Annotated in this window: 98 protein-coding genes, 2 pseudogenes and 1 riboswitch (2 of these 101 running past the window's edge); of the genes and pseudogenes, 47 read left to right on the top strand and 53 right to left on the bottom strand. The window is 73.3% G+C overall.

Annotated features, from left to right (window positions below; genetic code table 11):
- Positions 1-862: the beginning of a S8 family serine peptidase gene (locus tag C8E97_RS30330; protein ID WP_121009014.1), read on the bottom strand. The gene continues 2,387 nt to the left of window position 1, outside the view; 862 of the gene's 3,249 nt are visible here — the first part of the coding sequence; it begins with the start codon at positions 860-862; the stop codon falls past the left edge of the window.
- A gap of 279 nt (positions 863-1,141) precedes the next feature.
- On the opposite strand from C8E97_RS30330, the gene C8E97_RS30335 reads away from it, so the two are divergent.
- Together C8E97_RS30335 and C8E97_RS30340 are read left to right on the top strand one after the other, a co-directional pair.
- Positions 1,142-1,951 (top strand): hypothetical protein, encoded by an 810-nt coding sequence (locus C8E97_RS30335; protein ID WP_121009016.1) that lies wholly within the window; start codon positions 1,142-1,144, stop codon positions 1,949-1,951.
- 376 nt (positions 1,952-2,327) lie between these two features.
- On the top strand, positions 2,328-3,977 hold the full coding sequence (locus C8E97_RS30340; RefSeq protein ID WP_121009018.1) for an FAD-binding dehydrogenase: 1,650 nt from the start codon (positions 2,328-2,330) through the stop codon (positions 3,975-3,977).
- A gap of 222 nt (positions 3,978-4,199) precedes the next feature.
- Here C8E97_RS30340 and C8E97_RS30345 read toward each other — a convergent pair whose 3' ends face one another.
- Entirely contained in the window at positions 4,200-6,938 is a 2,739-nt protein-coding gene (locus C8E97_RS30345) for an AfsR/SARP family transcriptional regulator (protein ID WP_121009020.1), read from the bottom strand.
- Between the two features lie 155 nt (positions 6,939-7,093).
- On the opposite strand from C8E97_RS30345, the gene C8E97_RS30350 reads away from it, so the two are divergent.
- The 5 genes from C8E97_RS30350 to C8E97_RS30370 all read left to right on the top strand — a co-directional run bounded on the left by C8E97_RS30350 (position 7,094) and on the right by C8E97_RS30370 (position 11,099).
- A complete protein-coding gene (locus C8E97_RS30350; protein ID WP_246019273.1) occupies positions 7,094-7,534 on the top strand; it encodes a hypothetical protein in 441 nt (146 codons plus the stop codon).
- Positions 7,535-7,536: 2 nt separating this feature from the next.
- Entirely contained in the window at positions 7,537-9,267 is a 1,731-nt protein-coding gene (locus tag C8E97_RS30355) for a PPE domain-containing protein (RefSeq protein ID WP_121009022.1), read from the top strand.
- A complete protein-coding gene (locus C8E97_RS30360; RefSeq protein ID WP_121009024.1) occupies positions 9,264-10,028 on the top strand; it encodes an ESX secretion-associated protein EspG in 765 nt (254 codons plus the stop codon). Before C8E97_RS30355 ends, C8E97_RS30360 begins: the two co-directional genes overlap by 4 nt.
- 61 nt (positions 10,029-10,089) lie before the next feature.
- Positions 10,090-10,638, top strand: coding sequence for an NAD(P)H-dependent oxidoreductase (locus C8E97_RS30365; protein WP_211347162.1), 549 nt, complete (start codon positions 10,090-10,092; stop codon positions 10,636-10,638).
- Positions 10,635-11,099 (top strand): flavin reductase family protein, encoded by a 465-nt coding sequence (locus C8E97_RS30370; protein WP_121009028.1) that lies wholly within the window; start codon positions 10,635-10,637, stop codon positions 11,097-11,099. Before C8E97_RS30365 ends, C8E97_RS30370 begins: the two co-directional genes overlap by 4 nt.
- Positions 11,100-11,176: 77 nt before the next feature.
- Here C8E97_RS30370 and C8E97_RS30375 read toward each other — a convergent pair whose 3' ends face one another.
- Positions 11,177-13,021: an FAD/NAD(P)-binding protein gene (locus C8E97_RS30375; RefSeq protein WP_281275483.1), complete on the bottom strand. Its 1,845-nt coding sequence runs from the start codon at positions 13,019-13,021 to the stop codon at positions 11,177-11,179.
- Complete coding sequence (locus tag C8E97_RS35020) at positions 13,018-13,158, bottom strand: hypothetical protein (protein ID WP_170212040.1); 141 nt, start codon at positions 13,156-13,158, stop codon at positions 13,018-13,020. The genes C8E97_RS30375 and C8E97_RS35020 overlap by 4 nt, the downstream gene beginning before the upstream one ends.
- A gap of 425 nt (positions 13,159-13,583) precedes the next feature.
- Here C8E97_RS35020 and C8E97_RS30380 point away from each other — a divergent pair, with 425 nt between their 5' ends.
- The 3 genes from C8E97_RS30380 to C8E97_RS30390 all read left to right on the top strand — a co-directional run bounded on the left by C8E97_RS30380 (position 13,584) and on the right by C8E97_RS30390 (position 17,850).
- Positions 13,584-14,729, top strand: a complete 1,146-nt coding sequence (locus tag C8E97_RS30380; RefSeq protein ID WP_121009030.1) for an LLM class flavin-dependent oxidoreductase — start codon at positions 13,584-13,586, stop codon at positions 14,727-14,729.
- Complete coding sequence (locus C8E97_RS30385; protein ID WP_121009032.1) at positions 14,726-15,247, top strand: GNAT family N-acetyltransferase; 522 nt, start codon at positions 14,726-14,728, stop codon at positions 15,245-15,247. The genes C8E97_RS30380 and C8E97_RS30385 overlap by 4 nt, the downstream gene beginning before the upstream one ends.
- Positions 15,248-15,720: 473 nt before the next feature.
- Positions 15,721-17,850 carry a putative bifunctional diguanylate cyclase/phosphodiesterase gene (locus C8E97_RS30390; protein WP_121009034.1) on the top strand — a complete coding sequence of 710 codons (2,130 nt, stop codon included), beginning with the start codon at positions 15,721-15,723 and terminating at the stop codon, positions 17,848-17,850.
- Between the two features lie 299 nt (positions 17,851-18,149).
- Here the strand turns inward: C8E97_RS30390 and C8E97_RS30395 are convergent, their stop codons facing one another.
- Both C8E97_RS30395 and C8E97_RS30400 read right to left on the bottom strand, forming a co-directional pair.
- Complete coding sequence (locus C8E97_RS30395; protein ID WP_121009036.1) at positions 18,150-19,382, bottom strand: SAM-dependent methyltransferase; 1,233 nt, start codon at positions 19,380-19,382, stop codon at positions 18,150-18,152.
- Between the two features lie 22 nt (positions 19,383-19,404).
- Positions 19,405-20,736 carry an FAD-binding oxidoreductase gene (locus C8E97_RS30400; RefSeq protein ID WP_246019274.1) on the bottom strand — a complete coding sequence of 444 codons (1,332 nt, stop codon included), beginning with the start codon at positions 20,734-20,736 and terminating at the stop codon, positions 19,405-19,407.
- A gap of 306 nt (positions 20,737-21,042) precedes the next feature.
- Between C8E97_RS30400 and C8E97_RS30405 the strand changes: the two genes are divergently transcribed.
- Positions 21,043-21,801 (top strand): crotonase/enoyl-CoA hydratase family protein, encoded by a 759-nt coding sequence (locus C8E97_RS30405; RefSeq protein ID WP_121012746.1) that lies wholly within the window; start codon positions 21,043-21,045, stop codon positions 21,799-21,801.
- A 52-nt stretch (positions 21,802-21,853) separates the two neighbouring features.
- Here the strand turns inward: C8E97_RS30405 and C8E97_RS30410 are convergent, their stop codons facing one another.
- The 5 genes from C8E97_RS30410 to C8E97_RS30430 form a co-directional block, all read right to left on the bottom strand.
- Positions 21,854-22,345 carry a hypothetical protein gene (locus C8E97_RS30410; protein WP_170212041.1) on the bottom strand — a complete coding sequence of 164 codons (492 nt, stop codon included), beginning with the start codon at positions 22,343-22,345 and terminating at the stop codon, positions 21,854-21,856.
- A gap of 234 nt (positions 22,346-22,579) precedes the next feature.
- Complete coding sequence (locus C8E97_RS30415; RefSeq protein WP_121009040.1) at positions 22,580-23,734, bottom strand: acyl-CoA dehydrogenase family protein; 1,155 nt, start codon at positions 23,732-23,734, stop codon at positions 22,580-22,582.
- Positions 23,735-23,737: 3 nt separating this feature from the next.
- Positions 23,738-25,654: an acetyl/propionyl/methylcrotonyl-CoA carboxylase subunit alpha gene (locus tag C8E97_RS30420; protein ID WP_170212042.1), complete on the bottom strand. Its 1,917-nt coding sequence runs from the start codon at positions 25,652-25,654 to the stop codon at positions 23,738-23,740.
- 5 nt (positions 25,655-25,659) lie between these two features.
- Positions 25,660-27,264, bottom strand: coding sequence for a carboxyl transferase domain-containing protein (locus C8E97_RS30425; protein WP_121009044.1), 1,605 nt, complete (start codon positions 27,262-27,264; stop codon positions 25,660-25,662).
- 129 nt (positions 27,265-27,393) lie between these two features.
- Positions 27,394-28,185, bottom strand: a complete 792-nt coding sequence (locus C8E97_RS30430; RefSeq protein ID WP_121009046.1) for an SGNH/GDSL hydrolase family protein — start codon at positions 28,183-28,185, stop codon at positions 27,394-27,396.
- A 185-nt stretch (positions 28,186-28,370) separates the two neighbouring features.
- Here C8E97_RS30430 and C8E97_RS30435 point away from each other — a divergent pair, with 185 nt between their 5' ends.
- From C8E97_RS30435 to C8E97_RS30450, 4 genes are all read left to right on the top strand, one after another.
- Positions 28,371-28,994, top strand: coding sequence for an SACE_7040 family transcriptional regulator (locus C8E97_RS30435; protein WP_121009048.1), 624 nt, complete (start codon positions 28,371-28,373; stop codon positions 28,992-28,994).
- 206 nt (positions 28,995-29,200) lie between these two features.
- Positions 29,201-29,596, top strand: a complete 396-nt coding sequence (locus C8E97_RS30440; protein ID WP_121009050.1) for a hypothetical protein — start codon at positions 29,201-29,203, stop codon at positions 29,594-29,596.
- A gap of 72 nt (positions 29,597-29,668) precedes the next feature.
- Positions 29,669-29,881: a hypothetical protein gene (locus C8E97_RS30445; protein ID WP_121009052.1), complete on the top strand. Its 213-nt coding sequence runs from the start codon at positions 29,669-29,671 to the stop codon at positions 29,879-29,881.
- Between the two features lie 77 nt (positions 29,882-29,958).
- The gene (locus C8E97_RS30450; RefSeq protein ID WP_121009054.1) at positions 29,959-32,142 is read left to right on the top strand and encodes an acyltransferase family protein; all 2,184 of its coding nucleotides are present in this window, start codon (positions 29,959-29,961) and stop codon (positions 32,140-32,142) included.
- Here C8E97_RS30450 and C8E97_RS36890 read toward each other — a convergent pair.
- The 4 genes and pseudogenes from C8E97_RS36890 to C8E97_RS30470 all read right to left on the bottom strand — a co-directional run.
- A pseudogene (locus C8E97_RS36890) lies at positions 32,113-32,943 on the bottom strand (acyltransferase family protein); the annotation flags it as partial. The gene C8E97_RS30450 and the pseudogene C8E97_RS36890 sit on opposite strands and share 30 nt — an antisense overlap.
- Positions 32,944-32,966: 23 nt before the next feature.
- Positions 32,967-33,644, bottom strand: a complete 678-nt coding sequence (locus C8E97_RS30460) for an alpha/beta hydrolase (protein WP_121009056.1) — start codon at positions 33,642-33,644, stop codon at positions 32,967-32,969.
- 63 nt (positions 33,645-33,707) lie between these two features.
- Entirely contained in the window at positions 33,708-34,355 is a 648-nt protein-coding gene (locus tag C8E97_RS30465) for a response regulator transcription factor (protein ID WP_121009058.1), read from the bottom strand.
- Complete coding sequence (locus tag C8E97_RS30470) at positions 34,352-35,476, bottom strand: sensor histidine kinase (protein WP_121009060.1); 1,125 nt, start codon at positions 35,474-35,476, stop codon at positions 34,352-34,354. The genes C8E97_RS30465 and C8E97_RS30470 overlap by 4 nt, the downstream gene beginning before the upstream one ends.
- Positions 35,477-35,643: 167 nt before the next feature.
- Between C8E97_RS30470 and C8E97_RS30475 the strand changes: the two genes are divergently transcribed.
- Both C8E97_RS30475 and C8E97_RS30480 read left to right on the top strand, forming a co-directional pair.
- Entirely contained in the window at positions 35,644-36,144 is a 501-nt protein-coding gene (locus C8E97_RS30475) for a hypothetical protein (protein WP_121009062.1), read from the top strand.
- A gap of 80 nt (positions 36,145-36,224) precedes the next feature.
- Positions 36,225-37,787 (top strand): cellulose binding domain-containing protein, encoded by a 1,563-nt coding sequence (locus tag C8E97_RS30480; protein WP_121009064.1) that lies wholly within the window; start codon positions 36,225-36,227, stop codon positions 37,785-37,787.
- A gap of 127 nt (positions 37,788-37,914) precedes the next feature.
- Here the strand turns inward: C8E97_RS30480 and metX are convergent, their stop codons facing one another.
- Both metX and C8E97_RS30490 read right to left on the bottom strand, forming a co-directional pair.
- Positions 37,915-39,003 (bottom strand): homoserine O-acetyltransferase MetX, encoded by a 1,089-nt coding sequence (gene metX / locus C8E97_RS30485; RefSeq protein ID WP_121009066.1) that lies wholly within the window; start codon positions 39,001-39,003, stop codon positions 37,915-37,917.
- Positions 39,000-40,298, bottom strand: a pseudogene (locus C8E97_RS30490) (bifunctional o-acetylhomoserine/o-acetylserine sulfhydrylase); the annotation flags it as partial. The gene metX and the pseudogene C8E97_RS30490, both read right to left, overlap by 4 nt.
- A 425-nt stretch (positions 40,299-40,723) precedes the next feature.
- On the opposite strand from C8E97_RS30490, the gene C8E97_RS30495 reads away from it, so the two are divergent.
- Positions 40,724-41,752 (top strand): Gfo/Idh/MocA family protein, encoded by a 1,029-nt coding sequence (locus C8E97_RS30495; RefSeq protein WP_121009070.1) that lies wholly within the window; start codon positions 40,724-40,726, stop codon positions 41,750-41,752.
- A gap of 17 nt (positions 41,753-41,769) precedes the next feature.
- Positions 41,770-43,317 carry an aklavinone 12-hydroxylase RdmE gene (gene rdmE / locus C8E97_RS30500; RefSeq protein WP_121009072.1) on the top strand — a complete coding sequence of 516 codons (1,548 nt, stop codon included), beginning with the start codon at positions 41,770-41,772 and terminating at the stop codon, positions 43,315-43,317.
- A 239-nt stretch (positions 43,318-43,556) separates the two neighbouring features.
- On the opposite strand, the gene C8E97_RS30505 is transcribed toward rdmE, so the two are convergent.
- Entirely contained in the window at positions 43,557-44,897 is a 1,341-nt protein-coding gene (locus C8E97_RS30505) for an MFS transporter (RefSeq protein ID WP_121009074.1), read from the bottom strand.
- A 174-nt stretch (positions 44,898-45,071) separates the two neighbouring features.
- Between C8E97_RS30505 and C8E97_RS30510 the strand changes: the two genes are divergently transcribed.
- From C8E97_RS30510 to C8E97_RS30525, 4 genes are all read left to right on the top strand, one after another.
- The gene (locus C8E97_RS30510; RefSeq protein WP_121009076.1) at positions 45,072-45,425 is read left to right on the top strand and encodes an SSI family serine proteinase inhibitor; all 354 of its coding nucleotides are present in this window, start codon (positions 45,072-45,074) and stop codon (positions 45,423-45,425) included.
- Between the two features lie 275 nt (positions 45,426-45,700).
- On the top strand, positions 45,701-47,617 hold the full coding sequence (locus tag C8E97_RS30515) for an ABC1 kinase family protein (RefSeq protein WP_121009078.1): 1,917 nt from the start codon (positions 45,701-45,703) through the stop codon (positions 47,615-47,617).
- Positions 47,618-47,626: 9 nt separating this feature from the next.
- Positions 47,627-48,112: a glutathione peroxidase gene (locus C8E97_RS30520; RefSeq protein ID WP_121009080.1), complete on the top strand. Its 486-nt coding sequence runs from the start codon at positions 47,627-47,629 to the stop codon at positions 48,110-48,112.
- 258 nt (positions 48,113-48,370) lie between these two features.
- A complete protein-coding gene (locus C8E97_RS30525; RefSeq protein WP_147455275.1) occupies positions 48,371-48,769 on the top strand; it encodes a hypothetical protein in 399 nt (132 codons plus the stop codon).
- 271 nt (positions 48,770-49,040) lie between these two features.
- On the opposite strand, the gene C8E97_RS30530 is transcribed toward C8E97_RS30525, so the two are convergent.
- Both C8E97_RS30530 and gcvH read right to left on the bottom strand, forming a co-directional pair.
- A complete protein-coding gene (locus tag C8E97_RS30530; RefSeq protein ID WP_121009084.1) occupies positions 49,041-50,405 on the bottom strand; it encodes an L-serine ammonia-lyase in 1,365 nt (454 codons plus the stop codon).
- Positions 50,406-50,410: 5 nt separating this feature from the next.
- Positions 50,411-50,791 carry a glycine cleavage system protein GcvH gene (gcvH, locus tag C8E97_RS30535; RefSeq protein WP_121009086.1) on the bottom strand — a complete coding sequence of 127 codons (381 nt, stop codon included), beginning with the start codon at positions 50,789-50,791 and terminating at the stop codon, positions 50,411-50,413.
- Positions 50,792-50,932: 141 nt separating this feature from the next.
- A riboswitch (glycine riboswitch) is annotated at positions 50,933-51,024 on the bottom strand.
- Positions 51,025-51,291: 267 nt separating this feature from the next.
- On the opposite strand from gcvH, the gene ald reads away from it, so the two are divergent.
- From ald to C8E97_RS30565, 6 genes are all read left to right on the top strand, one after another.
- Positions 51,292-52,398, top strand: a complete 1,107-nt coding sequence (gene ald, locus C8E97_RS30540; RefSeq protein ID WP_121009088.1) for an alanine dehydrogenase — start codon at positions 51,292-51,294, stop codon at positions 52,396-52,398.
- Positions 52,399-52,831: 433 nt separating this feature from the next.
- Positions 52,832-53,014, top strand: coding sequence for a hypothetical protein (locus C8E97_RS30545; RefSeq protein ID WP_147455276.1), 183 nt, complete (start codon positions 52,832-52,834; stop codon positions 53,012-53,014).
- A gap of 1 nt (position 53,015) precedes the next feature.
- Positions 53,016-53,393, top strand: a complete 378-nt coding sequence (locus C8E97_RS30550) for a hypothetical protein (RefSeq protein ID WP_121009092.1) — start codon at positions 53,016-53,018, stop codon at positions 53,391-53,393.
- 46 nt (positions 53,394-53,439) lie between these two features.
- Positions 53,440-54,693 carry an ABC transporter ATP-binding protein gene (locus C8E97_RS30555; protein WP_121009094.1) on the top strand — a complete coding sequence of 418 codons (1,254 nt, stop codon included), beginning with the start codon at positions 53,440-53,442 and terminating at the stop codon, positions 54,691-54,693.
- Positions 54,693-55,568, top strand: a complete 876-nt coding sequence (locus C8E97_RS30560) for an ABC-2 transporter permease (RefSeq protein WP_121012748.1) — start codon at positions 54,693-54,695, stop codon at positions 55,566-55,568. Before C8E97_RS30555 ends, C8E97_RS30560 begins: the two co-directional genes overlap by 1 nt.
- Before the next feature lie 88 nt (positions 55,569-55,656).
- Positions 55,657-59,445 (top strand): ABC transporter ATP-binding protein, encoded by a 3,789-nt coding sequence (locus tag C8E97_RS30565; RefSeq protein ID WP_246019275.1) that lies wholly within the window; start codon positions 55,657-55,659, stop codon positions 59,443-59,445.
- A 143-nt stretch (positions 59,446-59,588) separates the two neighbouring features.
- Here C8E97_RS30565 and C8E97_RS30570 read toward each other — a convergent pair whose 3' ends face one another.
- Together C8E97_RS30570 and C8E97_RS30575 are read right to left on the bottom strand one after the other, a co-directional pair.
- Entirely contained in the window at positions 59,589-60,089 is a 501-nt protein-coding gene (locus C8E97_RS30570) for an SRPBCC family protein (protein WP_121009096.1), read from the bottom strand.
- On the bottom strand, positions 60,086-60,442 hold the full coding sequence (locus C8E97_RS30575) for an ArsR/SmtB family transcription factor (RefSeq protein ID WP_121012752.1): 357 nt from the start codon (positions 60,440-60,442) through the stop codon (positions 60,086-60,088). The genes C8E97_RS30570 and C8E97_RS30575 overlap by 4 nt, the downstream gene beginning before the upstream one ends.
- Before the next feature lie 248 nt (positions 60,443-60,690).
- On the opposite strand from C8E97_RS30575, the gene C8E97_RS30580 reads away from it, so the two are divergent.
- Both C8E97_RS30580 and C8E97_RS30585 read left to right on the top strand, forming a co-directional pair.
- Positions 60,691-64,377 (top strand): multifunctional oxoglutarate decarboxylase/oxoglutarate dehydrogenase thiamine pyrophosphate-binding subunit/dihydrolipoyllysine-residue succinyltransferase subunit, encoded by a 3,687-nt coding sequence (locus C8E97_RS30580; RefSeq protein ID WP_121009098.1) that lies wholly within the window; start codon positions 60,691-60,693, stop codon positions 64,375-64,377.
- Positions 64,378-64,383: 6 nt separating this feature from the next.
- Positions 64,384-64,566, top strand: coding sequence for a DUF6104 family protein (locus tag C8E97_RS30585; protein ID WP_121009100.1), 183 nt, complete (start codon positions 64,384-64,386; stop codon positions 64,564-64,566).
- A 55-nt stretch (positions 64,567-64,621) separates the two neighbouring features.
- On the opposite strand, the gene C8E97_RS30590 is transcribed toward C8E97_RS30585, so the two are convergent.
- The 7 genes from C8E97_RS30590 to hutH all read right to left on the bottom strand — a co-directional run bounded on the left by C8E97_RS30590 (position 64,622) and on the right by hutH (position 73,815).
- Positions 64,622-65,161, bottom strand: a complete 540-nt coding sequence (locus tag C8E97_RS30590) for an AAA family ATPase (RefSeq protein ID WP_211347163.1) — start codon at positions 65,159-65,161, stop codon at positions 64,622-64,624.
- Positions 65,162-65,395: 234 nt separating this feature from the next.
- Positions 65,396-66,541 carry an imidazolonepropionase gene (gene hutI, locus C8E97_RS30595; protein ID WP_121009104.1) on the bottom strand — a complete coding sequence of 382 codons (1,146 nt, stop codon included), beginning with the start codon at positions 66,539-66,541 and terminating at the stop codon, positions 65,396-65,398.
- Positions 66,538-67,803: a formimidoylglutamate deiminase gene (locus C8E97_RS30600; protein WP_121009106.1), complete on the bottom strand. Its 1,266-nt coding sequence runs from the start codon at positions 67,801-67,803 to the stop codon at positions 66,538-66,540. Before C8E97_RS30600 ends, hutI begins: the two co-directional genes overlap by 4 nt.
- On the bottom strand, positions 67,800-68,975 hold the full coding sequence (locus C8E97_RS30605) for an allantoate amidohydrolase (protein ID WP_121009108.1): 1,176 nt from the start codon (positions 68,973-68,975) through the stop codon (positions 67,800-67,802). The genes C8E97_RS30600 and C8E97_RS30605 overlap by 4 nt, the downstream gene beginning before the upstream one ends.
- Positions 68,968-70,620: a urocanate hydratase gene (hutU, locus tag C8E97_RS30610; protein ID WP_121009110.1), complete on the bottom strand. Its 1,653-nt coding sequence runs from the start codon at positions 70,618-70,620 to the stop codon at positions 68,968-68,970. Before hutU ends, C8E97_RS30605 begins: the two co-directional genes overlap by 8 nt.
- Before the next feature lie 145 nt (positions 70,621-70,765).
- Positions 70,766-72,208, bottom strand: a complete 1,443-nt coding sequence (locus C8E97_RS30615; RefSeq protein ID WP_121009112.1) for an NAD(P)/FAD-dependent oxidoreductase — start codon at positions 72,206-72,208, stop codon at positions 70,766-70,768.
- Between the two features lie 71 nt (positions 72,209-72,279).
- Positions 72,280-73,815 (bottom strand): histidine ammonia-lyase, encoded by a 1,536-nt coding sequence (gene hutH, locus C8E97_RS30620; protein WP_121009114.1) that lies wholly within the window; start codon positions 73,813-73,815, stop codon positions 72,280-72,282.
- Between the two features lie 171 nt (positions 73,816-73,986).
- Here hutH and C8E97_RS30625 point away from each other — a divergent pair, with 171 nt between their 5' ends.
- The gene (locus C8E97_RS30625) at positions 73,987-74,754 is read left to right on the top strand and encodes an IclR family transcriptional regulator (protein WP_121012754.1); all 768 of its coding nucleotides are present in this window, start codon (positions 73,987-73,989) and stop codon (positions 74,752-74,754) included.
- Between the two features lie 157 nt (positions 74,755-74,911).
- Here C8E97_RS30625 and C8E97_RS30630 read toward each other — a convergent pair whose 3' ends face one another.
- The 4 genes from C8E97_RS30630 to C8E97_RS30645 are packed head-to-tail and all read right to left on the bottom strand — an operon-like array spanning position 74,912 to position 78,204.
- Complete coding sequence (locus C8E97_RS30630; protein ID WP_121009116.1) at positions 74,912-75,796, bottom strand: ABC transporter substrate-binding protein; 885 nt, start codon at positions 75,794-75,796, stop codon at positions 74,912-74,914.
- Positions 75,793-76,512 (bottom strand): ABC transporter permease, encoded by a 720-nt coding sequence (locus C8E97_RS30635; RefSeq protein WP_170212178.1) that lies wholly within the window; start codon positions 76,510-76,512, stop codon positions 75,793-75,795. Before C8E97_RS30635 ends, C8E97_RS30630 begins: the two co-directional genes overlap by 4 nt.
- Positions 76,512-77,114 carry an ABC transporter permease gene (locus tag C8E97_RS30640; protein ID WP_170212177.1) on the bottom strand — a complete coding sequence of 201 codons (603 nt, stop codon included), beginning with the start codon at positions 77,112-77,114 and terminating at the stop codon, positions 76,512-76,514. The genes C8E97_RS30635 and C8E97_RS30640 overlap by 1 nt, the downstream gene beginning before the upstream one ends.
- A 49-nt stretch (positions 77,115-77,163) precedes the next feature.
- Entirely contained in the window at positions 77,164-78,204 is a 1,041-nt protein-coding gene (locus C8E97_RS30645; protein ID WP_121009121.1) for an ABC transporter ATP-binding protein, read from the bottom strand.
- 103 nt (positions 78,205-78,307) lie between these two features.
- Between C8E97_RS30645 and C8E97_RS30650 the strand changes: the two genes are divergently transcribed.
- Positions 78,308-79,846 carry a bis-aminopropyl spermidine synthase family protein gene (locus C8E97_RS30650; protein ID WP_121009123.1) on the top strand — a complete coding sequence of 513 codons (1,539 nt, stop codon included), beginning with the start codon at positions 78,308-78,310 and terminating at the stop codon, positions 79,844-79,846.
- A gap of 23 nt (positions 79,847-79,869) precedes the next feature.
- Here C8E97_RS30650 and C8E97_RS30655 read toward each other — a convergent pair whose 3' ends face one another.
- Both C8E97_RS30655 and C8E97_RS30660 read right to left on the bottom strand, forming a co-directional pair.
- Positions 79,870-83,040, bottom strand: coding sequence for a sensor domain-containing protein (locus C8E97_RS30655; protein ID WP_121009125.1), 3,171 nt, complete (start codon positions 83,038-83,040; stop codon positions 79,870-79,872).
- Between the two features lie 225 nt (positions 83,041-83,265).
- Complete coding sequence (locus C8E97_RS30660) at positions 83,266-84,414, bottom strand: NAD(P)-dependent malic enzyme (RefSeq protein WP_121012758.1); 1,149 nt, start codon at positions 84,412-84,414, stop codon at positions 83,266-83,268.
- 338 nt (positions 84,415-84,752) lie between these two features.
- On the opposite strand from C8E97_RS30660, the gene C8E97_RS30665 reads away from it, so the two are divergent.
- Positions 84,753-85,346, top strand: a complete 594-nt coding sequence (locus C8E97_RS30665) for a dTDP-4-dehydrorhamnose 3,5-epimerase family protein (RefSeq protein ID WP_121009127.1) — start codon at positions 84,753-84,755, stop codon at positions 85,344-85,346.
- Positions 85,347-85,414: 68 nt separating this feature from the next.
- Here C8E97_RS30665 and C8E97_RS30670 read toward each other — a convergent pair whose 3' ends face one another.
- On the bottom strand, positions 85,415-85,729 hold the full coding sequence (locus tag C8E97_RS30670) for a S26 family signal peptidase (protein WP_281275484.1): 315 nt from the start codon (positions 85,727-85,729) through the stop codon (positions 85,415-85,417).
- Between the two features lie 78 nt (positions 85,730-85,807).
- On the opposite strand from C8E97_RS30670, the gene sodN reads away from it, so the two are divergent.
- From sodN to C8E97_RS30690, 4 genes are all read left to right on the top strand, one after another.
- Positions 85,808-86,221, top strand: a complete 414-nt coding sequence (gene sodN / locus C8E97_RS30675) for a superoxide dismutase, Ni (protein WP_121009128.1) — start codon at positions 85,808-85,810, stop codon at positions 86,219-86,221.
- A 352-nt stretch (positions 86,222-86,573) separates the two neighbouring features.
- Entirely contained in the window at positions 86,574-87,176 is a 603-nt protein-coding gene (locus C8E97_RS30680) for a histidine phosphatase family protein (protein WP_121009131.1), read from the top strand.
- Positions 87,169-87,657, top strand: coding sequence for a GNAT family N-acetyltransferase (locus C8E97_RS30685; RefSeq protein WP_121009133.1), 489 nt, complete (start codon positions 87,169-87,171; stop codon positions 87,655-87,657). The genes C8E97_RS30680 and C8E97_RS30685 overlap by 8 nt, the downstream gene beginning before the upstream one ends.
- Positions 87,658-87,797: 140 nt before the next feature.
- On the top strand, positions 87,798-88,163 hold the full coding sequence (locus tag C8E97_RS30690; protein WP_121009135.1) for a DUF5684 domain-containing protein: 366 nt from the start codon (positions 87,798-87,800) through the stop codon (positions 88,161-88,163).
- A 104-nt stretch (positions 88,164-88,267) separates the two neighbouring features.
- Here C8E97_RS30690 and C8E97_RS30695 read toward each other — a convergent pair whose 3' ends face one another.
- Both C8E97_RS30695 and C8E97_RS30705 read right to left on the bottom strand, forming a co-directional pair.
- Entirely contained in the window at positions 88,268-89,077 is an 810-nt protein-coding gene (locus C8E97_RS30695) for an SAM-dependent methyltransferase (RefSeq protein WP_121009137.1), read from the bottom strand.
- Positions 89,078-89,741: 664 nt separating this feature from the next.
- On the bottom strand, positions 89,742-90,137 hold the full coding sequence (locus tag C8E97_RS30705; RefSeq protein ID WP_246019277.1) for a hypothetical protein: 396 nt from the start codon (positions 90,135-90,137) through the stop codon (positions 89,742-89,744).
- Between the two features lie 253 nt (positions 90,138-90,390).
- Here C8E97_RS30705 and C8E97_RS30710 point away from each other — a divergent pair, with 253 nt between their 5' ends.
- Positions 90,391-91,335: a diacylglycerol/lipid kinase family protein gene (locus C8E97_RS30710; RefSeq protein ID WP_121009143.1), complete on the top strand. Its 945-nt coding sequence runs from the start codon at positions 90,391-90,393 to the stop codon at positions 91,333-91,335.
- A 531-nt stretch (positions 91,336-91,866) separates the two neighbouring features.
- Positions 91,867-92,121, top strand: a complete 255-nt coding sequence (locus tag C8E97_RS30715; RefSeq protein WP_015104912.1) for a WhiB family transcriptional regulator — start codon at positions 91,867-91,869, stop codon at positions 92,119-92,121.
- Positions 92,122-92,257: 136 nt separating this feature from the next.
- On the opposite strand, the gene C8E97_RS30720 is transcribed toward C8E97_RS30715, so the two are convergent.
- A complete protein-coding gene (locus tag C8E97_RS30720; protein WP_121012762.1) occupies positions 92,258-93,736 on the bottom strand; it encodes a PAS domain-containing sensor histidine kinase in 1,479 nt (492 codons plus the stop codon).
- Between the two features lie 219 nt (positions 93,737-93,955).
- Here C8E97_RS30720 and C8E97_RS36895 point away from each other — a divergent pair, with 219 nt between their 5' ends.
- The gene (locus tag C8E97_RS36895) at positions 93,956-94,030 is read left to right on the top strand and encodes a 50S ribosomal protein bL37 (protein WP_096498094.1); all 75 of its coding nucleotides are present in this window, start codon (positions 93,956-93,958) and stop codon (positions 94,028-94,030) included.
- A 274-nt stretch (positions 94,031-94,304) separates the two neighbouring features.
- Here C8E97_RS36895 and rsrA read toward each other — a convergent pair whose 3' ends face one another.
- Positions 94,305-94,637 carry a mycothiol system anti-sigma-R factor gene (gene rsrA, locus C8E97_RS30730; RefSeq protein WP_121009145.1) on the bottom strand — a complete coding sequence of 111 codons (333 nt, stop codon included), beginning with the start codon at positions 94,635-94,637 and terminating at the stop codon, positions 94,305-94,307.
- Positions 94,634-95,260: a sigma-70 family RNA polymerase sigma factor gene (locus C8E97_RS30735; protein ID WP_211347164.1), complete on the bottom strand. Its 627-nt coding sequence runs from the start codon at positions 95,258-95,260 to the stop codon at positions 94,634-94,636. Before C8E97_RS30735 ends, rsrA begins: the two co-directional genes overlap by 4 nt.
- Positions 95,261-95,481: 221 nt before the next feature.
- On the opposite strand from C8E97_RS30735, the gene ybaK reads away from it, so the two are divergent.
- Positions 95,482-95,964, top strand: coding sequence for a Cys-tRNA(Pro) deacylase (gene ybaK / locus C8E97_RS30740; protein WP_121009149.1), 483 nt, complete (start codon positions 95,482-95,484; stop codon positions 95,962-95,964).
- A gap of 92 nt (positions 95,965-96,056) precedes the next feature.
- Here the strand turns inward: ybaK and C8E97_RS30745 are convergent, their stop codons facing one another.
- Entirely contained in the window at positions 96,057-96,668 is a 612-nt protein-coding gene (locus C8E97_RS30745; protein WP_121009151.1) for an alpha/beta hydrolase family protein, read from the bottom strand.
- On the bottom strand, positions 96,665-97,426 hold the full coding sequence (locus tag C8E97_RS30750; protein WP_121009153.1) for an SOS response-associated peptidase: 762 nt from the start codon (positions 97,424-97,426) through the stop codon (positions 96,665-96,667). Before C8E97_RS30750 ends, C8E97_RS30745 begins: the two co-directional genes overlap by 4 nt.
- 83 nt (positions 97,427-97,509) lie before the next feature.
- Here C8E97_RS30750 and aroA point away from each other — a divergent pair, with 83 nt between their 5' ends.
- A complete protein-coding gene (gene aroA / locus C8E97_RS30755; RefSeq protein ID WP_121009155.1) occupies positions 97,510-98,775 on the top strand; it encodes a 3-phosphoshikimate 1-carboxyvinyltransferase in 1,266 nt (421 codons plus the stop codon).
- A 23-nt stretch (positions 98,776-98,798) separates the two neighbouring features.
- Positions 98,799-99,785 (top strand): ribosome small subunit-dependent GTPase A, encoded by a 987-nt coding sequence (rsgA, locus tag C8E97_RS30760; protein WP_121012764.1) that lies wholly within the window; start codon positions 98,799-98,801, stop codon positions 99,783-99,785.
- 138 nt (positions 99,786-99,923) lie between these two features.
- Here the strand turns inward: rsgA and pruA are convergent, their stop codons facing one another.
- Complete coding sequence (gene pruA / locus C8E97_RS30765; RefSeq protein WP_121009157.1) at positions 99,924-101,549, bottom strand: L-glutamate gamma-semialdehyde dehydrogenase; 1,626 nt, start codon at positions 101,547-101,549, stop codon at positions 99,924-99,926.
- Between the two features lie 37 nt (positions 101,550-101,586).
- Between pruA and C8E97_RS30770 the strand changes: the two genes are divergently transcribed.
- A complete protein-coding gene (locus tag C8E97_RS30770; RefSeq protein WP_246019278.1) occupies positions 101,587-101,955 on the top strand; it encodes a VOC family protein in 369 nt (122 codons plus the stop codon).
- Positions 101,956-102,193: 238 nt separating this feature from the next.
- On the opposite strand, the gene C8E97_RS30775 is transcribed toward C8E97_RS30770, so the two are convergent.
- From C8E97_RS30775 to C8E97_RS30785, 3 genes are read right to left on the bottom strand one after another with little or no spacing between them, the layout of a single operon-like run.
- Entirely contained in the window at positions 102,194-102,685 is a 492-nt protein-coding gene (locus tag C8E97_RS30775; RefSeq protein ID WP_121009161.1) for a DUF6912 family protein, read from the bottom strand.
- On the bottom strand, positions 102,682-104,067 hold the full coding sequence (locus C8E97_RS30780; protein WP_121009163.1) for a WS/DGAT/MGAT family O-acyltransferase: 1,386 nt from the start codon (positions 104,065-104,067) through the stop codon (positions 102,682-102,684). The genes C8E97_RS30775 and C8E97_RS30780 overlap by 4 nt, the downstream gene beginning before the upstream one ends.
- 10 nt (positions 104,068-104,077) lie before the next feature.
- A complete protein-coding gene (locus tag C8E97_RS30785; protein WP_121009165.1) occupies positions 104,078-104,734 on the bottom strand; it encodes a phosphotransferase in 657 nt (218 codons plus the stop codon).
- Positions 104,735-105,067: 333 nt separating this feature from the next.
- Here C8E97_RS30785 and C8E97_RS30790 point away from each other — a divergent pair, with 333 nt between their 5' ends.
- Positions 105,068-105,814 carry a TrmH family RNA methyltransferase gene (locus C8E97_RS30790; RefSeq protein WP_121009167.1) on the top strand — a complete coding sequence of 249 codons (747 nt, stop codon included), beginning with the start codon at positions 105,068-105,070 and terminating at the stop codon, positions 105,812-105,814.
- A 388-nt stretch (positions 105,815-106,202) separates the two neighbouring features.
- On the opposite strand, the gene C8E97_RS30795 is transcribed toward C8E97_RS30790, so the two are convergent.
- Positions 106,203-106,673 (bottom strand): HAD-IA family hydrolase, encoded by a 471-nt coding sequence (locus tag C8E97_RS30795; RefSeq protein ID WP_211347165.1) that lies wholly within the window; start codon positions 106,671-106,673, stop codon positions 106,203-106,205.
- Here C8E97_RS30795 and C8E97_RS30800 point away from each other — a divergent pair.
- A complete protein-coding gene (locus tag C8E97_RS30800) occupies positions 106,672-107,016 on the top strand; it encodes an Rv3235 family protein (RefSeq protein WP_147455277.1) in 345 nt (114 codons plus the stop codon). The two genes, C8E97_RS30795 and C8E97_RS30800, sit on opposite strands and share 2 nt — an antisense overlap.
- 184 nt (positions 107,017-107,200) lie before the next feature.
- Here C8E97_RS30800 and secA read toward each other — a convergent pair whose 3' ends face one another.
- The 5 genes from secA to mtrB form a co-directional block, all read right to left on the bottom strand.
- The gene (gene secA, locus C8E97_RS30805) at positions 107,201-110,089 is read right to left on the bottom strand and encodes a preprotein translocase subunit SecA (RefSeq protein WP_121009171.1); all 2,889 of its coding nucleotides are present in this window, start codon (positions 110,087-110,089) and stop codon (positions 107,201-107,203) included.
- A 1,128-nt stretch (positions 110,090-111,217) separates the two neighbouring features.
- Positions 111,218-111,916, bottom strand: a complete 699-nt coding sequence (gene hpf / locus C8E97_RS30815) for a ribosome hibernation-promoting factor, HPF/YfiA family (RefSeq protein WP_121009175.1) — start codon at positions 111,914-111,916, stop codon at positions 111,218-111,220.
- Positions 111,917-112,344: 428 nt separating this feature from the next.
- On the bottom strand, positions 112,345-112,983 hold the full coding sequence (locus C8E97_RS30820) for a phosphoribosyltransferase (RefSeq protein ID WP_121009177.1): 639 nt from the start codon (positions 112,981-112,983) through the stop codon (positions 112,345-112,347).
- An 85-nt stretch (positions 112,984-113,068) separates the two neighbouring features.
- Positions 113,069-114,802: an LpqB family beta-propeller domain-containing protein gene (locus C8E97_RS30825; RefSeq protein WP_121009179.1), complete on the bottom strand. Its 1,734-nt coding sequence runs from the start codon at positions 114,800-114,802 to the stop codon at positions 113,069-113,071.
- Positions 114,799-115,004, bottom strand: the end of a protein-coding gene (gene mtrB, locus C8E97_RS30830) for an MtrAB system histidine kinase MtrB (protein ID WP_121009181.1). It continues 1,528 nt past the right edge of the window; the window shows 206 of its 1,734 coding nt (coding positions 1,529-1,734); its start codon lies beyond the right edge, outside the window — the gene reads right to left on this strand; the stop codon is at positions 114,799-114,801. Before mtrB ends, C8E97_RS30825 begins: the two co-directional genes overlap by 4 nt.

Here is a 115,004-nt window from a genome sequence, read left to right on the forward strand (position 1 = left end):
GGAGGACGCCGAACGCGTCCGCCCGGTCGCCGTCGCGGTTGATGTCGCCGCCGGTCTCGCTGTTGGCCAGGCCCAGGTCGCCCGAGGTCTCGGAGAACACGCCGATGCTGAACGGGCCGCCGGTCGCGGGCGCCTGGTAGGTCCGGCCCTGATGGGTGAACCTGCCGTTGTGCCGCCCCGAGACCTGGACCCAGGTGCCGTCGCCGGAGTCCGTGGCGTTGGCGTTGTACCAGTCGACGATCTTGCGCTCACCGGTCGACGTGGTGGCCAGCGCCGGGTGGTCCAGGTCGATGCCGGTGTCCAGGATCGCGATGGTCGTGCCGCGCCCGTCCCACCGGCGGTGCTCGTCGGTGAACTGCGCCGCCTTGGTGTCCTCGATCGGCAGGTAGGGGTTCTTCTTGGGCGTCTTCGCGCCCGGCGCGGGCTGCGGCAGCGGCGAGGTCGCGCCCTCGGGGCGCGGGTCGTCCAGCGCCACCAGGCCGTCGACGTCCACGGCGCGCACGGAGGCCAACCCGGCGGCCTTCTCGGCGTTGTCGCGGGGCACGGAGACCTTGAGGTACGACACGTCCCGCTCGGTCGACTCGACGACGCCGCCGAGGGCCTTCAGGTCCGCCTCGGCGGAGTCCAGCTCGCCCTCCTCGGCCGCGACCAGCAGGGTCACGGTGTCCTGGCCGGCGCGCTCGGCCGCGGCCAGGTGTTCCCGGTCCTGCTTGTCGAGCCCCTTGTCGGCGGGCGCGGGCGCGGTCGGCGCCTCCTGCGCGACGGCCGGAGCGGCGGCGAAGCCGAACCCAGTCGTGCCCAGTACGGCGGCCAGCAAGGCCGCACTGGTGCGGTGTCTCCACCGGCTTGCTGAGTTGTTCACGGCGCAAACCCTTCTAGGGGAAAGAGTGGCGCAAGCACATCTCCCCCGGTCCGGCCGGACAATCATGCGAACAGCGCAATAGGAGGGTCCACATTGGACTGAACGGGGTATTGCGCGGGCCGGCGCGCGGCGGCGCGCCTGCCGGGTACCCCGGTCGCGCCCCCGGTCAAGGGCCGACCGGCCGGAATGCCGAACACTGTCAACCGTCAACCACCGACCGGGTGCCGGCGCGGGTGATGAATCGCCGACCGGCGCGATCGCGAGGACACTGGTGGCATCGTGGACTCCGCACCTGTCGACCGGGTAGCCGACGAGCTGTACGCCCTGCCGCCGGCGCGGTTCGTCGCGGCCAGGGACGCCCACGCCCGCGCCGCGCTGGACCGGGGCGACAAGGCGCTCGCGAAGGAGATCTCCGCGCTGCGCAAGCCGACGGTGGCCGCGTGGGCGCTGAACCAGCTCGCCCGCTACCGGGCGGCGGAACTGGCCGAGGCGGTCGCGCTGGGCGATCAGCTGCGGGCCGCGCAGGAGGGGCTGCGCGGCCGGGAGCTGCGGGAACTGGGCGCGCGGCGGCGGGTGGTCGTCGGCGCGCTGGTGCGGCTGGCCGAGGCGCTGGCGGTGGACCGCGGCACGCCGCTCGGGTCGGACGCGGTGCAGCAGGTGCGCGCCACGCTGACGGCGGCGCTGGCGGACGCCGTGCTGGCCGCGCGCATCCGGGCCGGGCGGCTGGTCCGACCGGTCGAGCAGTCCGGGTTCGGCCCGCTGAGCGAGCGGGCCACGCCGGTCCGCGACGACCTGGCGCCCCGGCGCGAGCGGCGGCGCGAGCGCAAGCTGGCCCAGGCCAGGGACGAGATCACGGCGGCGCGGACCGAGGTGGAGGCGGCCGACTCGGCGGTGACCGAGGCCGAGGCGGCGCTGGCCGAGCGGGAGGACCACGCGGAGTCGCTGCGGGCCGAGTTGCGGCGCGCGCAGCAGGCCGCGCAGGAGGCGTCGACCCGCGTCGCGCGGGCGAAGCGCCGGGCCGCCACCGCGCGCGAGAAGCTGACCGGCGCGGAGGCGCGCATGACCGAACTGCGTGGCGACTCCGTGTAGTGACCCTGGACACGACGGGAACGCGTGTGGTATGCCGCTCGTTCTACTCCTGGTCGGCTCGCGGTCGCCGCCCGGACGTCAGGACCCACCAAGCGCCCCCTCCCCCCTGGGCGCGCGGCAGGCCCTCTCCCCGAGGCGTCGCTGGGCGCCCGCACCAGTCGGCCGCCGTCGGCCGGACGGAAACACCCCCTCGCCGAACGGCCGGCGGCCCCCACCGCAGCGGCGCGCGCGTCACCCGACGTGGCGTGCGCGCCGCGTCGACCCCTCCCCGCCGGGACCCTTCCGATCCCGCTCGCCGGTAACCCGGTCGGGACGTCCGGGAGCGGATTCCACTCGACCCTCGTCCACGACGGCCGCCGCCCACTAGACTTGGTCGATGGACGCGGATGTCATCGTCGTCGGCGCGGGTCTGGCCGGGCTCGTCGCCACCGCCGAACTCGCCGACGCGGGCCGCAGGGTCATCCTGCTCGACCAGGAGCCGGCCGCCTCGCTGGGCGGTCAGGCGTTCTGGTCGTTCGGCGGCCTCTTCCTGGTCGACACGCCCGAGCAGCGCAGGCTGAAGGTCAGGGACTCCGCGGACCTGGCCCTCCAGGACTGGCTCGGCTCCGCCGCGTTCGACCGGGACACCGACCACTGGGCGCGCCGGTGGGCCGAGGCGTACGTGCACTTCGCCGCCGGCGAGAAGCGGAGCTGGCTGCACGCGCTGGGCATGCGCTGGTTCCCGTTCGTGCAGTGGGCCGAGCGCGGCGGGTACTTCGCGGACGGCCACGGCAACTCCGTACCCCGCTTCCACGTCACCTGGGGCACCGGACCCGCCGTCGTGGAGCCGTTCGAGCGCCGGGTGCGCGCCGCCGTCGCGGCCGGGCTCGTGCAGCTCAGGTTCCGGCACCGCGTCACGGGGCTCACCACGACCGGCGGCGCGGTCGACGGCGTGCGCGGCGAGGTCCTCGAACCCAGCACCGCCCGCCGGGGCGAGCCCAGCTCCCGGACCGGCGTCGACGACTTCGAGCTGCGCGCCCAGGCCGTCGTCGTCACGTCCGGCGGCATCGGCGCGAACCAGGAGCTGGTGCGCCGCAACTGGCCGGCGCGGCTGGGCGCACCGCCCGAGCACATGCTCTCCGGCGTGCCCGACCACGTGGACGGGCAGCTCCTCCAGGTGGTGCGGGAGGCGGGCGGCGACCTCGTCAACGAGGACCGGATGTGGCACTACCCCGAGGGCATCGCCAACTACGCGCCGATCTGGAACCGCCACGGCATCCGCATCCTGGCCGGCCCGTCCTCGCTGTGGTTGGACGCCACCGGTCGGCGGCTGCCGACGCCGCTGTTTCCGGGCTTCGACGCGCTCGGGGCGTTGGAGCACATCGTGCGGACGGGCCACGCGCACTCGTGGTTCGTGCTGAACCAGCGGATCATCGGCAAGGAGTTCGCGCTGTCCGGCTCCGAGCAGAACCCCGACCTGACGGGCAAGGACGTCCGGCAGGTGCTGCGGCGCGGGCTGCCCGGCGCGGTCGGCCCCGTGGACGAGTTCGCCAAGCGGTCCGAGGAGTTCGTCCTGGCGCGCACGGTCGCCGACCTGGCCGCCGGCATGAACAAGCTCACCGGCGCGGACCTGATCGACGCCGCCGCGCTGGAACGCCTGATCAAGGCGCGCGACCGACAGGTGATGTCGGGCCTGGGGAAGGACATGCAGGTCAACGCGATGCGCGAGGCCCGCCGCTTCCTGACCGACAAACTGATCCGCGTCGTCGAACCACACCCGCTGCTGGACCCGAAGGCGGGCCCGCTGATCGCCGTGCGCCTGTCCGTGCTGACCCGCAAGACGTTGGGCGGCCTGCACACCGACCTCTCCGGCCGCGTGCTGAAGGCGGGCGGCTCCCCGCTCGACGGCGTCTACGCGGCCGGCGAGGCGGCCGGCTTCGGCGGCGGCGGCCTGCACGGGTACCGCGCCCTGGAGGGCACCTTCCTGGGCGGCTGCCTGTTCTCGGGCCGAGTGGCCGGCCGAGCCGCCGCCCAGGCGGTCAAGTAGCCCGACACCTCGACGAACCGACTGCCGCCCACCCCGGAACCGGCGACGAAACACAACCACCGACGCAAGCACCGCCCGCCGCGTATTACCCGCGCGGTCGCTGTGCTGGGGTGGGGTTGCCTCGGCGGCCGGACCTGCCTCGGCTTGAGCGTGGGCCGCGGTCGTTGGGTCGGTGGAAGCAGTTGTGGGGTCCGGTGGCGCGGGGGTGGTGATGGGGTCGGGTCAGCCGGCGAGGGCTTTGGAGTCCAGTTTGCGGGCCAGTTCGTCCGCGTCCGACAGCCGCAGGCCGCGGTAGAGCAGGAGCGCGGTCAGCCAGTGCGGTGCCGCCGCCTCGCCGCTCTCCGACTGCTCCAGCGCGTCGCCGATCGCACGGTGGCACAGGGCCTCCTGGTAGCGGTCGCCCAGGCGTTCCGCCAGTGCCAGGCCCGCCCGGTAGGAGTCCAGCGCCTCCTCCAGCCTGCCCAGTTGCTGCAACGCCGAACCGACGGTGTGCAGGGTCGCGGTGTGCGCCTTCGACGGCGCGGCCGTCTGGAAGAGGTTCAGCGCCTCCGTCGCGTGCCGCAGCGCCTCCTCCGGCCGGCGCCGGCGCAGCAGCAGGTCCGCCAGGTTGTTCTGCACGCCGGCCTGCGTGCGCTTGTCACCGACCTCCCGCGCGACCTCCAGCGCCTCCAGGATCGTCTCCTGCGCCCGGTCCAGGCGGTCGTCGGCCATGAGGCAGTAGCCGAGGTTCGCGAGCGCCGCCAGTTCCAGGTGCCGGTCGCCGCCGGACAGCTCCGCCGCGCGCGTGCACGCGTCGATCGCCTCCTCGATCCGCCCCAGGTCGGCCAGCGTGGAACCCAGGCGCAGCAGGAAGGTGGCCTGCGCGTGCTCGTCGCCCAGGTCGCGGGCGGCCGACAGGCCGATGCGGCACAGCGCCAGCCGGTCGAGCCGGTTGCCGCGCCGGAAGTGGAACGCGTCCAGGCACAGCGCGAGCTGCCAGGTCCGCTCGCCCTCCCGGTTGGTGAGCGCGGTCTCCAGCGCCAGGCCCAGGTTCGCCTCCTCCAGCGTGAACCAGTCCAGCGCGGCGGCGTGGGACGGCAGTTCCGGGAAGCTCGCGGGCCGGTGCTCGGGCGGGCCGAAGGGCCGCACGTGGTCGGACAGGTGGGCACGGGCCGAGTCGGCGACCCACAGGTAGTAGTCCAGGAGCCGCCGCGTCGCCGCCGAAGTGTCCACTTCGGACTCGCCGGCCGCCAGGTGGTGGGTGAACAGCCGCACGAGGTCGTGCCGCGAGTAGCGGTCCGGCGTCGACTCGTGCAGCAGGTTCGCGTACGCCAGGGTCCGCAGGTGGGTCCGCGCGCTCACCACGTTGATGTCGAGCAGGGCGGCGGCGGTGTAGCTGTCGAGGTCCGTGCCGGGGTGCAGCCCGAGCCTGCGCAGCAGCCGCGCCGCGCCCTCCGGCAGTTCCCGGTAGCTCACGGCGAGCGCCGCGTGGACGCCGCGACCCGCCTCGGGCAGCTCCAGCGCCGACAGCCGGTGCTGCTCGTCGCGGAGTTCGTCCACCAGCGACTGGATGGTCCACCGCGGCCGGGACGCCAGCCGCGCTCCCGCGATCCGCAGCGCCAGCGGCAGCCGGTCGCACAGCTCGACCAGCTCGGCGACGGCTTCCGGCTCCTGGTCGATCCGGTGCCTGCCGAGCAGGGCCGCCAGCAGGTCCTCCGCGCTGTCCTCCGGCAACGTCTGCACGTGCAGGGCGGACGCGCCCTCGGTCACCACCAGGTCGTCCAGCCGGTGCCTGCTGGTGACCAGCACCAGGCAGCCGGCGGAGCCCGGCAGCAGCGGCCGGACCTGCTCGGCGGACCGGGCGTTGTCCAGGAACACCAGCACCCGCCGTCCGGCGAGCAGCGAGCGGAACTGCGCCGCCTGCGTCTCCAGGTCGGCGGCGATCTGCGAGTCGGTCAGCCCGAGCGCCCGCAGGAAGCCGATCAGCGCCGTGCGCGGGTCGAGCGGCTCGGTCTCGTCGAACCCGCGCAGGTTCACGAACAGCTGGCCGTCCGGGAAGTCCGCCGCCACCCGGTGCGCCCAGCGCAGCGCGAGCGCCGTCTTGCCGACGCCCGCCGGCCCGACCAGCAGCCCGATCGCCGAGTCGCCGCGCAGGCTCTCGGCGAGGTCGCACAGCTCGGGCTCGCGCCCGACGAACCCCCGGTGCTCGCGGGGCAGCTGGGCGGGCGCGTGGCCCCGCGGCTCGACGGGCACGGGCGCGGTGTCGCCCGCCAGCACCGCCTGGTACGCCTCGCGCAGCTCGGGACCGGGGTCGACGCCCAGTTCCTCCACCAGCTGCTCCCGCGTGCGGTGGAACAGCTCCAGCGCCTCGGCCTGCCGACCCGTCCGGTGCAGCGCCAGCACGAGCCGGGCGACGAGGGCCTCCCGCAGCGGGTGCGCGGCCACGGCGTCGCGCAGGCCCGACACGGCCTCGGCGGCCCGGCCGAGCCGGAACAGCCGCGTCGCCAGGTCCTGCACCGCCACCAGCCGCAGCTCCTCCAGCCGCGCCGACACGGCCTCCCGCACCGCCTCGCCGGGCACGTCGGCCAGCACCGGGCCGCGCCACAGCGCCAACGCGCTGGTCAGCAGCCCCACGGCGACCTCGTCGGCGGCGTCGCGCGCGGCGGCGACCAGGTCCTCGAACCGGAACACGTCCACCGCGTCCCGCTCGCCGGTGAGCGCGTAGCCGGGCGCGCGGGTGATCAGCGCCACACCGCCGGTCAGCACCTTGCGCAGTTGGGCGATATGTCCCTGGAGCGCGGCCTTCGCCTGCGGCGGCGGTGACCCGTCCCACACCAGGGACAGCAGTCGATCACCGGACACGACGCGGTTCAGCTCCAGCGCCAGCGCCGCCAGGACGGTGCGGCGCTTGGCCGCGCCCAGCCGAACAGCCCCGCCATCTGCGGAAACGAGTTCAACAGGGCCGAGCAGGTTCACCCGCATCCTGAAGACCTTTCGGCATCGTCACCCGTAGTGAGGCAGTTTCGCACAGTGGTCGCGCTCTCCGGCGCACCCGCATTGGCGCGACGTTGGGCGGGCGTTGGAGGGGAGGGTGAACCTGGATTTCGTCCAGCAGGCTGCCTTCGCGAGGGAATCCGGTGTACATCGTCGAAGCAGGGAATGAACAACAGGCCGCTCCCTTCGAAACCGGGCGGGTCACCGCCGAGGTCGCCAGGGTCGGCAAGCAGGTCCTCGCGTTGCAGGAGACGGTGAACTCCGGGCGGGTCACGCTCGACCCCGCGACCGGCGACGAGCTGCGCAAGATGCTGCTCGAACAAATCGACCAGGTCGACTCGTGGCTGGAGCGCGCCGGTCGGCTGGCACGTCCCGCGCCGCTGGGCGCGAACCCCGTCGGCGACCGGATGGCCGCCAAGTTCGAGCGCCGCGCCGAGGGCGACCCCGAGTCGTTCGTGGCCGTGATGACGGCGTACCGCGACGTCCTCCAGCAGACGCACGACTCGGTGCAGAGCGCGATCCGCAACTTCCTCGCCGTCGACGAGGCGCACGGCACCGAGCTGACCCGTCTGAAGGGCGAGTGATCATGGCCGAACAGTACGAGAGGGAGCCCGTCGAGGCCGAGCGGCGGCTGGTCGGCGGGCGCGTGACCGAGCAGCGCCCGGCCGTGGAGCCGATCGAGCCGCGCCCGGTGGAGCCCGCGACGCCCGTCCTCGACCTCGTCCTGACCGACACGCAGAACTGGGCGGCCCACACCCACCGCGAGCTGTACGACGCGGTCCACAACAACAACGACCCCGGCCAGACCGGCGAGATCGGCGCGGAGTGGGGCCAGTTCGGCACCGAGCTGACCGAGTCGGCGCGGGTGATCAACGAGCGCGTCGCCGCCACCGAGTCCGGCTGGACGGGCGAGGCCGCCGACAGCGCGCGCGCCGCGATCAAGAACCTGGCCTCGTGGATCACGGACACCGCCGTCACGGCGGTGGAGGTCGGCAAGCGGGTCCAGGACCAGAGCCGGATCATGGAGAACGCGCGGGCGAGCATGCCCGAGCCGGTCGAGTTCAGCTGGGACCAGGCCACCGGCGCGTTCACCGGCGGCGGGCTCCAGGGCTTCGTGACCTCGGCCGCCGACGTCCAGGCGGCGAACGACCAGGCGCGGGCCGCCCACGAGCAGGCCGTCCGGGTCATGACGACGATGGAGGCCGAGTCGCGCGCGGTCGACGAGTCGACCCCGCGGTTCACCGCGCCGTTCAACCCGGTGACCGGCCGCGTCGAGGAACCGCCGCAGATGATGATCGCCACGGCGGGCGCGCCCGCGCTGAGCGACGCGCTGGTGGCCGGCGTGCCCAGTGGCGCGGGCGGCGACACCACCAGGGTGTCGGCCGTCGCGGCCCAGGCGCCGGGCGCGCCGGTCGCGCCCGGCTACACCGTGCCGGGCGGCACCGCCGGCGGCTCGGGCGCGGGTCCGGGCGGCGGTTACGGCGGCGGGTACGGCGGCGTCACGCCGCAGGTGCCGGCCGCGTCCTACCGGCCGGAGGGCACGACGGCCGCCGCGGCGGCGGCTCGGGTGCCGGTGGCGAACAAGTACACCCCGCCGTCCTACCAGCCACCGTCCGGCGGCGGTGGCTACCAGCCGCCCGGCCCCGGCTACGTGCCGCCGGGGTACGTCCCGCCCGGCGGCGGTGGCGGCACCGGCAAGCAGCAGCCGCCGCCGTACAAGCCCGCGCCCCCGAACACGGTCATCCCGAAGCCGCCGAGCTTCGGGCCCGGCGGCGGCAAGGTCCCGCCCCCGTACATCCCGGCGGGCAGCCCCGGTATGCCGCCCCTCCCCGGTGGTGGTGGCGGCGGTGGGCAGTTCGGCGGCGGCGGCGGTGCCGGCGGTGGTGGCGGCGGCGGTGTGCCCCGCATCCCCGGTGCCGGCCCGATCCCCGCCGGCGCCTTCGGCGGTGGCGGCGGTGGTGGGTTCGGCGGCGCTGGGTTCGGCGGCGGTGCCGGCGGCGGTGGCGGCGCGGGCTTCGGCCCCACCGGCGGCCAGCTCGGCGCGGGCGGCTCGACCGGCGCGCTCGGCGCGGGCCCGCGCGGTCCGGTGCCCGGCGGCTTCAGCCCCGGCGTACCCGGCGGCGCGGCGGCGGCCGGCGCGCCGATGGGCGGCGCGCCGATGGGCGGCGCGGGCGCGGGCGGCCAGGGCGACCAGGACAAGGAACACCGCTCGGCCGCGTACATCCGCGGCGAGGACATCTTCGACGTGCCCGGCGAGAACCTGCCGCCGTCGGTGATCGGCGGCGCGAAGCCGAAGAAGAAGGGCGGTGACCAGTGATCGAGCCCGAGTTCCTGCTCTCCCCGCGCGAGCTGGACGTGGTCTGGCACGACCTGGGGCTGGGCCGCCTGCCGTACCCGCTGGACGTGCCGTCCCTCGGCGCGACCGGCGAGGAGCGGGCCCGCCTCCGCGCGGAGGTGCTGGCCGAGCTGGGTGAGCCGGACCCGCGGCTGGTGGACCTGCTGCGGCTGCTCGCCGACCACCGGCTCGCCGTGGACGCGGTCGCCCACCTCGACCGCCCGGTGCGGGCGGTCGCGGCCTCGGACCACCGCCGCGCCGTCCTGGCCGTCATCGACAGCGGCAAGGTGGGCCTGCTGGAGATCCGGCCCACCGCGCTGGCGCGGTCCATCGTGGAGGTCCTGCCGGACGGCGCACCCGGACCCGGCCACGCCCTGTCGCTGCGCCTGGAGACGCTCAACACCGCCGTCGCCCTCCAGCAGGAGCAGGACGCCGACGACGATGACGACCCGTGGGGCGGCGGCGAGCTGGACGAGCGCGAGGCGCTGCAGAAGGCGGGCCTGTCCCGCGAGGACGCCACGGTGGTCAGCGAGCTGGCGACCAGCCGGGTGGCCGGCGGCCAGTTCGGCGTGAGCGTCGGCGGCGGCTACCGCGCCACCAGGGCGGGCGTGCTCATCACCTGGTTCGACACCCACCAGGGCCGCTACCTGATGGTGCACGAGGACGGGTGGCTGAGCCTCGCGCCGACCGACAACGACCGCATCGCGACCAGGATCGCGTCGGTGCTGTCGGCGGTGGCGTAGCGGGCGTCCCGCCCGTTGGACGACCTTGAGCGGTGCCGGCGACGTTGGAATGCTCGGGGGCATGACCCAGCCACTCGTCGTCGGCACCCTGGTCGGCAACCCCCGTCCGGGTTCCCGGACGTTGCACGCGGCACGGGCCCTGAGCGAGGCGATCCGCCGGACGCTGACCGCGGCGGGCCGCGACACCGCCCAGGACGGGCCGCTGGTGGACGCGGCGCTCCTGGCCCCGGAGGTCTTCGCGCCGGGCTCGACGGCCGTGCCGGAGGCCCTGGAGACCCTGCGGCGGGCGGACGTCCTCGTCGTGGCGTCACCGACGTACAAGGCGACCTACACGGGCCTGCTCAAGGCCGTCCTCGACCGCGCGCCGGCCGACTGGCTGCGGGGCCGGACCGCCGTGCCGCTGCTGGTGGCCGCGGCCGACCGGCACGCGCTGGCCGTCGAGGTGCACCTCAAGCCGCTGCTGGCGGAACTGGGCGCGGCGGTGCCCGGTCGCGGCCTCTTCGTCGACGAGGCGCTGCTGAACGGCGACCCGGCCGACCTGGTCGACGTCCTGTCCGACCGGCTGGCCGAGGCGGGCTGGTCCGCCGAACCGGCGGGAGCGCTGCGATGACCGACCTGCGGACCGCGCTGCGCGACTTCCCCCAGGCGGTGGGCATCGTGACCGCCACCGGACCGGACGGCCCCGTCGGCGTGACGGTCAGCTCGTTCACCTCCGCCAGCCTCCACCCGCCGCTGATCGTGGTGTGGATCGGCGAGGGCGCGTCGGCGTGGCCGGTGCTGCGCACGGCCCCGCTGTTCGCCGTGCACCTGCTGCACGCCGGGCAGACCGCGCTGTCGGACCTGTTCGCGAAGTCCGGATCGGACCGGTTCGGGCCGGCCACCCGCTGGCGGTCCGATGTGGACGGTGTGCCGCACCTGCTGGACGCGCCGGTGCGCCTGCGCTGCCGGACGGCGCGGCGGATCTCGGTGGGCGACCACGTGGCGCTGGTCGGCGAGCCCCTGGAGATCGAGCACAGCGCGGGCAACCCGCCGCTGGTCCGCTTCCAGGGCCGCTACACCTCGGTGGCCTAGCGCCCGACCGGTCCACAACGGACGGTGCCGCCCACCGGGGCCGCGCACGCCCCGGTGGGCAGCGCCCGCACGGCGGCTCAGGCGACGGACTCGTCCACCGCCCCGGCCGCCAGGAAGTTCAGCACGGCCCGCGCCACCTGGTCGTTCTGCCGGAACGCCGGGTTGTCCGTCCTCGGCCGCGCGAAGGCGGCGTACGCCTTGTTGGTGGTGTACGGGCCGACCGCGAAGCGGCGCGCGTGCGGCACACCGGCGGCGTCCACGAGCCGGCTGTCCGACGCGTCCACGCGCACCAGCCCGTCGACCCCGGTGACGTCGCCCGCGGCGGCCAGCGACCGCAGCAGCGGGTCGGCGGTGCGCTCCAGGGCGTGCGTGGGCAGCCGGGCCTCGATCAGGCCGCGGGCCCGCACCTCGTGCCCCGGCACGCTGGCGCTCCCGGCCACGAAGAGGCCGTCCACGGCCGCCACCCGCACGTCCGCGCCCAGGAACGACACCACCCCGGCGCGGGCCAGCGCCAGCAGCTCCTCCAGCCGGTCCGGTGGCGGGCCGCTGGCGAAGTAGCTGAAGAAGCCGTGCCACCACCCGTCCTCGCCGGTGAGCCTGCCCGAGGCGGCCACCACCGCCAACTGCCCGTACACGCCCAGCAGGGCCAGGAACGCGCCGAGGTCCGCGCTGTGCTCGGCGGACGACCGCCGCGCGACGTCCGCCGCCACGTACTCCGCCAGGAACGCCTGGAACGCCTCGGGCGTCCCGAACACCCGACCGTCGATCGGCCGGTCGAGCCGCTCGAAGTCGATCCGGTCCGCCTCGCGCGGCACCGCCGCGCGCTCCAGCGCCCGCATGTCCTCGCTGTACCAGTCCAGCTCCGCGAACCGCGCCGAGAACTCGTCCCAGCCGGTCCGCACGCGGTCCGGGTGGCCGGTGAACAGCTCGCGGTAGTACCCGTACGCGACCTCCTTGGCCATCAGCGGCCAGGCGTGCGCCCGGAAGTCGATCCCACCCGGCACCGCCGTCAGCGCGGGTGCGACGAAGAACCGGGGCGGCTCGGGCGGTGCGCCCACCAGCCGGTACCCGGTCTTGGAGTGGTACGGCACCCCGCGCCGCGATCCCACGTGCAGCCGGGGCTCCCGACCGGAGGGCACGTAGGCCAGCCGCTCGCCGACCCCCGCTCCCGGCACCGGGACGAACGCCCCTCCGCGCCCCTCGCCCAGCAGCACCACCAGGTCGATGAACGCGAGCCCCATGCCCCGCACGACGACGTCCTCGCCCGGCCGCACCGCGGACAGGTCGACGTCCGCCGTGTAGCCGGGCGGCAGGTAGGTCAGGCCGTGCTCCTCCGCGTAGGCGGCCAACCACCGGTGCTCCGGGACCGGCTCGGCGTCCAGGTGGCCCAGCGCGAGCACCACCACGTCGGCCACCAGCGGCTCGGTCCGGTCGGCGAGCCAGACCCGCTGCCGCTGCCGGGAGGACCCGGTCAGCCGCACCGCCTTCGTCGCGTGCACGTGGACGGAGCTGCCGGGCGGCAGGCCGGCGACGGCCCGCTCGTGGAACCACTTCAGGTAGGCGCTCTGCACCCGCCGGCTGGGGAACGAGGTGGGCTCCAGCGCGGCCAGCTCGGCGCGCACGGCCGGGTCGAGGCCCACCGCGGGCACGTCGGCGGCCCACTGCGCCAGCGACGGTCCGGGCCGCACCGGTCCCGCGCACCGCACCGACTCGTCGGTGAACGCCGTGACGTCCTCGGCCATCGAGTTCATCCGCAGCAGCGGCGACTGCTCGTGCCGCCACACCCGGCCCGCGCCCGGCGGGAACGGGTCCACGAGGTGCACCTCCACCGGTCCGGCCAGCAGTTCCGGCGCGTTGGCGCCCATCCGCTCCAGCAGCCCCGACGCCCGCGGCCCGGCGCCCACCACGACGACGGTGCTCACCGCGCCCCCGCCGTGGTGCCGGCCCGCCGCCACGTCACGGGCGGCGGGTCGGGGACGACCGGCGTCGACCGGCGCGGCGGGGCGATCGCGGCGGAGGTTCGGACCGGTGGCGGCGGCAGCACGGCGGATGCGCTCATCAAGGCTCCAGGAAGCACGGGAGGACACGGGGAAGTGCCGCGTCCCTCAACGCCGCGTCGCGATCGTAGGCGCGCGGTCACGCGGGAAGTCAAGGGATTCCGGCATTTGGACCGCCGTCGAACCCCCGTTGACGCCCGCGCCTGCCGCTGCTCCACTGGAGTCGTGGGTTCCGTGCGGCTGGTCATCCGCGGCCACATCGACTTCGGTCGGGTGTGGTCCTCCTCCTGTTCGCGCTGACCGGCCGGCCGACACCGCGCGTCTCCCTCAACGCCGCAGGACGTCGGCGTCCCCCGCCGCACGCGGTGGGCGTACCGCGCACCACCTGTCACCCGTAAACCCGTGCGCGCCAACGATCCGCGCACCGAACCTCCGTGCACACCGCGGTGCACCCTTCGCGCACCACCCTCTCGTGGAAGGTACTGACGTGCCTGTTGAGTTCCTGGGGATCGGCGGCACCAACGACGGATCGGAGACGAGCCCGCGCAGCGGAGCCGCCTTCGACAAGGAGTACGCGCTGCGGCTGGCCCGCGCGCACGAGGAGCACGGCTGGGACCGGGTGCTCTTCGCCTACGGCTCGGGCTCGCCCGAGCCGGCCCAGGTCGCCGCCTACATCGCCACCAAGCTGGACAGGATCCAGATCCTGCTGGCGCACCGGCCGAACGTCTCCTACCCGACGTTCGCGGCCAAGACGTTCGCGACGCTCGACCAGATCAGCGACGGTCGGCTGACGGTCCACTTCATCACCGGCGGCACCGACCACGAGCAGCGGCGCGAGGGCGACTACCTGACCAAGGACCAGCGCTACTCCCGCACCCGCGAGTACATCGGGATCGTCAAGAAGGCGTGGACCTCCACCGAGCCCTTCGACCACGAGGGCGAGCACTACCGGTTCGCCGACTTCGTCAGCGACGTCTTCCCCGTCCAGCGGCCGCGCCCGAAGGTCTCGTTCGGCGGTTCCTCGCCCGCCGCCTACCGGGCGGGCGGCGCGGAGGCGGACATCTTCTGCCTCTGGGGCGAACCGCTCGCGGACACCGCCGCGCAGATCGAGTCCGTGCGGCAGGCGGCCAAGGCCGCCGGGCGGGCCGACGTGCCGCGCTTCCAGGTCGCGTTCCGCCCGATCCTGGGCGCGACCGAGGAGGCGGCGTGGGAGAAGGCCGAGCGCACGGTGGCCGCGATCAAGGCGCGCACGTCGGGCGGGAAACCGCTGACGCGCAGGCACTCCCTCACCAACCCGGAGAACACCGGCTCGCAGCGGCTGCTGGAGATCGCCGCGCGCGGCGAGCGGTTCGACCGGGCGCTGTGGACCGCGACGGCCGCCGCGACCGGCGGCGCGGGCAACTCGAACGCGCTCGTCGGCACGCCGGAGACGGTCGCGCAGGCCCTGCTGGACTACTACGACCTGGGCGTGGACATCCTGTCCGCGCGCGGTTACCGGATGATCGACGACACGATCGACTTCGGCAGGCACGTCATCCCGATCGTGCGCGAGGAGGTCGCCAAGCGCGACCGGGAGCGCGCCGCCGCGCGGCAGGGCGAGCCGCGGCGCGAGTCCATCGCGGTGGACGGATGACCGTCGACACCGTCGAGGCGCGCCGGGTGCACTGGGACGACCCGGCCACCGCGCCGCTCAAGGCCGAGCTGACCCACGAGTACGTCTCCCGCTACGGCGACGGCGCGCGCGAGGAGCTGACCCGGTACGACGCCGCGCTGTTCGCGCCGCCGGACGGCACGCTCCTGCTCCTGCTGGTGGACGGCCGAGCGGTCGCGGGCGGCGCGTTCAAGCGCCGTGACGCGCACACCGCGGAGCTGAAGCGCATCTGGACGCGGTCCGGGCACCGGCGGCAGGGCCTGGGCCGCCGCGTGGTGGCCGAGCTCGAACGGGCCGCGGTCGAGCTGGGCTACCGGCGGATCTACCTGACCACCGGCCCGAAGCAGCCGGAGGCGAAGGGCCTCTACCTGGCCACCGGTTACACGCCGCTGTTCGACGTGACCGCCGACCCCCTCACCATCGGGCTGCTCGCGTTCGAGAAACACCTGGAGAGGAGCGAAGGAGCATATCTTCCCGCACACCGGCGAAACAGCGCATGAGATGCGCGATCGCCCCGCGAACACCGCGATTCGCCGGGCATCCCGGCAACGCCGGATCGGCCGCGCATTCGCGTTCGACCGGGGGTGCGCCGCTGGGCCCCGTTCTCCTACGACTGTCGACAAAAGCATTGCCGATCGAACGACCCGGATTGCCGGACAGGCGCGCATGAGCGCCGACCACCGGGGAATCCCTGATCAGGACACCGGAACCGCCTGAACCGGGCGGACCGGGGCACTTCGCCGGCCCCGGTCCGCCCACCACCCGCGATACCCCTCGCCAATGGGCAATAAGATCATCTTGTGCCGACCCGACCGATGACCAGTAAGCTCACCGCAACCCAGCGGGCCACCTCTCACCCATTCGAGTGACATCGAACGGGAATGCGCACGTCGACCCACGCAGTGAGCCGATCACAGGACGTGGGCGACGAGCGGGTGGCCCCCCGACGATCGGCACCGCAGAGCTGAAGGAAATGGTCGAACAGGCAGATGCCGCCGCACGCGGTGGAGTCGGGGCGTCCGGTGCCGCCCGTGACGACTTCGCGAGTCGGTGGGCGTCGGCCGTCGGCGAGACCGTCCTGGTGGGCCGGCCCGAGCTGCGCGACGTGCTCGCCGCGCTCACCGAGGACCTGCGGGCGGCGCTGCTGGGCGACCACCACCCCGACGCGGCGGTGCGCGGGGTCGGGCGGTCGCTGGTGGAGCACGGCTACGTCTCCACCACCACACTGGAGCGCTCGCTGGTGTTCCTCGGCGACCACCTGCTCGGCCACTTCGGCGTGCCCGCCGACCACGCGCACCGGCTGATGGCGGTCCTCGGCGGGATCGCCGCCGGGTACAGCGAGGCGCTGCGGGAGCGCACCTTCGCCCAGCAGGAGCTGACGACGTCGGCCGCCCTCCGCACCATCCGGGAGGCCGAGGCGGCGCTGCGGGCCAGCGAGGCGAAGTTCCGGGCGGTGTTCCGCCACTCCGCCGTCGCGATCGCGGTGACCGGCATGGACAACCGGATAGTGGACTACAACGACGCCCTGCTGAACCTGCTCGGGTACACCGGCGAGGAGCTGTCCGGGCTGTGCGGGCGCGACTTCATCCACCCCGACGACCGCGGGTCGTCCGACGTGATCCCGGAGGTGCTGGCGTCCGGCGAGCGCGACCACGTGCGGTCCGAGCTGCGGGTCGTGCGCAGCGACGGCGAGGTCGTCGACGTGCTGGTCGCCGTCGCCCTGGTGCGGGACGACGCGGGCGAGCCCGCGTACCACGTGACGATGGTGGAGAGCCTCGACGAGGTGCGGGCGCTCCAGTCGCAGCTGGTCCGGCAGAGCCTGAACGACGTGCTGACCGGGCTCGCGAACCGGGCGCAGTTCCTCGGCTGGCTGGAGGGCGCGGCGGGCGCCAAGGGGCCGGAGTCGCTGGCGCTGGTGGTGTTCGACATCGACGGTTTCCGGGTGGTCAACGACGCCTTCGGGCACGAGGTGGGCAACCGCATCCTCACCGTCGTGGCCGGTCACCTGCGGACGGTGTTCGAGCGGCACGGGCAGCTCGCGCGGATCGGGCCCGACGAGTTCGGCGTGCTGGTCCGCGACCCGGCCGACACCCCGACCGTGGTGGGCTGGGTGGAGGAGGCGATCGACCTGCTCGCCGAGCCGGTGTGGGTGGGCGACGACGGCATCGGCGTGACGGCCAGCGTCGGTATCGTCGTGCAGCCCGCGCGGGGAGGGAACGCGACCGAGCTGCTGCGCCGCCTCGACGTCACCCTCGGCTGGGCCAAGGAGGACGGCAAGGCGCAGTGGGAGCTGTACGACCGCGATCGCGACCAGCGCGACCGGCCGCGGCTCAGGCTCGCGGCGTCCATCGCGGGCGGCCTGGAGCAGGGCGACTTCCGCGTCGACTACGAGCCGGTGTACGCGCTGGCGGACGGCGCGCTGCTCGCCGTGGAGGCGCGGCCGGCCTGGGAGCACCCCCGGCACGGCAGGCTCGACCCGCTGTCGCTGGCGTCGCTCGCGACGCGCACCGGGATGGCGGTGCGGCTGAGCCGGTGGGCGATGGAGCGGGCGTGCCACCACGCCGGGGCGTGGCACGCGGAGTTCGGCGCACGCGCACCGGTGCTGACGATGGACCTCACGGCGCGGCAGTGCCAGGAGCCGGAGCTGGTGGCCGACGTGCGGCGCGTGCTGCGGGAGAGCGGCCTGCCCGCGAACCTGCTGCGGTTCGAGCTCGGTGAGCAGCTGCCCGCCCTGATCGGCGAGGACCGGGCGGAGGAGCTGGCGATCCTGGCCGAGCACGGCGTGCGGTTCGTGCTGGACCAGGTGGGCGGCGGCAACATCCCGGTGGACAAGCTGCGGAAGATCCCGCTGCACGGCGTGAAGTTCCAGGGCGCGCCGGTGCACGGCCTGGCCGAGGGCTCGAACCCGGTCGACGAGAGCGCGGCGGTCGCGCTGCTGACGTGGGCGCGGACGCTGGGCATCCCCCGGCACGCGGCGGGCGTCGGCACGATCGCCGAGGCGCGCCGGCTCCACGAGCTGGGCGTCACGAGCGCGCAGGGACCGCTGTACGGGACGCGCCCGCTCACGGCGGACGAGGTGCGCGCGCTCCTCGCCCGTTCCTGAGCGCCCGCCGGGCGTCGCGGGCGGGTTCCCACGAGGGCTTGGGCGCGCCCGCCGCCGCCCTGGACCCCCACGCCGCCGCGCCGAGGGCGGCCACGACGAGGGCGACCACGACGACGGGCAGGTGTTTCACGGGCCGGCCCCTCCCGGTGGACGGTGCGCGCGACCAACGGGTCGCCGGCCGCGCGCCGCGCGCCGACGCGGAAGCCCGACCGGGCCGCCGCCCGACACCCGGTGCGCACTCATCGAGCATCGGCAGCTGCCCATCGAAGATCAATAGGGTGCAGCCGGTCCGCCCGGCCTCACGCCCAGTCCGGTCGCAGCGGCATCCCCGACGACGTGCCGTCCAGCTTCACCCCCAGCACCTGGTGCAGCTGGATGTTGTTGCGCTCGAAACCCAGCCGGGACGCGGCCAGGTACAGCCGCCACACCCGCGCCCGCCCGAGGCCGACCTCGGCGACCGCGTCGTCCCAGTGCCGCTCCAGGTTCGCGCACCAGGCCGCCAGCGTCAGCGCGTAGTGCTCCCGGAGGTTCTCCTCGTGCCGCACCTCGAACCCGGTGTCGTGCATGAGCGACACGAGGTGGCCCGGCCCGACCAGCTCGCCGTCCGGGAACACGTACCGGTTGATGAAGCCGCCCGTCCGCGCCCGGTGCCGGTTGTCCGGTCGCGTGATGCAGTGGTTGAGCATCCGCCCGCCCGGCCGCAGCTTCCGGTACAGGGCGCGGAAGTAGGCGGGCAGCTTGGCCTTCCCGATGTGCTCGGTCAGGCCGATCGAGCTGATGGCGTCGAACCTGGTCTCCCGCACGTCCCGGTAGTCCAGGTAGCGGACCTCCGCCAGGTCCGACAGGCCCGCCTCGACGATCGCCTTCTGCGCCCACTCGGCCTGGTTGCGCGACAGCGTGACCCCCAGCGCCCGCACGCCGTACTCGCGCGCGGCGTGCATGACCATCCCGCCCCAGCCGCACCCGACGTCCAGCAGGCGCATCCCCGGCCGGAGCCCCAGCTTGCGCGCCACCAGGTCGTGCTTGGCGAACTGCGCCTCCTCCAGCGTGGCGTCCGGCGTCGGGTACACCGCGCACGTGTAGGCCATCGACGGCCCGAGGACCCACTCGTAGAACGTGTTCGACACGTCGTAGTGGTGGGCGATCGCCTCCCGGTCGCGCGCCTTGGAGTGCCTCAGGCCGTGCAGCCTGCGCTCCTGCGGCGGGATCCGCACGTGCGAGCCCAGGCGCTGCCTGGCCAGCGTGCGCAGCAGCTCGACCCGCTGCGCCCACGGCACCTCGCGCAACGACAGGTCCGACAGGCGCGCCAGCGCGCCGTACACGTCGCCGATGATCTCCAGGTGGCCGGTGACGTAGGCGCGGGCCAAGCCCAGCTCACCGGGCGCGGAAGCCAGGTACGACAACGCTTCCGGCGACCTCACCTCGATGCGCACGTCCGCGTCCGCCGGCCCCGCGTGGCTGCCGTCGTACGCGCTGAACCCCACCGACGAGTCGCCGCCGACCGCCCGTTGGAACACCTCGGCCAACCGCATGGACCCTCCATTCACCTACGGATCACCTTCGGAGCACACACTTGGCGTACAGGTCCGGTAGCCGGGAGCCCGCGTCGTACCGCTCCTTCAGGTCCCGGTACACCTCGCCGTTGTAGTTGGCCCAGAACTCCTCCTCCCCGTAGTAGGAGTCCGAGTACAGCGACTTGTGCCCGCCCAGCTCGGCGACCTTCGCCTCGATCAGCCGGTTGCGGCTGCCCATCGCCTCGTCGGGTCGCAGGTCCACAGTGGACCAGAAGCCGACGTTGACGTACAGCACGTCCGGGTCCATCGGGTACAGCGGCCAGCCGACCCGGTCGCGCAGGCGCACCGGGCACAGCCACACCGGCTCGATGCCGATCTCGCGGTGGAAGAAGTCGAGGAACTCGGCCAGCCGGTCGACCGGGATCTCGACGTCCTGGATCACCGGCTCCTGGACCGCCTTGCTCAGCTTGGCGCTGAAGCCGCGCTTGCGGTCCCACGCCACGATCCGGCGGTAGACGTCGGAGCGCAGGTAGCGCTTGGGCACCAGGCGGCGCACCAACGGGTGCTGCACGCCGAACGCCCGCGAGCACCAGAACCAGTCGGTGTCCCACCGCCACAGGTAGTCGCGCGCGGTCAGGTAGTCCGTGCGCCGGTGCTGGACGGACCGGTAGTAGATGTGCCGCCCGGTGTAGTCCGAGCGGTGCGGCGCGGTGTCCGACCAGTCGGCGAGCGTCAGGTACTGCTCGTGCGCGGAGAACACCGTGCCGTCCACGAAGTCGACCGGTTCGCCCTGGTACGCCCGGTCCGCGCAGACCTCCTCGATGACCTCGGCGCACTCCCGCGCCGACCCGAACGGCACGTGCCGCAGCCGCACGAACGGCTTGACCGGCTCCAGCTCGATCTCCAGCCGCAGCGCGTAGCCCAGCGTCCCGTACGAGTTCGGGAAGCCCCGGAACAGGTCGTCGGACGGGCCGACGACGACCACCTCCCCGTCGCCGGTCAGCACCTCCAGCTCCCGCACCGACTCGTGCGGCAGGCCGTTGCGGAACGAGCTGGACTCGATGCCGAGCCCCGCGACCGCGCCGCCCAGGGTGATGGTCTTGAGCTGCGGCACGACCAGCGGCATCAGGCCGTGCGGCAGGGTGGCGTCCACCAGGTGCTCGTAGGTCGTCATGCCCTGCACCTGCGCGGTGCGGGCGGCCGGGTCGACGGAGAGCACCCGGTCGAACCGGGCCACGTCGAGCCCGCCGGGTTGGTCGTCGCGGAACCGGAACAGGTTCGACGTCGGCTTGGCGAGCCGGACGGGCGCGCCCGCCGGGATCGCCGCGTATCGGCCGCGCAGCGCGGCCACCGCCTGGCTGTGATCGCTCACGCGTCCGACGTTAGGCCGCCGCGCGATGATCAGCACCCCCAAATTTCCCGGTCCCGCGAGTTACCGCCCGGTAGTAACCCTCCCGGTGGTCGTCCGGCCGCACCGGCGGGGACCCGCGCGACGCGGTCCGCCGTGGTCACCGCGCGGGTACTGGACGCGGCGGTCGGCGCGTTGAAGACTGGGCGCACGGATCCCGCCGATCCCGAGGTGTGGACGCGCGGGCCGGGCGGTCCCGCCGCCGGGAGCGGCCCGACCGTCCGGCGGGGACGCGGCTCGGGTGAGCATCGGACGGGGGCGGTCGACGTCGTGGGCGCGGTACGGGTGGAGCGGTCCGGTCCGGTCTGCACGGTCCTGTTGCACCGGCCCGCGGTGCGCAACGCGGTGGACGGGCCGACCGCGCACACGTTGGCGGAGGTGTTCCGCGAGTTCGACGAGGACGAGTCGCTGGCGGTGGCCGTGCTGCACGGCGAGGGCGGCACGTTCTGCTCCGGCGCGGACCTCAAGGCGCTGGGCACCGAGCGCGGCAACGACCCGGAGTCGCCCGCCGGCCCGATGGGCCCGACGCGGCTGCGGCTGTCCAAGCCGGTCATCGCCGCGGTGTCCGGGCACGCCGTCGCGGGCGGGCTGGAGCTCGCGCTGTGGTGCGACCTGCGGGTGGTGGACGAGGACGCCGTGTTCGGCGTGTTCTGCCGGCGGTGGGGCGTGCCGCTGGTGGACGGCGGCACGGTGCGGCTGCCCCGGTTGATCGGGCGGTCGCGGGCGCTGGACCTCGTGCTGACCGGTCGGCCGGTGCTCGCCGACGAGGCGCTCGCGATCGGGCTGGCCAACCGCGTGGTGCCCGCCGGGACGGCGCGGTCGGCGGCCGAGGCGCTGGCGCGGGAGATCGCCGCGTTCCCCCGGACGTGCCTGCGCGAGGACCGGCTGTCGCTGCTGGAGCAGGACGGGATGACCGAGGCGGACGCGCTGGCCAACGAGCTGGCGCACGGCCTGGTGTCGCTGCGCGAGGTGGGCGCCGGCCTCGGCCGCTTCCTCGCCGGCGAGGGGCGGCACGGCGCCTTCCCGTGACCGGGCCGGCACCCGCGCGGGTACCGGCCCGGTGACGACGCCCGACGCGGTGTCAGAACGCGACGTGCACGTGGAACGAGCGGTCGGCGAGCGCGCCCGCCGAGTCGAAGGTCTGGATGAACAGGCCGTTGGCGGTGTCGATCCGACCCACGACGTTGACCTCGCCGGACGGCGAGGCGCCGACGTTGCCGGGCAGGCCGAGCGTCGCCACGTACGCGCCGCGCGTGATGTCGCTGGCGCCGAAGAACACCTCGTAGGTGCCGACGCCGATCCGCGCCGCACCCGAGGCGCCGAAGTTCTGGCCGGTCAACGTGCCGTTGTCGACCACGGCGTACACGAGCTGCGGCGTCACCTGGGCGGACCGGACGCCGACCAGCTTCGCCTGCTCCTGCGCCGCCGCGCTGAGCGGAGGTTGTTCGAAGGACGGCGCGCCCTGCGCGCCCACCGGGCCGGCGGACGCCATCTGGGCCGCGCCGAACACCAGCAGCGCGATCGCGGCCAAGGCCGCGAGCACGCGGTTTCTGACGGTGGATGAACGGAACATCGGGCAGATCCCTCCCCTGATCTCCTCGCCGGCCCCCGCCGGCCCACCCAGCATCCCCCGCCGCACGCGCCGCGCGCACGACGCATTCGGCCGCAACTTTCAACAGAGTACTGGCGCAACCGACCTAATCGGACCCGAGCACGCCCGAGAAGTGCGGCCGGCACCCGTCCGAAAGGACAGGCCCGGTCTCGGAAACCGTTGCGCGGCAACGCGACGCGGTCCGTGCACGCGGCGCTATCGAAGGCCGAGCTCGCGGGCGATCAGCATCTTCTGCACCTCGCTGGTGCCCTCGCCGATCTCCAGGATCTTGGCGTCCCGGTAGAACCGGCCGACCGGGTACTCGTTCATGAAGCCGTAGCCGCCGAATACCTGCGTGGCCTCACGGGCGTTGTCCATCGCCGCCTCCGACGAGACGAGCTTCGCGATCGCCGCCTCCCGCTTGAACGGCTCGCCGCGCAGCATCTTCGCCGCCGCCTGGTAGTAGGCCAGCCGCGCGGTGTGCGTGCGGGCCTCCATCTCGGCGATCTTGAACTGGATCGCCTGGTACTCCCCGATCCGACGGCCGAACGCCTCGCGCTCGCCGGCGTACCGCAGGCACTCGTCCACGCAGCCCTGCGCCAGCCCGACGCCGATCGCGGCGATCGCGACGCGGCCCTCGTCCAGCGTCTGGAGGAACTGCGCGTACCCGCGCCCGCGCTCGCCGAGCAGGTTCGCGGCGGGCACCCGGCAGTCCTGGAAGGACAGCTCGCGCGTGTCGGAGGCGTTCCAGCCGACCTTGGAGTACTTGCGGGACACCGAGAAGCCGGGCGTGCCGGACGGCACGATGATCGCCGAGATCTCCGGCTTGCCGTTCTCCCGCCGCCCGGTCACCGCCGCGACCGTCACCAGGCCGGTGATGTCCGTGCCCGAGTTCGTGATGAACGCCTTGGTGCCGTTGAGGACCCACTCGTCGCCGTCCAGCCGCGCGGTGGTGCGCAGCGCGCCCGCGTCCGAGCCGCCGCCGGGCTCGGTCAGCCCGAACGCGCCGAGCTTCGCCGCCGAGCAGAGCGCGGGCAGCCACTCGGCCCGCTGCTCGGCGCTGCCGAATCGGTACACCGGCATCGCGCCGAGCGACACGCCCGCCTCCAGCGTGATGGCCACGGACGAGTCGACCCGCGCCAGCTCCTCCAGCGCGAGGCACAGCGCGAAGTAGTCGCCGCCCATGCCGCCGAACTCCTCGGGGAACGGCAGGCCGAACAGGCCCATCCGGCCCATCTTCGCCACGATCCCGTACGGGAACTCCTCGCGCTCGTAGAACCCGCCGATGACCGGGGCGACCTCCTCCCGCGCGAACTCCTCGACGGTCTTGCGCAGGGCCTCGTACTCCTCGTCGAGGCGGAAGTCCAACATCGCTCACTCCTGGTGGGGCACGACGACGGCTAGGGTCTCGTCCAGCGCGACCTGTTGGCCCGCCCGGACGTTCACTTCGGCGAGCACGCCGTCGACGGGTGCGGTGACGGTGTGCTCCATCTTCATGGCCTCGACCACGAACAGCGCCTGACCAGCGGTGACGTGGTCGCCCGACGCGGCGCGCACGACCAGCACGGTGCCGGGCATGGGGCTGGTGACCGGGCCGGCGCTGCCCTCGGCCCGGTGCGCGGACAGCTCGGACCGCTCGGTCTCGGTCAACGCCCACGTGCGGCCGTCCGCGCCGAGCCACAGGACGTTCCCGGCGCGGGCCATCGCGTACCGGCGGGCACCGACGACCAGGTCGCCGTCCACGACCGAGGCCGTGAGCCGGCGCGGTTCACCCTCGCCCACCACGACTTCCTCGCCGCGCACCCGCACGTCCACGTCGCCCACGCGCCAGGTGGTCCACGCGTGCTCGCCGATCCGCCAGCCGCCGGTCCGCTCCCACGGGTCCTCGCCGCGCAGCGAGAGCTGCCGCTCCAGCGCGGCGGCGGCGTACACCTCGTCCGGCACGTCGTCGCGCACCAGCCCGGCCAGCTTGCGCTCGACCAGGCCGGTGTCCAGCGCGCCCGCGCGGACGTCCTCGTCGGCCAGCAGCGCCCGCAGGAACGGGATGTTCGTCGTCACGCCGAGCAGCACCATCCGCCCGAGCGCGGAGTCCAGGCGCCGCAACGCCTCCTCGCGCGTGTCGCCGTGCGCGACCACCTTGGCCAGCATGGGGTCGTAGTCGCTGCCGACGGTCAGCCCCACGCGCAGCGCCGAGTCCACGCGCACGTCGTCCGGCTCGCGCAGGGCCAGCACGGTGCCGCCCGTGGGCAGGAATCCGCGCGCCGGGTCCTCGGCGTACACGCGGGCCTCGACGGCGTGCCCGGTGAGCCGCACGTCGCCCAGCCGGAGGTGCTCGCCGGCGGCCACGCGGAGCTGCCACTCCACCAGGTCGACCCCGGTCACCAGCTCCGTCACCGGGTGCTCGACCTGGAGGCGGGTGTTCATCTCCATGAAGAAGTAGTCGCCGGTGCCGCCGTCCACGATGAACTCGACGGTGCCCGCGCCGACGTAGCCGACGGACTTCGCGGCGTCCACGGCGGCGCGGCCCATCGCCGCGCGGGCCTCCGCCGTGAGCAGCGGTGACGGCGCTTCCTCGATGATCTTCTGGTGCCTGCGCTGGAGGCTGCACTCCCGCTCGCCGAGGTGCACGACCTCGCCGTGTGCGTCGGCCAGCACCTGGATCTCGACGTGCCGCGGGTTGGTGACGAACCGCTCGACGAGCAGGGTGTCGTCGCCGAACGAGCCGCGCGCCTCGCGGCGGGCCGACTCGATCGCGTCGCGCAGCTCCGCCGGCGCGCGCACCAGGCGCATCCCCTTCCCGCCACCGCCGGCGGACGGCTTGAGCAGCACCGGGAACCCGATCTCACCGGCCGCGGCCACCAGGTCGTCGTCGGTCATCCCGACCTCGGTGCGGCCCGGCACCACGGGCACGCCCGCCGCCCGCACGGTCCGCTTGGCGCGGATCTTGTCGCCCATCGCGTCGATCGCGTCGGCGGGCGGCCCGATGAACACCAGCCCGGCCTTCTCGCACGCCCGCGCGAACTCGGCGTTCTCGGACAGGAAGCCGTAGCCGGGGTGGATCGCCCGCGCGCCGGTCTCCCGCGCCGCGTCGAGCACCCGCTCCACCGACAGGTAGCTCTCGCGCGCGGCGGCGGGTCCGATGCGGACGGCCACGTCCGCGAGCCGCACGTGCTGCGCGTCGGCGTCGGCGTCGCTGTACACGGCGACCGACCTGATCCCGAACCGCCGCAGCGCGCGGATCACGCGGACCGCGATCTCGCCGCGGTTGGCCACCAGGACGCAGTCGAACATGCCCATCACATCCGGAAGACGCCGTAGCCGACAGGGTCCAGCGGCGCGTTGGCCGCCGCGGACAGCGCGAGCCCGAGCACCGTGCGGGTGTCCTTCGGGTCGATCACGCCGTCGTCCCACAGCCGCGCCGTGGAGTAGTACGGGTTGCCCTGGTCCTCGTACTGGCGGCGGATGGGCGCCTTGAACGCCTCCTCGTCCTCCGCCGACCACGAGTCGCCGAGCTGGTCGCGCCGCACCGTCGCGAGCACCGACGCGGCCTGTTCGCCGCCCATCACGGAGATGCGGGCGTTCGGCCACATCCACAGGAACCGCGGCGAGTACGCCCGGCCGCACATCGAGTAGTTGCCCGCGCCGAACGAGCCGCCGATGACGACGGTGAACTTCGGCACCCGCGCGCACGCCACGGCGGTGACCATCTTCGCCCCGTGCTTGGCGATGCCGCCCGCCTCGTACTCGCGGCCGACCATGAACCCGCTGATGTTCTGGAGGAACACCAGCGGGACGCTGCGCCGGTCGCACAGCTGGATGAAGTGCGCGCCCTTCAGCGCCGACTCGCCGAACAGGACGCCGTTGTTCGCCACGATGCCGACGGGGTGGCCGTGGATGCGCGCGAACCCCGTGACCAGGGTCGCGCCGTACTCCTTCTTGAACTCCTGGAACCGGCTGCCGTCGACCACCCGCGCGATCACCTCGCGCACGTCGTAGGGCGTGCGGCTGTCCGTGGGCACCACTCCGTACAGCTCGTCCGGGTCCACCGCCGGTTCGACGCTCGGCTCGACGCGCCAGGGCCGCTCGGCGCGCGGCCCGAGGGTGCCGACGATGGAGCGGACGATCCGCAGCGCGTGCGCGTCGTCGTCCGCGAGGTGGTCGGTCACGCCGGACGTGCGCGCGTGGAGGTCGCCGCCGCCCAGCTCCTCGGCCGTGACGACCTCGCCGGTCGCGGCCTTCACCAGCGGCGGGCCGCCGAGGAAGATCGTGCCCTGGCCGCGCACGATGACGGCCTCGTCGCTCATCGCCGGCACGTACGCGCCGCCCGCCGTGCACGAGCCGAGCACGGCGGCGATCTGCGGTATGCCCAGGCGGGACATGGTGGCCTGGTTGAAGAAGATCCGCCCGAAGTGCTCGCGGTCCGGGAACACCTCGTCCTGCCGGGGCAGGAACGCGCCGCCGGAGTCGACCAGGTAGACGCACGGCAGCCGGTTCTGCAACGCCACTTCCTGCGCGCGCAGGTGCTTCTTGACCGTCATCGGGTAGTACGTGCCGCCCTTGACGGTGGCGTCGTTGGCGACGACCACGCACTCGCGCCCCGACACCCGACCGACGCCGGTGATGATGCCCGCCGCGGGCGCTTCGCCGTCGTAGAGGCCGTCGGCGGCCAGCGGTGACAGCTCCAGGAACGGCGAGCCGGGGTCCAGCAGCGTGTCCACCCGGTCGCGCGGCAGCAGCTTGCCGCGCTCGACGTGGCGGGCGCGGGCCTTGTCCGACCCGCCGCGGGCCGCCGCGGCGAGCTTGGCGCGCAGGTCGTGGACGAGGGCGGTGTGCTCGTCCGCGTACCGCCGGAACGCCTCGCCCGACTTGTCGGCGGCGCTGCGGAGGACGGGCGCGTCCATGCCGGGACTCCTCGCGGTTAGCAGTCGTTAACCCGAGGCGATGTTAGCGCTTGTTAACGACTCCGTCCACCACCCCGGCAGCGGTGGAGGGGGCCGCCGGGGCGACCCCCTCCACCCGTCGCCGGGGTGTCAGCCGGTGACGGCGGCCAGGTGCGGCAGGTAGCCGAGGCGCTGGCCGTCCCGGTTCGGGTGGTAGGACTCCTCGACCGGCCAGGACAGGCTGTTCAGCCACCAGTCGGACGAGCAGATCTCGTGCCCGGAGAACGCGCCGCGCAGGTCGCGGTAGGTGAACGACTTCGCGGCGGCCCGGCCGGAGACGACCGAGTGGAGCGTGTCGGCGGCCGAGTTGATCGCCGAGCGCTTGGTGTCGCTCAGGCCGACCGAGCACGAGCCCGGCACCTTGTACAGGCGCGGGTAGCCCAGGACGACCACCTTCGCGGACGGCGCGCGGCCCCGGATCTGGGCGTAGACGTTGTCCAGCAGGCCGGGCAGCGTCTTCGTGGCGTAGGTCTTGGCCTCCTCGACCCTGGTGCGGCACGTCTGGTCGGAGCCGAACGTGCAGGTGCTGATGACGTCGGTGAAGCCGGCGTCGTTCCCACCGATCGAGATGCTGACCAGCGTGGTGGCCGCGCTCAGCGCGCCGACCTGGTTGGCGAGGACGTCGCCGGTGCGCGCGCCGGAGCACGCGACGAACTTGAAGCTCGCGGGCGCGTGCGACGCGGCCCAGAGCGCCGGGTAGGCGTACTGGCTGCGCTTGCAGGAGCCGCTGTCGCCGTAATAGGAGCCGGTGCCGGTGCCGGAGGAGTAGGAATCGCCGAGCGCGACGTAGTGCGCGCCGGCCTGGGCTTGCGCGGGTACGGCGGTGAGCAGCGCGGCGGCCGCGGCGAGGGCGGCGCCGAGCAGGGTTCGGACAGGGCGCATCGAGGAGCCTCCCGGAGGGAAACACGCAGGGTGGTGATGCGGAGCACATCCAGAGTTACCAGCTGGTACGCGCGGTAAGAAGACCTGGTCGGGAAACAACTTCGCGTTACAACCCGACCGGTCGAAGATCCGCGGCCGGCCACGCGGTTAACGCTCGTTTACGTTTTGCCGCCGACGCGTTTAGGATGGGTGCCGTGTCAGCCGAAGGTGTGAAGCAGACGCGGCGGGAGCAGATCCTGGACGCGGCGGCCGAGCTGTTCGCCCGGCACGGCTTCCACGGTGTCGGCATCGACGACATCGGCGCGGCCGTCGGCATCTCCGGGCCGGCGCTCTACCGGCACTTCCGCAGCAAGGACGCGATGCTCGGCGAGATGCTGACGTCGATCTCCGAGCGCCTGCTCGAAGGCGGGCAGGCCAGGGTGTCGGCGTCGCCCGACGCGGCGGCGGCCCTGCACGCCCTGGTCCGCTGGCACGTCGACTTCGCGCTGGACGACCCGGCGCTGATCACCGTCCAGATGCGCAACCTGGCGAACCTGACCGACCCGGACCGCCGCCGCGTGCGGGCGCTCCAGCGCCGGTACGTCGAGGTGTGGGTCTCGACGCTCCAGGAGAGCGTGGCGGTGGACGAGCCGACCGCCCGCGCCGCCGCGCACGCCGTGTTCGGCCTCATCAACTCGACGCCGCACAGCGCCCACCTCGACCGCGACCAGATGGCCGCCCTGCTGACCCGCATGGCGCTGGCCTCCCTGACCACCGCGGGCGTCCTGGTGACCGCGCAGCCCGTCACCGCGCAGCCCGCCACCGGGTGACCGCGCCGCCCGCACCGGGCGGCCACCGCCGCGGCGTCGTCACCGCACGGCGCGACTCAAGCGGGTCCCTCCGCCGGTCGATGAGGTGGTCGTGATCACCCGCCGGCACCGGGGGCGCGCCGCACCCCGCCGAACCCCGCGACCCCTCCCCCCGGCCCGGACCTCTCGCACACGACTCGCCGCCGGACGGGCCGACGGTCGGCCGCGTGCTGTCCGCGTTCGTGCGGCACCACCGACCGATCCGCTGGGATGACGGGCGGTTCCACTGCGAGGCGGGCTTCCAGCGCGCGCTGATCGACGTGGACGCCGCGCTCACCGCCCTGGTCGGCCTGGGCCACAGCGCCTCGGTCGACCTCGCGCGGAGCTGCCCGGCGCGGAGCTGCGGTGCGCGAACCTCGCCGGCGCGGCGCTGCGGGTCGCCGACCTGCGCGGCGCGGACCTCGGCGGACCTCGGCGGCGCGCGGCTGGCCGGCGCGAAGCTGGCCGGCGAGAACATCCGGGCGGCGGCGCTGGGCGAGGCGGACCGGCAGGCCGCGCTCGCGCGCGGAGCCGTGGACCGGGAGCACACCACACCACCCGATGGGTGCACCGGGCCGCGTTGACCGAGCGCGCCGGCGACGGGCGCCGTAGCGTGCCCCCGAGCCCCGGCCCGAGCCCGTCCGCGGAGGAGCGCCATGTCCGAGGACCCCGGAGCCGGACCCCCGTCCAGGCACCGCAGCGGTGACCCCATCCCGGCCGACCGGGGCCGGCGCTACTACCGGTGGACCGACCCGGACACGCACGAGGTGGGCGGGTACGAGTGCCTGGAGCCGCCCGGCACGTTCGCGACCAAGCGCGGCAAGGAGGTCACCTGGACCGACGTGGGCGCCTGCCCGAGCGAGGCGTAGGGGGTGGGGCCGGCCCCCGGCGCGGTGGGGGTGGCCGGTTGGCGCGCCGCGTTGCCGATCCGTAACCTTGGCGGTCGATGAGCGGGCTCGGGGTGGACGGCGTCGGCGGCTGGTGGGGTGCTCGACTGCTGGGCCGGTTGCCCGCCTGGTCCCGCCTGCTGCTGGTCGCGCTGGCGGTGTTCTGCTGCGGCGTGGTCGCCTCCCGGCCCGCGGGCGCCGCCGACGACCGCCCGCTGACCGGTGACGTCGCCGTCGCCGCCGAGGCCGTCGAGGCGCTGACCCGACCGCTGGCAGGCGTGTCGCCGCTGGCCGGGTTCCCCGCCGACTTCACCGCCGTCACCGGGCGCTCGCCGGTCACCGTCACCGCGCCGGACGGCACCACCCGCGCCGTCGCGCCGCACGGCGGGTGCTCCGGTCCCGCCGGCGACACCGAGTGGGACTTCGGCACCGGGTGCCGGGCCCACGACCTCGGGTACGACCTGCTGCGCTACGCCGAGCTGAAGGGACGGCCGCTGCCGCCCGAGGCGCGCAGGTCGCTCGACGCCCGCCTCGCGGCGGACATGCACGGCCAGTGCGACCGCAACCCGCGCGACAGCGCCTCCCGCTGCCACGCCGTGGCCGGGCTCTACGCCGCCGGCCTGGAGTTCAACTCGTGGCGGCAGCGCTGGGGGCCGCCCGGCCACGAGCCCGTGCTGGCGTGGGGCTTCGGCAGCGCCGTCGTCGTGTTCCTGCTCGCGGCCCGGCTGCCCCGCAGGCGTGCGCCCGCGCCGGGTGCGCCCGCGCCCGCCGTGGGGCCGCAGGACCGGTACGCCGCGTTCCTGCGCCTGACCGGCCTCGGCCTGGTCGTGGTCGGGCAGTCGCTGCTGACCGTGCTGCACTGGGCCGGGGTCGGCGCGTCCTGGCTCTGGCTGCTCACCTGGCTGCTCCAGACGATCCCGGTGTTCTACTTCGCCGGCGGGCACGCCAACCTCACGAGCTGGCTCGCGGTGCAGGCCGACGGCGGCGGGTACGGCCGCTACCTGGTCAGCCGGATCAGCTGGCTGCTGCGGCCGGTGCTCGCGTTCGTGCTCGCCTGGCTGGTGCTGCCGCTGCCGCTGGAGCTGCTGGACGTGCCGAAGCACCGCGTGGAGACCTTCGGCCGGCTGATCGCCCACCCGCTGTGGTTCCTCGGCCTCTACCTGGTCGCGGTCGCGGCGACGCCCGTGATGGCCGCGCTGCACCGCCGCGCCCGCCTGGTCACGCCGGTCGCGCTGGTCGCCGCCCTGATCGTCGTCGACGCGCTGCGGATCGGCCTCTCCTGGCGCGCCGGCGGCTACCTCAACCTCGTGCTGGGCGCGCTGCTGCTGCAACAGCTGGGGTTCCACTACGCCGACGGCAGCCTCACCCGCCTGCCGCGCCGCGCGCGGGCGGCGCTCGTGGTCGTCGCCGTGCCCGTCCTGGCGGCGCTCGTCACGGTCGGCGGCTACCCGCGCACGATGATGTCCGTGCCCGGCGAGGCGGGCTCCAACCTCAGCCCGCCCACGGTGTGCCTGCTGGTGCTCGGCCTCGCCCAGCTCGGCGTGGTGCTGCTGGCCCGCGAGCGCGTGTCAGCGTGGCTCGCGAGGCGCACGCCGTGGCGGGTCGTCGACTACGCGCGCTCCGCGCCGATGACCGTCTACCTCGGCTACCTGACCGCGCTGGCCGCGGTGCTCGGGCTGCTCGGCCTGCTGGACGCGCCCACCGCGTTCGACTGGGTCGTGGCCCGGCCCCGGTGGCTCTCGCTGCTGGTGCTCCTGCTGCTGCCCGTCCTGCCCGCGTTCCACCGGTTCGAGCGGACCGCCGCGCTGCTGCCCTGCCACGCCAGGGAGACCCACCGCACCCGGCTCGCGGCCACGCTCGGCGTCGCCTTCGGCGTGCTGGGCGTCCTGGGGTTCGTCGTCACGGGCTTCGCGGGCGCGGCGGGCACCCTCGTGGTGTTCGACGTCGACCCGCTGCAGAACCTCATCCACCTGCTGCTGGGCTGGTACCTGCTGCACACCGCGCACACCGGCACCTGCCACGGCAGGCGGCCGTGGCTGCTCACCGCCCTGGCCTGCGTGCCGCCGCTGCTCGTCCTGGAGCCCACCGCCGCGATGGTCGCGCTGCACGTCGCGACCATCGCCGTGGCCCTGCTCGCGGCGATACCCAAGCAGGACCAGGGTCACGCAGGCGAACACGGGCAGCCAGGTGAGCCGTTCCAGCAGCCAGAGCGCGTCGTCGGGCACGGTGTGCAGGCCGGGTAGCGGCCCGAACGCCGCCCCGACCAGCGTCACCACCAGCAGGGCGCTCTGGTGCGCCAGGAAGACCGGCAGCGCGCGGGCGTTGAGCCGGCGCGCCCGGAACGTCGGCCGGATGAGCAGCACCAGCCCGATCTGGGCGAACGCGAGGGCCAGCGCGGCCGGTGACGGCGGGAACAGGTTGGACTCCTCCGCGCCCGGCACGCCCACCGCGCTCATCGGGTAGCCGTTGGCCACGAGCACCGCGAACGCGGTCGCGCCCGCGCCGAACAGCGCCGCGCCCCACGACCGCCGGTGGCCGTGCCGGGCGGCCAGGACGCCGAGCTGCCACGGCGCGCACCACACGGCCAGCACGTTCACCCACCCGACGTCGAGCGCGACCAGGGCGAGCGGGATCGCCAGGCCCCACCCGCCGAGCCGGCGCAGCAGCGGGGTCGCGCCGAGCAGCACCGCGTGGACGACCAGGAACCACAGCGGCGTCACGACCAGGTACCCCACCGTCAGCACGGTCTGCTGCGGCAGGCCGCGCAGCGACAGCCCGCACAGGACCGCCGCCCAGCAGGCCGACAGCACCGCCACCGGCACGGCCATCCGGCGCACCCGGCGGAGCCACGGCGTCGTCGAGCGCGCCGCCGCGAACCCGCCGGCGAAGAAGAACAGGCCCAGGGTCTGGAGCACCCAGCCGACCGGGGCGAACTCGGGCAGCCACCGCAGCGGGCTGTCCACGACGAGCCCCTCGTCCGCCACCACCACCGACGTCACCAGCCAGTGGCCCAGCACGACGCCGCCGATCGCGAGCGCCCGCATCGAGTCGACCACCGGGTCGCGGGTCACGGCCGCTCACCCACCGCGATCCGGGCGAGGGCGCCCAGCGACGCCGTGCCGGGGTCGAAGTACTGGTCGTGCCGGCGCGCCTCACCGGTGTCGAACACGCCCGCGCCGAACGCCGGATCGGTCGGGTCGACGCCGTGCCCCAGGTCGCCCAGGCGGACCGACGGCACCCAGCGCGTCCAGTCGTCGGCGCCGCGCGCGGCCCACACCCGCGCCCGCAGCTCGCCCGCCGACGCGACCCGCACGCCAGGGCTGCCCAGGAACGCCATGTCGGCGACCCGCACGTCGGCCAGCGCGCACACGACCGACCCGTAGCTGTGGCACAGCAGGTGCACCTCGCCGGGCAGGCCGCGCACGAACCGCGCCAGCGCCACCGCGCCGGCGCGGGCCAGGCGACCGCTCGCCGCGTCCACGCCGACGCCGGACGGCGTGCGGTAGCCGAGCCACGCGACCACCGCCAGGTCGTCCCGCCCGGCTCGCGCCCGCACCGCGCGGGCCATGCGGCCCACGGTGGCGTCGAACCGCGCACCGTCCACATCGGACCCCGGCACCACGACCGCCACGTGCCGCGCGCGCGCCAGGTCCCCGTACACCTCGACGCGGTCGACCGGCGTCGCGACGCCGGTCGGCGTCACCAGCACCATCAGCGCGGCCAGCGCCGCGATCAGCTTCCCCATGCCCGGAAAGCTAGGAAGGCGACGACGCCCGGATCGTCACACCGGGGTGCCGGTTCCGGGGTGCTACCCCGGTACCACGAGGCCCGACTCGTAGGCCGCGATCACCGCCTGCGCCCGGTCGCGCAGGCCCAGCTTCATCAGCACGCGGCTCACGTGCGTCTTCACCGTCTGCTCGGCCAGCACCAGGTGCGCGGCGATCTCGGTGTTCGACAGCCCGGTGGCGACCAGCCGCAGCACCTCGGTCTCGCGGTCCGTCAGCGCCGCCAGCCGCGCCGGTTTCACGACCCGCGTCGGCTGCGCCTTCACGAAGTCCTCGATCAGGCGCTTCGTCACCGAGGGCGCGAGCAGCGCGTCGCCCCGCGCCACGACCCGCACCGCCTCCAGCAGCTCCCGCGCGGGGGCGTGCTTGAGCAGGAAGCCGCCCGCGCCCGCGCGCAGCGCCTCGTACACGTAGTCGTCGAGGTCGAACGTCGTCAGGACCAGCACCTTCACCGGGTCGTCCGCGAGCAGCCTGGTGGCGGCCAACCCGTCCGTGCCCGGCATCCGGATGTCCATCAGCACCACGTCCGGGCGCAGCCGCCGCACCTCGGCGACCGCCGCCGCGCCGTCGCCCGCCGAGCCAACCACCGAGATGTCCGGCTGCGCGTCCAGCAACGCCGAGAAGCCCTCGCGGACCATCTCCTGGTCGTCCGCCACCAGCACCTTGATCAACGCTCCCCCAACGGAATCCTCGCGCGCACCGCGAACCCGCCGTCCTCGGTGGACGAGGCGTCCAGCGACCCGCCGTGCACGGCGACGCGCTCCCTCATGCCGACCAGCCCGTGCCCGCCGCCACCGCCCGTCGACGGCCCGCCCGCGGTGTTGCGCACGAACACCTCCAGCGCCCCGTCCACCACCGACACCACGACCGACACCGACGAGCCGGGCGCGTGCCGCCCGGCGTTGGTCAGGGCCTCCTGCACGACCCGGTACGCGGTCAGCCCCACCGCCGAGGGCACCGCCACGTCGGCCACCACCGCCCGCGGCGCGAGCGCGCGGATGTCGGCCAGGCCGGGCTGGGGCGCGCGGTCCGCCCGCTGGTCGGTCGCGCGCAACACGCCGAGCAGGCCCTGCATGTCGGTGATCGCGGCCCTGGCGGCGTCACCCAACTCGGCGAACTCGCGGACGCCGTCCTCGGGCAGCCCGGCGATCCGGTAGGGGGCGGTCTCGCAGCGCACGGCCACCAGGGACATGTGGTGCGCGACCACGTCGTGCATCTCGCGGGCGATGCGCGCCCGCTCGACCAGCGCGGCCTTGGCGTCGCGCTCGGCGTGGAAGCGCTGCTCGGCCCGCCCGCGCGAGCCGAACGCGTACCCCAGCGCGAGGCACAGCAGCAGGAAGCCCGCGGTCGGCGGGAACAGGTCGAGGTTTCCGGCCGCGCTGACGAGGTACACGACCCCCGTGGTCAGCGACGCGACGACGGCCACGACCCGGCCGCGGTGCAGCAGCCCGACGGTGACCAGCACGGGGAGGTACCAGCACCAGCCCCACCCCTGGAGGAGACCGGCGTCGGGCGGGCCCAGCAGCCACGCCACCACCACGCCCGCCGTGGCCAGCCGCCACGCCCCGAGCGCGGAGCGCAGCAGCAGGCCGAAGCTGCCGAGCACGAGGGCGAACAGCAGCGGCCACCAGCCGTCCGGGTCCCTGGCCTGCACGTAGCCCACGGAGATGTTGATCGCGACGACCAGGCCGTGGAGGAGCAAGGCCGCCGCGGCGTAGCGGCGGAACCGGAACCCGTCGAAGACCCGCGTGCGGTCGGAGAGCAGCACGACCTGGAGAAATGTGCGGATCACGCGCCGAATGCTAGGCGCACCGCCCCGCGCGGCACATGACGCCGGGGTGTGTCATACCCGGGTAGCACCCCGGCGGTCGGTGCGACAAGCCGTTGCGGCACCCGAACGCCACCAGGTAGGCAATAGACAGAGCTGTGCGCCCCTACTCCGTGATGGAAGATGGCTGAATGCACCCGCAGCATGATCCGGATCGCTGGGCACGGCTCACGGCCGTCGCCGGTGAAGCCCTGGTCGCCGCCAAGGACGGGGAGGACGCCGTCGCGGTCGACCTGGTCACCGGCTACCTCAGCGGGTCGCCCGAGGGCAACGAGGAGATCCGGGAGCTGGTGCTGCTGCTGTTCTCGGAGTGCAGCGACATGGTCGCCGCCCTCGGGTCCGGTGGCGCGACCCCGGTCAAGATGCAGGTGTTCGACGAGGACGGCCAGGAGGTGCCGATCGACGACGCGGACCCGCCCGTCCGCACGGCGATCCGCACCCTGCTGGCCGAGGTCCACGGCGACCAGCAGGCGGCGGCCGAGCAGATCGAGATCGCCCTGGCCAACGGCCGGCCCCAGGAGCTGGCGACGGTGGTGCTCCAGGCGCTGCGCTGGACCGTGAAGCTCGCGCTGGAGTGCGAGGTGCGCGATCTGGCGGTGGCACCCTGGATCGAGGCGGCTTTGGACGAGTGAAGGCCATTGACAAGCCCGGTGGTCTAGACCAGTCTCCCCGGTGGGCGCGATTACCCTGCCAATCCGCCGAGGAGTCCCGCATGAAACCACGATTGGGCGCGCTGCTGGCGGCAAGCGCGCTGGCCATCGGATCACTGGCGCTGACCGGGCCGGCGGCATCCGCCGCGCCCGGCGTCACGGCCACGTTCGCCAAACCCCAGGACTGGGGCAGCGGCTTCGAGGGCAAGTACACCATCACCAACGGCGGCCCCGGCGCCCTCACGTCCTGGAAGGTCGAGTTCGACCTGCCCGAGGGCACCTCGCTGGGGTCGTACTGGGACGCGCTGATCACCCGGACGGGCAACCACTACGTGGCGACCAACCGGGAGTACAACGGCAGCCTGTCCGCCGGCGCGACCCGCACCTTCGGGTTCGTCGGCACCGGCACCGGCGTACCGGCGAACTGCAAGGTCAACGGCGCGTCCTGCGAGGGCGGTGGCGGCGACGACACGACCGCGCCCACCGCGCCGGCCAACCTGCGCGCCACCGACGTCACCGCGAACGCGGTGGCGCTGGCCTGGGACGCGGCGACCGACAACGTGGCCGTGACCGGCTACGACGTCTACCGCGGCGACACCGTCGCCACCAGCGTCACGGGCACGACCGCGACGGTGTCCGGGCTCACCCCGGCCACCGCCTACCAGTTCACCGTCCGGGCGAAGGACGCGGCGGGCAACACGTCCGACGCCTCCAACCAGGTCACCGCGACCACCAAGGACGGGCCGGACCCGATCGCCGGCCGGGGCGCGCCCTACCTGTTCCTGGGTTGGGGCAACCCGCCCGCGCCGCAGACCGTCATGAAGGCGACCGGCATCAAGTGGTTCACGATGGCGTTCGTGCTGGCCCAGGGCGGCTGCAACCCCGCCTGGGACGGCAACCGGCCGCTGACCGGCGGCATCGACGCCACGGCGATCAACCAGATCCGCGCGGCGGGCGGTGACGTCGTCCCGTCGTTCGGCGGGTGGAGCGGCAACAAGCTCGGTCCGAACTGCAGCACCCCGCAAGCGCTTGCGGGCGCGTACCAGAAGGTGATCGACGCCTACCGGCTGAAGGCGATCGACATCGACATCGAGAACACCGACGAGTTCGAGAACGCGGCCGTGCAGGACCGCATCCTGGAAGCGCTGAAGATCGTCAAGCAGGCGAACCCCGGCATCCAGACCATCGTCACCATCCCGACGACCCGCACGGGTCCGAACTCCTGGGGCAACCGCCTCATCGAGCGGTCGCAGGCACTGGGCGCGAACATCGACGTGTACACGCTCATGCCGTTCGACTTCGGCAGCTCGAACGTCCGCGCCGACACCATCGCCGCGACGACGGCCCTGAAGAACAAGCTGAAGTCCGTCTTCGGCTGGTCCGACGCCGTGGCGTTCAACCACTCGGGCATCTCCGGCATGAACGGCCTGTCCGACCAGAAGGAGGTCACCACCACGGCCGACTGGACCGCGCTGCGCGACTGGGCGAAGTCCAACGGCCTCGGCCGGTTCGCCTTCTGGGCCGTCAACCGGGACCGCGGCGGCTGCGACGGCCAGGTGTCGTCCAACTGCTCCGGCATCCCGCAGGCGGACTGGGAGTTCACCCGGATCACCGCGGGCTTCTGACCCGCGGCCGACCCAGCGGGCGGGACACCCCGCCCGCCTCCGGGTGACGCGCCACCGACCGACCGCGACAGGGCCCGCGGGCACCGGCACCACGCCTGCGGGCCCTGCCCCGTCCTCCCCGGCCCGCTCAGCCGTCGTCGTCGAGGCCCTTGAGCAACTCGGCCACCAGCGCGCCGACCTGCTCCACCTCGATCAGGAACCCGTCGTGCCCGTGCGGCGAGGTCACCACCCGCAGGTCCACGCCGAGCCCCTCCGCGATCTCCGCCTGCTGGGCGAGCGGGTAGAGCCGGTCGGAGTCGACGCCGGCCACCACGGTCCGCGCGGTCACCCGGCGCAGCGCCGCCCGCACCCCGCCGCGCCCCGCGCCCACGTCGTGCCCGTTCATGGCCTCGGTGAGCACCACGTAGCTCTCCGGGTCGAACCGCCGCACGAGCTTGTCCGCGTGGTGGTCGAGGTAGGACTCCACCGCGTACCGCCCGTCCGCCTGCCGCTCCCGCCCGAACCGGGCCTCCAGCTCCGCCCGGGTCCGGTAGGCGACGTGCGCGATCCGCCGCGCCACGCCCAGTCCCGCGACCGGGTCGACCCGGATGGCGTGCAGCTGCGCCGAGGCCAGCGCGATGTGCTCCGCCGTGGACGCGGCCGGCGCGGACAGCACCAGCAACGACTTCACCCGGTCGGGCGTGGAGATCGCCCATTCGAGGGCACGCATCCCGCCCATCGACCCGCCGAGCACCGCGGCCCACGACCCGATGCCCAGCGCGTCGGCCAGCAGCACCTCCGCCGCCACCTGGTCCCGCACGGACACCCTCGGGAACCGGTCGCCCCAGGGCCGCCCGTCGGGCGCGGTCTCCCACGGGCCGGTCGTGCCCTGGCAGCCGCCCAGCACGTTGGGCGCGACGACGAACCACCGCTCCGGGTCCAGCGGCCTGCCCGCGCCCACCAGCCCGTCCCACCAGCCCGGCGTCGGGTGGCCCGGCGACACCCCGCCGGCCACGTGGCTGTCGCCGGTCAGCGCGTGCAGCACCAGCACCGCGTTGGACCGCGCGGCGTTCAGCGCCCCCCAGGTCTCGTAGGCGATCCGCACCGGCAGGCCGGCCGGCGCGCCCGGCAGGCCGGGCAGCGTGCCCCGGAACCACCGGCGTCGCCCGTTCGGGGCGCCCTCCCGCCACCCACCGGTGACGGGAGGGGTCTCCCCGGCAGTGGTCCCGTCGCTCACCGCACCGACTTGGCCGCCCGGAACCCGGCCTCCAGGTCGGCCTTCAGGTCCTCGACGCCCTCGATGCCCACCGACAGCCGCACCAGCCCCGGCGTGACGCCGGTGACGAGCTGCTCCTCGGGCGTGAGCTGGCTGTGCGTGGTGCTCGCCGGGTGCGCGATGAGGCTGCGCACGTCGCCGATGTTCACCAGGTGGCTGAACAGCTCGACGCCGTCGACGAACGCCCGGCCCGCCTCCTCGCCGTCCCGCAGCTCGAACGACACCACCGCGCCCGCGCCGCCCGGCAGGTACTTCCGCGCCGCCGCGTGCCACGGCGACGACGGCAGCCCGGCGTAGTGCACCTTCGCCACCTCGTCGCGCCCCTCCAGCCACGCGGCCAGCTCCCGCGCGTTGGCCACGTGCCGCTCGATGCGCAGCGAGAGCGTCTCGATCCCCTGGAGGATCAGGAAGCTGGTCAACGGGGCGATCGCCGCGCCGGTGTCCCGCAGGCCCTGCACCCGCAGCTTCGCGGCGAACGCCCCGTGCCCCAGCGCGGGCCAGTACCGCTGCCCGTGGTAACTGGGGTCCGGCTCGTTGAAGTCGGGGAACCGCTCGGCGTCCCCGAAGTCGAACCGGCCACCGTCGACGACGACGCCCGCGATCGCGGTGCCGTGGCCGCCGAGGTACTTCGTGGCCGAGTGCACGACGATGTCCGCACCGTGCTCCAGCGGCCGGAGCAGGTAGGGCGTCGGCACGGTGTTGTCGACCACCAGCGGCACGCCGGCCGCGTGCGCGACCCCCGCCACCGCCTCGATGTCCAGCACGTTGCTCCGCGGGTTGCCCAGCGACTCGGCGAAGAACAGCTTCGTCTCCGGGCGCGCGGCGGCGCGCCACGCCTCCAGGTCGTCCGGGTCGTCCACAAAGGACACCGAGATGCCGAGCTTGGGCAGCGTGTAGTGGAACAGGTTGTAGGTGCCGCCGTAGAGCGAGGAACTCGACACGAGGTGGTCGCCCGCCCGCGCGAGGTTCAGGATCGCCGCCGTCTCGGCCGCCTGGCCGGAGGCGAACGCGACGGCGGCCACCCCGCCTTCCAGGGCGGCGACCCGTTGCTCCAGCACGTCCTGGGTGGGGTTGTTGATGCGGGTGTAGATGTTGCCCGGCTCCGCGAGGCTGAACAGCGCCGCGCCGTGCGCCGTGTCCCGGAAGACGTACGAGGTGGTCTGGTAGATCGGCGTGGCGCGGGCGCCGGTCTCCGGGCACGGCGCCGCGCCGGAGTGGACCTGCTTGGTTTCGAAGGACCAGGACATGCCGGGGCTCCTGTCAGGGCTGGTGGGTCGTGCGAGCGCGACGAAGGAGGACGACGCGCGGGGGTTGTGCGGGCACGTCGAGGTCGGCGCGCCGGGTGTGGTGCGGCGCGCCGGGTCGACGCGTGCGGTGCGAGCGCGCCGGAAGACGCGCGGGGTTGCGGTGCCGGTGCGACGGCGGACGACGCGCGGGTGCCGGCGAGCGCGACGAGGGCGACGCGTGCGGTGCGAGCGCGCCGGGGAGGCGCGCGGGGTGGGGTCCGGGCGCGCCGCGGGCGACGCGCGGTGGTCGGTCAGCCGATGCGACAGGCCATGCTGCTGACACGCGCGTAGTCGACGTGGCGACGCGTCACCAGGAAACTCATGTGGATGAAGTTAGCGCCGTGCCACGGACCGCGACAGGGCGTCCACGACGTGGGAAGCCTAGGGTTCGGCCCATGCGCACCGCACTCATCGGCTATGGGCTCGGAGGAGCCGCGTTCCACGCACCGTTCATCGCCACCACCGAGGGGCTGACGCTGTCCGCCGTGGTCACCGGCAACCCGGAGCGCCGCGCCGCGGTGCTCGCGCGGTACCCCGGCACCGAGGTGATCACCGCGGTCGACGAGGTGTGGCGACGGGCGGACGAGTTCGACCTCGCGGTGGTGACCACGCCCAACCGGCACCACGCGGCGCACGCGCGCTCGGCGCTGGAGCACGGGCTGCACGCGGTGGTGGACAAGCCCTTCGCCGGTTCGCCGGCGGCGGCCCGCGCCCTCGCGTCGGTCGCGGCGGACCGCGGGCTGCGGCTCATGCCGTTCCACAACCGCCGGTGGGACGGCGACTTCCGCACCGTCGCCCGCCTGGTCCGCGAGGGCGCGCTGGGCGAGGTGCACCGCTGGGAGTCGCGGTTCGAGCGGTGGCGGCCGGAGCCGAAGGAGTCGTGGAAGGAGTCCGGCGACCCGGCGGACCTCGGCAGCATCGTGTACGACCTGGGCACGCACCTGGTCGACCAGGCGGTGGCGCTGTTCGGCCGGCCCACCGCGGTCTACGCGGAGGTGCGGACGCTGCGGCCGGGCGCCAAGGCCCACGACGACGCGTTCCTGGCGCTCACCCACGCCGGCGGCGTCGTCTCGCACCTGTGGGCGTCGGCGCTGGCCGCCGACCGGGGCCCGCGCTTCCGCGTGCTGGGCGACCGGGCGGCGTACGTGAAGCACGGGATGGACCCGCAGGAGGAGCTGCTGAAGGCGGGCGCGGTGCCGGGCGGCACCGGCTGGGGCGCGGACCCGGAGGAGGCGTGGGGCACCCTGTCGGGTCGCCCGGTCGAGACCGAGCGGGGCAGCTACCAGGACTTCTACGCCATCGTCGCGGCCGGCGGCACCCCCGTCCCGGTCGCCGACGCGATCACCGGACTGGAGGTGGTGAAGGCCGCGTTCGAGTCGGCGGAGACCAGGCGCACGGTTCCACTTGCCGACCAAGTCTCTTAGTGGCTAAGATTCTATTTATGGAAGAGGACAGGCGTGTACAGGTACTGGTGGTGGGCGCGGGGCTCGGCGGGCTGACGGCCACGCTGTTCCTCGCGCGACAGGGGATCTCCGTGCTGGGCGTCGCCAAGCACGCCGGGACGTCGCCGAACCCGCGCGCGACCGGGCAGACGAACCGCACGATGGAGATCTTCCGGCGCTGCGGGGTGGCCGACGAGGTGCTGCGCGGCAGCGAGGGGGTGGCCTCCGGCATCGTCGTCAAGGTCGCCGAGAGCCTGCGGGGCCGGGTGTTCCACACCATCGTCCACGAAGAGGACGAAGTGGACGTCGGCCTGAGCCCGGAGGCGTTCGGCATGGCGGGCCAGGACTACGTGGAACCCGTGCTGCTGGCCGCGGCGCGCGGGCACGGCGCGGAGGTGCGGTTCGGCACCGAGCTGACGTCGGTGCGCCAGGACGCGTCCGGCGTGACGGCGGAGCTGCTCGACCGCGCGTCCGGCGAGGCGTTCCGGGTGCGGGCGGACTACCTGGTGGCGGCGGACGGGCACCGGTCGTTCGTGCGGGAGTCGCTCGGCATCGGGCGGCAGGGCCGCGGCGCGCTGAGCCACCACGTCGGGGTGGTGTTCGACGCGGACATGGGCGACCGGCTCGCCGCCGACAAGGGCACCCTGTTCTACCTCCAGAACCCCGAGTTCACCGGGGTGTTCATGATGACGAACACGGAACGCCGCAACGTGTTCGCGGTCGAGTACCACCCGGAGCGCGGTGAGTCGCCCGCGGACTTCCCGGCCGAGCGGTGCCGGGAGCTGCTGCGCGTCGCCACCGACGAGCCGGACCTGGAGCCGGACATCCTGGAGATCACGTCGTGGGAGATGGCGGCCTGGCTCAGCGACCGGTTCCGCGCCGGGCGCGTGTTCCTCGTCGGCGACGCGGCGAAGGTGACGCCGCCGACCGGCGGCCTCGGCGGCAACACGGCCGTCGGTGACGGGTACGACATCGCGTGGAAGCTCGCGGCGGTCCTGCGCGGCGAAGCGGGGCCGGGCCTGCTGGACAGCTACGAGGCCGAGCGGCGGCCCTACGCGCGGCACATCATCGACGCGTCGTTCGCCAACTACGTGGAGCGCCTCGCGCCGCACCTGGCGGGCCCGGACGTGCCGGAGCCGGTCGACCACCTGCGCCTGATCTTCGGCTACCGCTGCCGCTCGGGCGCGGTGCTGATCGAGGACGACGACCCGGCGGAGCTGGAGAACCCGCTGGAACCCAGCGGTCGCCCCGGTTTCCGCGCACCGCACGTGACCGTGCTGCACGACGGCGCGGCCACCTCGACCGTCGACCTGGTCCGGGACTGGACGCTGATCACCCTGAACCGCGCGGTGTGGGCGGACGCGCCGGTCGAGGTGCCCGAACTGGCCGACCCCACCGGCGAACTGGCCAAGCGCTACGGCATCGGCCCGGACGGCGCGAGCCTCATCCGCCCGGACGGCGTCATCGCTTGGCGCACAACGCAACGCCCCACCGCCCCAGCCGCCACAGTGACCTCAGTCCTGAACCGCGTAAAGGCGCATTCCTAAGCCCTCGCCCTCTCGCTCTCCGAGCCCCCTCGCCTCTTACGCTCCCACACTTCCCCTCGCACACGCGCCCGCGAGGCCGCGTCGGTGGTTCACGGCGCGGGTTGTGCCGATCACGCCTTTGGATCGGCACAACCCGCCCCGTGTGCCGCCGACTCAAAGGCGGCCGAGCCGCCCGACGGCGTCGGGCAAATCCAACACCGCGAGGCCGCGTCGGTGGTTCACGGCGCGGGTTGTGCCGATCACGCCTTTGGATCGGCACAACCCGCCCCGTGTGCCGCCGACTTCCCGGCGGCCGAGCCGCCCGACGGAGTCGGGCCATCAAACACAGTCTCTCCTAGCGCGACCAGGCACAGTGCCGTCACCACCGCGCCGGCGACCAGGTACAGCGACACCGGCCACGACGCCCGCGTGGGCGTCAACTCCAGCAACCACGCCGCGATCAGCGGCGACAGGCCGCCGCCGAGCACCGACCCGAGCTGGTAGCTCAACGACACCCCGCTGTACCGGACGCGGGTGCCGAACAGCTCCGCGTAGTACGCGGGCATCGGGCCGAACACCGCGGCCGAGCCCGCGAATCCGATCACGACCGCCGCCACCACGAGCGCGGGCGACCGGGTCTCCAGCAACCAGAACAGCGGCAGCGCGAACACCCCGAGGAACACCGCGCCGCCGAGCATCACCGGCAGCCGGCCGACCCGGTCGGACAGGCGCGCGAACACCAGGATCGCCACCGCCTGCGCCACCGCGCCCGCCAGCCCCGCGTTCAGCAGCGTCGACCGCGGCATCCCCAACTGCTTGGTGCCGTACGAGACCACGAAGGTGGCCAGCACGAAGATGAACATGTTGAAACCGAGGTTCACGCCCGCGCCGAGCAGCACCCGCCGCCACGACCGGCGCAGCACGTGCACCACCGGCAGGCGCAGCGTGCCCGCCTCCTCCCGCGCCGCGCGGAACAGCGGGCTCTCCTCGACCGACAGCCGGACGTAGAGCCCGACGCCGACCAGCACCAGGCTGAACAGGAACGGCAGCCGCCAGCCCCAGGACAGGAACGCGTCGCCGGACACCGCGGTCGACGCCGCCAGCGCGCCGTTCGCGAGCAGCAGCCCGAGCGGCGAGCCCAGGAACGTCCAGCTCCCGTACCACGCCGTGCGCCCCGGCGGCGCGTGCTCGACCGCCATCAGGGTCGCGCCGCCCTGCTCGCCGCCGAGGAAGAAGCCCTGCACGACCCGCAGCAGCACCAGCAGGACCGGCGCGGCGATGCCGATCGAGTCGTACGTCGGCAGCAGGCCGATCAACGCGGTGCACAGGCCCGTCGCGGTCAGCGTCAGCACGAGCATCGACCGCCGCCCGACGCGGTCGCCGAAGTGGCCGATCACGACACCGCCGAGCGGGCGGGCGAGGAAACCCGCGCCGAACGTCGCGAACGCCAGCAGGGTGCCGACGCGGGGGTCGAACGTCGGGAAGAACAGCTTGTCGAACACCAGCGCGGAAGCCGTGCCGTAAAGGAGGAAGTCGTACAACTCGACCGCGTTGCCCGCCGAGCTGGCGAGCGCCACCCTGCGCACCCCGGAGTTCCCCATCGGTCCACCCTGGTCCCCGGACGGGTGAAGTGGGCTCGACAGTGACCCGGCTCACACGGGGACCCGAACGCGCCGGACGGACGACGCGCGACCCACCCGGCGGTGCTCGCGCGACACCACACGATCTGGTGACATTGCTGGAGGAGGCGGTGCGGTGCGGCCACTGTTGGGCACATGGCGACACTCCCCCTCCTCGCGGCCCTCGCCGCGTTCCTCCCCGCGGTCGGCGCGCCCGACTCCTCGTTCCTGCTGACCGCGCAACACCGTGAGAGCACCAGGACCATCACGCTGACCTGCGGACCGGCCGGCGGCACGCACCCCAGGGCGGAGCAGGCGTGCGAGGCGCTGGGCGGCGTCGACGGCGAGATCGCCGGCATGGCGCAGCAGTCGGTGGTCTGCACGCTGGAGTACGACCCGGTGACGGTCGAGGCGACCGGCCTGTGGCACGGCCGGGAACGCCGGTTCACCGCGACGTTCCCCAACCGGTGCGCGATGCGCGCGGAAACCGGCCCGGTGTTCGACTTCTGATCACCGGCCATCCCGGTCGGGTGACCGGACCCGACCGGGTCGACGTGCCGACAGCCGCGCGCACGACACCGGGACCGCGGGCACCACCCGGTCGGCCGGCTGCGCGGCACGCCCGACACCGCACCACCGCCGACCACCGCCACACCGCCGACCACCGCCACACCGCCGACCACCGCCTCGATGGTCGACCCGGATCCGCGCCGCCGCCGACCCGGTGCATCGGGGTTTTCAGGGAAGCCGATCTATCCTCCGCGCGAACTGCTTCGGGGGGACACATGGGCGACTTCCTGGTTTACACGATCGGCGTGCCGCTGACGTTCGTGGCGCTGATCCTCGGCATCGCGCTGGCCGCGCGGCGCATCCTCGGGCTGCGGGTCGGGCTCGTGCGCACGGCGCTGGCGTGCCTGATCGGCCTGTCCGCGACCGCCGGCGTGCTCAGCGGGATGCCCAGCCCGGAGACGACCGGCGCGCTGGGCACCGTCCAACTCGGTATCGCGCTGCTCGTGGTGATCGCGCTGCTGACGCTCGCCGAGATCATCGTGCCGACCGGCTCCGTGCCGCCGCCCACCGAGTGGTGGGGCGCGCTGCGCAGGCGGGTCGCCCGCGCGCGGCGGTACTCGCGGATCACCGCCATCGCGTTCCGCCACGGGCTGGGGCCGTACCTGCGCGGCCGGGAGCGCACCGACACCGGCGTCGCGCGGTCGCTGCGGCTCGCGCTGGAGGAGGGCGGTGTCACGTTCGTCAAGCTCGGCCAGGTGCTGTCCACCCGGCCGGACCTGCTGCCCGCCGACGTCGTCGCCGAGCTGACCCTGTTGCAGGACAAGGTGCCCGCCGCACCTTGGCCCGCGGTGCGGCAGGTGCTGGTGGCCGAGATCGGCGCGCCCGAGGAGGTGTTCGCGGAGTTCGACGAGACGCCGATCGCCGCCGCGTCCGTGGCGCAGGTGCACCGGGCGCGGCTGAAGTCCGGTGAGGACGTGGTGGTGAAGGTGCAGCGGCCCGGCGTGCGGCGGGTCGCGGAGGGCGATTTGGACATCGTGACCCGGATCGCGGCGTCGCTGCACGAGCGCACGCGGTGGGGCAGGGCGATCGGCGTGCGGGACCTCGCGGCGGGCTTCGCCGCCGCGCTGCGCGAGGAACTCGACTTCCGCGTGGAGGCGCGCAACCTCACGGCCGTGCGGTCGGCGTCGGCGGGCACGTCGGTCGTGCTGCCGCGGGTGCACCAGGAGCTGTGCACGGCGAGGGTCCTGGTGATGGAACGGCTCGACGGCGTGCCGGTGCGGTCGGCGGCGCTGGACTCCGTCGACCGCGACGCCCTCGCGCGGGTGCTGCTGGACGCGTTGCTGCGCCAGGTGATGCTGCACGGCGTGTTCCACGCGGACCCGCACCCCGGCAACATCATGGTGCTCGGCGACGGCCGGCTCGGGATGCTCGACTTCGGGTCCGTGGGCCGGATCGACGCGCAACTCCGCTCCGCGCTGGGGAAGCTGCTGCTGTCCGTCGACCGCGGCGACCCGGCGGGGTTGCGGGACGCGCTGCTGGAACTCGTGGCGCGGCCCGACGAGATCGACGAGCAGCAGCTGGAACGGGCGCTCGGCCAGTTCATGGCCCGGCACCTCGGCGCCGGGATGCGGCCGGACGTCGAGATGTTCGGCGACCTGTTCGCGCTCGTCTACCGGTACGGGTTGAGCATCCCGCCGGAGATCGCCGCCGTCTTCCGCGCGCTGGCCACGGCGGAGGGCACGCTGGGCGCGCTGTCGCCGGGGTTCAACATCGTGGTCGAGTCGCGGGCGTTCGCGGAGAAGCAGTTCAGCGAGCGCCTGACGCCGGAGTCGGTGCGCCGCACCCTCACCGAGGAGCTGTACTCGGTGCTGCCGATGCTCAGGCGGTTGCCGCGCCGGGCCGAGCGCATCTCCAGCGCCCTGGAGCAGGGCCGGCTGGGCCTGAACCTGAGGCTGTTCGCGGACGAGCGCGACCGCTCCTTCGTGGTCGGCATCCTGCACCAGGTCATGCTGACCGTGCTGGGCGCGACGGCCGGCCTGATGGCCGTGCTGCTGCTCGCGGCGGACGGCGGGCCGCAGGTCGCGCCGGACATCACGCTGTACCAGGTGTTCGGCTACCACCTGCTGGTGATCAGCGTGCTGCTGGGCCTGCGGGTGGTCGTCACCGTCTTCCGGCCGCGCGCCGGCACGTAGGCTGTGCGCATGAGCATCCACGACATCGCCGTCCGCACCCTGGCCGGCGCGCCGAGCAGCCTGGGACCGTTGCGCGGTAAGGCTTTGCTGGTGGTCAACGTGGCGTCCCGGTGCGGCCTCACGCCGCAGTACGCCGGCCTGGAGCGGCTCCAGGAGCGCTTCGGCGCGGCGGGTTTCTCGGTGGTCGGCTTCCCCTGCAACCAGTTCGCCGGCCAGGAGCCCGGCACCGCGGAGGAGATCGCGACCTTCTGCTCCACGACCTACGGCGTGACGTTCCCGATGTTCGAGAAGATCGAGGTCAACGGCCCCGGCCGCCACCCGCTGTACGCCGAGCTGACCGCGCACCCGGACGCCGACGGCGAGGCGGGCGACGTGAAGTGGAACTTCGAGAAGTTCCTGGTGTCCGGGGACGGCGAGGTGGTGGCCCGCTTCCGGCCGACTACGGACCCGGAGGACGAGGCCGTCATCGAGGCGATCGAGCGGGTGCTGTGTTGAATTTGCCGCTGTGTTGGATTGCCGCGACTTCGTCGCGGCGGCTCGGCCGCCATTTTGTCGGGCCGTCGCGCCTGATTTCCCGCCGATCGAAGAGCGTGATCGGCGGGAAATGAGGCGCGACAACCCGACGCGGCCTCGCGGCGCGGGAACAGGTAGGGGGTGAGGGCCGCGACTGGTCTTGCGGGGGGCGGAGGGCGCGGGTGGAGAGGCGGCTGGGAGGCGGTTGTGCGAGGTCCCGGAGCGCGGCAGGGTGTGGTCATGCTTGAAGACTTGGAGCCGTTCCTCGGCCGGTGGGTGCTCGACCCTGCCCGTACCGCCTACTCCGGCGGGGTGCCGCCCAAGGAGGGGCACTACGAGCTGCGGCTCGACGGTGACGAGCTGGTGGCCGTGATCGACGGCGTCGGCGGCACCGACGAGCCGATCCACATCGAGTACCGGCTGAGCCTCACCGGCGACACCGCGCTGGAGGGCACGTACGACCGCGTCCGGACGATCGTCGAGCCGAACGCGCTGTGCACCGTCCTGTTCGACGGGGAGAACGAGGCAGCCAGGGCCTGGCGCATCCTCGGCTCACCCGACGAGATGACGATCGTCCAGTCCGCACCCGACGTCGAGGGCGTGTGGCGCGACGACGTCTCGGTGTACCGCAGGGCTTAGCCCAACCACTCCCGCACCTCAGACCAAGTCGCCGCACTCACCCCCGACTCGCTCCCGCACCGCGCGAGGCCGCCGTCGGGTTGTCGCGCCTCATTTCCCGCCGATCACGCTTTTGGATCGGCGGGAAATCAGGCGCGACGGCCCGACCACAGGGCGGCCGAGCCGCCGAGGCGAAGCCGAGGCAAATCAAACACAGCTCTAGTCACTGTCTCACCGCCCCCGCCTCACCCCTACTGCCTTGCCCCTCCCCCTACTCCCTCGCCACTCCCCCTCAGCACTCGATCACGTTCACCGCAAGACCGCCGCGTGCCGTCTCCTTGTACTTGACCTTCATGTCCTTGCCGGTCTCCCGCATGGTCTTGATGACCTTGTCCAGGGACACGAAGTGGGAGCCGTCACCGCGCAGCGCCATCCGGGCCGCGGTGATGGCCTTGATCGACGCCAGCGCGTTCCGCTCGATGCACGGGATCTGCACGAGCCCGCCGATCGGGTCGCACGTCAGCCCGAGGTTGTGCTCCATCGCGATCTCGGCGGCGTTCTCGACCTGTTCCGGCGAGCCGCCCAGCACCTCGGCCAGGCCGCCGGCCGCCATCGAGCACGCCGAACCCACCTCGCCCTGGCACCCGACCTCCGCGCCGGAGATCGACGCGTTCTCCTTGAACAGCACGCCGACCGCGCCCGCGGTCAGCAGGAACCGCACCACGCCCTCGTCCGACGCGCCCGGCACGAACCGGGTGTAGTAGTGCAGCACCGCCGGGACGATGCCGGCCGCGCCGTTCGTCGGCGCGGTCACGACCCGGCCGCCCGCGGCGTTCTCCTCGTTGACCGCCAGCGCGAACAGCGTCACCCAGTCCATGACGCGCAGCGGGTCGGTGGCGTAGTGCTCGGACGCCAGCCGCTGCCGCATCTCGGCCGCCCGCCGCCGCACCTTCAGACCGCCCGGCAGCACACCGGTCTGCGAGCAGCCGCGGTCGACGCACTCCTGCATCACCGCCCAGATGTGCAGCAGCCCGGACCGCACCTCCGCCTCGGACCGCCACGACGTCTCGTTGGCCAGCATGACCTCGCTGATGGACAGCCCGGTCTCGCGGGTGCGCGCCAGCAGCTCGTCACCGGTCTTGAACGGGTGCGCGACCCTGGTCTCGTCCGCTTTGATCCGGTCCGCGCCGGTCGCCGTCTCGTCCACCACGAACCCGCCGCCGACCGAGTAGTACACGGCCTCGTCGACCACCTCGTCGCCCCGGTAGGCGGCGAAGCTCATGCCGTTGGGGTGCAGCGGGAGCGACTTGCGGCGGTGCATCACCAGGTCGGTGTCCTCGGTGAACGGGATCTCCCGCACGCCGCCCAGCAGCAGCCGGCTCGTCGCGCGGATCTCGGCCACGCGCGTGTCGGCGACCGCCGGGTCGACGTCCTCCGGCCGGTGCCCCTCCAGGCCCAGCAGCACGGCCTTGGGGCTGCCGTGCCCGTGGCCCGTCGCGCCCAGCGAGCCGAACAGCTGGACGTGCACCCGGTCGACCTCCCGCACGCGATGGCCCAACCGCGCCACGAACATCGTCGCCGCGCGCATCGGGCCGACCGTGTGCGAGCTGGACGGCCCGATGCCGACGGAGAACAGGTCGAAGACGCTGATGGCCACGGCGCTCAGTCCCCGGTCAGTTCCGCGTACTTCGCGGCGGTCAGCAGGCCGGAGGCGTCCTCCACGGCGACCTTGAACAGCCAGCCACCGCCGTACGGGTCGTTGTTGATCAGCGACGGGTCGTCGACGGCGGCCGTGTTGACCTCCACGACCTCGCCGCTGACCGGCGCGTACAGGTCGCTCACCGACTTGGTCGACTCCAGCTCGCCGCACACGTCGCCGGACTTCACGCGGTCGCCGACGGCGGGCAGCTGCACGAAGACGATGTCGCCGAGGGATTCCGCCGCGTAGGACGTGATGCCGATCGCCACGGGGTCCTGGGTACCCGGCGCCCAGTCGACCCACTCGTGCTCGGGGGTGTACAGCAGGTTGTCCGGAAGGTTCACGTCGTCAGCTCCTCGGTCCACGCGGTCCAGGTCCCCCTCTCTGTCCTGGGACCTGAGAGCTTCGCCGGCGTCACGACGGTCGTGCCGTCGATCGGTCCGGCTTGCACCGTGGGTGCGCGCGAGCACGCTTTCCAGAGTCGCCTCGCCCGAGCGGTTCTCGTTGCCTGAGAGTGTGCGGGGTGCTTGCTCCTTCGGCGCTCCAACGACGCTGGAGGCTCTCCCGCCCGGGTTCCGGTGCCGCACGGGGCACCGCGGCCGATGTTGAGTTGGGCGAACGCGAGCACGCTAAGTCCCCGGCACGACGGGTGTCAACGCGCGCCCGGACGGTCGCCGCGGACAGGTCCGGTTGTCCGTTCGGGTGGGGCCCGGTTGTCCGTTCGGGCAGCACCGGTTGTGCCGGCGGCACAACCGCGCGGGTGGCGGTTCGTACCGCCCGCACGATGACAGCCGGATGGCGGTACCGGACCTTTGGGCGTAACAACGGCTGAAGGAGCCCCACCGTGCGGATCTCAGTACCTCGCGAGATCAAGAACCACGAATACCGCGTCGCGCTGACCCCGGCGGGCGCCCACGAGCTGACCCAGCGCGGCCACGACGTGTACGTCGAGGCGGGCGCGGGTCTCGGGTCGGCCATCACCGACGACGAGTACCTGGCCGCCGGCGCGAAGGTCCTGGCCACCGCCGAGGAGGTGTGGGGCGAGGGCGACCTGGTGCTCAAGGTCAAGGAGCCGATCGCGCGCGAGTACCCGCTGCTGCGCAAGGGCCAGACCCTGTTCACCTACCTGCACCTGGCCGCCGACCAGCCGTTGACGCAGGCGCTGCTCGACTCGGGCACCACCGCGATCGCCTACGAGACCGTGCAGGCGCCGAGCGGCGCGCTGCCGCTGCTGGCCCCGATGTCCGAGGTCGCGGGCAGGCTCGCGCCCCAGGTCGGCGCGTTCTCGCTGATGAAGCCGTCCGGCGGCCGGGGCGTGCTGCCCGGCGGCGTGCCCGGCGTGCACCCGGCGCGGGTGGTCGTGATCGGCGGCGGCGTCGCGGGCCTGAACGCGGCCACCATCGCCGCCGGCCTGGGCGCGGACGTCGAGATCCTGGACACCAACGTCGACCGGCTGCGCCACATCGACGCCCTCTACCGGGGGCAGCTGCGCACCGTCACGTCCAACCGCTTCTCGGTCGAGCAGGCCGTGCGCGAGGCCGACCTGGTCATCGGCGCGGTGCTGGTGCCCGGCGCGAAGGCGCCCAAGCTGGTCAGCAACGAGCTGGTGGCGCGGATGAAGCCCGGTTCGGTGCTGGTGGACATCGCGATCGACCAGGGCGGCTGCTTCGCCGACTCCCGACCGACCACGCACGCCGACCCGACCTACCAGGTGCACGAGTCGGTCTTCTACTGCGTCGCGAACATGCCGGGCGCGGTGCCGCGCACGTCCACCTACGCGTTGACGAACGTGACCCTGCCCTACGCCGTGGCGCTGGCCGACAAGGGCTGGGAGGCGGCGCTGCGCGCGGACAAGTCGCTCGCGCTGGGCCTGAACGTCCACGACGGCCTGCTGACCAACCAGCCGGTCGCGGAGGCGCACGGCCTCGCGCACACCCCGATCGACCTCTGAGATCGGACCTCGGGAGGGGCGTCCACCACGGTGGGCGCCCCTTCGCGCACGTCCGGGCCGGGCCGACGCCGGTCCGCCGGCCACTTCGGACCGGGTGGGACCGGTGCGGAGCAGGTCGGGACCAGGCCCCGGACGCAGAAAGGCGGCCCGCTCAACCAGCCTGGGGGTCACTGGGAGCGGGCCGCACCGCCAATCCTAGCCGGGAACGGGGTGCCGTGCCCAGCCGCCCCGCCCATCTGACTCACATTTCTCCACCTTGCGGACCACCGTGCGTGTCCCGCCTCAAGCAAACGAGTGAATTCGTCGCGTAACGGGTAAGTCACGACCCCCGGTCGGCCGATGGACAAGGCGGACGGACACCACGGCGCCGCGGGTCCGCCCACACCGCGTGGCGTTGCCCACGCGCCGCCGCGACCCTCCGATCGGAGCGCACATGGCTGAACCGCAGGGGTGGATCGACTGTCACGACCCGTTCGGGCGGGACCGGTCGATGACGGTGCTGGTCGAGGAGGACCGGGTGCTGCTGGTCTCGCCACCCGGCGAGTCGGCTGTGATGTCCGTCACGCAGACCCGCAGGCTGCACCGCCTGCTGGACCAAGCCGCCGACAGGATGTGACGTGGACGAGACCCTGCGCGCCGCGGTGCTGCACCGGCTCACCCAACTGGAGGAGGTGGCCGAACGGGGCGCGGCCGAGGCGCTGGTGCCGCTGGCCCGCGCGGAGATCAACCGGCTCGCCGACGGCTGGCGGCTGCTGCTCACCGTGCACCAGCCCGACCCCGACGGCCGCTGCGGCGCCTGCCCCGGCGTGCTGCGGCACAAGAAGTGGCCCTGCCAGGTGTGGACGATGGCGCACCAGCACCTCATCGGCGAAGGGCTGCCGCACCGCGAGCGGCGGCGTCCGCTGCGCAGCCCGTTCTCCCGCGCGCGCGACGCGGAGACGACCACCGAGCTGCCGCCGGTGGCCTCGAAACCACGGCACGCCCTACCCGACTGACCCTCCTAAGGCAGGATGGCTCCCGAAGAACATTCGGGAGGGACGCGTGCACGACGGCAGTGGCCGCATCGTGGTGCAGAACTTGACCAAGCAGTTCGGTCCGGTCGCAGCGGTGCAGAATCTCAGCTTCACGGTGGAACCGGGGTCGGTGACCGGCTTCCTCGGCCCCAACGGCGCGGGCAAGACGACGACGCTGCGCATGTTGCTCGGCCTGGTGACGCCCACGGCCGGCATCGGCCTGATCAACGGCAGGCCGTTCCACCAGCTCGGCAACCCGGCGCGGGTGGTCGGCGCGGTGCTGGAGGCGCAGGGCTTCCACCCCAAGCGCTCGGCGCGCAACCACCTCCGGGTGTACGCGGCGGCCATCGGCGTGCCGGACGCGCGGGCCGACCAGGTGCTGCACCTGGTCGGGCTGGGCGCGGCGGGCGACCGCCGGACGGGCGGGTTCTCGCTGGGCATGAAGCAGCGCCTGGCGCTCGCCACCGCCCTGCTCGGCGACCCGCAGGTGCTGGTGCTGGACGAGCCGTCGAACGGCCTGGACCCCGAGGGCATCGCGTGGCTGCGGACGTTCCTCCAGTCCTACGCGCGCAGCGGGCGCACCGTGCTCATCTCCAGCCACCTGCTGGCCGAGGTGGAGCAGACCGTGGACCAGGTGGTGATCGTGTCGCGCGGCCAGACCATGTACTACGGGCCGCTGGACAACCTGCGCGATTCGCAGCGCAGCCGCGTCCTCGTGCAGCCGTCCGACACGTCCGCGCTGGTGGCGGCGTTGCAGGCGGAGGGCGTCACGACGATCGAGCAGGTGCCGGACGGTCGGATCGCGGTCACCGGGGTGGAGGCCAGGCAGGTCGCCGACCTGGCGCTCAAGGCAGGCGTGTCGATCTACGGCATCCAGGAGGAGAAGGCCGACCTGGAGCAGCTGTTCTTCCAGCTCACCAACGGCCAGTACACGGCGTCCGGGCCGAACCAGTACGCGGGCCCGCAGGGCACCGGCTACTACGCGCCACCGCAGGACTACCAGCAGCAACCCGGCTACCAGCCACCACCCGGCTACCAGGGCTCGCCACCGCAGGGCTTCCCGCAGCAGGCCGCCTACCAGCCGCAACCCGGCCAGTTCCCGCCGCCCACGCCGCCCGGCCAGTACCCGCCGGGGCAGTTCCAGGCCGGCCCGTACCCGCCGGGGCAGTTCCAGCAGCCCACGCCGCCGCCCGGCTACCAGGACCCGCCGTCGGGCTACCAGGACCCGCCGTCGGGTTACCAGCAGGGGCAGGGCCAGGGCGGTCTCGGGGGTGGCGCGTGATGTTGGGCAACCTGATCAAGTCGGAGTTCCGCAAGACGACCACCACGGGCCTGTGGTGGGGCCTGATGATCCCGACCGTGCTGATCGCCCTCGGCTGGGCGCTGGGCACCGGGTTCATCGGCAAGAACATCATGGACGCGGTCGGCAGCGCGGACGCCGAGGAGCTGACCAGGCTCCTGGGCATCGACCCGTCGCAGTGGCAGGTCGCCGTGTTCGGGATGGCGCGCAGCATCAACATCGCGACCATCTTCCCGATGATCTTCGGCGGGCTGGCGATCTCGAACGAGATCAGCCGCAAGACCATCACCACGACCTTCCTGACCGCGCCGAACCGCGTGTCCGCGCTGAGCGCCAAGCTGATCGTGTACGTCCTGTGGGGCGCGATCTACGGCTTGGCGATCGTGGCCGCGGTGAGCATCGGCATCGTGATCACGTCCGACTCCAGCGCGCTGCCGGACGCGACGGGTTGGCTGGCGATGGCAGGCGTCGGCGTGCTGTCGTCGATCCTGATGACGATGTTCGGCGTCGGCGTCGGCGCGCTCATGCCCAGCCCGGTCGGGACCACCGTGGTGCTGGTGCTCTACATGCTGATCCTGGAGAACGGCATCCAGCTCGTGCTCAGCACGCAGAGCCTGCCGGAGCTGATCGGCTTCCTGCCCAACGGTTCGGTGAACGGCCTGACCGGCTCGGTGGCGTCGTCGCTGTTCCTGTCCACGGCCGGCGTGGTGCCGGACGAGCTGGAGGACGTGCTGCGGGCGATCGCCGGCGCGCTGGGCGCGTTCGACTGGTGGCTGAGCGGCCTGATCTTCCTGACCTGGACGGCCCTGTTCTTCCTGGGCGGCTGGGCCGCGACCCAACGCAAGGACATCACCTGAGAACTCCGATGTCGCATCGCGAGGCCGCGTCGGCTCGTCACGCCTCATTTCCCGCGGATCACGCTGTCCGGTCGGCGGGAAATCAGGCGTGCTGAGCCGACTCCAGGCGGCCGAGCCGCCGTCTGCGGAGCAGCGGCAATCCAACACGGGTTGGATCCGCCGGCTGTCGGCGGCGTGCTGGCGGCACCGGTCGCTGGTGGTGTGGTCGGTGCTGGCCGCCGTCGTCGGGGTCGGGCTCCAGGCGTTCTCGCCGTTGCTGATCAAGGTCGCCGTGGACGACGCGGTGGCCGGGCGCACCGATCGCCTCGCCGTGCTCGCGGTCGTCCTGGTCGGCTTGGAGCTGCTGACGTTCGGCACCGCGTTCGTGCGCCGGTACCTGGGCGGGCGGCTCGCCGTCGACGTGCAGCACGACCTGCGGCAGGCGGTGTTCGGCGCGGTGCAGCGGCTGGACGGGCCCAAGCAGGACGCGCTGCGCACCGGCCAGGTCGTGTCGCGCTCGATCACCGACCTCCAGCTCGTCCAGAGCCTGCTGTCGATGACGCCGCTGGCGTTCGGCACGGTGGTGTTCGCGCTGGCGGCGCTGGTGGCGATGTGCCTGCTGTCCCCGCTGCTGACGGTGATCGCGCTGGTCGTGCTGCCCGCCGTGGGGTTCGTGGCCGCGCGCAGCCGGTTGACGCTGTTCCCGGCCACGTGGTCGGCGCAGCAGCGGGCGGCGGACGTGGCGCAGCACGTCGAGGAGACGGTCACCGGCGTGCGGGTGGTGAAGGGGTTCGGGCAGGAGGCCCGCGAGGTCGCGCGGCTGGAGTCGCGGGCGAAGGCGTTGTTCGCGGAGCGGATGCGGGCGGCCCGCCTGGCGGCCCGGCCGACGGCGACGCTGACCGCGCTGCCGTTCGTGGGCCAGGTGGCGGTGCTGGCGCTGGGCGGGTGGCTGGCGCTGCGCGGCGAGGTGTCGCTGGGCACGTTCCTGGCGTTCGCGGCCTACGTGGCGAACCTGGTCGGCCCCACCCGGCTGCTGTCCAGCCTGATGGTGACGGCGCAGCTGGCCCGCGCGGGCGTGGAGCGGGTGTACGAGCTGGTCGACTCGCAGCCCGACGTGGTGGACGGCGCGCGGGACGTGCCGCCCGGACCGGTGTCGGTGGAGCTGGACGGGGTGACGTTCGGGTACACGCGCAGCGAGCCGGTGCTGTCGGACGTGTCGCTGAAGGTGGCGCCCGGCGAGACGGTGGCGGTCGTGGGCACCGCCGGTTCGGGCAAGTCGACGGTGTCGCTGCTGCTGCCCCGGTTCTACGACGTGCACGCGGGCGCCATCCGGGTGGGCGGCGTCGACGTCCGCGACCTGCGGCTGGAGTCCCTGCGGCAGACCGTGGGCGTGGTGTTCGAGGAGGCGTTCCTGTTCTCGGACACGGTGCGGGCGAACATCGCCTACGGCCTGCCGGACGCGTCCGACGAGCAGGTCGAGGCCGCCGCGCGGGCCGCCGAGGCGCACGGGTTCATCGCGGACCTGCCGGACGGGTACGACACGGTGGTCGGCGAGCGCGGGCTGACGCTGTCCGGCGGTCAGCGGCAGCGGGTGGCGCTCGCGCGGGCGCTGCTGTCGGACCCGCGCGTGCTCGTGCTGGACGACGCGACGTCGGCGGTCGACGCGGCGACGGAGGCGGCGATCCACCGGACGCTGGCGGCGGTGACCGCGACCAGGACGACGATCCTGATCGCGCACCGGCGCTCGTCGTTGGCGCTGGCGGACCGGATCGCGGTGCTGGACGCGGGCGCGGTGGTCGACGTGGGCACGCACGCCGAGCTGGTGGAGCGCTGCCCGCTGTACCGGGAGCTGCTGGCGGGGCCGGGCGAGGCGATCGAGCAGGTCGACCCGCGCGCGGACGCCGCGCTGGAACCGGGGCCCGACGGCGTCACCCCGGAGCTGTGGCCCGAGCCAGTTGAGGACGAGGTGGCGGTCCGCGCGACGAACCGGGCGGTGGGTGCCGCGCGGGTCGCGAAGGGCGCGCGGGGCGGTGGCGGCACGTCGGCGCTGGTCGGGGGCACCCCGCCCACGCCCGACCTGCTGGCGCGGGTGCGCGCGCTGCCGCCCGCCGACGAGGAGCCCGACCTGCACGGGGAGGACCCGCGCGCGCCCGATCCGGGGTTCCGCCTGCGCACGCTGCTCCGGCCGGTGCGGTGGGCGATGCTCGGCGTGGGCGGCCTGCTGCTGGTCGACTCCGCGCTGGCGATCCTGCTGCCGAACCTGGTGCGGCTGGGCGTCGACCGGGGCGTGGTGGGCGGCGAGCCGGGCCTGCTGTGGCTGGCGTCCGCCGTCGGGCTGGCCCTGGTCGGCCTGGGCTGGGTGTCGACGGCGGCGGGCGCGGTGGTGACGTCGCGGGTGGGCGAGCGCCTGCTGTACCTGCTGCGCGTGCGCAGCTACGCCCACCTGCAACGGCTCGGGCTGGACTACTACGAGCGCGAGTTGGCCGGCCGGATCATGACCAGGATGACCACGGACGTCGACGCGCTGTCGAGCTTCCTCCAGACCGGGCTGACGACGTTCGTGATCAGCGTGCTGACCGTGGTCGGCATCGCCGTGGCGCTCGTGGTCACCGACCCGTCGCTGGCGCTGGTGGCGCTCGCGGTGCTGCCGGTGCTGCTGGTCGCGACGGTGATCTTCCAGCGGCTGTCGTCCAAGGCGTACGCCGAGGCGCGGGAACGGGTCAGCGCCGTGAACGCCGACCTCCAGGAGAACGTGTCGGGCCTGCGCGTGGCGCAGGCGTACACGCGGGAGGGGCGGTCGGCGAAGGCGTTCGCGGAGCGCAGCGACGCCTACCGGCGGTCCCGGATCCGGGCGCAGCGGTACATCGCGACGTACTTCCCGTTCCTTGCGCTGCTGTCCGGGGTGGCGCAGGCGGCGATCCTGGTGGTGGGCGCGTACCGGGTGGCGGCGGGCGCCCTGTCGCCGGGCGTGCTGCTGGCGTTCGTGCTGTACCTGGGCCTGTTCTTCGCGCCGCTCTACCAGTTGTCCGGCGTGTTCGACGGCTACCAGCAGGCCCGCGTCGGCCTGGTCCGGATCGGCGACCTGCTGCGCACGCCGACCAGCGTGCCGCCCGCCGCCGACCCGGTGCCGGTGACGCGGCTGCGCGGCGAGGTGGAGCTGCGGGACGTGACGTTCCGCTACCCCGGCACGTCCCGCGCGGCGCTGGAGGGCGTGTCGCTGCGGGTCGCGCCCGGCGAGACGGTGGCGCTCGTCGGCGAGACGGGCGCGGGCAAGTCGACGCTGGTCAAGCTGGTGGCCCGGTTCTACGACGCCACCGGCGGCGCGGTGCTGGTGGACGGCGTGGACGTGCGGTCCTACGACCTGTCGGCGTTCCGCGGGCGGCTCGGGGTGGTGCCGCAGGAGGCGCACCTGTTCGGCGGCGACGTCGCGGAGAACGTGGCCTACGGCCGTCCGTCGGCCGGTCCCGGCGAGGTCGAGCGGGCCGTGCGGGCGGTGGGCGCGCTGCCCGTGGTCGCGGCGCTGCCCGCCGCGTTCCGCCAGCAGGTGGGCGAGCGCGGGCAGGGCCTGTCCGCCGGTCAGCGGCAGCTCGTGGCACTGGCGAGGGCCGAGCTGGTGCAGCCCGACCTGCTGCTGCTGGACGAGGCGACGGCGGCGCTCGACCCGGCGACGGAGTCGGCGGTGCTGGCGGCGGGCGACCACCTGGCGGGTGCGCGGACGACGTTCGTCGTCGCGCACCGGCTGGCGACGGCGGCGCGGGCGGACCGGATCGTCGTGCTGGACCAGGGACGGGTCGTGGAGCAGGGCACCCACGCCGACCTGCTGGCGGCGGGCGGCCACTACGCCCGCCTGTGGGCGCACAGCACCGGCGAGCCCCTGCCCGACGACCCGAGGACCTGAGCGACCCGAGGACCTGAGCGACCCGAGGACCTGAGCGACCCGAGCCACCCGGCGACCCGAACGGCCCGAGCGATCCCCGGGGGCAGGTCGGTCCACCCCGCCCCCGGTGCGGGGTGGACCGACCACGACCGGTTCCGGGCGGGCTACCGCGCGTCGTCGCCCTGCTCGGCCAGCAGCTCGTCCAACTGCTCGTAGCCCTCGACGACGCCGACCTCCATGCCGCTGGACAGGATCAGGTCGCGCAGCTCCTTCGTGTCGAACGTGCTGGTGGTGCGCAGGCGCGTCCGACCGCCGCCCAGGTCCTCGAACGTCAGCGTCTCCAGGCAGACCCCGTCGGGGTAGCCCTCGAACGTGAACGTCTGCACGATCCGCTCACCGGGCCGGATCTCGTGGAACGAGCCGTAGAACGCGTACTCACCGTTCTCGTCCCGGTGCAGGTAGCGGTAGGCGCCGCCGGTCCTCGCCTCCCAGCGGGTCAGCTCCAGGGTGACCCCGCGCGGGCCCAGCCACCTCCTCACCAGCTCCGGCTCGACGTGCGCGCGGAACACGGCCGCCGGCGACGCCTCGAACTCGCGCTCGATGCGGATCGCGGGCAGCTCGGGGTCGACCACGATGGTGGCCTCGTTGCGCGAGGTGACGCTCATGACGCCTCTCCTTCCCGGGCGTGCGGGTGCTCTTCGTCGTCCAACTCGGCGAGCACGGCGTCCAGTCGCCGGTAGCGCTGCTCCGCCTGCCGCCGGTACCGCTCGATCCACTTGGTCATCAGGTCGAACACCTCCGCTTCCAGGTGCACCGGCCGCCGCTGGGCCTGTCGACCCCGGCTGACCAGCCCGGCGTCCTCCAGCACCTTGAGGTGCTTCGACACCGCCTGCACGGTCACGGCGTAGGGCTCGGCCAGCTCGGTCACGGTCGCGTCCGCGACCGTGAGGCGGGCCACCATGTCCCGGCGGATGGGGTCCGCCAGCGCCGCGAACACCCGCGAGAGCCGATCTTCCACCGCCACCCCCCTTGTTCAACCGTCCGGTTGAACAACCGTAGATCTCAACCCGGAGGTTTGTCAACCACGCGGTTGAACACCTCCGGAGCAGCTCCGGCGCCGCGCACGGGAACGATGTCCGGATCGATCCTGTGAGCGAGCACTCCTTGCCCACCCCCTCCTGTGTGTGAAGTGCGCCGGACGGGGGACTAGCCTGACCATGAGTGAGTCACCACCAAGAGCGAGATGGATAGAGGCGAGCGCCAGCCGTGTCCAGCAGCAGTCCTGCTTCACAGTTCGGCCCCAATGAGTGGCTGGTCGAGGAGATGTACGAGCAGTTCCTCGCCGACCCGTCGTCCGTCGACCCGGCCTGGCACGACTTCTTCGCCGACTACAAGTCGACGCAGCGGTCCGGGAACGGTGCGACCGCGGCGGCCGCGGAGAAGAGCACCTCGTCGACGTCCGCGCCGACCGCCACCGCGAGGACCGCCACCGCGCCGACCGCCACCGCGACCAAGCAGCCACCGGCGCCCAAGCCGCCGACGACGCTGCCGCCGACCACGGGCAAGCCGGCTCCCGCGCAGGCCGCCAAGGCCGCGCCGGTGAAGCCGGCCGCGGGCGAGGAGCAGAAGCAGCTCCGCGGCGCCTCCGCCGCGATCGCGAAGAACATGGAGCTGTCGCTCACGGTCCCGACCGCGACGAGCGTGCGCGCCGTGCCCGCCAAGCTGCTGGCCGACAACCGCATCGTGATCAACAACCACCTCAAGCGCACGCGGGGTGGCAAGGTCTCGTTCACGCACCTCATCGGCTACGCCGTGGTCCGGGCGCTCCAGGCGTACCCGAACATGAACCGGCACTTCGCCGAGGTCGACGGCAAGCCGTTCGTCGTCACGCCGGAGCACGTGAACTTCGGCCTCGCGATCGACCTGCCCGGCAAGGACGGCTCGCGCTCGCTCGTCGTCGCGTCCATCAAGGGCTGCGAGAACATGACGTTCACGCAGTTCTGGCAGGCGTACGAGGACCTGATCCGCAAGGCCCGCGCCGGCTCGCTGACCGCCGACGACTTCGCGGGCACCACCATCTCGCTGACCAACCCCGGCACCATCGGCACCAACCACTCGGTGCCGCGCCTCCAGGCCGGGCAGGGCGCGATCATCGGCGTCGGCGCGATGGAGTACCCCGCGCACTTCCAGGGCACCAGCGAGCAGGCCCTGGTGGAGATGGGCGTCAGCAAGATCATCACGCTCACCTCCACCTACGACCACCGCATCATCCAGGGCGCGGAGTCCGGCGAGTTCCTCAAGCGCATCCACCAGCTGCTGCTGGGCGAGGACGGCTTCTACGACGACGTCTTCACGTCGCTGCGCCTGCCGTACGAGCCGATCCGCTGGGTCGCCGACATCCCCGAGGGCGCGGTCGACAAGACGGCCCGCGTGATCGAGCTGATCGACGCGTTCCGCACGCGCGGCCACCTGATGGCCGACACCGACCCGCTGAACTACCGCCAGCGCAGCCACCGCGACCTGGACGTCCTGTCGCACGGCCTGACGCTGTGGGACCTGGACCGGGAGTTCCCGGTCGGCGGGTTCGCGGGCCGCGAGCGGATGAAGCTGCGCGACATCCTGGGCGTGCTGCGCAACTCGTACTGCCGCACGGTCGGCGTCGAGTACATGCACATCCTGGACCCGGAGGAGCGCCTCTGGATCCAGGAGCGGGTCGAGGTGCCGCACGAGAAGCCGCCGGCCACCGTGCAGAAGTACATCCTCTCCAAGCTGAACGCGGCCGAGGCGTTCGAGACGTTCCTCCAGACCAAGTACGTCGGCCAGAAGCGGTTCTCGCTGGAGGGCGGCGAGACCGTCATCCCGCTGCTGGACGCGGTGCTGGACAAGGCCGCCGAGCACGAGCTGGACGAGGTCGTCATCGGCATGCCGCACCGCGGCAGGCTGAACGTGCTGGCGAACATCGTCGGCAAGCCGATCTCGCAGATCTTCCGCGAGTTCGAGGGCAACCTCGACCCCGGCCAGGCGCACGGCTCGGGTGACGTGAAGTACCACCTGGGCGCCGAGGGCAAGTACTTCCGGATGTTCGGCGACGGCGAGACCAAGGTGTCGCTGACCGCGAACCCGTCGCACCTGGAGGCCGTGGACCCGGTGCTGGAGGGCATCGTCCGGGCCAAGCAGGACGCCCTGGACAAGGGCGGCGAGGGCTTCACCGTCCTGCCGGTCGCGCTGCACGGCGACGCCGCGTTCGCGGGCCAGGGCGTGGTCGCCGAGACGCTGAACCTGGCGCTGGTGCGGGGCTACCGCACGGGCGGCACGGTGCACGTGGTCGTGAACAACCAGGTCGGCTTCACCACCGCGCCGGAGAACTCGCGCTCGTCCAAGTACTCGACGGACGTCGCGAAGATGATCGGCGCGCCGGTCTTCCACGTCAACGGCGACGACCCGGAGGCGTGCTACTGGGTGGCCAAGCTGGCGGTGGACTACCGGCAGGCGTTCAACAAGGACGTCGTGATCGACATGGTCTGCTACCGCCGCCGGGGCCACAACGAGGGCGACGACCCGTCGATGACGCAGCCCGCGATGTACGACGTGATCGACACCAAGCGCTCGGTGCGCAAGACCTACACCGAGTCGCTGATCGGTCGCGGCGACATCTCGGTGGAGGAGGCCGAGAAGGCGCTCCAGGACTTCTCGTCGCAGCTCGAACACGTCTTCAACGAGGTGCGCGAGCTGGAGAAGCACCCGATCAAGACGTCGCCGTCGATCGAGCAGGAGCAGCAGGTCCCGGCCAAGCTGCCCACCGGCATCGACCGGTCCGTGATCGAGCGGATCGCCGACGCGCACGTCAACCTGCCCGAGGGCTTCACGCCGCACCCGCGCGTGAAGCCGGTGCTGGAGCGGCGCGCCAAGATGGCCCGCGAGGGCGGCATCGACTGGGCGTTCGCCGAGCTGCTGGCGTTCGGGTCGCTGGTGCTGGAGGGCCGCACGGTCCGGCTGGCCGGCCAGGACTCGCGGCGCGGCACGTTCGTCCAGCGGCACGCGACGCTGGTGGACCGCAAGAAGTCGGCCGAGTACACGCCGCTGCAGAACCTGTCCGACGACCAGGGCAAGTTCATGGTCTACGACTCGGTGCTGTCGGAGTTCGCGGCGCTCGGGTTCGAGTACGGCTACTCGGTGGCGAACCCGGACGCGCTGGTGCTGTGGGAGGCGCAGTTCGGCGACTTCGTCAACGGCGCGCAGCCCATCATCGACGAGTTCATCTCGTCCGGTGAGGCGAAGTGGGGCCAGGTCTCCGACGTCGTGCTGCTGCTGCCGCACGGGCACGAGGGCCAGGGCCCGGACCACACGTCGGGCCGCATCGAGCGCTTCCTCCAGCTGTGCGCGGAGGGCTCGATGACCATCGCGGTCCCCTCGACGCCGGCGAACTACTTCCACCTGCTGCGCCGCCACGCCCTCGACGGCGTGAACCGGCCGCTGGTGGTGTTCACCCCGAAGTCGATGCTGCGGCTGAAGACGGCGACGTCGCCGGTCGAGCCGTTCATCGAGGAGCGGTTCCACTCGGTGATCGACGACCCGACCAAGCCCGACCCGCAGGGCGTCGAGCGGGTGCTGCTGTGCAGCGGCAAGGTGTACTACGAGCTGGCCGCCGAGCAGGAGAAGCAGGGCGTCAAGGACACGGCGATCGTGCGCGTGGAGCAGCTGTACCCGGTGCCCGCCCGGAAGCTGACGGAGGCGCTGGAGCGCTACCCGAACGCGACCGAGGTCCGCTGGGTGCAGGAGGAGCCGGCGAACCAGGGCGCGTGGCCGTTCTTCGGCCTGGCGCTGCCGGAGCTGCTGCCGTCGCGGTTCGCGATCAAGCGCGTGTCGCGCCGCCCGATGGCCGCGCCGTCGGCCGGTTCGTCCAAGGTGCACGAGGTCGAGCAGCGCGAGCTGATCGCCAAGGCGTTCGAGTAGGTCGCGATGTACTTCACCGATCGCGGCATCGAGGAGCTGGAGGCCCGCCGGGGCGAGGAGGAAGTGAGCCTCGCCTGGCTGGCCGACAAGCTCCGCTCGTTCGTCGACGCGAACCCGGAGTTCGAGACGGCCGTCGAGCGCCTGGCCACGTACCTGGCGCGGGACGACGAGGACGATCCCGAGGACTGACCACCTCGGACCGGAAGGGGGCGGGCCCGCGCGGGCCCGCCCCCTTCCGCGTTGCTCACCCGAGCCGGCAGGCGCCCTCGTCGAGCAGCCGGCGCACGGCCGACACCGTCTCGGCGGGTTCCTGCCCGCCCGAGTCGAGGGCGTGGTGCTCCAACGGGCCGAGGTCGGCGAACTGGCGGTGCATCACGCGCACGGGTTCCGGGTGGGTCAGGGCGTCCGCGCCGCGCGCCGTGGCCCGCCCGAGGGTCGTGTCCTCGTCCGGCCGCAGCACGACGTAGTGCAGGGCGAGGCCGGTGCGCACGGCCGCCGCGCGGAACGGGTCGAGGAACCATGGCCCCACGACGCCGTCGCACACCACCTGGTAGCCGCCCGCGGCGTAGCCGAACGCGGCCTGCGCCACGACGTCGATCACGACCTCGTTCTGGCGGTGGGCTTCCGGCAGGTAGGGCGCGAGCCAGCCCTGCTTGATGTACCGGTAGAAGTCGTCCGTGTGCAGGTGGACGCTCGGGGAGAGCGCGTCGGTGAGCAGCCGGGCGACCGTGCTCTTGCCCGCGCCGGGAGGGCCGCTGAGCACGACGACTTGTCCTTGGTTCACAGAACCGATCCTAGGGAGCACAGGGACGCCGGGTGCCGAGCACGAGCGCCACCACACGTTGATGTGGTCGCGTTGCCTGATGTTCCCGGCTTGGTCCAGGACCTGCGTGCTTCGGGGCGCGTCGAGTCCGTGGTCGCCCTTCTGCCGTCCGGTTGCGTAGAACCCGCGCGACCGTTGTGCCGGGGTTGGGTGGCCTTGGCGGCGCGCGTCACGGGGCCCCCGGTCACCGTTGGGCTACCGGACCCGTTCTCCCTTGCGCCACACCGCGTGCGTCAACGGCACACCGGGCCGGTACGCCAGGTGGGTGGTGCTCGGCGCGTCGAGCACGTGCACGTCCGCCCGCGCGCCCACGGCCAGGTGGCCGATGTCGTCGCGGTCCAGGGCGATCCCGCCCGCGCGCGTCGCCGCGTAGACGGCTTCCTCGACCGTCATGCGCATCTGGAGCACCGCCGTCGTGACGCAGTAGGCCATCGACGTCGTGTACGAGCTGCCCGGATTGCAGTTGCTGGCCAGCGCGACCGTCGCGCCTGCGTCCAGCAGCGCCCGCGCGGGCGCCAGGGACTGGCGCGTCGACAGGTCGCACGCGGGCAGCAGGGTCGCGACGGTGTTCGAGCCGGCCAGCGCCTCGACGTCCGCCGCCGACAGGTACGTGCAGTGGTCGACGCTGGCCGCGCCCAGCTCCACCGCCAGCCGCACGCCGGGGCCCTCGCCGAGCTGGTTGCCGTGCACCCGCAGCCCCAACCCCCTGGCGGCGGCGGCCTCCAGCACCGCGCGGGACTGGTCCGCGTCGAACGCGCCCCGCTCGCAGAACACGTCGGCCCACCGGACGTGGGGCGCCACCGCGTCCAGCATCTCGCCGCACACCAGCGCGACGTAGTCGTCCGCGGCGGAACCCGGCGGGACGAGGTGCGCGCCGAGGAACGTGGTCTCGTCGGCGTACCGCGCCGCGATGCGGGCCGACCGCAGCTCGTCGGCCGTCGTGAGGCCGTAGCCGGTCTTCGTCTCGACGTGGGTCGTGCCCTGCGCGACGGCCTCCGCGACGTGGCGGCGGACGGTGGCCGCCAGTTCGTCGTCGGTGGCGGCGCGGGTGGCGTCGACGGTCGTCGCGATACCTCCCGCGGTGTAGGCGCGGCCCGCCATGCGCGCCTCGAACTCGGCGGTCCGGTCGCCCGCGAACACCAGGTGGGTGTGGCTGTCGACCCAGCCGGGCAGGACGGCGCGGCCACCCGCGTCGAACCGCTCGTCGGCGGCGGGCGCGGACGCGGCCGGGCCCGTCCACACCACGCGGTCGCCGTCGAGCACCAGTGCCGCGCCGGCGCGGCGGCCCTCGCCGGGCTCGTTGGTGGTCAGCTCGCCGATGTTCGTGATCAGGGTGCTCACAGGACCGCCTCCAGCAACCGGCCGACGTCTCCGAGGGTTTCGTGCACGCCGTCGCGCGCCACGACCCTGCCACCGGACACGACGGTCGTCACGTCGGACGCCGTCGCGGCCAGCACGACCTGGTCGGGGGCGCACCCCGCGGTGCGCGCCGAGCCGAGGCCGATCGCCACCAGGTCGGCGGGCGCGCCCGGCTCGATGCGCCCCGCCGCGGGCCAGCCCAGCGCGGCGTGGTTGGTCAGCGCCGCCACCAGCTCCGCCGGCGCGAACCGGCCGCGCCGGCCGGAGCGCAGGCGTTCGCCGTGCTCCAGGCCGCGCGCCTCCAGCAGCGGGTCGACCACGGCGTGCTGGTCGCTGCCCAGCGACAGCGGGCTGCCCGCGTCGCTCAGCTCGCGCGCCGGCCCGATGCCGTCGGCCAGGTCCGCCTCCGTGGTGGGGCAGAAGCACGCGCCGGTCGACGTCGAGCCGAGCAGCCCGACGTCCGCGGCGGTCAGGTGGGTGGCGTGCACGGCCGTCGTGCGCGGCGTCAGCGCGCCGGCCTCGTGCAGCAGCCCGGTGGGCGTCAGGCCGTACGCCTCCAGGCACGCCTCGTTCTCCGCCGGCTGCTCCGACAGGTGCACGTGCAGCGGCCGGTCCGGGAACGCGCCGGCCACCAGCGACAACGCCGAGCGCGGCACGGCGCGGACCGAGTGGATGGCCGCGCCGACCCGCGTGTTGCCGTCCTCGGGCAGGTCGGCGACCCGAGCGGCCCACCGCTCGGCGGTGCCGTCGGAGAACAGCTCCTGCACGCCGGTGACGGGCTGCCCGATGCCGCCCGCCAGGTAGCAGGCGTCGAGCAGGGTGATCCTGATCCCGGCGTCGGCGGCGGCCTGGCGCAGCGCCTCCCCCATCTCGTTGCCGCCGTGGTGGAGGTAGTGGAACTCGCCCACCGCCGTCACGCCGGCCACCGCCATCTCGGCGTAGACGGCCCGTGCCAGCCGCAGGTAGCCGTCCGGGGTCAGGCCCTCCGCCAGCGCGTACATGCGGTCGCGCCACGTCCAGAACGTGCCGCCGTCGGCGTGCGTCCGGCCGCGCAGCGCCCGGTGGAACGCGTGCGAGTGGGCGTTGGCGAACCCCGGGAGCACCATGCCGTACAGGCGTTCGCACCCGAGCGGAATGGTGTCCACAGTGGACACGTCGACGATCGTGCCGCGTTCCGCGCGCACCAGGACGCGGGAGGCGACGCCGTCCGGCAGCCAGGCCCGTTCACACCAGAAGCTCTTCATCGGGCCAGGTGCTCCAAGGTCGTCGCGAGCGCGGCCACGCCCGCCGCGCAGTCGTCGGCTTCGGCGAACTCCTCGGGGGCGTGGCTGATCCCGGTCGGGTTGCGCACGAACAGCATCGCGGTCGGCACGTGCGCCGCCAGGATGCCCGCGTCGTGGCCGGCGCCCGTGGGCAGCGCCGGGACGTCGCCCAGGACCGAGGACAGCTCGGCCGCGAGGCCGCGGTCGAAGTGCACGGTGTCGCCGTACGACTCCTCGGTGACCCGCACCTCGCAGCCCTCCTCGGCCGCCGCCGCCCGCGCCTCCTCGGTGATCAGCGCGACCACCTCGCGGGTGCGGTGGTCGTCCGCCGCCCGCGCGTCCAGCCAGACGTCCACCGATGAGGCGATCACGTTGGTGCCGCCGGGGTTGGGCACGAGCCGGCCCACGGTGGCCCGCGCGCCGCCGGTCGCGGCCCGGCGGGCGGCCAGCACCAGCCGGGACGCGGGCAGCATCGGGTCGCGCCGGTCCTCGATCAGGGTCGCGCCGGCGTGGTTGCCCTCGCCGGTGAACGTGAAGCGCCACCGCCCGTGCGCGAGGATGGAACTCGCCAGCCCCACCGGCACGGTGAGGCCCCTGCCCTGCTCGACGTGCAGCTCCACGAACCGCCCGACGGACGCCAGCGCGGCGTCGTCCCGGCCCATCCGCAGCGGGTCGAACCCCGCACGGTGCGCCGCCTCGCCGAACGAGACGCCGTCCGGGTCGGTCAGCGCGCACGCCGCCTCCGGTGGGATCGCGCCCGTCATCAGCCGCGAGCCCAGGCAGGCCACGCCGAACCGCCCGCCCTCCTCCTCGACGAACACCACGACCGCCAGGGGCCGGGACGGGCGGAAGCCCTTGGCGCGCAGCACGTCCACCGCTTGCAACGCCGACACGACGCCCAGCGGCCCGTCGAACGCGCCACCACCGGGCACCGAGTCCAGGTGGCTGCCGGTGACCACGGCGTCCGGGCCGGGCCCACCCCACCACGCCCACAGGTTGCCGTTGCGGTCCGGGTGCACGTCGAGCCCGCGCCGGGTCGCTTCCTCCGTGAACCAGGCGCGCAGCTCCAGCTCCACCCGGTCGAACCCGTGCCGGGAGTACCCGCCGCGCCGGGCGTCGCGGCCGACGTCGGCGATGTCCGCGAGGTCAGCCATGCTGCGCCATCGGGATGTGGACGCCCTGCTCGGCGGCCACGCGCGCCGCCTCCGGGTACCCGGCGTCGACGTGCCGCAGGACGCCCATGCCGGGGTCGTTGGTCAGCACCCGCTCGAGCTTGCGCGCGGCCAGCTCGGTGCCGTCCGCGACGGTGACCTGCCCGGCGTGGATGGACCGCCCGATGCCGACGCCGCCGCCGTGGTGCAGGGACACCCAGGTCGCGCCGGACGCCGTGTTCACCAGGGCGTTGAGCAGCGGCCAGTCCGCGATCGCGTCCGAGCCGTCCGCCATCGCCTCGGTCTCCCGGTGCGGGGAGGCGACCGAACCGCAGTCCAGGTGGTCGCGGCCGATCACGATCGGCGCGGACAGCTCGCCGCTCGCCACCATCTCGTTGAACCTCAGGCCCGCGCGGTGCCGCTCGCCGTAGCCCAGCCAGCAGATCCGGGCGGGCAGGCCCTGGAACTCCACCCGCTCGCCCACCATCCGGATCCACCGGGCGAGCTGCTCGTTCTCCGGGAACAGCTCCAGGATCGCCCGGTCGGTCTTGGCGATGTCGGCCGGGTCGCCGGACAGCGCCGCCCAGCGGAACGGGCCCTTGCCCTCGCAGAACAGCGGCCGGATGTAGGCGGGCACGAAACCGGGGAAGTCGAACGCCCGCTCGCAGCCGCCGAGCTTCGCCTCGCCGCGGATGGAGTTGCCGTAGTCGAACACCTCCGCGCCGCGGTCCTGGAACCCGACCATCGCCTCGACGTGGTCGGCCATCGACTCGCGGGACCGGTCGGTGAACTCGTCGGGGCTCTTCGCCGCGTAGTCCGCCCAGTCGTCCAGGTCGACGCCCTTCGGCAGGTACGCCAGCGGGTCGTGCGCCGAGGTCTGGTCGGTGACGACGTCGACCGGCACGTCGCGGCGCAGCAGCTCCGGCAGCACCTCGGCGGCGTTGCCGATCAGGCCCACCGACAGCGGGCGGCCCTCGGCCTTGGCCCGGAGCACGCGGTCGACGGCGTCGTCGAGGTCGTCCGCGATCTCGTCCAGGTACCGGGTCTCCACGCGGCGGCGCGCCCGCTGCGGGTCCACCTCGACGCACAGCGCGACGCCCTCGTTCATGGTCACGGCCAGCGGCTGCGCGCCGCCCATGCCGCCGAGCCCGGCGGTGACCGTGAGCGTGCCCTTCAGGGTGCCGCCGAACCGCTTGCGCGCCACGGCCGCGAACGTCTCGTAGGTGCCCTGGAGGATGCCCTGGGTGCCGATGTAGATCCAGGAGCCCGCGGTCATGTTGCCGTACATGGTCAGCCCGAGCCGCTCCAGCCTGCGGAACTCCGGCCAGTCCGCCCAGTCCGGCACCAGGTTGGCGTTGGCGATCAGCACCCGCGGCGCCCACTCGTGCGTGCGCAGCACCCCGACCGGCTTGCCCGACTGCACCAGCAGGGTCTCGTCGTCGCCCAGCAGGGTCAGCTCGCGGGAGATGGCGTGGAAGCAGTCCCAGTCACGCGCCGCCTTCGCGGTGCCGCCGTAGACCACCAGGTCTTCAGGGCGCTCGGCGACCTCCGGGTCGAGGTTGTTCTGCAGCATCCGCAGTGCTGCCTCGGTCCCCCAACTCCTGGCGGCGAGCTCGGTTCCCCGCCGCGCACGGATGTTCGCGTTCATGGCATCTGCTCATCTCTCCCGCGGTCGCGGGTTGTCCAACTTCGGTGGCTCTTGATGACGGGGGCGTGGACACGACAGTGCCCACGCCCCCAGTCGGTTCGGCACAGCGTCTACATCGGACCCTTCCCCTTCGCGGTCGGCTCGGTCAGGCGGGCTGCCTGACCAGGCCCACCCTCGGCTCGGTGACGACCTGGATGTCCTTCATCTTCGCGTCGACGCCCGCGGGGTCCCGGTAGATGTTCCACAGCACCGAGACCTCCAGACCGGGGAAGTGCTCCCGGTCCGGCCCCTGCGGAGCGGTCACCTGGGCCTCGTCCGCGTCCGCGAGGAGCAGTTGCGTCAGCGCACGGGTGTCCGAGGTCTCCGCCTCCCGCAGGTCGGTCATGCCCGCGATGATCTCGGTGAAGTTGCGCACCGGCTGGTCGTACCGGACCTGCTCGTGCACCAGGCGCTGCGACTGCCAGAAGAAGTCGTCCGCGCCCCGGTACCGCTCGTACATCCGGGACACGAGCACCAGCAGCCGCGTGTACGCCCGCCGGTAGGCGTACTCGAAGAACGCCAGCGACTCCTCCTCGGACAGGTCGCCGTTGAAGATCGACGACACCGACGCGGCCCCGAGCAGCGCGCTGAACTGGGCCAGGTGCACCCCGGTGGACAGCAGCGGGTCCAGGAAGCAGGCCGAGTCCCCGATCATGAGGTAGCCGGGGCCGCAGAACCGCTCGGCGACGTAGGAGAAGTCCTGCTCGGCGCGGATCGGGTCGCCCGAGTCCCCGTCGAGCAGCGTGGCGTCGTCGAGCAGCCCGTGCAGCGGCGGGCAGGCCCGGATCCGGTCGAGGTAGAAGTCCTTCAGCGAGTCGAAGCCCTTGCGCCGCTCGGCGAAGGTGTTCTTGTGCGTGACGAACCCGATGCTGAACCGGTCCTCGGTCAGCGGGATGTGCCAGTACCAGCCGTTCGGCGAGGACAGGCCGTTGAACCCGCCCTCCGGCGTGCCCGGCAGCAGCTTCGCACCGCGCCAGTAGCCCCAGATCGCGATGTTCTGGAACACCTCGTGGGACTGCCGGATCTTGAAGTGCTGGTTGGCCAGCACACCCGCCCGGCCCGAGGCGTCGATGAGGTAGTCGAACCGCTCGGTGTGGACGGTGTCGCTGTCGCGACCCACCCACTCGACCGCCGTCGGCCTGCCGTCGTCGTCGAACACCACCCGCTTCACCGTGGCGCCCTCGACCACCTCTGCACCCTGGTCGGCGGCGTTCCGTAACAGGATCTCGTCGTACTTGTCGCGCTCGACCTCCCAGGTCCACGCCTGGGCGTCGACGAGCTTCGCCCAGTCCAGCACCCACTCGTCGCTGCCCCAGCGGAACAACGAGCCGCGCTTGATGACGAAACCGTGCTCCTCGACCTTGTCCAGGGCCCCGGACAGCTTCAGCAGCGACTTGCACGAGGGCAGCAGGGACTCCCCGATGTGGTAGCGCGGGAACACCTCCCGCTCCAGCAGCCGCACTTTTATCCCGGACTTGGCCAGCAGGGCCGCTGCCGTTGACCCGGCCGGTCCCCCGCCGATGATGAGCACTTGCTTCCCAGATGACATGACGTATGCCTCCCAGTCGTCAACGCGTTCCCGTGCGGCGGCTCTTCATCGGTGGGTGTCGCCTTCGTCGTTCAGACCTCCGAGTGGTTCGCGACGGCGTCGAGCAGCGCACCCGACCGGATGAAGTCTTCGGCGGCGGCGATCTCCGGGGCCAGGTGGCGGTCCGGGCCGGGACCCGGCACGCGTTCGCGCAGGGCGGTGACCGCCGCCGCGGTGGCGGGGGCGGGTCGAAGGGGCGCGCGCAGGTCCAGCGCGCGGGCGGCGGTGAGGAGCTCGATGGCGAGCACCGTGCGCAGGCCGTCCACGGCCTTGCGCAGCTTGCGCGCGGCGGACCAGCCCATCGAGACGTGGTCCTCCTGCATCGCGCTGCTCGGGATGGAGTCGACGGACGCGGGCACCGCGAGCCGCTTCAGCTCGCTGACGATCGCCGCCTGCGTGTACTGGGCGATCATGTGGCCGGAGTCCACGCCGGGGTCGTCGGCGAGGAAGGGCGGCAGGCCGTGCGAGCGGCTGACGTCCAGCATGCGGTCGGTGCGGCGCTCGGCGATGCTCGCGACGTCCGCCACCGGGATGGCGAGGAAGTCCAGCACGTAGGCGATCGGCGCGCCGTGGAAGTTGCCGTTGGACTCGACGCGGCCGTCGGCCAGCACCACCGGGTTGTCGACGGCGGCGGCCAGTTCGCGGTCGGCCACCGCCTCGGCGTGGGCGACGGTGTCGCGGGCCGCGCCGTGCACCTGGGGCGAGCAGCGCAGCGAGTACGCGTCCTGGACGCGCGTGCAGTCGGGGCCGCGGTGGCTCGCCACGATCCCGGAGCCGGCGAGCAGGTCGGCCATCCGGCGTGCGCTGCGGGCCTGGCCGGGGTGCGGGCGCAGGGCGTGCAGGTCGGCGGCGAAGACGCGGTCGGTGCCCAGCAGCGCCTCCACGCTCATCGCGGCGGTCAGGTCGGCCACGTCCAGCAGCACGTGCAGGTCGCGCAGCGCGAGCACCAGCATCCCGAGCATCCCGTCGGTGCCGTTGATCAGCGCCAGGCCCTCCTTCTCGGCCAGCCGGACGGGCTCGATGCCCGCGCGCTCCAGCGCCTCGCGCGCGGGCACGAGGACGCCGTCGGCGTCCCGGACGTCGCCCTCGCCGGTCAGCGCGAGCGCGGCGGCCGACAGCGGCGCCAGGTCGCCCGAGCAGCCGAGCGAGCCGAACTCGCGCACGACCGGCGTGATGCCCGCGTTGAGCATCGCGGCCATCGCCTCGGCGGTCTCCAGGCGCACCCCGGTGTGCCCGCTCGCCAGCGTCTTCAGCCGGAGCAGCACGAGGGCGCGGACGACCTCCCGCTCCACCTCGGGCCCCGCGCCCGCGGCGTGCGAGCGGACGAGGGACTGCTGGAGGGCGGCCCGGCGGTCCGGCGGGATGTGCCGCACGGCCAGCGCGCCGAACCCGGTCGACACGCCGTAGGTCGGGCGTTCGGCCGTGGCCAGGCGTTCGATGTGCGCGCGGGCGGTCCGGACCGCCTCGCGCGCCGCCTCCGTGATCTCCACCCGCGCGTCGCCGCGGGCGACGGCGTGGACATCCTCGCGGGTCAGAGGTGCCGGACCCAGCTGAACGGGTTGTTGCATGTAGCCATCACAACGCGGCGGCGCGGTCCGCACGACCCGGCACCACCGGAGATCGTCTGGTATCCCAGACATCGGCGGGTTGCCCGCTGTCAGGGGTGCCGCCACGCCGGCCGCGGACCGCCCGGCGACCCCCTCTCGCGCAGCCGCGCAGGCTTGCCGAGAATGGTCGGCGTGGGCTCCAGCAGCGACGTACCGGCGTTGCGCCGCGGGCTGGCGGTGCTGCGCCTGCTGGCCAGCCGCCCCGGTCCCCTGTCGGCGGCGGCGGTGGCCCGCGAGCTGTCCCTGCCCCGCTCGACGACGTACCACCTGCTGGCGGAGCTCGCCGCCGCCGGGTTCGCCACCCACTTCCCCGAGGAGCGGCGCTACGGCCTCGGCGTGGCGGCGTTCGAACTCGGCTCGGCCTACCTGCGCCACGACCCGCTGGAACGCCTGGCCAGACCCCTGCTGCGGCGGCTGGTGGACGCCGCCGGCCACCCCGCGCACCTCGGCGTGCTGCACGGCGCGGAAGCGCTCTACCTGGCGCGGGAGCAGCCCCGCCAGCCCGCGACCATCGTGTCCGACGTGGGCGTCCGACTGCCCGCGCACCTGACCGCGTCCGGTCGGGCGATGCTCGCCCACCTGCCGGACGCCCAGGTCAGGGCCGTGTTCCCCGGTGTGGCGAGCTTCGTGGACCGCACCGGGCGCGGACCGCGGAACCTGCCCGCGCTGCGGCGGCTGCTCACGGCGGAGCGGCGGCGCGGCTGGGCCGTGGAGGACGGCTACGTGACCGCCGGCTTCGCGTCGGTCGCCGCGCCGGTCTTCGACCACGGCGAACGGCCGATCGCCGCGATCACCGTCACCTTCCGGCACGTGTGCGACCAGGAGTGCGGCGGGACGTGGCCGGAACTGGCCCTGGAGACGCGGAAGGCCGCCGACGCGCTGACGGGGAGACTGCGTTGAATTGCCGCTGCTCCGCAGGCGGCGGGCTCGGCCGCCTGAAAGTCGGGCCATCGCGCCCGATTTCCCGCCGATCGAAAAGCGTGATCGGCGGGAAATGAGGCGCGACAGCCCGACGCGGCCGAGCCGTGGGTGAGCCGGGGCCTGGCTGCCCAGGGGGCTAGAGCTGGACGGTTTTGAGGAAGTCGGCTGCCACGTTGGCGATGGTTTCCTTGTCCACGTCCACGCGCTTCACGAGGGTTGCCAGGTTTTCCGTCGTCAGCGCCTGGGAGACCTTGTTCAGCGCGGCCTTGCCCTTCGCGTCGACCGCGTCCGAGCGCAGCAGCGGCACGATGTTCTGCGCCGGGTACATGTTCTTCGGGTCGGCGAGCTGGACGAAGTCGTTGACCGCGATGTCGGCCGACGTCGTGTAGAGGTTGACCACCTGCGCGGAGCCGTCCTTCAGGGCGTCCACGGTGACCGGGCCGCCCGCGTCGGTGGTCTTGATCTCCTTGAACGTCACGCCGTACAGGTTCTTCACCTTGTCCTGCCACCGCTGGGCCCACTCGCCCGCCGCGCCCAGCACGTACTTCCCGTCGCCGAGGTCGGCGATGGACTTCACCCCCGAGTCGGCCGTGGCCTTGGTGACCACCAGCACGTCCTTGTCCTCGGCCGCCGCCTTCTCCAGGACCTCCAGACCGGCCGGGAGCTTCGCCTTCAGGGCCGTGTAGACGGCCTCGTCGGCGGTCTCGGCGTTGTCCTTGGCGAAGTAGTTGAGCAGGTTGCCGGTGTACTCCGGCACCACCCCGAGCGACTTGTCCTGCAACGCCCGCACGACCAGCTCCCGCGCGCCGATGCCCGACTTGACGGTCACCTTCGCCCCGGTGGTCTTCAACGCGCCGGCGTAGACCTCGGCCAGGACCTTGTTCTCGGTGAAGTCGGCCGAACCGACCACCACCTCGCCCGCCGCGGCCTCCTGGCCGCTCCCGCCCAGGTCGTCCTTCGACCCGCACGCGGAGACGACCAGGGCGGCCGCCGCGACGATGACGGCCAACGTGCGCTTCATGCCGTACTTCCTCCCACTTCGAGCACCTCGGCCGGCCCGGAGCGCCGCCGAGGCGGCGCGGACAGCCGCAAACCCTTCGGTACGACGAACTTCCCCGCGATCGCGAGGAGCGCGTCCAGCAGCACCGCCAGCAGCGCGATGAGCACCGCGCCGCCGACGAACTGCCCGTAGTCGAGCACCCGCAGGCCGTCCAGCAGCGGGCGGCCCAGCGTCTCGATGCCGACGTACGCCGCGACCGACGCCGTCGCCACGACCTGTAGCGTCGCGTTGCGCACGCCGCCGACCAGCAGCGGCAGCGCGTTCGGCAGCTCAACGCGCCACAGCCGCTGCGCGCCGGTCATCCCCATGCCGCGCGCGGCGTCCACCACGCCCCGGTCCACGTCCTGGACGCCGGCGTACGCGCCGGCCAGGATCGGCGGCACGGCCAGCACGACCAGGCCGATCAGCACGCCGACCTGCCCGCCGCCCGCCACCAGGTAGAGGAACGTGACCAGCCCGAGGGTGGGCAGCGCGCGCACCGCGTTGCCGCCGCCGACCAGCAGCAGGCCGCCGCGCCCGGTGTGCCCGACGTACAGGCCGAGCGGCACGGCGATCGCGCTCGCCCCGACCACCGCGCCCAGGCAGTACAGCAGGTGGACGCCGATCCGCGCGGGGATCGACTTGGGGCCGCTCCAGTTCGCCGCGTCGAACAGCCAGGCGAACGCGTCCAGGAAGATCACGACCGGCCCGCCTTCGCCCACGGGGTCAGCACGTCGCGCAGCGCGACCAGCACGAGGTCCACCACCAGCGCGAGGGCCAGGGTGAGCGCGATGCCGACGATGATCGGCGCGAGGTAGCGCTGCCGGAAGCCGTCGGTGAACAGCGCGCCCAGGCCGCCCGTGCCGATCAGCGCGCCGACGCTGACGAGGCTGATGTTGCTGACCGAGCCGACCCGCACGCCCGCCGCGAGCACCGGCACGGCCAGCGGCAGCTCCACCGCCAGGAACCGCCGCCACGGCCGGAAGCCCATCGCGGTGGCCGCGGCCGTCACGTGCGCGGGCACGGCGTCCAGCGCGTCCACCACCGGCCGCACCAGCAGGGCCGTGGTGTAGGCGGTCAGCGCGACGACCACGTTCAGCGGGTCGAGCACCCTGGTCCCGATGAGCGCCGGGATGATCGCGAACAACGCCAGCGACGGGATGGTGTACAGCGCGTTGGCCGCGTTCACCAGGACCCGGTTGACCCACCGGAACCGGTGGCACACCAGGCCGAGCACGACGGCGAGCACGATCGACAGCACCAGCGGCAGCAGCGACAGGTAGACGTGCTCCAGCAGCATCGACAGCAACGCCGAGCGGGTGCCCGCGTCGCCGAGGTACCCGACGAGGTCACCCACGGCTGCTCGCGATCGCGTCCAGCACCTGGTGCGCCTCCACGACGCCGACGAGCCGGCCGTCCGCGTCGACCACCACGCCCAGCCCGGACGGCGACGACAGCGCGGCGTCCAGCGCGCCGCGGACCGGGCCGCCCCGCTCGTAGAGCGAGCCGCCGGGCACCACCGCGCCGTCCGGCGAGACCCAGCCGCGCGGCCGCCCGTCGGCGTCGGCGAGCACCTGCCACGCCCCGGACGCGACGGCCTCGCCGACCACGCGCGCGGCGGCGACCTCCACTCCGGACGCGTCCACAAAGGACAGGCTGCGGTAGCCGCGGTCCTTGCCGACGAACGAGGCCACGAAGTCGTCGGCGGGGTGCGCCAGCAGCTCGGCGGGCGGCGCGTACTGGGCCAGGACCCCGCCCTCCCGGAACACCGCCACCTTCTCGCCGATGCGCACGGCCTCGTCGATGTCGTGCGTGACGAAGACGATGGTCTTGTCCAGCTCGGCCTGCAACCGCAGCAGCTCGTCCTGGAGCCCTTCCCGGACCACCGGGTCGACGGCGCTGAACGGCTCGTCCATCAGCAGCACGGGCGGGTCGGCGGCGAGCGCGCGGGCCACGCCGACGCGCTGCTGCTGGCCGCCGGACAGCTGTGCCGGGTAGCGCTTGCCCAGGTCGGCGGGCAGCCCCACCCGCTCCAGCAGCTCGGCCGCGCGCGAGCGGGCGGCGGCCCTCTTCCAGCCGGACAGCAGCGGCACGGTGGCCACGTTGTCCAGCACGGTGCGGTGCGGGAACAGGCCGGCCTGCTGGATCACGTACCCGATGCCGCGCCGCAGCCGGGGCGGGTCGACGGTCGAGACGTCCTCACCCGCCACCAGGACCGTGCCCGAGGTCGGGTCGACCATCCGGTTCACCATGCGCAGCGACGTCGTCTTGCCGCAGCCGGACGGGCCGACGAAGACCGTGATCGTGCCCGCCTCGACCACGAGGTCCAGGCCGTTCACCGCGATCGTCCCGTCGTCGAACCGCTTGGTCACGCCGCGGAACTCGATCACCCGTGGTCCCTCCCCGTCGGTGGCATCGGCGACGAACGACAGTAGCCCGTTCGCCGGACCGCGGCACGGCGTTCCAGGATTCGGTCAGTAGGCTGCACCGGTTGTGGCCACCGAACCAGTCCGCGCGCTGTTGGCATCGCACGGCGTGCACGCCCGCAAACTCCGCCGCGTGCTGGCGCTGCTCGGCGCCGACTGGCACCCGCTGGCGGAGCTGGTCCGCCTGCCCGCGGTGCCCCGCCGCACCGTGCAGGACCTGCTGAAGGCGCTGGACGAGGACCTCGAAACCAGCGGCGACCGGTACCGCATCGCGCCGGCGCGGGTGGCGGCCTACGCCGAGTTCACGGAGGGCCGCGGGTTCGCCGCGGACACCGACCCGCTCGACGCCCTCGTGTCGAGGAACACGTCCCACCTCCGGGCGATCCTCGCCGACGTCGCCGCCGTGCCGCCCCCGCTGGCCTCCCTGGACCACGTCCAGGCGACCGCCGAGACGGTGCTGAAGCGGGCGCTGTGGCTGGACTCGCGGTACGACCTGGACGGTCGCGTGCTGCTGTGCCTCGGCGACCACGACCTCACGTCGCTCGCGGTGGCCGCGGTCAACCCGGCCGCCTCGGTGGTCGTGGTCGACGTGGACGACCGCCTGCTGGAGTACGTCGAGGAACGCTCCGGCGGCCGGGTGCGCACGTTCCACGCCGACTTCCGGTTCGGCCTGCCGCCCGCGCTGCTGGAGTCGGCGGACCTCGTGTTCAGCGACCCGCCCTACACGCCGGAGGGCGTGGGCCTGTTCGCCGGCCGCGCCGTCGAGTGCCTGGCCGACCCGGGGCGGGGGCGGGTGCTGCTCGCCTACGGGTTCAGCGACCGCACGCCCGCGCTCGGCCTGAAGGTGCAGCAGGAGCTCCAGCGCCTTGGCCTGGTGTTCGAGGCGATCCTGCCCGCGTTCCACCGGTTCGACGGCGCGCAGGCCATCGGCAGCGCCGCCGACCTGTACGTGTGCCGCCCCACGACGCGCCGCTCCGTCACGCCGGGCCGGACCGCCATCTACACGCACGGGCCGCAGTCGGTGGAGGCGACCGGTCCGGGCGCGGAGGCGTTGCGCGCGCTGGTGGACCTGGCGCCGCGGCCCGAGTCGTCACCGCCGCCCAAGCCACGCGCGCCCGGCTGGGCGGACCCGATCGGCAAGGGGGCGGCGTCGCTGGCCGTCGACCTGTCGGGCGATCCGGGTCCGTGGCTGCTGCGGACGCTCCTGGCGTGCTCGCCGGGCCGGATGGCGGCCCTGGTGCCCAACAACCACCCGGACGTGTCGTCGGCCGCCGGCCAGCACGCGCTCACGGCGCTGGTGGACACGCGGTTCGCGCTGCGGTTCCTGCGGTCCACCCCGGACGGCAGGCACTGCGTCGTGGTGGCGGACCAGGTGCTCGCGGGCACCCTGGACCCCGGTGGGCTGGCGGTGCGGGAGGTGCTGATGCGGGCGCACGGGAAGCTCGGCAACGTGTGGCGGGAGGCGCTCACCACCGCGCTGCGCGTCACCAAGCGCGAGGCGCGCGACCGCATCGGCGAGCACGACGACCTGGAGCACCGGCTGATCGACCTGCCCCGGCACCGGATCGCGGCGCTGCTGCCGCTGATCCGGGCGTCGGCGAGTTGACCGGAACCGGCTCGCCGGGCCGGTCAGCCCGCGCGGGGCACGTGCAGCGGGCCCAGCGCCAGCACGGACCGGAACTCCTTGGGCGGCACGGGGCGGGAGAACAGCCAGCCCTGGTAGGCGTCGACCCCGACGCCGCGCAGCACGTGGAACTGGGTGGCGGTCTCCACGCCCTCGGCCACGCACTTGCGGCCCATCGCGCGGGCCATGTCCACCACCGCCCGCGCCACCGCGAAGTCCGACGAGTCGTTGCCCACACCGGAGACGAACCGGCGGTCCACCTTGATGATCTGCGCCGGCAGGTCCTTCAACCGCGCCAACGACGAATACCCCGTGCCGAAGTCGTCCACCGCGAACCGGATACCCCGCGCCACCAACTCGTCCATCGACTGCCGCACCCGCGAGGGCAGGTCCACCAGCGCCGTCTCCACCAACTCCAGCACCACCCGGTCCCACGGCACACCCGCCTCGGCGATCGCGTCCGCCACCACGTCCACGAACTCCGGATCACCCGGCACCAACCCCGCCAGGTTCACCGCCACCGACACCGGCCGGCCGTTCGGCGCCGGCCACGCCGCCGCCTCCCGCAACGCCGAACGCAACACCCACCGGTCCAACTCCCGCAACAGGTCACCCTGCTCGGCCACCGGCAGGAACACATCCGGCGGCAACAGACCCCGATCCGGGTGCGGCCACCGCACCAACGCCTCGGCCGTCTCCACCACCCCGTCCACCCCCACCACCGGCTGGAAGTGCAACGCCAACCCGTCGTGCGCCAACGCCTCCCGCAACTGGCCCTCCAGGTGCACCTGCCGATCCGCCGAAGCGATCAACGCCGCACTGGCCAACGCCACCCGCCCCGCACCCGACCGCTTCGCCTCGAACATCGCCGCGTCCGCGAACCGCAACAGGTCGTTCCCCGTCGCCCGCGCCCCGTTGGGCACCGCCGCCCCGATCGACGCCGACACCCGCACCAACTGCCCGTGCACCGGCACCGCCGTCCGCAACAACCCCGCCACCCGCGTCGCCAACGCGTCCACACCACCGACCCGGTCGATGTCCTCGCAGATGATCACGTACTCGTCACCGGACAACCGCGCCGCCGTGCACCCCTCCGGCAGACCACCCTCCAACCGCCGCGCCAACGCCACCAACAACTCGTCACCCGCGTCGTGCCCCAACGAATCGTTGACCCGCTTGAAGTTGTCGATGTCGCAGAACAACACCGCCACCCGCGACCGGTCCTCCGACGCCAACAACCGCGCCAGCATCTCCTTCACCAGCGCCCGGTTCGGCAGACCCGTCAACTCGTCGTGCGTCGCCTGATGACGCAACGCCTCCGACGCACGACGACGCTCCGTGATGTCCTGGAACACCGTCAACCAGAACCGACGACCGTCATCCTGCACCGACAACGCGATGTGCAACTCGCAGTACACCCGCTCACCGTCGGGGCGGACCATGATGCGCTGCGGGATGCGGTGCACGCCCAGCTCGACCATGCGGCTCACCGAGTCCAGCCGGCTCCCCACGTCGTCGGGGTGCGTCAGCTGCTCGGCGGTCTTGCCGCGCAGCTGCTCCAGGTCCATGCCGAGCAGGTCGCACAGGGCGTCGTTGGCGTCCACCAACCGCTCGGCCTCGTCGAACAGGCCGATGCCGACCGGCGTCAGCGACACCAGGTCGGCGAACCGCTGGCCGGCCCGCCGCATCCGGGTCTCGGCGGCCCGCTGCTCGGTGACGTCCTGCGCGGTGCCCACGGCGAGCGGCCTGCCGTCCTGGCCCCGCACCACCACGCCGTGGCTGCGGAACACGCGGACCTTGCCGTCGCGGCGCAGGATGCGGTGCTCGCACTGCACCGGCACCCCGTCGGCCGCGAGCTGCTGCCACAGGTCCTCGACCCACGCGCGGTCCTCGGGGTGCACCAGGTCCAGGTAGGTCTGGAAGCGGGTGGGCTCGTCGCGCGGCACGCCGAACAGGTCGGCCAGCATGTCCGACCACACCGCGTCGCCGGTCTGGAGGTTCCACTCCCACACGCCCAGCCGCGCCGCCCGCTGCGCGTCGGCGAGCCGCCGCCGGTCGTCGCCCAGCTGCCGCTCCAGCGCACGCGCCTCGGTGACGTCCTGGACGGTGCCGTGGAAGCGGCGCAGCCGGCCGCCCTCGAACTCGGGCCGCGCGCGGCAGATGTAGGCGCGGTCGCCGGACCTGCTGCGCACCTCCGCCTCGAAGGTCTCCTCGTCCTCGGCGCGCAGCAGCTTCCGGCGCAACGCCTCCACCGCCGCCCGGTCCTCCGGGTGCACGCCGCTGAGCAGGTCGTCGCCGGGCACGATGCCGACGTCGGCGTACATCTCCAGCAACACCTCGCTGCGGTGCACGGCCCTGGTCGCCACCTCGTAGCTCCAGCTGCCGATGCGCGCGATGCGCTGCGCCTCCAGCAGCCGGGCGCGCTCGGTCTCCAGGGCGCGGTCGGCGCGCCACTGCGCCGTGATGTCGCGGATGTACCCGGTGATGAACTGGGTCCGGCCGTCGGCTCTCAGCTTGGCCTCGGCGACGCCGCGCAGCCAGCGCACCTCGCCGTCCGGCCGGACGATCCGGTAGACGATGTCGATCGGGTGGCCGTCGAGCGCGCGGTTGGCCCAGTAGCCGGCCACCATGTCGTGGTCGTCGGGGTGGACCACGTCCAGCACGGCCTGCGCGCCCGGCACGACCTCGCCCGGCCGCCTGCCGATCATCTCGTAGTGCGACTCGGACCAGACCGTGACGCCGGTCGTCGGGTCGTACTCCCACGAGCCGATCTGGGCCACCCGCTGCACGGTCCGCAGCCTGCGCTGCTCGTCGCGCAGGTCCTCGGCGGCCTTGGCCAGGTCGGACACGTCCACCAGCAGCACGGCGTGCAGGCCCTTCCCGGCTACCGGGTGGCGCACCGCGCGGACCGGCAGCAGGCCGCCGTCGACCTGCCGGAGCCGCAGGTCGGCGGGTTCGCCCGCGAGCAGCTCGCCGAGCCTGCGGCCGACCAGGTCCTCGGGGCAGCGCGCGTTCGCGAGCGCCGCGACGGCGGCGTTGGCGCGCCTGACGACGCCCTCGGTGTCGCACAGCAGCGTGGGCGCCTCGGGGAGCGGGATGCCGTCGAGCGCGGTCGGCTCCCCCGCGGGGCGCGCAGGGCCGAGCACCACCGGAGCGCGTCCAACCCGCTTGGGCACGGTCCCACCTTCCCGTGTCTACGGCAGGGATGAACCGGCCCGACCGCACCCGAATACGGCGTCCCTCTCCACGGGCAATATTCACCCGAGGAGAGGGACGGTAGCGCTTCGGAGCGTCATCGCCCATACCCTCTTCGGGCTAACGAAGCCGCGCAGCGGTGGTTACGTCGTCCCGATGAGCCGAATGGACGGATGCGGCCGGAGCTCTCCCACTCCGACTGGACGTCAGGCTACTCCGTCCTGTCGAGCTGCCAAGGCCACGGCGTTGGCGACTTCGGGCGCGACCCGCGGGTCGAGCGCGCTGGGCACGATGCGGTCCGCGGCCAGGTCCTCCGAGGCCACGGCGGCGATCGCGGCGGAGGCCGCCAGCTTCATGTTCTCGGTGATCCGCCGGGCGCCCGCGTCCAGCGCGCCGCGGAAGATGCCGGGGAACGCGAGGACGTTGTTGATCTGGTTGGGGAAGTCGCTGCGCCCGGTCGCGACGACGGCCGCGTGCCTGCCCGCGACCTCCGGGTGCACCTCCGGGTCCGGGTTGGACAGCGCGAACACGACCGAGTCGGCCGCCATGCTCGCGATCAGCTCCTCCTCCACCCGCGCGGAGGACACCCCGACGAACACGTCCGCGCCGCGCAGCGCCTCGGCGAGGCCGCCGCGCAGGCCGCTCGCGTTGGTCACCTCGGCCAGCTCGACCTTCACCGGGTTCAACCCGTCCCGCCCGGCGTGCACGATGCCGCGCGAGTCGACCACGGTCACCTCGCCGACGCCGGCCGCGACCAGGATCTTCGCGCACGCCACCCCGGCCGCGCCCGCGCCGGAGACGACCACGCGCTGGTGCGCGATGTCCTTGCCCAGCACGGTGTTCGCACCGCGCAGGGCGGCCAGCAGCACCACGGCGGTGCCGTGCTGGTCGTCGTGCATCACGGGCACGTCCAGGGCCTCGACCAGCCGCCGCTCCAGCTCGAAGCAGCGGGGCGCGGCCACGTCCTCCAGGTTCACCGCGCCGAACGACGGCCGCAGGCGGACCAGGGTCTCCACGATCTCGTCGACGTCGGTGGTGTCGAGGACGAGCGGGATCGAGTCCAGGCCGCCGAAGGTCTTGAACAGCGCCGCCTTGCCCTCCATGACGGGCAGCGACGCGCGGGGGCCGATGTCGCCGAGGCCGAGCACGGCGGTCCCGTCGCTGACCACGGCCACCAAGCGGTGGGCCCAGGTGTACTTGGCGGCCAGCGCGGCGTCCTCGGCGATCGCGCGGCTCACGCGGGCGACGCCCGGCGTGTAGGCGATGGACAGCGCCCTGGGGTCGGCGAGCGAGGCCGTCGCGCCCACCTCCAGCTTGCCGCCCTCGTGGGCGCGGAAGATTTCCTCGTCGGTCAGGTCGGTGTCGGGCGTGCGGTGGTCTCGGGGGCGTTCGTTCACTGCGGTCACTCGGAGTCCTCCTGCGGTGCGCGAATGCGACGCACCGGGACCGGCGTTGTCACGCGGGTCGACGGGGCCTGTCGGCGGGGGCGGTCCCGCGCGGTCGGCGCGGCGGCCCTGGGGCGGCGGTGCGGGCAAGCATGACAGCGTTCGGGACGGCTGTCTGCGGCGGGGATCACACACTTTTCCGCAGGTCAGGGCCGGTTTCGCAGAACGTACGTCCGGTTTTCTGCACTGACTGGTCAGTTTCCGCAGGCAGGATCGGTCAAGAGCAGGCGCGCTCTAGAGTGGGCGCCATGCAGGCACGCGAGCTGAAAATCCCCGGCGCTTTCGAATTCACCCCTTCGGTGTTCCCGGACGACCGGGGGATGTTCGTGTCCCCGTTCCAGGAGCGGGCCTTCACCGAGGCCGTCGGGCACGGCCTGCGCCTCGGCCAGACCAACCACAGCCGGTCGCGGCGAGGGGTGGTCCGTGGCGTCCACTACGCGGACGTGCCGCCCGGCCAGTCGAAGTACGTGCACTGCCCGCACGGGCGGCTGCTCGACGTGCTGGTCGACATCCGGGTGGGCTCGCCGACGTTCGGCTCGTGGGACGCGGTGGAGCTGTCGTCGGAGGCGTTCAACGCGGTGTACGTGCCCGAGGGCATCGGGCACGCGCTGATGGCGCTGGAGGACGGCAGCGTCACGTCCTACCTGTGCTCCGAGGGCTACAACCCGAAGGCGGAGCGGGGCATCCACCCGCTGTCGCTGGACCTGCCGTGGCCGGCCGACGTGACGCCGCTGCTGTCGCCGAAGGACGACGCCGCGCCCACGCTGGAGGAGGCCGAGGCGGCCGGGCTCCTGCCGTCGTACGAGGACTGCACGGCCTGGTACGCGAGCCTGCGCGGCTGACCCGCCTGCGGTGCCGACGCCGGGGCGGGGTGCGCGCCCCGCCCCGGCGTCGGCACCGCGAGCGGTCGTCACCGCAGGCGTCGCGGGCGCGGCCACAGCCGGAACCGGATCACGCCGACCACCTCCGCCGCGCCCAGCGTCCGGGAGTCCGTGGACGCGAACGGGTTGTCCCCCTCCACGTGCCACCCGCCGCCCACCGGCCGGACGGCGCGCTTCACCGACAGCTGACCCGGCCGCGCGGACCACCGGACCAGCACGAGGTCGTCCACCCGGACCGCCCGCGACCGCTCGACGGTCACCAGGTCCCCCGTCCGCAGCGTCGGGAACATCGACGGCCCGACCACCCGAACCAGCGGCAACGGCTCGCGCCCGGAGCGTGCCAACGATCACCTCCACCTGCCCGCGCCGAGCCCTCGGAGTAGGGTTCGGCACGTCGGAGCATCCACTGTCAGGGAGGAACGATGCGACTTCTGTCGCGCATTCTCCGCCGCCCGCTCCTGGAGGCCACCGCGCACTGCGACCTCCCGTGCGGTGTCTACGATCCGGCGCAGGCCCGGATCGAGGCGGAGTCGATCAAGGCGGTCCAGGAGAAGTACCAGGCCAACGAGGACCCCGAGTTCCGCGCGCGCGCCATCCTCATCAAGGAGCAGCGCAGCGAACTGGTCAAGCACCACCTGTGGGTGCTGTGGACCGACTACTTCAAGCCGCCGCACTTCGAGAAGTACCCCGAGCTGCACGACCTGTTCAACCGCGCCACGAAGGCGGCCGGCGCGTCCGGCACCAAGGGTTCGATGGACCCGGCGAAGGGGCAGGAGCTGCTCGACCTGATCGCCCAGATCGACAAGATCTTCTGGGAGACCAAGGCCGCGGCCTGATCACCTGCGGAAACGCGGCGCTGACCGGCGGACCCCGTCCGCCCGGTCAGCGCCGTTCCCCGTTGCGCGCCCCATACCGTCCACAGTGGACGCCGAGTCCGCCCGCATCGGTGCGGGTGCGTGAACGCTCCGGACGTCGTACGAGGCAACGCCTTCGGTCCGTTTCGACCAGTCCGTCGCACTCCCGATGGCGGCATGGCGTTGGGCCGTTCGGCGCTCACGCCGCCGGGTCCGGGCTCGCCGCGCACCGGCAGGCCACGCGCCGCACCCGGCACCCCGCACACCGGGGAACCGCAGTCGGTGTGATCTTCCGCAACGGCGCGCCGGCGCACCCGACACTAGGATCGTCGGCGTGACCTCTCACGTTTACCTGCTCCGCCACGGTCAGACCGAGTGGTCCGAGAGTGGCCGCCACACGGGGCGTTCGGACATCCCCCTCACGGACGAGGGCGTCCAGCAGGCGCGTCGCGCCGGTGCCGTGCTCGCCCGCCTGCGGGGCACCGACCGCCCGGCCGCGCTGGTGCTGAGCAGCCCCCGCGAACGGGCCTGGCGGACCGCCGAGTTGGCCGGCCTGGAGGCCGAGCGGACCGAGGAGCTGGCCGAGTGGCACTACGGCGACTACGAGGGCCTGACCACGCCGCAGATCCGGGAGACCGTGGCCGGCTGGACGGTGTGGACGCACCCCGTGCCCGGTGGCGAGACGCACGACGAGGTCGCCGCCCGTGCCGCCGCGGTGGTGGAGCGGGCCCGGCGGGCGCTGGTCGGCGGTGACGTCGTGCTGGTCGGGCACGGCCACTTCAGCCGCGTGCTGATCGCCGCCTGGCTGGGCCTGCCGCCCAAGGACGGCGTCCACTTCGGACTCGACCCGGCGGGGCTCGCCGTGCTCGGCGACGAGCGGGGCGACCCGCAGGTCCGCCGGCTGAACGTCCCGGCCTGGGAGGTCGACGTTGTCTGACCCGCGCGTCCGCCGGGTCCGCGAGGAGGACGTGCCCGCCGTCGTCGAACTGGTGCGGGAGCTCGCCGAGTACGAGCGCGCCCGCGACGAGTGCCACCTGACCGCCGACCAGCTCCGCGACGCGCTGTTCCGGCCGGAGCCCGCCCTGTTCGGCCACGTGGCCGAAGTGGACGGCCGGGTCGTGGGCATGGCGTTGTGGTTCCTGAACTTCTCCACCTGGCGCGGCACGCACGGCGTCTACCTCGAAGACCTGTACGTGCAACCGGGTCGGCGCGGCGACGGGCTGGGCAAGGCGCTCCTCCGGGCCCTCGCGCGGGAGTGCGTCGAACGCGGCTACGCGCGCCTGGAGTGGTCGGTCCTGGACTGGAACTCCCCCGCCATCGGCTTCTACCGGTCGCTGGGCGCGGTGCCGATGGACGAGTGGACGGTCTTCCGCCTCACCGACGAGGCCCTGGGCTTGCTCGCCGATGTGGCTGGTTGATCTCGAAAGGCTCACGAAACGGCGAAGATCACCCGCAAGCGTGGTGGTTCTTGACACGCTCACGCGCCGTGACCGGCCTCGGGACCCCCGATGCGGGCGATGAGCGCCCCGCCCCCGACGCCGGTCGGAAGGAAGTTCTCGTGAACCAGAGCGACGCCGCGTTCGGGGTCGTCCCGTTGGTCATCAGCCTCGCGATCGCGGTGCTGATGATCGCGGCGATGTGGAAGGTCTTCTCGAAGGCCGGGCGGCCCGGTTGGGCGGCCATCATCCCGATCTACAACCTCTACGTCCTGCTCAAGGTCGCCGGCCGTCCGGGCTGGTGGCTGATCCTGTTCATCATCCCGCTGGTCAACATCGTCATGTCGATCATCATCTCGCTGGACGTCGCGAAGTCGTTCGGCAAGGGCGGCGCGTTCGGCTTCTTCGGCCTGTGGCTGTTCGGCTTCATCGGCTACCCGGTCCTGGGCTTCGGCAGCGCCCGCTACCAGGGCCCGGCGGCGGCCTGAGGCACCGCGCCGGGCCTACCGCACCCCCGAGCGGGAGGCCCGGCGCGCGGGACGTGGCCGCGCCGACCGGCGCCGGCGCACGGCGTCGACCGGGCCGGTCGGGCTCAGCGCTTGACGCCCACCGCGACGTAGCTGACGCTCTCCGCGCCGGTCTCCGCCGGGCTCTCGCCGCGCCACCGGCCGGTCAGGACGAGCCCCGGGGCCAGCAGGTCGAAACCCTCCAGCAGCGCCTCGATCGCCGAGCGCGGCCGGGCCACGATCGGCGTCAGGGTCTCGGCCGCCACGTCGACCAGCTTGGCCACCATCTCCGGCTGCACGTCGCCGGTCAGGTGGCTCATCACCAGGTGGCTGCCGGGGGCCATGACGGCGCGGTAGCCCGCGACCACGTCGGCGGGCCGGTCCTCGTCCAGCACGTACGGCAGGACCGACACGAACAGGACGCACACCGGCTCGGAGAGGTCGAGCAGCGCCCGCGCCTCGGGCGCGGCCAGCACGGCGGCCGGGTCGCGGACGTCGGCGCCCACCATCGCCGCGGTGGCGTTGCCGCGCAGCATCGTCCGGCCGTGGGCGACGGTCGCGGGCTCGTTGTCCACGTACACCACGCGGCACGTCGGGTCGGCCTGCTGGGCGACTTCGTGCACGTTGCCCGCGGTCGGGATGCCGGAACCGAGGTCGAGGAACTGGCGGATGCCGTTCGCGACGCACACCCGCACCGCGCGGCGCAGGAACGACCGGGTGTGCTGCACGATCGCGGCGGTGGGCACCACCTTCATGGTCTGCTCCGCGAACTCGCGGTCGACCGCGAAGTTGTGCGCGCCACCGAGGTAGTAGTCGTAGAGACGGGCCACGTTGGGACGCTCGGCGTCACCACTGGACGCCACCCATCTCGGGGGGATCTGCACCGCACACCTCACCCTGACTACGTCCCGGAGCGGCGCGAACGCCTGCCGAACGGTAACTGGCTACTCCGTTCGTGTCCATCCGCCAAATGTGACCACGCAGGGTGATTGTGACTGGTGAACCGGCGGAAATCCAAACGCCGTGGCGGCGGTCCGCGCCAGGTGGTGCCCGGCCGAGGGGGCGGTGCAGGGAGGCCGACCCCCTCGGCCGGGGAGCGTGCCGCCGGACGTCCGCGCGGGGACGGTCCGACGTCCGCCCGGGGAGCGTCAGGCGCCCGCGCGGGCGCCGGCCCGACGGCGGTGGCGGCTGACGGTGGCGTGTTCGGACGCCGCGGACCGGGCGCGGGGCGGAGCCGCCGGCACGGACGCCGCGCGGACCGGGCGCGCCGACGGGGTCGTCCCGCGGATCGGAGCCGCCGGCACCGGCACCCGAGCCGGTACCGGCACCCGAGCCGACGCGGGCGCCGGGGACGACGGCGCGATCACCGCGCCGGTCGGAGCCGTCGACCCGGTCACGTCGCGGGTCGATCGCCCGATGCGGGTCGCTCGCATGGTCTCGTCACCTCGAACACGGCGGGGAGTGGTGGGATCACCGCCCACAGCGTCACTCGTCGGGGCGAAGAGCAACACCCTCCGTTGGTCGGCGGGCGACCAGCCGGAGGACGGCGTCCGAATGGCCCTATTCGTCGGCTTCGTCCACTCCCAGCGCCCAGCGGCGCACCGGGTTGGTGAACAGCAGCACGATCACCGCGACGACGTACAGGCCGAGCAGCGCGCCGTAGAGCTGCCGCCCGGACGGCCCGTACGCGTACCAGGCCACGCCCAGCAGGAGCAGCTGCACGACGATCGACGGCGTGCGCGCCCAGTGCTTCCCGAGCACCAGGCCGACACCGGACGCCAGCACCCCGCCGCTCACCACGGCGAAGTAGGCCGCCTCGCCGAGCACGGCGGTCGCCTCCTCCGCGGAGAACGCCCGGACCACCAGCGCCACCGCGAAGACCAGCGCGGCGAGTCCCTGGAGCGCGGTGAGCACGCCGGCGACGCGGACCGCGCGGGGTGCCTTCTCCTGTGTCACGCTGCGCCTTTCCTCACGGTGAGTACTCGTCACGCATCGTATGCCACCCGGTTGGCGAGTCCCGTTCCGCGGTGCGAGGGGCGAGGATCGGGGTGTTCCTCCGGCGAGCCGGCGGTCGGGTCGGGGTGCACTTGTCGTGGGACACCGCAGCGGTACGCGGAAAGGAGACCTGGACCACTCCAGTGCGTGCTGAACCCGCCGGGTGGGTGACGCGCAACCTGTCGAAGGTCACGCCCTGTCCTACCCTGGCGGGGTGCGCGCACTTCTGGTGGTCAACCCGCAGGCGACGGCGACCACGCCTGCCGGCCGGGACGTGCTCGCGCACGCGCTGGCCAGTGACGTGAAGCTCGACATCGTCGAGACGACCTACCGCGGGCACGCGGCGGACGCCGCCGCGCAGGCCGTGCTGGACGCGTACGACCTGGTCGTCGCGCACGGCGGGGACGGCACCGTGAACGAGGTCGTCAACGGCGTGCTGCGCGGGGGCGCCGGACCGGGCGTGCCGATGCTCGGCGTGGTGCCCGGCGGGTCCGCGAACGTGTTCGCCGGCGCGCTCGGGCTGCCCCGCGACCCGGTGGAGGCCACCTACCGGCTGCTCCAGGCGATCGAGCACGGCACCAGCAGGCAGGTCGGGCTGGGGCGCGTCGCCTCGGCCGGTCCGGGCGCGGGCCACGACCGGTGGTTCACGTTCAACGCGGGTGTCGGGTGGGACGCCGACGTGGTCGCCGGTGTCGAGGCGCAGCGGGCGAAGGGCCGGGAGGCGTCGCCCTCGCTGTACGTGCGGACCGCGCTCGCCGGCTACCTCTCGCAGCGGCGCAGGCCGGCGCGGCTGACCGTGCGCATCCCGGACGAGGAGCCGTTCGAGGACGTCCGGCTCGCGTTCGTGTCGAACACCGACCCGTGGACGTACCTGAAGGACAAGGCGATCCGGCTCAACCCGAGCACGTCGTTCGACGGCGGTTTGGGCGTGTTCGCGCTGCGCGCCCTGGGGCTGCCGACGGTGACCCGGTACGTGGCGCATCTTCTGGCGACGGATGGGAACCCCAAGGGCGCGAACCTGCTCCGGCGGGACGACGTGGAGTTCGTCCGGGTGACGAGCCCGGAGCCGGTCAACCTCCAGGTCGACGGAGACCTGCTGGGGCAGTGCACCGAGGTGGAGTTCACGTCGGTGCCCCGCGCGCTGACGGTCGCGGTGTGACCGAGGGGCGCGCGGGTCATCCGCGTGAAGAGGCAACAGGGTGTGCGACGGGCCCGGTGTGAAGAGGTAATGGGCCCGCCGTGGCGTATACGAACGGTAATGCGTGTGAACCGGCAATGCGTGTGATGTCGCACCGGGTGTGATGTCGCACCGGGCGGGAGTGGCGTCCGGCACGAAGGGGGTCGGGCGCGGCGCGCCATCGCGTATGACTGACGGCGAAAGGCGCCGGGAGCAGGGGCCGGGCGGTCGCGGGAGGGCCGGCCGGGACGGGAACGGCCACTTGGCGGTGGGTGCCCGCCGGGCGGTCGGAGGTGACCGGTGCGTGACCGGGGCGCTACCCAACCGCGATGGTGCATCACCCGAGAGTGAGATCAAACGCGAGGTCAGTCGATCTTTCGGGTGAGTTCACTCACCGGGTTAGTGCTAACCCCTTGACATCCCGGCCGTTCGTGAAAGCATTCACAAGCACCCCAAAAACCGACCGCTGACGAGTGGCGTGCCTTGAGCACGCCTAGCTGAGGAGTAGTTCCAATGGACTGGCGCCACCGCGCGATCTGCCGCGACGAGGACCCCGAGCTGTTCTTCCCCGTGGGGAACAGCGGTCCTGCGCTCCTCCAGATCGCCGAGGCGAAGACCGTCTGCCGCCGTTGCCCCGTCGTCTCCGACTGCCTCGCGTGGGCGCTGGAGAGCGGCCAGGACGCCGGCGTGTGGGGCGGGATGAGCGAAGACGAGCGCCGCGCCCTCAAGCGTCGCAACGCCCGCACCAGGGCTCGCAGCAACGCCTGAGCGTCGCCGCGCACCGCGCGAACACGAAAGGCCCGACACCGTGCCAGGTGTCGGGCCTTTCGCTTGTGTTGCACACCCTCCCGCATGACCACGTGACTCCGCTGAGGTAGGTCGTCACGTGTGCACGGGGGCTAGTTTAACGCCGCGCCCTGAGCGGCACGCGCAGGACCGCCTCTGTACCGCCCCGTGGCCTCCGCCGCAAGCTCAGGCTGCCCCTGAGTTCGGACTCCACCAGGGTCCGCACGATCTGGAGGCCCAGCCGGTCGGTGCGCTCCAGGGAGAAGCCCGGCGGCAGCCCGCGCCCGTCGTCGGAGATCACGACGTCCAGCCACTTCGCCGAGCGCTCGGCGTGGACGACCACCTCGCCGTGCTGGCCGGCGGTGTAGGCGTGCTCGAACGCGTTCTGCACCAGTTCGGTGAGCACCATGACCAGCGGGGTCGCCAGCTCCGCCTGGACGATGCCGAACGGACCCTCCCGCCGCACGACCACCTGCGACTCCGTGGCCGCCACGTCGGACATCATCGGGATGACCTTGTCCACCACGTCGTCCAGGTCCACGCGCTCGTCCACGGACATGGACAGGGTCTCGTGGACCAGGGCGATGGAGGTCACCCGGCGGACGGACTCGGCCAGCGCCTCGCGGGCCTCCTCCGAGCTGGTGCGCCTGCTCTGGAGGCGCAGCAGCGCCGCCACCGTCTGGAGGTTGTTCTTGACCCGGTGGTGGATCTCCCGGATCGTCGCGTCCTTCGACATCAGGGCGCGGTCCCGGCGGCGGACCTCCGTCACGTCCCGGCACAGGACGAGCGCGCCGGCCGCGCTGCCCCTCGGCCGCAGCGGCAGGGCGCGGAACAGCACCGCCGCGCCCCGGCGGGACTCCGCCTCGATGCGCATGCTCGGCTGCCCGTCGAGGGCGGAGCGGATGCGCTGCGCCACCTCGGTGGCGTCGAACGGGTCGCCGATGAGCGACCGGGTCAGCGGCGCGAGGTGCACGCCGACCAGGTCGGAGGCGTGGCCCATGCGGTGGTAGGCGCTCAGGGCGTTCGGGCTGGCGAAGACCACCGCGCCGGACGCGTCGAGCCGGATCAGGCCGTCACCCACCCGCGGGCTGGTGTGCACGTCCGGGGACGGCTCGGTGGTCGGGAACGTGCCGTCGGAGATCATCTGGCACAGGTCGGCCGCGCTGCCCAGGTAGGAGATCTCCAGCGGGCTCGGCACGCGCGGCACGGCCAGGTTCGTGTTCCGGCTCAGCACCGCGATGACCTCGTCACCGCGCCGGACCGGGATCGCCTCCCGCCGGACCGGCACGCCCAGGTGCCACCGGGGGTCCTCCTCGCGGCAGATGCGCGACTCCGCCATCGCCCGGCGGAGCTGCGGGTGCTCCTCCACGTCGACGGTGCTGCCCACCACGTCCTCCGGGTGGGCCGTCGGCGCGGTGGTGGGGCGGGCCTGCGCCACGCACAGGAACGTGGTGTCGTCCAGCGGCACCCAGAGCAGGAAGTCGGCGAAGCTCAGGTCGGACAGGAGCTGCCACTCGGCGACCACGAGTTGCAGGTGGTCGACGGCCGCGCCGGAGAGCCCGGTGTGCTCGGCGAGGAGGTCGGTGAGCGTGGACAGGGCTACGCCACCACCGCGGTCTGGGCGCAGGTCCGGGCGCACTCGGGTCGCAAGGTCGGGTCTCCAGGCGGTCGGGGCTTCGCGTTGTCCGGGGCCTCATCCAATCACGGATCAGGCGCGACGGTTCAGGGCCTGTGCGGGGTGGTTCAGGGTCCGTGCGTGGTGGTGGCGAAGGCGTGACACACTGGGGCGAAGCAATCTGAGCACTAGGAGAACCCCATGTCCAAGCGTGCCCGCAAGCGCCGCGACCGCAAGAAGGGCGGCGCGAACCACGGGAAGCGCCCCAACGCCTGATCCGGAGTTGGGTGTGACTCAGGGCCGCTTGGGGCGTGTGCGCTCCGGGCGGCCCTTGTGGTTGGTGCGGTGCCGGTTGGTGCGGTGCGGGGTTGGGTCAAAGCCCAAAGCGTGAAAGCGTCCTCACCGGACGGGCCGGCCACCGAGGATGACCCCTGGCTCTTGGTCGGCGCGGTGCGGAGGGCGAAAAGCGGCGCGTGTGATCCCCGTGTGGCCTGGTCTTCGACCAGGCCACACGGGGATGACACGCTGGGCGAGGTGTGCGTGTGGTCGGTCAGTCCGCTGCTGTGCTGCGGACTTCGACCTCGGCCTCCACCGTGACCTCGACCTCTTTGGTGGTGCCGGTGGCCGGGGTGGTGGTGATCTCGCGCAGGCTGGCCCGGAGGCGGCGCTTCAGCTCCTCCGGCGCGTGCTCACCGCCGCACTTCTTCGCCAGCAGCGCCTTCAAGTGCTCCTCGATGCCGTATTCCTCAAGGCACGGGTGGCACTCCTCCAGGTGGGTCCGGAGCAGTTCCTTCCGGCGTTCGTCGCACTCGTGGTCCAGGTAGAGCCAGACCTCCGACAGGACTTCGGAGCAGTCGGTCTCGTGGGGTTTGCCGCAGCTCATCGCCCCGCCACCTCCGGGCGGCCGTTGCGGAGGAAGCCCCGCTCACGGGCGACGTCGGCCAACTGGTCGCGTAGTTGCCTGCGGCCCCGGTGCAACCGGGACATCACGGTGCCGATGGGGGTGCCCATGATGTCTGCGATCTCCTTGTACGCGAAGCCTTCGACGTCCGCCAGGTACACCGCGATGCGGAACTCCTCGGGGAGGCGCTGGAGCGCTTCCTTCACGTCCGAGTCGGGCAACCGGTCCATCGCGTCCATCTCCGCCGAGCGGAGCCCGGTGGACGTGTGGCTCTCCGCCTGCGCGAGTTGCCAGTCGGTGATCTCGTCGGTCGGCTGTTGCAGCGGCTGGCGCTGCTTCTTGCGGTACCCGTTGATGTACGTGTTCGTGAGGATGCGGTACAGCCATGCCTTGAGGTTCGTGCCCTCGGAGAAGGACGCGAACGCGGCGTACGCCTTGAGGTAGGTCTCCTGGACCAGGTCCTCCGCGTCGGCCGGGTTGCGGGTCATCCGCAGGGCCGCCGAGTAGAGCTGGTCGAGCATGGGCATCGCGTCGCGTTCGAAGCGTGCGGCGCGTTGGGCCGTTGTCTCGTCCGTCGGCACGTCCTGCGTTCGCGTGGCTGGCACCGCGCTCCCTTCCCACCTGCCGCTCGGCACGGTGGACAAAGCTGTCTGGGACGCATTCGAGGATACGCGGCGCTCACCCGGTCGGCACTGGGCCGACCCGCGCCCCGAACCACGCGGAGGGCGGGACGTAGCCGACCTGACCTGCTGTTCCATCACCTCGGTTGCCACGTGGACCAATAACGCGGGTGCTCCGTCCCGCATTCCCGCTAGGGTGCGCGATCATGGCTGGACGTGGGACGCCTGCCACGGCGTTGCTGGACAAGCAGAAGGTGGCGCACAAGCTGCACGCGTACGACCACGACCCCCGGCACGAGTCGTACGGGCTCGAAGCGGCCGAGGCGCTCGGGGTGTCACCCGAACGGGTGTTCAAGACGCTGGTGGCGGACGTGGACGGCCGGCTCGCCGTCGGTGTGGTACCGGTCACCGGGCAGTTGGACCTGAAGGCGCTGGCCGCCGCGCTGGGCGGCAAGAAGGCGCGGATGGCCGACGTCGCCGCCGCCGAGCGCGCCACCGGGTACGTCGCGGGCGGCATCTCGCCGCTCGGGCAGAAGAAGCGGCTGCCGCTGGTGCTCGACGGCTCGGCCCGCGCCTTCGGCACGATCTTCTGCTCGGCCGGGCGGCGCGGGCTGGAGGTCGAGATCGCGCCGGACGACCTGGTGCGGCTGACCGGCGCGGTGGTGGCCCCCGTCTCGGTCTCGGGGTAGGCGCGCCGCGACCCGCCCCCACCAGTCGGCCTGCCCCACGAGTGACCTGCCCCACCAGTCGAGCGGGCACGGCTCGGTCGAGCGGGCGTGCTTCAGTCGAGCGGGCGCAGGATTCGGTCCAGCCACTCGCCCACGGCGCGCTGGAGGTTCTCCAGGTCGGCTTTGAGGTTGTGGTCGCCGGGCAGGAGCACCACCTCGCGGCGGTGCGCCGGCTCCGGCCGGCCGAACGGGTCGCGCTCGCCCTGGACGACCAGGACCGGCACGTCGACCGCGGCCAGCTCGGGCGTCCTGGTCCGGTCGGGCCTGCCGGGCGGGTGGACCGGGAACGCCAGGCACAGCACGGCCACCGCCTGCCCCTCCGCGGCGGTCCGGCACGCCACCCGCGCGCCCGAGGACCGCCCGCCGAACAGCAGCGGCACCTCCGCGAACCACCGGGTCGCCAGGTCCTCGGCCACGGCCAGCCAGGCCGCGTCCAGTTGCCTGGCCGGCGCGGGCGCGCGGCGGCCGGCCACCCGGTAGGGCTGCTCGACCAGCGCCACGTGCACGCCGACCTCGACCGCCGCGCGGGCCGCCGCCACCAGGTCCGGCGCCGCGATGCCGCCGCCCGCGCCGTGGCCGAGCAGCAGGGCCGCCCGGCCTTCCGGCGCGCAGTGCAGCTCCGCCCGCGCGGGGCCGTGCGGCGTCTCGACGGTCGTGCTCGTCATGACAGTTCGAACAGCGTGGGCTCGGGCGCCTGGTCCGGTTCGAGGTCCACCGCGTCCATGAGGGACGGGTCGTTGTTCTTGATGCTGTTGACCCGCATGGACACCGGCCGCAGCTCCAGCGCGTCGACCAGGTCGCGGTCCGGCACGAGCAGGTCCTTCGGGTCCGTGTTGTCCGGGTCGAGCCAGGCCGCCCAGCGGTCGCGCGGCAGCACCAGCGGCATCCGGTGGTGCACCTGCTTCATCTCGCCGATGGCGTCCGTGGTGAGCACCGCGCACGTGATGATCGGCTTGCGCTCGTCGCCCACCTGCTGCCACCAGACCGACCAGATGCCCGCCATCGCCAGGCTGGAGCCGTCGCCGGGGTTGATGAAGTACGGCTGCTTGCGGCCCTCACCCGGCTGCCACTCGTACCAGCCGTCGGCGGGGACGAGGCAGCGGCGCTTGGCGGCCGAGTCCCGGTAGGCGGGCTTCTCCAGGACGCTCTCCGCGCGGGCGTTGATCATCTTCGCCGCGCCGGACAGGTCCTTCGCCCAGTGCGGCACCAGGCCCCAGCGCATCACGCGCACGCTGCGCTCGGTCGTCTCCGGGTCGGGGTTGCCGTCGTCGTCGCGCGGGTGGCGCTCCACGACCGCCGGCACCGACTTGGTCGGCGCCACGTTGTAGTCCGGGCCGGGCGCGTCGCCGTCGGTGCCGTCCACCGCGTCGAACTCCGCCGCCAGCAGCGCCGGGTTCTTGGTGGAGGCGTACCTGCCGCACACAACCGATCACCTCCGATTGGCATCGTCGCACGTCGGAACCACCGGTGCGAGCCATCGAACACCCGATGCGGAATCATCGAGCCATGACTTCGCAGTGGTCCGCACCCACCACCGACGGTCCCGTGCACGCGACGGTACCCGTGCCCGGCTCCAAGTCGATCACCAACCGCGCCCTGGTGCTGGCCGCGTTGGCCGACGGCCCCTCCACCCTGCACGCGCCGCTGCGCAGCCGGGACACCACCCTGATGGTGGCGGCGCTGGGCGCGCTCGGCGTGGGCGTCGCGGACGGCCCGGACGGGTCCTGGCTGGTCACGCCGCACGCGCTGCGCGGGCCGGCGGCCGTGGACTGCGGGCTCGCGGGGACGGTGATGCGGTTCCTGCCGCCCGCCGCGGCGCTGGCGGTGGGCGAGGTCGTGTTCGACGGCGACGAGCACGCGCGGCTGCGGCCGATGACCACGATCCTGGACGCGCTGCGGGCGCTGGGCGCGGACGTCGACGGCGAGGCGCTGCCGTTCACCCTGCACGGCAAGGGCGGGCTGCCCGGTGGCGAGGTGACGATCGACGCGTCCGCCTCGTCGCAGTTCGTCTCCGGCCTGCTGCTGTCGGGCGCGCGGTACGAGGGCGGTGTGACGGTGGCGCACCGCGGCGAGCCGGTGCCGTCGCTGCCGCACATCGAGATGACCACGTCGATGCTGCGGGAGGCCGGCGTGGTCGTGGACGACTCGACCCCGGACGCGTGGCGCGTCGAACCCGGCCCGGTGGCGGGTCGGGAGTGGCGGGTCGAGCCGGACCTGTCGAACGCGACGCCGTTCCTCGCCGCCGCGGCCGTGACCGGCGGCGAGGTGACGATCCCCGGCTGGCCGGCGACCACCACCCAGCCCGGCGGCGCGGCGCGGGCGATCTTCGAGCGGTTCGGGTGCGCGGTGACCGCGGACGAGCGCGGGTTGACCGTGCGCGGGCCCGAGCGGTTGACCGGCCTGGACATCGACCTGCGTGACGAGAGCGAGCTGACGCCGACCGTCGCGGCGCTGGCGGCGCTCGCCGACGGGCCCACGGTCATCCGCGGCGTCGCGCACATCCGCGGGCACGAGACGGACCGGATCGCGGCCCTGGCGGCGGAGATCAACCGGCTGGGCGGCGACGCGGCCGAGACCGCGGACGGTCTGGTCATCACGCCGCGCCCGCTGCGCGGCGGCGTGTGGCGCGCCTACGCGGACCACCGGATGGCGACCGCCGGCGCGATCATCGGGCTGGTGGTGCCCGGCGTCGCGGTGGACGACATCGGGTCGACCACCAAGACGATCCCGGACTTTCCGGGCATGTGGGCCACGATGCTCGGAGCGCGCTGACCGTGGGGCGCGACTGGCGGCGGATGGACGAGTCCGACGTGCGGGTGCGGCCGGGCAAGGGCACGCGCCCGCGCAGCAAGCGGCGGCCCGAGCACGCCGACGCGGTGCCGGCGATGGTCGTCGCCGTGGACCGGGGCCGGTGGACCTGCGCGGTGGAGGACGACCCGAAGCGCCTGGTCACGGCGATGCGGGCGCGCGAGCTGGGCCGCACGCCGGTGGTCGTCGGCGACCGGATCGGCCTGGTCGGCGACACGTCGGGGCAGCCGGACACCCTGGCGCGCATCGTGAAGGTGGCCGAGCGGCACACCGTGCTGCGGCGCACCGCCGACGACACCGACCCGTTCGAGCGGGTGGTCGTGGCCAACGCCGAGCAGCTGGTGATCGTGTCGGCGCTCGCCGACCCCCAGCCGCGCCGGGGCTTCATCGACCGGTGCCTCGTCGCGGCCTACGCGGGCGGGCTGTCGCCGCTGCTGTGCCTGACGAAGTCGGACCTGGCGCCACCGGACGACCTGCTCGCCGCGTACGCGGAGCTGGACCTGCCGGTGGTGGTGACGCGGTCCGACCAGGACCCCGGCGCGTTGCGCGAGCGGCTGGTCGACCGGCTCTCCGCGCTGATCGGGCACTCGGGGGTCGGCAAGTCGACCCTGGTCAACCGGCTGGTGCCGGACGCGAACCGGGCCGTGGGCGTGGTCAGCGCCGTCGGCAAGGGCCGGCACACGTCGACGCAGGCCGTGGCCCTGCCGCTGCCCGAGGGCGGCTGGGCCGTGGACACGCCGGGCATCCGGTCGTTCGGGCTCGCGCACATCACGCCGGACGACATCGTCGCCGCGTTCCCGGACATGAAGGCGATGGCCGAGGAGTGCCCGCCGGGGTGCGGCCACCTGGGCGCGCCCGAGGACCCGGACTGCATGCTGGACGAGCTGGTGGTCACGGGTGAGGCGTCGACCGGGCGGCTGACCTCGCTGCGCCGGCTCCTGGAGTCGCGGGGCAAGTACGACGAGTACGACTGAGCGGCGCGGCCGGACCCCGCGCGGCTGAGCGGCGCGGCAACCCCGGCGCGTGGCCGGCCCTGGTGCGGCTGGTCCCGGTGCTGCCGGCCCTGGTGCGGCCATCGCCGGGTGGCCCCGGTTCGGTCAGCCCCGGTGCGGTCAGCCCTGGTGCGGGTAGCCGTGGTCGGTCGCGGGCACGAAGGTCTCCTTGATGGAGCGCGGGCTGATCCAGCGCTGGAGGTTGAAGATCGAGCCCGCCTTGTCGTTGGTGCCCGACCCGCGGCTGCCGCCGAACGGCTGCTGCCCCACCACCGCGCCCGTCGGCTTGTCGTTGACGTAGAAGTTGCCCGCCGCGAACCGCAGCGCCCGGCCTGCCTGCGCCACGGCCGCGCGGTCGTCCGCGAACACCGCGCCGGTCAGCGCGTACGGCGTGGAGGTGTCGACCAGGTCGAGCACGTCGGCGAAGTCGGCGTCCTCGTAGACGTGCACGGACAGGATCGGGCCGAAGTACTCGGTGGTGAACACCTCGTGCCGCGGGTCCGTCCCGAGCAGGACGGTGGGCCGCACGAAGTAGCCGACCTCGTCGTCGCACGTGCCGCCGGCCAGCACCTCGATGGTGTCCGCGCGGTGCGCGGCGTCGAGCGCCGCCTTGTGCTTGGCGAACGCCCGCGCGTCGATCACCGCGCCGCCGAAGTGGTCGAAGTTCGTGACGTCGCCGTAGGACAGGGAGTTCGTCACGTCGACGAGCCGGTCGCGGACCACCGACCACACCGAACGGGCGACGTACGCGCGGGACGCGGCCGAGCACTTCTGGCCCTGGTACTCGAACGCGCCCCGGACAAGGGCCGTCACCAGCGCGTCCGGGTCGGCGGACGGGTGCGCGACGACGAAGTCCTTGCCACCGGTCTCGCCGACCACCCTCGGGTACGAGCGGTAGTCGTCCAGGTGGTCGGCCATCGTGCGCCACAGCGCCTTGAACGTGGCCGCGGACCCGGTGAAGTGCAGCCCCGCGAAGTGCGGGTCGGCCAGCGCGACCTCGGACACGGCCCGACCGTCGCCGGTGACCAGGTTGACCACGCCGGGCGGCAGGCCGGCCGCCTCCAGCAGGCGCATCGTGTGGTGCGCGGCGAGCTGCTGCGTCGGCGACGGCTTCCACACGACCGTGTTGCCCATCAACGCGGGCGCGAGCGGCAGGTTGCCCGCGATGGCCGTGAAGTTGAACGGCGTGATGGCGACGACGAACCCGTCCAGCGGGCGGTGGTCGAACCGGTTCCACACGCCCGCGCTCGACGCGGGCTGCTCGGCCAGCAGGCGGCGGCCGAAGTGGACGTTGAAGCGCAGGAAGTCGATCAGCTCGCACGCCGAGTCGATCTCGGCCTGCTGGACGGACTTCGACTGGCCCAGGATGGTGGCGGCGTTCAGCGTGTCCCGCCACGGGCCCGCCAGCAGGTCGGCCGCCTTGAGCAGAACGGCGGCGCGCTCGTCGAACGGCAGCTCCCGCCAGCCGGGCGCGGCGCGGCGGGCGGCGCGCACCGCGTCGGCGACGTCCTCGGCCGTGGCCTGCGCCGTGACGCCCAGGACGTGCCGGTGGTCGTGCGGCTGCACCACGTCGATCCGGTCGCCGCCCGCCATCCGCCGCCGCCCGTCGACGGTCATGGTCAGCTCGTGCCGCTCGCCCTCCAGCTCGGCCACGCGGCGGCGCAGCGACTCGCGCTCGGGCGTGCCGGGCGCGTACCCGCGGACCGCCTCGTTGACCGGTTCGGGTACCGAGGTGACGGCGTCCATGCCGTCATCGTGGCACGCGGTAGTACGGTGCGCAGCCGTGGCGAAAGTGACCGGCATCGGCGGGGTGTTCCTGCGCGCCCGCAACCCGCTCCGCTTAGCGGGGTGGTACCGCGAGCACCTCGGCGTGCCGATGAGCGAGCACGGCGCGGTGACGTTCCACTGGGAAGCGGCGGAGACGACGACGTTCGCGCTGTTCGCCCACGACACCGACTACTTCGGCGAACCGGGCCAGCGGGCCATGCTGAACCTGCGGGTCGACGACCTGCCCGCGCTGCTGGGGCAGTTGCGGGCGCGCGGCGTCGAGGTGCTGCCGCAGACCGAGGACTCCGAGTTCGGCCGGTTCGGCTGGGTCGTGGACCCGGAGGGCAACCGGGTGGAGCTGTGGGAGCCGGCACCAGGGATGTGAGGTGCTGTGTTGGATGGCGCCGCCTCCGGCGTCGCGGGTGAGGTCGCTGTGTTGGATGGCGCCGCCTCCGGCGTCGCGGGTGAGGTCGCTGTGTTGGATGGCGCCGCCTCCGGCGTCGCGGGTGAGGTCGCCTTGTGGTCGGCAGTTCGTAGCTGATTTCCCGCCGATCGAAAAGCGTGATCGGCGGGAAATGAGCCACGAACTCCCGACGCGACCTCACCGGTGCGGGAACACGGGACTACATGAGGTCGAGCAGGAAGCGAAGTTCCTGGGGGGCGTACCAGGCCAGTTCGTGGTCCTCGGCCTCGCCCAGCGCGAACTCCGCGTCCGGGTCGCCCAGGTCCGCCGCGTCGATCACCTCGACCGCCTCCCGGACCGCGTCCTCGGCGTCCGAGGTGTCCAGGTGGATCGCCGCGACCAGCTTCGCAGGCACCGCGCCGGCGACCTTGACCACGGAGAAGTCCAGGTCCGGGCGGAGCTTCACGTCCTCCACGTCCACCGACACCACGGCCCGGCGCGGCACGGCCTTGTCCTCCGCCGCCAGCAGCCGCAGGGACGCGCGAGCCGCGTCGAGCATCGCCGAGTACTCCAGCTCCTCCGTGTCGCCGGAGGCGTAGGACTCGCGCAGGGCCGGCGTCAGCGCGAAACCGGTGCCGCCGACCGGCGTGAACTCGCCCCGCTCCACCAGGTCGCGCAGCATCGCGACGGTCGCCGGGAGGTACACCCTCATTGAGACACCGTTCCCATCAGTTCCTCCACCGACTCCTCGACCATCGCCGCGAGGACGTCCACGTCGGACATCGCGTCCCGGTCGGCGTTCAACCCGAAGTACACACCACCGTCGTACGAGGTGACGCCGATCGAGAGGGCCTGGTTCTTGGCCAGGGGCACGACCGGGAACATCTCGATCATCTTCGCCCCCGCCGCGTACAGCGGCACCTGGGGACCGGGCACGTTCGTCACCACCACGTTGAACAGCCGCCGCGAGAACGAGCTGGCGGCCCGCGCGCCCATCGCGTGCAGGGTCGGCGGGGCGAAGCCCGAGAACTTCACCAGCGTCTGCGCCGCGACCTGCTGGCCGGACTCCTGGTGGGCGCGCATCGCGTGGCTGACGTGGTGCAGCCGCACGACCGGGTTCGGTTCGCCGACCGGCAGGTCCACCAGGTACGCCGACACCTGGCCGCCGGGCGCGTCGTCGTCCCGGACGGACATCGGGGTCATCGCGCGCATGGTCGTCCGGGCGGTCACCACCTCGCCGCGCGACAACAGCCACGTGCGCATCGCGCCGGAGAGGACCGCCAGCACGCCGTCGTTGACCGTGCCGCCGTGCGCGCGGCGGATCGCGCGGAGGTCCTCCAGGCGGGCGCGGGCCACCGCGAACCGGCGCTGCGGCGAGATGCGGACGTTCAGGGGGCTGCCCGGCGCGGGCGTGGCGGCCGTGCGGACGGCCGAGGCGAGGCCGCCCAGCGCGCCCGCGACCTTCCGGACCGTGGCCACGGTGTCCAGGGCGGCGTTGCGGACGTTCTCCACCAGCTCGCCGGGCCGCTGGACGACCTCGGCGACCGCGTCCGCGACCAGTTGCAGGCCGCTGGGCTGCGGTTGCGGCATCCACAGCGCCTCCACCGGCTCGCGCGGCGTCGCCGAGGCGTCCAGGATGACCTGGCCGATCTCCGGCGCGCCGGTGCCGTCCACCATCGCCTGGTGCGACTTGGTGATCACCGCCGACCGGTCCTCCGCCAACCCCTCGACCAGGTAGATCTCCCACAGCGGGCGGCTGTGGTCGAGCGGGCGGGACATCAGCCGCGCCACGAGTTCGTGCAGCTGCCGGTCGGTGCCCGGCTTGGGCAGCGCGGACCGGCGCACGTGGTAGGTGACGTCGAAGTCCGGGTCGTCCACCCACACCGGGCGGGCCAGCCTGCCGGGCACCTGCACGACCTTCTGCCGGTAGCGGGGCACGAGCGACAGGCGCTGCTCGATCAGGTCGACCAGGCCGTCGTAGTCGAAACCCGCCTTCGGGCGGCGGAACACCGCCACCCCGCCGACGTGCATCGGCGTCGTGGAGTCCTCCAGGTACAGGAACGAGGCGTCCAGCGCGGAGAGGCGGTCGGGCATGACGACCAGGCTAGTCGCTGCACCTCTCCACGAGCCTGCGCACGGCGCTGACCTCGACCGGGTCTCGGCTGTGCCGGGCGAGCCTGATCTCGGCGGCGGCCGGCATCGCCGCGCGCACCTCCCGGTCGACGCCCGACAGGAACCCGCGCACCAGCCGGGAGCGGGCCAGCCGCTTGAACGGCCGCAGCGGGGCCACCGCGATCGCCAGCCAGCTCAGCGCGACGTCCACCCGGCGGTCGCCGCGCTGCGCGGACGCCCAGTCCACGACCACCGGCCCCGCGGGGCCCAGGACGATGTTGCCGGGGTGCAGGTCGAGGTGCAGCAGGCGACCGTCGCCGGCGAGGAAGTCGGGCGCGTCGACGTGGTCGAGCCTGCGGTGCAGCCCCGCCAGCTCGCGCCCCAGCGCGCCCGCGCGCCACGGCTTGGCGTCCAGCTCCTGCGACATGCGCGGGCCGGGCACGTACTCCATCACCAGGTCGCGGCCGGCGACGTCGTGCACCCTGGGCACCGGCACGCCCCGGCTGCCGAGGTGGCGCAGCAACCGGGCCTCGTGCTCCAGGTCTCGACCGGTGCGGCTGCGCTTGAGCAGCAGGCCGTCGGGACGCAGGTAGACGTCCGCCTCCCGGCCGCTGGCCAACAGACGGTGCGCCTCGTTGCGCGGGGTCATGTGACGATCATCATGGTTGACAGATCGGAAACAAGCCCCAAACGGGTGGACCCCCTACCCCCAAAGGCTCCACCACGCCACACCCACGCGAGGCCGCGACCACAAGGCGGCCGAGCCCGCCCCCGCCCGCGAGGCCGCGTCGGGTTGTCGCGCCTCATTTCCCGCCGATCACGCTCTTCGATCGGCGGGAAATGAGGCGCGATGGCCCGACCACAGGGCGGCCGAGCCCGCCGCGACGGAGTCGCGGCAATCCAACACAGCGGGAAATCAGGCGCGACGGCCCGACAACAAGGCGGCCGAGCCGCCCCGCCGGAGGCGGGGCAAAATAACACAGTGCCATCCCCCAAAGACCGCTTCGTCACCGTCTACGGCCGCAAGCCCGTGTTGGAAGCCCTCGAAGACCCCCGGCTGGAGGTCGACAAGGTGCTGCTCGCCGAGGGCGCGCGCGGTCCGGCGGCGCGCGAGATCCTGGATGCCGCCGGTCGCCGCGGCGTGCGGGTCCAGCGAGCGACGGCGCAGCGGGTCAAGGTGCTGGCCGGCAACGGGCGGCACGACCAGGGCGTGCTGGCCGACGTGGTCGCGCCGCGGATGCTGCCGCTCGCGCAGGCGTTGGAGCAGCGGCCCCGGTGCGTGCTGCTGCTGGACGGCATCACGACGCCCGCGAACGTCGGCATGATCCTCCGCACGGCGACGGCCGCCGGCGTGGACGGGATCGTCGTGCCGCGCCGCGGGGTCGCCTCGATCGACCCGCTGGTGGTGAAGGCGTCGGCCGGGGTGGCGTTCCGGGCCCCGGTGCTGAAGTGCGCGACGGCGGGCGAGGCGGCGGCCGAGCTGAGCGCCGCCGGCTACCCGATCTACGCCTTGGACGCGGGCGCGCGGGAGTCCCTCTACACCGCCGACCTGCCGGGGCGAGCCGCCTACGTGCTGGGCAGCGAGACCGCGGGCATCTCGGACGACGTCCGCGCGCACGTCACCGGGCTGCTGTCCATCCCGATGGCGGCGGGCGTCGAGTCGCTGAACGTGGCCGGCGCGGCGGCCGTGCTGTGCTTCGAGGTCGCCCGGCGGCGCTCCGCGCGCTGAGCGCGGGCCGCCGGCGACGGCGCGGGTGCCGGAGGGCCACTCCGACACCCGCGCCGCTTCACCGCGGGCCGATCACGGGACGCACCCCGGTCGGCGGCGCTGACCGCCACCCGTGCTCCCGATCGGCCCCTCATCGGCATCCCGCTCCCGGCGGTTCCGAGCCGGCACCCCGTGACCGGTCCTCATCCGGCTCACGGCCCGCACCGGCCCTCGCGGTACACCACCGCGCCACATCGACCGCCGGTCACCATCCGCAGAACACCGGAACGCCCTCGCCGCCCGAGCCGTGGTCACGCGTCCGATCGCGGATGCTCACGAACGTACGCCGGGCCGTCGCGCACCGGCAATTCATCGCACGGGTGGCGGCGCCGCAGCGCACCGTCACCGGCTAACCCCGGAGGGGGACCTCCAGCAGCACTTCGAGTTCCTCCAGCGTGGACCGCACGGACCGGTGGTGCACGCCCACCATGCCGGCCGCCGCCGCGCCCCGGACGTTGACCGCGAGGTCGTCGACGAACACGCAGGCGTCCGGCGCGAGCCCGAGCCGCTCGGCCACCAGCAGGTAGATCCGCCGGTCGGGTTTGGCGCACCCCACCTCGCCGGACGTCACGACGACGTCGAACAGCTCCTCCCACCCGTCGGGCGGCGACCACAGCCCGTCGGCGTTGGACAGGATCGCCGTGCGCACGCCGCGCCGCCGCACCCGCCCCGCGACGGCGGCCAGGGGTGGCAGGTCGAGGGTGTAGTCGTCGCCGTAATCGGTGAGCACACCGCCGAAGTCCAGCACCAACCCGCGCACACCTACCTCCAGCAGGTGATCGTGGTACGACGCGATTTCGCGTCCGCTCGGTTCGAGCATGTCATCCCCGACCCGCGTGCTGCGCGTGCGGCGGCCCGTGGACCACCGGGCCGTCACGGCGCGCCGCCTGCTGACGGCCGTGGTGGAGGCGGTGGACGGCCGCCGTCCGCTCACGCAGCTGCGCGGCGTCCTCACCGCGGGCACGGCGGCCGAGGTGGGCAGGGCCGTGGCGGCCGGCGAGGGCGTGCGCCTGGACGGCGTCCGGCTGTGCCGGGTCACGCACGAGGTCACCGAACTCGCCGGCGTCGTGGTGACCCGCCGGGGGAAGGTCCGCGCGGTGGCCGCCCGGATGGAGTGGGCCGGCGACCGGTGGCGGTGCACGGAATTCCACCTGCTGCCGTGACCGTGCCCGATTTCGCTCGCCACCGGGGAAGGTGTCGCGGCAATCGCGGGATCGGTCGTCCGGCACCCGGACGGCGAGTGCCCGGATCGGGGGACGAGTGCCCGAAAAGGACGACGAGCGCCCGAAAAGGACGTGCCGCCGGTCCTGGGCAGGACCGGCGGCATTCGTCCGTGGCCGCGGCGGGCTACTGGCGGGGCCCCTTGCGGTTGGCCTTCTCCTGCGCGCGGGCCGCCGCGCGGCGCTCCTTGCGCGACGCGCCCTGGCCACCGGCGCCGCCACCGCGCTTGGGGGTCTCGCCGCTGGTCTCGGCGTCACCGCTCTCCGACGGCCCGCTGTAGGTCAGCCCCTGCTGCGCACCCCGGTGGTCGAGGCCCTTGCCGCGCAGCGCGGGCGGGATCGCGTTGCCGCTGGACAGCTGCGCCAGCGCCGGGCCGGCCGGCGCCTCCTGGGCCGCCGCGCCCTCCTGCTGGGCCGCGGCGGCCGCGGCGGCGCGGGCCCGTGCCCGGCTGCCGGTCAGCGCGCCCGCGCCGGCCGAGATCGACACCTGCACCGGCGGCTCCGGCGCGGGCTCCGGCTCGGCGGCCTCCACCTGGAGGTTGAACAGGAAGCCGACGGTCTCCTCGCGCAGCGCGTCGAGCATCGCGTTGAACATGTCGAAGCCCTCCCGCTGGTACTCGATCAGCGGGTCGCGCTGCGCCATCGCGCGGAGGCCGATGCCCTCCTTCAGGTAGTCCATCTCGTACAGGTGCTCGCGCCACTTGCGGTCGAGCACCGAGAGCAGCACGCGGCGCTCCAGCTCGCGCATCGCACCGGGGCCGACGCGGCTGTCGATGTCGGCCTCGCGCGCGTCGTACGCGGCCAGCGCGTCCTCCTGGAGCTTGGCCTTCAACGACTCCTTGGTCAGGTCCTCGTCGTCGGAGTCGAGCAGCTCCTTGTAGTCCAGCGTGATCGGGTACAGCGTCTTCAGCGCCGTCCACAGCTGGTCGAGGTCCCAGTCCTCGGCGTAGCCGTCGGCGGTCGCGCCGTCCACGTAGTCGCCGACCACGCCGGTGATCATGTGCTCGACCTGCTCGCGCAGGTCCTCGCCGGCCAGCACGCGGTGGCGCTCGGCGTAGATCACCTTGCGCTGCTCGTTCATGACCTCGTCGTACTTGAGGACGTTCTTGCGGATCTCGAAGTTCTGCTGCTCGACCTGGGTCTGCGCGGACCGGATGGCGCGGGTGACCATCTTGTGCTCGATCGGCACCTCGTCCGGCACCTTCAGGCGGGTCATCACGGTCTCGACCATCGCCGCGTTGAAGCGGCGCATCAGCTCGTCCTTCAAGGACAGGTAGAACCGCGACTCGCCGGGGTCACCCTGGCGGCCGGACCGACCGCGCAGCTGGTTGTCGATGCGCCGCGACTCGTGGCGCTCCGTGCCCAGCACGTACAGGCCCCCCGCCTCGCGGACCTCCTCCGCCTCGGCCTTGACCTCGGTGGTGATGTCCTCGATCAGCTTGGCCCAGGCGGCCTCGTACTCCTCCGGCGTCTCCACCGGGTCGAGGCCCCGCTCGCGCAGCTCGTGGTCGGCGATGATGTCCGGGTTGCCGCCCAGCACGATGTCGGTGCCGCGGCCGGCCATGTTGGTCGCGACCGTGACGGCGCCCTTGCGGCCCGCCTTCGCGATGATCAGCGCCTCGCGGTCGTGGTGCTTGGCGTTCAGCACCTCGTGCGGCACGCCCTTCTGCACCAGCAGCTTCGACAGGTACTCGGACCGCTCGACGCTCGTCGTGCCGACCAGCACCGGCTGGCCCTTCTCGTGCCGCTCCACGATGTCCTCGGCGACGGCGAGGAACTTCGCCTCCTCCGTCTTGTAGACGAGGTCGGGCTTGTCCTGCCGCTGCATCGGGCGGTTGGTCGGGATCGGCACCACGCCCAGCTTGTAGGTCTGGTGGAACTCGGCCGCCTCGGTCTCGGCGGTGCCGGTCATGCCGCCGAGCTTGCTGTACAGCCGGAAGTAGTTCTGGAGGGTGATCGTGGCGAGCGTCTGGTTCTCCGCCTTGATCTCCACGCCCTCCTTGGCCTCGATGGCCTGGTGCATGCCCTCGTTGTAGCGGCGGCCCGCCAGCACGCGGCCGGTGAACTCGTCGACGATCAGGACCTCGCCGTTGCGGACGATGTAGTCCTTGTCCTTGGTGAACAGCTCCTTGGCCTTGATCGAGTTCTGGAGGTACCCGACCAACGGCGTGTTGGTCGAGTCGTACAGGTTCTCGATGCCGAGCTGGTCCTCGACGTACTGGACGCCCGCCTCGGACACGCCGATGGTGCGCTTGCGCTCGTCCACCTCGTAGTGGGTGTCCTTCTTCATCCGCGTGGCCAGCCGCGCGAACTCCACGTACCAGCGCGACGATTGGTCGGCCGGGCCGGAGATGATCAGCGGGGTGCGGGCCTCGTCGATGAGGATCGAGTCGACCTCGTCGACGATGGCGAAGAAGTGGCCGCGCTGGACCGTCTCGTCCAGGCTCCACGCCATGTTGTCGCGCAGGTAGTCGAAGCCGAACTCGTTGTTCGTGCCGTAGGTGATGTCGGCGTGGTAGGCGGCGCGCCGCTGCTCGGGCGTCATGTCCGAGAGGATCACGCCGACCGTGAGGCCGAGGAAGCGGTGGATGCGGCCCATCCACTCCGCGTCGCGCTTGGCCAGGTAGTCGTTGGTCGTGACGAGGTGCACGCCCTCGCCCGCGATCGCGTTGAGGTAGGCGGGCAGCACCGAGGTCAGGGTCTTGCCCTCACCGGTGCGCATCTCGGCGATCTGCCCGAGGTGCAGCGCCGCGCCGCCCATCAGCTGCACGTCGAAGTGCCGCTGGCCCAGCGTGCGCTTGGCGCCCTCGCGGACCACGGCGAACGCCTCGGGCAGCAGCGCGTCCAGCGACTCGCCCTCGGCGTAGCGCTTCTTGAACTCCTCGGTTTTCGCCCGCAGCTCGGCGTCCGAGAGGTCGACGACGTCGTCTTCGAGGTTGTTGATGTGCGCTGCGATGTTGCGCAGGCGCTTGAGCATCTTGCCTTCGCCGGCGCGGAGCAGTCGGGACAGCACCATCTCGGGTCGACCTCATTACCTCATCGCGACGCGCCCGCGAAGGGCGCCTTCCACCGGCTCGTCACGGCCATGACGAGCCAACACCACCCGCCATCGTAGGCAAGTCGTGAAGGTGTGTGCACAGACACAGGTAGGAACTGGTGCGGATGACCGGGTCACCGGCGTGGTGGACGTGGTGCGGACCACTGCGGTCCGCGCGTGTCGCCGGGTGCGCGGGTCGGGGCTGGTGATCCACTGCGCCGCGTTCCGCCGGGGTGGTCGCCCTGGGGGTGGTGGGGGTCCGTGCGGGGTTGAGGCGGGGGCGGCGGGTTGTGGCGGGGCGTGGCGGCGGGGTGGTGCGGGCTGTGGGAAGGGTGGTGCGGGCTGTGGCGGGAGCGGCGCGGGCTGTGGTGGGAGCGGCGCGGCTTGTCGTTTCCGCTCGAAGGTGTGATGTGTGGCCCACGGCCGGCGGCGGGTCGTGTCGGGCCCGCTGCTGCTGTTGATCGGCTGGTGGTCGCTCGTGACCAGGGCGTACCCGGCTTTTCACGACTCCGAGGACGGTGGGCTGCCGGGTGTTGCGCGGGCTGCCGTCCCCGGCGGAAGGCTGTTCCCGATGATGTGGTCCCGTTGCTCGGTGTTCCCGGCTTGAGCCAGGACCTGCGTGCTTCGGCGAGCGTTGAGTCCGTGGTTGCCCGTCTGCCGTCGAGCTGCGTATTGCGCGCGCGGTCGTTGTGTCGGGGTGGAGTGGCCTTGGCGGCCAGGCCCGCGAGGCCGGGATGGAGCTGTCGCTGCCTGGGTTGGCCGGCGGCTGCCGATGTCTGCGCTGGTGCCGATGTCTGCGCTGGTGCTGATGTTGCGCTGGGCACGTGTCCGGCGGTGGGCTGTCCATGCGCCGGTTTGGCGGCTGGTGGCGTCGCTCTGGCGGCGGCCCTGCGGCGCGCCGTGGCGGCCTGCGCTGCCTGTGCTGGGCGGGCCGGCCGCCCTCGCGGCCGGGTCCTGTGTTGGGCGGGGCGGCCGGCGCTGTGCCGAGCGGGGCTGCGCGGGTGGGGTGCGGATGGGGTGCGGAGGTGGTGGGCGTTGTGGTTCCCGGCACGGCCCCCGGCGCGCAGAGGACGCCGGGGGTCGCGGAGGTGTCGGGGGCCGGCTCCCTCAGGCCAGCCGGATCACGCCGTAGTCGAATCCCTTCCGGCGGTAGACGACGCTCGGGCGTCCGCAGTCGGCGTCCGCGAACAGGTAGAAGTCGTGGCCGACCAGCTCCATCTCGTAGAGGGCCTGGTCGACGGTCATCGGCTTGGCCGCGTGCTCCTTCTCGCGCACGATCCGGCCGGGCAGGTTGTCCTCGATCTCCTCGTCCCAGCGTTGCTGCGCGGGCACTTCCGCCATGCCCCCGTAGGCCGCCTCGGGCTCGTTCTCGGCTTCCAGGACCGCCGTGTGGCCCAGCCACATCCCCTGCGCTTGTCCGTCCTGGTCGGTGCGGGTCGGCGCGACCGACGCGCCCAGTCCGCTGGTCGCCTCCGCGACCGAAGTCGGACCCCGGCGCCCGTGGTGCACCCGCCGGCGGTCATGCGAGCGGCGCAGTCGGCTCTCCAGCTTGGCTACCGCGGCGTCCAGGGCGGCGTAGAAGTCGCCCGCGCACGCTTCCGACCGGATTACCGGGCCCCTGCCCTTGCCCGTGATCTCCACGCGCTGGCAGTTCTTCGACTGCCTCCGGTTCGGCTCGTGGAACAGCTCCACGTCGAAGCGGATGACCTTCCGGTCGTATCGTTCGAGCCTGGCCAGCTTCTCACCGACGTGCACCCGGTAGTGATCGGGCACCTCGACGTTGCGGCCCTTAACGACGATGTCCATACACGACCTCCCTCGCGTTGCTGCGAGCTATGGCATTGGATCGCTGCGCACCGGTCCCGCGATCGCCTTCGCGGTTCGTCGCCGAGAGTTGTCCTCAGCGCTCCACCGGCGCCAGGGTCATGGGCTGTTCGCCTCCTCCCCGCGTGCCGGGAACGCTGATAGCGGTGCACGTTAGCCCGGTATTCGCCGCTGCGACAGCCCCCGAGGCGGGGGATCTCCATGATTTTCCGGTCGTGACGCTCAGCGACGGCGACGCGGCGCCGGCCGCGCCCCGAGCGGGCGGGCCGGCCTGACGCCGCGGCACCGGCTCACCCGGACGGCCGCGCCACCAGCCGACATCCGTCGGCACGGCGACTGCGGCGAACGGCCTGCGCACGCGGGTCATATCCGGCCAACGGCCGAACGCCCCGCGAGGTTCCCGCCCGAAATCACCCGTCCGGGTGGGCTCGGTACGCCGTCGTCAGCGTCAGGACGGCGGTTACCCCGTACCCGCCCGCTTTCAACGCCGAAACGCACGCCGACGTCGTCGCACCCGTCGTGACCACGTCGTCCAGCACCACGACCGGCGATCCCGGCGGCGGCAACCCGCACCGCACCAGCCGCACGCGGCCCGCCAGGTTCGCCCTCCTGGCCGCCGCGTCGAGCCCGACCGACTCCCCGACACCCGGCCCGAACGCCAGCGCGGGGGCCACCGCGAGGCCCGCGGCCCGCGCTGCTCCCACCAGGTGGGAACCACCGCGCCGGCGCGCGGCCGCGCGGCGTGACGGCGCGGGCACCAACCACGCATTGCCGGCGCCGCCCGGATACGCGACCGGAAGGGCGGGCACGGCCGCCGCCAACAACGCACCGAACACGCGGGCGAGGTCTCGCCGCCCGCGCTCTTTGAACGCGAGCACGAGTTCCCGAGCCGCGCCCGCGTAATCCGCCAACGCGAACAACGGCGGGCCTTTGCCGGGCACGCGGACCCGCCTCGGCGGGCCGAACGACGAGAGGCAGCGCGCGCAGCAGCTCGTGCCCTCGGCACGACAGCCCGCGCAACGGGGTGGGAACAGCAGGTTGATCAGCACGTGATCGAGCTTGCCGGCGGGGTCTGACGATTTTCGCGTGCGGCGGGGTCGGAACTGAGGGCGCTCCCCTGGAGCTTCTCAGGTTTCAGCCGGGGTAGAAAGCCTGCGCGGTCGAATCCACCTTCACCGCGCTCGCCCGCCACACGTCCCCGACGTCCGCCGCGCTCCACAGCCCGCTCTGGTCGACGGCCACCACGTTGCGCCCCGGCGCGGCGCTCACCGAGTTCACCGGCACCGTCAGGTTCGACGTGTTGTAGCGCTCGATCCGGAGCCCGTCGATGTTGACCTTCGCGATCGGCCACGCCGCCAGCGACGTGCTCGCCACCAGCACGTCCTGCGCCAGCCAGTCCACCGAGAGCGCCGAGGTGCCCAGCACGGACGGGTGGAGGTTGCGCGGCAGCCGCAGCGACACCGAGTCCGTCCCGCGCACCACCGCCGCCACCACCAGCCGCCCGCCGACCACCGCCGCGACCCGCGTGCCGTCCCGCGACAGCCGCAGCTCGGTGATGCTGCCGAACAGGGTCAGCTCGGAGGCGTTCACCACGTTCGCCGTCCACCCGGCGTCGGTCCGGACGACGCGGACCACGTTCGCGCCGTCGACCACGGTCCAGACCTCGGTGCTCGGCTCACCCGCCCGCCCGCTGAGCAGCCACGACGGCCTGGTCAGCGTCGACGCGGGCAGGTCGACGGCCGCCAGCGGCTCCTCCAGGTCGCCCACCCGCAGCCGCACCGACTTCGCGTCCACCCGGCTGACGACGGCCAGCTCCGTGCCGTCCAGCGACTGCGCGGCGCTGACCACCTGGTACTCGCCGGTGCCCGCCGGACCCCTCACCGGCTCGCCGCCGACCAGCCGCCGCACCTGGCCGCCGCTGGCCACCAGGCCGCTCTGGTCGGCGTCCGGCGTGATGAGGGCTTCACCGGACTGCACGTCGGCGGGCCGCCACTCGGCCTGGTCGGTCGAGATGGGCGCGCCCTCGACGAGGATGCGGATGCGGCTGCTGGTCACGCCCGCCAGCGACTTCACCACCTGCGCCACGATCAGCTTGCGCGCCTGCGCGGTGAGGTCGCCGACCTTGGTCAGGTCGACCTCCAGCGCGCCGTCGTCGGCCTCGTGGGTGTCCTTGCGCTGCGCCGCGCCGTTCGGGATGGCCGTCGCCAGCGCGCCCCGCAGGCCCGAGCCGGGTCCCTTGAGCAGCAGCTCCGTGACGCGGCGCGGGATCGACGTGGACGGCGGCACCACCACGTAGCGCGGGTCGGGCACCAGGGCGCCGAAGTCCGGGTTGTAGAAGTAGAGGGTGACCCGGCGGTAGTTGCCCTGGAACCCGACGAGCGGCACGTAGATGCCCTTGGGCGGGTCCGAGATGCGCCACTCGCCGTCCTGGTCGGCCTTGATGCCGATGGGCGCGGTGAGGGTGCCCACGCGCTCCACGAACGAGTTGTCGGGCTCCAGCGAGCCGACGTTCCTGCCCTGGAGCAGGACCGTCCGGTGCTTGTCGTCGGACGACAGGTCGCCGCCGGTCGGGACCGTGTTGAAGGTCGTGTCGATGATGGTCGGCGCGACCTTGGTGTCCCAGCTCTGCCTGGCCTCCTCGGTGAGGTACGCCTTGGCGGCGGCGTAGTCGCCCTCCGGGTTGGCCGAGGCGTTGACGAACTCGCGGACCAGGCTCAGCGGGTCGATGCCCTTGGCCGGCTTGGGCGCGGCGGCCTCGGTCGCGCTGCCCGCCGACGGGTTCACCGGGATCGCCGACGTCCTGGTGGGTATCGCGGCGCAGCCCGTCAGGGCGAGCACGCTCGCGAGCACCGCTGCCAGCCGCTTCACCGAACCTCCTCGCGATCGCCCGCCACCGGCTCGGCGGGCTGCCAGGTGATCTCCTCCTCGGTCAGCTCCACCTCCTCGGCGGCGGGCTCCTCGGCCGCCGGTTCCGGCTCCGCCACCACGGCGGGCAGGTCGGGCGGCTCCAGCGGCAGCGGGCTGGCGGTCAGCTCGTGCCCGTGCCGGCAGGGCAGGGTCAGCCGGAACA

Origin of the sequence: Saccharothrix australiensis, from assembly GCF_003634935.1 — a bacterium.
GTDB lineage: Bacteria > Actinomycetota > Actinomycetes > Mycobacteriales > Pseudonocardiaceae > Actinosynnema > Actinosynnema australiense.

Bases quoted from the DNA above. Each gene is read 5' to 3' on its own strand.
- C8E97_RS30560 (WP_121012748.1), top strand. From the start codon at position 54,693: ATGTTGGGCAACCTGATCAAGTCGGAGTTCCGCAAGACGACCACCACG.
- C8E97_RS30545 (WP_147455276.1), top strand. From the start codon at position 52,832: ATGGCTGAACCGCAGGGGTGGATCGACTGTCACGACCCGTTCGGGCGG.
- C8E97_RS30745 (WP_121009151.1), bottom strand. From the start codon at position 96,668: ATGACGAGCACGACCGTCGAGACGCCGCACGGCCCCGCGCGGGCGGAG.
- C8E97_RS30460 (WP_121009056.1), bottom strand. From the start codon at position 33,644: ATGGGGAAGCTGATCGCGGCGCTGGCCGCGCTGATGGTGCTGGTGACG.
- aroA (WP_121009155.1), top strand. From the start codon at position 97,510: ATGACTTCGCAGTGGTCCGCACCCACCACCGACGGTCCCGTGCACGCG.
- C8E97_RS30370 (WP_121009028.1), top strand. From the start codon at position 10,635: ATGACCGACCTGCGGACCGCGCTGCGCGACTTCCCCCAGGCGGTGGGC.
- C8E97_RS30515 (WP_121009078.1), top strand. From the start codon at position 45,701: ATGGGCGACTTCCTGGTTTACACGATCGGCGTGCCGCTGACGTTCGTG.
- C8E97_RS30435 (WP_121009048.1), top strand. From the start codon at position 28,371: ATGGGTGCCGTGTCAGCCGAAGGTGTGAAGCAGACGCGGCGGGAGCAG.
- C8E97_RS30600 (WP_121009106.1), bottom strand. From the start codon at position 67,803: ATGAAGAGCTTCTGGTGTGAACGGGCCTGGCTGCCGGACGGCGTCGCC.
- C8E97_RS30795 (WP_211347165.1), bottom strand. From the start codon at position 106,673: ATGCTCGAACCGAGCGGACGCGAAATCGCGTCGTACCACGATCACCTG.
- C8E97_RS30715 (WP_015104912.1), top strand. From the start codon at position 91,867: ATGGACTGGCGCCACCGCGCGATCTGCCGCGACGAGGACCCCGAGCTG.
- C8E97_RS30615 (WP_121009112.1), bottom strand. From the start codon at position 72,208: ATGTCATCTGGGAAGCAAGTGCTCATCATCGGCGGGGGACCGGCCGGG.
- C8E97_RS30640 (WP_170212177.1), bottom strand. From the start codon at position 77,114: ATGCTGCTGGAGCACGTCTACCTGTCGCTGCTGCCGCTGGTGCTGTCG.
- C8E97_RS35020 (WP_170212040.1), bottom strand. From the start codon at position 13,158: ATGAGCGCATCCGCCGTGCTGCCGCCGCCACCGGTCCGAACCTCCGCC.
- C8E97_RS30385 (WP_121009032.1), top strand. From the start codon at position 14,726: ATGACCGTCGACACCGTCGAGGCGCGCCGGGTGCACTGGGACGACCCG.
- sodN (WP_121009128.1), top strand. From the start codon at position 85,808: ATGCGACTTCTGTCGCGCATTCTCCGCCGCCCGCTCCTGGAGGCCACC.
- C8E97_RS30665 (WP_121009127.1), top strand. From the start codon at position 84,753: ATGCAGGCACGCGAGCTGAAAATCCCCGGCGCTTTCGAATTCACCCCT.
- rdmE (WP_121009072.1), top strand. From the start codon at position 41,770: ATGGAAGAGGACAGGCGTGTACAGGTACTGGTGGTGGGCGCGGGGCTC.
- C8E97_RS30415 (WP_121009040.1), bottom strand. From the start codon at position 23,734: ATGTTGGACTTCCGCCTCGACGAGGAGTACGAGGCCCTGCGCAAGACC.
- C8E97_RS30630 (WP_121009116.1), bottom strand. From the start codon at position 75,796: ATGAAGCGCACGTTGGCCGTCATCGTCGCGGCGGCCGCCCTGGTCGTC.
- ybaK (WP_121009149.1), top strand. From the start codon at position 95,482: ATGGCTGGACGTGGGACGCCTGCCACGGCGTTGCTGGACAAGCAGAAG.
- C8E97_RS30605 (WP_121009108.1), bottom strand. From the start codon at position 68,975: ATGGCTGACCTCGCGGACATCGCCGACGTCGGCCGCGACGCCCGGCGC.
- C8E97_RS30345 (WP_121009020.1), bottom strand. From the start codon at position 6,938: ATGCGGGTGAACCTGCTCGGCCCTGTTGAACTCGTTTCCGCAGATGGC.
- C8E97_RS30445 (WP_121009052.1), top strand. From the start codon at position 29,669: ATGTCCGAGGACCCCGGAGCCGGACCCCCGTCCAGGCACCGCAGCGGT.
- rsgA (WP_121012764.1), top strand. From the start codon at position 98,799: ATGGACGAGTCCGACGTGCGGGTGCGGCCGGGCAAGGGCACGCGCCCG.
- C8E97_RS30800 (WP_147455277.1), top strand. From the start codon at position 106,672: ATGTCATCCCCGACCCGCGTGCTGCGCGTGCGGCGGCCCGTGGACCAC.
- C8E97_RS30505 (WP_121009074.1), bottom strand. From the start codon at position 44,897: ATGGGGAACTCCGGGGTGCGCAGGGTGGCGCTCGCCAGCTCGGCGGGC.
- C8E97_RS30780 (WP_121009163.1), bottom strand. From the start codon at position 104,067: ATGCCCGACCGCCTCTCCGCGCTGGACGCCTCGTTCCTGTACCTGGAG.
- hpf (WP_121009175.1), bottom strand. From the start codon at position 111,916: ATGGACATCGTCGTTAAGGGCCGCAACGTCGAGGTGCCCGATCACTAC.
- C8E97_RS30450 (WP_121009054.1), top strand. From the start codon at position 29,959: ATGAGCGGGCTCGGGGTGGACGGCGTCGGCGGCTGGTGGGGTGCTCGA.
- rsrA (WP_121009145.1), bottom strand. From the start codon at position 94,637: ATGAGCTGCGGCAAACCCCACGAGACCGACTGCTCCGAAGTCCTGTCG.
- C8E97_RS30420 (WP_170212042.1), bottom strand. From the start codon at position 25,654: ATGTTCGACTGCGTCCTGGTGGCCAACCGCGGCGAGATCGCGGTCCGC.
- C8E97_RS30355 (WP_121009022.1), top strand. From the start codon at position 7,537: ATGGCCGAACAGTACGAGAGGGAGCCCGTCGAGGCCGAGCGGCGGCTG.
- C8E97_RS30775 (WP_121009161.1), bottom strand. From the start codon at position 102,685: ATGAGGGTGTACCTCCCGGCGACCGTCGCGATGCTGCGCGACCTGGTG.
- C8E97_RS30520 (WP_121009080.1), top strand. From the start codon at position 47,627: ATGAGCATCCACGACATCGCCGTCCGCACCCTGGCCGGCGCGCCGAGC.
- hutH (WP_121009114.1), bottom strand. From the start codon at position 73,815: ATGCAACAACCCGTTCAGCTGGGTCCGGCACCTCTGACCCGCGAGGAT.
- pruA (WP_121009157.1), bottom strand. From the start codon at position 101,549: ATGGACGCCGTCACCTCGGTACCCGAACCGGTCAACGAGGCGGTCCGC.
- C8E97_RS30425 (WP_121009044.1), bottom strand. From the start codon at position 27,264: ATGGACGCGCCCGTCCTCCGCAGCGCCGCCGACAAGTCGGGCGAGGCG.
- secA (WP_121009171.1), bottom strand. From the start codon at position 110,089: ATGGTGCTGTCCCGACTGCTCCGCGCCGGCGAAGGCAAGATGCTCAAG.
- C8E97_RS30390 (WP_121009034.1), top strand. From the start codon at position 15,721: ATGGTCGAACAGGCAGATGCCGCCGCACGCGGTGGAGTCGGGGCGTCC.
- C8E97_RS30510 (WP_121009076.1), top strand. From the start codon at position 45,072: ATGGCGACACTCCCCCTCCTCGCGGCCCTCGCCGCGTTCCTCCCCGCG.
- C8E97_RS30525 (WP_147455275.1), top strand. From the start codon at position 48,371: ATGCTTGAAGACTTGGAGCCGTTCCTCGGCCGGTGGGTGCTCGACCCT.
- C8E97_RS30480 (WP_121009064.1), top strand. From the start codon at position 36,225: ATGAAACCACGATTGGGCGCGCTGCTGGCGGCAAGCGCGCTGGCCATC.
- C8E97_RS30365 (WP_211347162.1), top strand. From the start codon at position 10,090: ATGACCCAGCCACTCGTCGTCGGCACCCTGGTCGGCAACCCCCGTCCG.
- C8E97_RS30475 (WP_121009062.1), top strand. From the start codon at position 35,644: ATGCACCCGCAGCATGATCCGGATCGCTGGGCACGGCTCACGGCCGTC.
- C8E97_RS30570 (WP_121009096.1), bottom strand. From the start codon at position 60,089: ATGAGCGTCACCTCGCGCAACGAGGCCACCATCGTGGTCGACCCCGAG.
- C8E97_RS30495 (WP_121009070.1), top strand. From the start codon at position 40,724: ATGCGCACCGCACTCATCGGCTATGGGCTCGGAGGAGCCGCGTTCCAC.
- C8E97_RS30395 (WP_121009036.1), bottom strand. From the start codon at position 19,382: ATGCGGTTGGCCGAGGTGTTCCAACGGGCGGTCGGCGGCGACTCGTCG.
- C8E97_RS30430 (WP_121009046.1), bottom strand. From the start codon at position 28,185: ATGCGCCCTGTCCGAACCCTGCTCGGCGCCGCCCTCGCCGCGGCCGCC.
- C8E97_RS30585 (WP_121009100.1), top strand. From the start codon at position 64,384: ATGTACTTCACCGATCGCGGCATCGAGGAGCTGGAGGCCCGCCGGGGC.
- hutU (WP_121009110.1), bottom strand. From the start codon at position 70,620: ATGAACGCGAACATCCGTGCGCGGCGGGGAACCGAGCTCGCCGCCAGG.
- C8E97_RS30785 (WP_121009165.1), bottom strand. From the start codon at position 104,734: ATGACCCCGCGCAACGAGGCGCACCGTCTGTTGGCCAGCGGCCGGGAG.
- C8E97_RS30340 (WP_121009018.1), top strand. From the start codon at position 2,328: ATGGACGCGGATGTCATCGTCGTCGGCGCGGGTCTGGCCGGGCTCGTC.
- C8E97_RS30410 (WP_170212041.1), bottom strand. From the start codon at position 22,345: ATGTTCCGTTCATCCACCGTCAGAAACCGCGTGCTCGCGGCCTTGGCC.